The 115,343-nt window shown below is 40.6% G+C and carries 102 protein-coding genes, 1 tRNA gene and 1 pseudogene (1 of these 104 running past the window's edge); 52 read left to right on the forward strand and 52 right to left on the reverse strand.

Annotated features, from left to right (window positions below; genetic code table 11):
* Positions 1 to 267: 267 nt before the first annotated feature.
* Positions 268 to 1,728, reverse strand: a complete 1,461-nt coding sequence (locus H5114_RS17025) for a DEAD/DEAH box helicase (RefSeq protein WP_182723571.1) — start codon at positions 1,726 to 1,728, stop codon at positions 268 to 270.
* The gene (locus H5114_RS17030) at positions 1,725 to 2,231 is read right to left on the reverse strand and encodes a hypothetical protein (RefSeq protein WP_102037347.1); all 507 of its coding nucleotides are present in this window, start codon (positions 2,229 to 2,231) and stop codon (positions 1,725 to 1,727) included. Before H5114_RS17030 ends, H5114_RS17025 begins: the two co-directional genes overlap by 4 nt.
* Before the next feature lie 101 nt (positions 2,232 to 2,332).
* Between H5114_RS17030 and H5114_RS17035 the strand changes: the two genes are divergently transcribed.
* Entirely contained in the window at positions 2,333 to 2,569 is a 237-nt protein-coding gene (locus H5114_RS17035; protein ID WP_102037348.1) for a helix-turn-helix domain-containing protein, read from the forward strand.
* A gap of 310 nt (positions 2,570 to 2,879) precedes the next feature.
* Here H5114_RS17035 and H5114_RS17040 read toward each other — a convergent pair whose 3' ends face one another.
* Genes H5114_RS17040 through H5114_RS17055 form a run of 4 tightly spaced genes read right to left on the reverse strand, consistent with a single transcriptional unit; the run spans position 2,880 to position 9,542 of the window.
* Complete coding sequence (locus H5114_RS17040) at positions 2,880 to 4,271, reverse strand: site-specific integrase (protein WP_123882987.1); 1,392 nt, start codon at positions 4,269 to 4,271, stop codon at positions 2,880 to 2,882.
* 1 nt (position 4,272) lies between these two features.
* Entirely contained in the window at positions 4,273 to 4,794 is a 522-nt protein-coding gene (locus tag H5114_RS17045) for a hypothetical protein (RefSeq protein ID WP_182723572.1), read from the reverse strand.
* A 9-nt stretch (positions 4,795 to 4,803) separates the two neighbouring features.
* A complete protein-coding gene (locus tag H5114_RS17050; RefSeq protein ID WP_182723573.1) occupies positions 4,804 to 7,194 on the reverse strand; it encodes an integrase in 2,391 nt (796 codons plus the stop codon).
* Positions 7,179 to 9,542, reverse strand: a complete 2,364-nt coding sequence (locus H5114_RS17055; protein WP_182723574.1) for a hypothetical protein — start codon at positions 9,540 to 9,542, stop codon at positions 7,179 to 7,181. Before H5114_RS17055 ends, H5114_RS17050 begins: the two co-directional genes overlap by 16 nt.
* A 141-nt stretch (positions 9,543 to 9,683) precedes the next feature.
* Between H5114_RS17055 and H5114_RS17060 the strand changes: the two are divergent.
* The 4 genes and pseudogenes from H5114_RS17060 to H5114_RS17075 all read left to right on the forward strand — a co-directional run.
* A pseudogene (locus H5114_RS17060) lies at positions 9,684 to 9,884 on the forward strand (aminoacyl-tRNA hydrolase); the annotation flags it as partial.
* 156 nt (positions 9,885 to 10,040) lie between these two features.
* Positions 10,041 to 10,487, forward strand: a complete 447-nt coding sequence (gene aroQ, locus H5114_RS17065; protein WP_182723575.1) for a type II 3-dehydroquinate dehydratase — start codon at positions 10,041 to 10,043, stop codon at positions 10,485 to 10,487.
* 18 nt (positions 10,488 to 10,505) lie between these two features.
* Positions 10,506 to 10,901, forward strand: a complete 396-nt coding sequence (locus tag H5114_RS17070) for a DUF3859 domain-containing protein (RefSeq protein ID WP_182723576.1) — start codon at positions 10,506 to 10,508, stop codon at positions 10,899 to 10,901.
* A gap of 75 nt (positions 10,902 to 10,976) precedes the next feature.
* Positions 10,977 to 11,984, forward strand: coding sequence for a class I SAM-dependent rRNA methyltransferase (locus H5114_RS17075; RefSeq protein ID WP_182723577.1), 1,008 nt, complete (start codon positions 10,977 to 10,979; stop codon positions 11,982 to 11,984).
* A gap of 141 nt (positions 11,985 to 12,125) precedes the next feature.
* Here H5114_RS17075 and H5114_RS17080 read toward each other — a convergent pair whose 3' ends face one another.
* Positions 12,126 to 13,886 carry an alkaline phosphatase gene (locus H5114_RS17080; RefSeq protein ID WP_182723578.1) on the reverse strand — a complete coding sequence of 587 codons (1,761 nt, stop codon included), beginning with the start codon at positions 13,884 to 13,886 and terminating at the stop codon, positions 12,126 to 12,128.
* Positions 13,887 to 14,259: 373 nt separating this feature from the next.
* Here H5114_RS17080 and H5114_RS17085 point away from each other — a divergent pair, with 373 nt between their 5' ends.
* Entirely contained in the window at positions 14,260 to 14,682 is a 423-nt protein-coding gene (locus tag H5114_RS17085) for an organic hydroperoxide resistance protein (protein ID WP_182696790.1), read from the forward strand.
* Positions 14,683 to 14,803: 121 nt separating this feature from the next.
* On the opposite strand, the gene H5114_RS17090 is transcribed toward H5114_RS17085, so the two are convergent.
* From H5114_RS17090 to H5114_RS17105, 4 genes are all read right to left on the reverse strand, one after another.
* Positions 14,804 to 15,982, reverse strand: coding sequence for a tetratricopeptide repeat protein (locus H5114_RS17090; RefSeq protein WP_182723579.1), 1,179 nt, complete (start codon positions 15,980 to 15,982; stop codon positions 14,804 to 14,806).
* A 196-nt stretch (positions 15,983 to 16,178) separates the two neighbouring features.
* On the reverse strand, positions 16,179 to 17,189 hold the full coding sequence (locus H5114_RS17095) for an LLM class flavin-dependent oxidoreductase (protein WP_182723580.1): 1,011 nt from the start codon (positions 17,187 to 17,189) through the stop codon (positions 16,179 to 16,181).
* A 33-nt stretch (positions 17,190 to 17,222) separates the two neighbouring features.
* Positions 17,223 to 17,747 carry a DUF3087 domain-containing protein gene (locus H5114_RS17100; protein ID WP_182696792.1) on the reverse strand — a complete coding sequence of 175 codons (525 nt, stop codon included), beginning with the start codon at positions 17,745 to 17,747 and terminating at the stop codon, positions 17,223 to 17,225.
* Between the two features lie 296 nt (positions 17,748 to 18,043).
* Positions 18,044 to 18,811, reverse strand: coding sequence for an SDR family NAD(P)-dependent oxidoreductase (locus H5114_RS17105; protein ID WP_182723581.1), 768 nt, complete (start codon positions 18,809 to 18,811; stop codon positions 18,044 to 18,046).
* Positions 18,812 to 18,916: 105 nt separating this feature from the next.
* Here H5114_RS17105 and H5114_RS17110 point away from each other — a divergent pair, with 105 nt between their 5' ends.
* Positions 18,917 to 19,252 carry a helix-turn-helix domain-containing protein gene (locus H5114_RS17110; protein ID WP_124015188.1) on the forward strand — a complete coding sequence of 112 codons (336 nt, stop codon included), beginning with the start codon at positions 18,917 to 18,919 and terminating at the stop codon, positions 19,250 to 19,252.
* Positions 19,253 to 19,297: 45 nt separating this feature from the next.
* Here H5114_RS17110 and H5114_RS17115 read toward each other — a convergent pair whose 3' ends face one another.
* Positions 19,298 to 20,770, reverse strand: coding sequence for an MBL fold metallo-hydrolase RNA specificity domain-containing protein (locus H5114_RS17115; RefSeq protein ID WP_182723582.1), 1,473 nt, complete (start codon positions 20,768 to 20,770; stop codon positions 19,298 to 19,300).
* A gap of 370 nt (positions 20,771 to 21,140) precedes the next feature.
* Between H5114_RS17115 and H5114_RS17120 the strand changes: the two genes are divergently transcribed.
* On the forward strand, positions 21,141 to 22,349 hold the full coding sequence (locus H5114_RS17120; protein WP_124015190.1) for a porin: 1,209 nt from the start codon (positions 21,141 to 21,143) through the stop codon (positions 22,347 to 22,349).
* A gap of 151 nt (positions 22,350 to 22,500) precedes the next feature.
* On the opposite strand, the gene H5114_RS17125 is transcribed toward H5114_RS17120, so the two are convergent.
* Both H5114_RS17125 and H5114_RS17130 read right to left on the reverse strand, forming a co-directional pair.
* Positions 22,501 to 23,010 carry a peptidylprolyl isomerase gene (locus tag H5114_RS17125; protein WP_124015191.1) on the reverse strand — a complete coding sequence of 170 codons (510 nt, stop codon included), beginning with the start codon at positions 23,008 to 23,010 and terminating at the stop codon, positions 22,501 to 22,503.
* A 94-nt stretch (positions 23,011 to 23,104) separates the two neighbouring features.
* Complete coding sequence (locus H5114_RS17130) at positions 23,105 to 24,457, reverse strand: M20 family metallopeptidase (RefSeq protein WP_182723583.1); 1,353 nt, start codon at positions 24,455 to 24,457, stop codon at positions 23,105 to 23,107.
* A gap of 152 nt (positions 24,458 to 24,609) precedes the next feature.
* Between H5114_RS17130 and H5114_RS17135 the strand changes: the two genes are divergently transcribed.
* Complete coding sequence (locus H5114_RS17135; RefSeq protein WP_182723584.1) at positions 24,610 to 25,128, forward strand: GNAT family N-acetyltransferase; 519 nt, start codon at positions 24,610 to 24,612, stop codon at positions 25,126 to 25,128.
* 655 nt (positions 25,129 to 25,783) lie between these two features.
* Complete coding sequence (locus tag H5114_RS17140) at positions 25,784 to 27,685, forward strand: EAL domain-containing protein (RefSeq protein WP_182723585.1); 1,902 nt, start codon at positions 25,784 to 25,786, stop codon at positions 27,683 to 27,685.
* Between the two features lie 81 nt (positions 27,686 to 27,766).
* Here H5114_RS17140 and H5114_RS17145 read toward each other — a convergent pair whose 3' ends face one another.
* From H5114_RS17145 to H5114_RS17155, 3 genes are all read right to left on the reverse strand, one after another.
* Positions 27,767 to 28,978 carry a hybrid-cluster NAD(P)-dependent oxidoreductase gene (locus H5114_RS17145; protein WP_182723586.1) on the reverse strand — a complete coding sequence of 404 codons (1,212 nt, stop codon included), beginning with the start codon at positions 28,976 to 28,978 and terminating at the stop codon, positions 27,767 to 27,769.
* 113 nt (positions 28,979 to 29,091) lie between these two features.
* Positions 29,092 to 30,750 (reverse strand): hydroxylamine reductase, encoded by a 1,659-nt coding sequence (gene hcp, locus H5114_RS17150; protein WP_182723587.1) that lies wholly within the window; start codon positions 30,748 to 30,750, stop codon positions 29,092 to 29,094.
* 380 nt (positions 30,751 to 31,130) lie between these two features.
* Positions 31,131 to 32,117, reverse strand: coding sequence for a DUF4382 domain-containing protein (locus tag H5114_RS17155; RefSeq protein ID WP_182723588.1), 987 nt, complete (start codon positions 32,115 to 32,117; stop codon positions 31,131 to 31,133).
* Positions 32,118 to 32,398: 281 nt separating this feature from the next.
* Between H5114_RS17155 and H5114_RS17160 the strand changes: the two genes are divergently transcribed.
* Positions 32,399 to 33,067, forward strand: a complete 669-nt coding sequence (locus H5114_RS17160; protein ID WP_182723589.1) for a DUF3157 family protein — start codon at positions 32,399 to 32,401, stop codon at positions 33,065 to 33,067.
* 145 nt (positions 33,068 to 33,212) lie between these two features.
* On the opposite strand, the gene H5114_RS17165 is transcribed toward H5114_RS17160, so the two are convergent.
* Complete coding sequence (locus H5114_RS17165; RefSeq protein ID WP_124015199.1) at positions 33,213 to 33,473, reverse strand: DUF5062 family protein; 261 nt, start codon at positions 33,471 to 33,473, stop codon at positions 33,213 to 33,215.
* Between the two features lie 326 nt (positions 33,474 to 33,799).
* Between H5114_RS17165 and H5114_RS17170 the strand changes: the two genes are divergently transcribed.
* The 11 genes from H5114_RS17170 to H5114_RS17220 all read left to right on the forward strand — a co-directional run bounded on the left by H5114_RS17170 (position 33,800) and on the right by H5114_RS17220 (position 46,823).
* On the forward strand, positions 33,800 to 35,950 hold the full coding sequence (locus H5114_RS17170; RefSeq protein WP_182723590.1) for a M3 family metallopeptidase: 2,151 nt from the start codon (positions 33,800 to 33,802) through the stop codon (positions 35,948 to 35,950).
* Between the two features lie 198 nt (positions 35,951 to 36,148).
* Positions 36,149 to 36,238: transfer RNA gene (locus H5114_RS17175), tRNA-Ser, on the forward strand.
* Positions 36,239 to 36,666: 428 nt separating this feature from the next.
* Positions 36,667 to 39,879 carry a putative Ig domain-containing protein gene (locus tag H5114_RS17180; protein ID WP_182723591.1) on the forward strand — a complete coding sequence of 1,071 codons (3,213 nt, stop codon included), beginning with the start codon at positions 36,667 to 36,669 and terminating at the stop codon, positions 39,877 to 39,879.
* A gap of 296 nt (positions 39,880 to 40,175) precedes the next feature.
* Positions 40,176 to 40,637 (forward strand): hypothetical protein, encoded by a 462-nt coding sequence (locus tag H5114_RS17185; protein ID WP_182723592.1) that lies wholly within the window; start codon positions 40,176 to 40,178, stop codon positions 40,635 to 40,637.
* A gap of 796 nt (positions 40,638 to 41,433) precedes the next feature.
* Positions 41,434 to 41,883: a hypothetical protein gene (locus H5114_RS17190; RefSeq protein WP_182723593.1), complete on the forward strand. Its 450-nt coding sequence runs from the start codon at positions 41,434 to 41,436 to the stop codon at positions 41,881 to 41,883.
* Positions 41,884 to 41,977: 94 nt separating this feature from the next.
* Positions 41,978 to 42,784, forward strand: a complete 807-nt coding sequence (locus tag H5114_RS17195; protein ID WP_182723594.1) for an alpha/beta fold hydrolase — start codon at positions 41,978 to 41,980, stop codon at positions 42,782 to 42,784.
* An 81-nt stretch (positions 42,785 to 42,865) separates the two neighbouring features.
* The gene (locus H5114_RS17200; protein ID WP_182696808.1) at positions 42,866 to 43,069 is read left to right on the forward strand and encodes a hypothetical protein; all 204 of its coding nucleotides are present in this window, start codon (positions 42,866 to 42,868) and stop codon (positions 43,067 to 43,069) included.
* 510 nt (positions 43,070 to 43,579) lie between these two features.
* A complete protein-coding gene (locus tag H5114_RS17205; RefSeq protein WP_182696809.1) occupies positions 43,580 to 45,142 on the forward strand; it encodes a peptide MFS transporter in 1,563 nt (520 codons plus the stop codon).
* 298 nt (positions 45,143 to 45,440) lie between these two features.
* Positions 45,441 to 45,899 (forward strand): nuclear transport factor 2 family protein, encoded by a 459-nt coding sequence (locus H5114_RS17210; RefSeq protein ID WP_182723595.1) that lies wholly within the window; start codon positions 45,441 to 45,443, stop codon positions 45,897 to 45,899.
* Between the two features lie 13 nt (positions 45,900 to 45,912).
* Positions 45,913 to 46,374, forward strand: a complete 462-nt coding sequence (locus tag H5114_RS17215) for a DUF1499 domain-containing protein (protein WP_182723596.1) — start codon at positions 45,913 to 45,915, stop codon at positions 46,372 to 46,374.
* 257 nt (positions 46,375 to 46,631) lie between these two features.
* Complete coding sequence (locus tag H5114_RS17220) at positions 46,632 to 46,823, forward strand: DUF3185 family protein (RefSeq protein ID WP_124015207.1); 192 nt, start codon at positions 46,632 to 46,634, stop codon at positions 46,821 to 46,823.
* Between the two features lie 149 nt (positions 46,824 to 46,972).
* On the opposite strand, the gene H5114_RS17225 is transcribed toward H5114_RS17220, so the two are convergent.
* Both H5114_RS17225 and H5114_RS17230 read right to left on the reverse strand, forming a co-directional pair.
* Entirely contained in the window at positions 46,973 to 48,736 is a 1,764-nt protein-coding gene (locus H5114_RS17225; RefSeq protein ID WP_182723597.1) for a flotillin family protein, read from the reverse strand.
* Between the two features lie 97 nt (positions 48,737 to 48,833).
* The gene (locus H5114_RS17230; RefSeq protein WP_124015209.1) at positions 48,834 to 49,475 is read right to left on the reverse strand and encodes a YqiJ family protein; all 642 of its coding nucleotides are present in this window, start codon (positions 49,473 to 49,475) and stop codon (positions 48,834 to 48,836) included.
* Between the two features lie 369 nt (positions 49,476 to 49,844).
* Here H5114_RS17230 and H5114_RS17235 point away from each other — a divergent pair, with 369 nt between their 5' ends.
* Both H5114_RS17235 and H5114_RS17240 read left to right on the forward strand, forming a co-directional pair.
* Positions 49,845 to 50,588 (forward strand): sulfite exporter TauE/SafE family protein, encoded by a 744-nt coding sequence (locus H5114_RS17235; RefSeq protein ID WP_182723598.1) that lies wholly within the window; start codon positions 49,845 to 49,847, stop codon positions 50,586 to 50,588.
* A gap of 139 nt (positions 50,589 to 50,727) precedes the next feature.
* Complete coding sequence (locus H5114_RS17240; RefSeq protein WP_182696815.1) at positions 50,728 to 51,357, forward strand: flavin reductase family protein; 630 nt, start codon at positions 50,728 to 50,730, stop codon at positions 51,355 to 51,357.
* Between the two features lie 233 nt (positions 51,358 to 51,590).
* On the opposite strand, the gene H5114_RS17245 is transcribed toward H5114_RS17240, so the two are convergent.
* Positions 51,591 to 52,097 (reverse strand): glycine cleavage system protein R, encoded by a 507-nt coding sequence (locus H5114_RS17245; RefSeq protein ID WP_182696816.1) that lies wholly within the window; start codon positions 52,095 to 52,097, stop codon positions 51,591 to 51,593.
* 638 nt (positions 52,098 to 52,735) lie between these two features.
* Here H5114_RS17245 and H5114_RS17250 point away from each other — a divergent pair.
* Complete coding sequence (locus tag H5114_RS17250) at positions 52,736 to 53,332, forward strand: acetate uptake transporter (protein WP_124015213.1); 597 nt, start codon at positions 52,736 to 52,738, stop codon at positions 53,330 to 53,332.
* Between the two features lie 57 nt (positions 53,333 to 53,389).
* Here the strand turns inward: H5114_RS17250 and H5114_RS17255 are convergent, their stop codons facing one another.
* A complete protein-coding gene (locus H5114_RS17255; protein WP_182723599.1) occupies positions 53,390 to 53,908 on the reverse strand; it encodes a hypothetical protein in 519 nt (172 codons plus the stop codon).
* A 4-nt stretch (positions 53,909 to 53,912) separates the two neighbouring features.
* Positions 53,913 to 54,710 carry a helix-turn-helix domain-containing protein gene (locus H5114_RS17260; protein WP_182723600.1) on the reverse strand — a complete coding sequence of 266 codons (798 nt, stop codon included), beginning with the start codon at positions 54,708 to 54,710 and terminating at the stop codon, positions 53,913 to 53,915.
* Between the two features lie 464 nt (positions 54,711 to 55,174).
* On the opposite strand from H5114_RS17260, the gene H5114_RS17265 reads away from it, so the two are divergent.
* Together H5114_RS17265 and H5114_RS17270 are read left to right on the forward strand one after the other, a co-directional pair.
* On the forward strand, positions 55,175 to 55,996 hold the full coding sequence (locus H5114_RS17265) for a cytochrome C (RefSeq protein ID WP_124015216.1): 822 nt from the start codon (positions 55,175 to 55,177) through the stop codon (positions 55,994 to 55,996).
* 10 nt (positions 55,997 to 56,006) lie between these two features.
* Entirely contained in the window at positions 56,007 to 56,576 is a 570-nt protein-coding gene (locus H5114_RS17270; RefSeq protein ID WP_124015217.1) for a hypothetical protein, read from the forward strand.
* 219 nt (positions 56,577 to 56,795) lie between these two features.
* On the opposite strand, the gene H5114_RS17275 is transcribed toward H5114_RS17270, so the two are convergent.
* Positions 56,796 to 58,889, reverse strand: a complete 2,094-nt coding sequence (locus H5114_RS17275; RefSeq protein WP_182723601.1) for a prolyl oligopeptidase family protein — start codon at positions 58,887 to 58,889, stop codon at positions 56,796 to 56,798.
* 334 nt (positions 58,890 to 59,223) lie between these two features.
* Here H5114_RS17275 and H5114_RS17280 point away from each other — a divergent pair, with 334 nt between their 5' ends.
* Positions 59,224 to 59,502: a peptidylprolyl isomerase gene (locus H5114_RS17280; protein ID WP_182696821.1), complete on the forward strand. Its 279-nt coding sequence runs from the start codon at positions 59,224 to 59,226 to the stop codon at positions 59,500 to 59,502.
* 132 nt (positions 59,503 to 59,634) lie between these two features.
* Here the strand turns inward: H5114_RS17280 and H5114_RS17285 are convergent, their stop codons facing one another.
* Positions 59,635 to 60,357 (reverse strand): arginine N-succinyltransferase, encoded by a 723-nt coding sequence (locus H5114_RS17285; protein ID WP_259395331.1) that lies wholly within the window; start codon positions 60,355 to 60,357, stop codon positions 59,635 to 59,637.
* Positions 60,358 to 60,726: 369 nt separating this feature from the next.
* On the opposite strand from H5114_RS17285, the gene H5114_RS17290 reads away from it, so the two are divergent.
* The gene (locus tag H5114_RS17290) at positions 60,727 to 62,298 is read left to right on the forward strand and encodes a S41 family peptidase (protein ID WP_182723602.1); all 1,572 of its coding nucleotides are present in this window, start codon (positions 60,727 to 60,729) and stop codon (positions 62,296 to 62,298) included.
* Positions 62,298 to 62,684, forward strand: a complete 387-nt coding sequence (locus tag H5114_RS17295) for a hypothetical protein (RefSeq protein WP_182723603.1) — start codon at positions 62,298 to 62,300, stop codon at positions 62,682 to 62,684. The genes H5114_RS17290 and H5114_RS17295 overlap by 1 nt, the downstream gene beginning before the upstream one ends.
* A gap of 133 nt (positions 62,685 to 62,817) precedes the next feature.
* On the opposite strand, the gene H5114_RS17300 is transcribed toward H5114_RS17295, so the two are convergent.
* Positions 62,818 to 63,555 (reverse strand): hypothetical protein, encoded by a 738-nt coding sequence (locus tag H5114_RS17300; RefSeq protein ID WP_182723604.1) that lies wholly within the window; start codon positions 63,553 to 63,555, stop codon positions 62,818 to 62,820.
* Between the two features lie 279 nt (positions 63,556 to 63,834).
* Here H5114_RS17300 and H5114_RS17305 point away from each other — a divergent pair, with 279 nt between their 5' ends.
* Positions 63,835 to 64,086: a DUF2999 family protein gene (locus H5114_RS17305; protein WP_124015225.1), complete on the forward strand. Its 252-nt coding sequence runs from the start codon at positions 63,835 to 63,837 to the stop codon at positions 64,084 to 64,086.
* A 557-nt stretch (positions 64,087 to 64,643) separates the two neighbouring features.
* Here the strand turns inward: H5114_RS17305 and H5114_RS17310 are convergent.
* The gene (locus tag H5114_RS17310; protein ID WP_182696825.1) at positions 64,644 to 67,703 is read right to left on the reverse strand and encodes a putative Ig domain-containing protein; all 3,060 of its coding nucleotides are present in this window, start codon (positions 67,701 to 67,703) and stop codon (positions 64,644 to 64,646) included.
* 660 nt (positions 67,704 to 68,363) lie between these two features.
* On the reverse strand, positions 68,364 to 68,852 hold the full coding sequence (locus H5114_RS17315; RefSeq protein ID WP_124015226.1) for a MarR family winged helix-turn-helix transcriptional regulator: 489 nt from the start codon (positions 68,850 to 68,852) through the stop codon (positions 68,364 to 68,366).
* Between the two features lie 144 nt (positions 68,853 to 68,996).
* On the opposite strand from H5114_RS17315, the gene H5114_RS17320 reads away from it, so the two are divergent.
* Positions 68,997 to 69,956, forward strand: a complete 960-nt coding sequence (locus H5114_RS17320) for a DMT family transporter (RefSeq protein ID WP_259395332.1) — start codon at positions 68,997 to 68,999, stop codon at positions 69,954 to 69,956.
* Between the two features lie 114 nt (positions 69,957 to 70,070).
* Here H5114_RS17320 and H5114_RS17325 read toward each other — a convergent pair whose 3' ends face one another.
* The 3 genes from H5114_RS17325 to H5114_RS17335 form a co-directional block, all read right to left on the reverse strand.
* Positions 70,071 to 70,592, reverse strand: a complete 522-nt coding sequence (locus H5114_RS17325; RefSeq protein ID WP_182723605.1) for a DUF1993 family protein — start codon at positions 70,590 to 70,592, stop codon at positions 70,071 to 70,073.
* Positions 70,593 to 70,901: 309 nt separating this feature from the next.
* Positions 70,902 to 71,417, reverse strand: coding sequence for a hypothetical protein (locus H5114_RS17330; protein ID WP_124015228.1), 516 nt, complete (start codon positions 71,415 to 71,417; stop codon positions 70,902 to 70,904).
* A gap of 111 nt (positions 71,418 to 71,528) precedes the next feature.
* Positions 71,529 to 71,915: a carboxymuconolactone decarboxylase family protein gene (locus H5114_RS17335; RefSeq protein WP_182723606.1), complete on the reverse strand. Its 387-nt coding sequence runs from the start codon at positions 71,913 to 71,915 to the stop codon at positions 71,529 to 71,531.
* Between the two features lie 307 nt (positions 71,916 to 72,222).
* Between H5114_RS17335 and H5114_RS17340 the strand changes: the two genes are divergently transcribed.
* Positions 72,223 to 72,837, forward strand: coding sequence for an excalibur calcium-binding domain-containing protein (locus tag H5114_RS17340; RefSeq protein ID WP_182723607.1), 615 nt, complete (start codon positions 72,223 to 72,225; stop codon positions 72,835 to 72,837).
* 161 nt (positions 72,838 to 72,998) lie between these two features.
* On the opposite strand, the gene H5114_RS17345 is transcribed toward H5114_RS17340, so the two are convergent.
* Entirely contained in the window at positions 72,999 to 74,006 is a 1,008-nt protein-coding gene (locus H5114_RS17345) for an AraC family transcriptional regulator (RefSeq protein WP_182723608.1), read from the reverse strand.
* A 176-nt stretch (positions 74,007 to 74,182) separates the two neighbouring features.
* Here H5114_RS17345 and H5114_RS17350 point away from each other — a divergent pair, with 176 nt between their 5' ends.
* From H5114_RS17350 to H5114_RS17370, 5 genes are all read left to right on the forward strand, one after another.
* Positions 74,183 to 75,649, forward strand: a complete 1,467-nt coding sequence (locus H5114_RS17350) for an NAD(P)/FAD-dependent oxidoreductase (RefSeq protein WP_182723609.1) — start codon at positions 74,183 to 74,185, stop codon at positions 75,647 to 75,649.
* A 76-nt stretch (positions 75,650 to 75,725) separates the two neighbouring features.
* A complete protein-coding gene (locus tag H5114_RS17355) occupies positions 75,726 to 76,496 on the forward strand; it encodes an SDR family oxidoreductase (RefSeq protein ID WP_182723610.1) in 771 nt (256 codons plus the stop codon).
* Between the two features lie 44 nt (positions 76,497 to 76,540).
* Positions 76,541 to 77,593, forward strand: coding sequence for an alpha/beta hydrolase (locus tag H5114_RS17360; protein WP_182723611.1), 1,053 nt, complete (start codon positions 76,541 to 76,543; stop codon positions 77,591 to 77,593).
* Between the two features lie 194 nt (positions 77,594 to 77,787).
* Entirely contained in the window at positions 77,788 to 78,066 is a 279-nt protein-coding gene (locus H5114_RS17365) for a DNA polymerase III subunit epsilon (protein ID WP_124015235.1), read from the forward strand.
* A gap of 362 nt (positions 78,067 to 78,428) precedes the next feature.
* On the forward strand, positions 78,429 to 79,310 hold the full coding sequence (locus tag H5114_RS17370; RefSeq protein WP_182723612.1) for a hypothetical protein: 882 nt from the start codon (positions 78,429 to 78,431) through the stop codon (positions 79,308 to 79,310).
* A gap of 141 nt (positions 79,311 to 79,451) precedes the next feature.
* Here the strand turns inward: H5114_RS17370 and H5114_RS17375 are convergent, their stop codons facing one another.
* The 4 genes from H5114_RS17375 to H5114_RS17390 form a co-directional block, all read right to left on the reverse strand.
* On the reverse strand, positions 79,452 to 80,204 hold the full coding sequence (locus H5114_RS17375) for a class I SAM-dependent methyltransferase (protein ID WP_182723613.1): 753 nt from the start codon (positions 80,202 to 80,204) through the stop codon (positions 79,452 to 79,454).
* Positions 80,205 to 80,445: 241 nt separating this feature from the next.
* Positions 80,446 to 80,850 carry a hypothetical protein gene (locus H5114_RS17380; RefSeq protein ID WP_182723614.1) on the reverse strand — a complete coding sequence of 135 codons (405 nt, stop codon included), beginning with the start codon at positions 80,848 to 80,850 and terminating at the stop codon, positions 80,446 to 80,448.
* A 307-nt stretch (positions 80,851 to 81,157) separates the two neighbouring features.
* A complete protein-coding gene (locus H5114_RS17385; protein WP_182723615.1) occupies positions 81,158 to 82,531 on the reverse strand; it encodes a malectin domain-containing carbohydrate-binding protein in 1,374 nt (457 codons plus the stop codon).
* 254 nt (positions 82,532 to 82,785) lie between these two features.
* A complete protein-coding gene (locus tag H5114_RS17390; RefSeq protein ID WP_182723616.1) occupies positions 82,786 to 83,211 on the reverse strand; it encodes a hypothetical protein in 426 nt (141 codons plus the stop codon).
* 432 nt (positions 83,212 to 83,643) lie between these two features.
* On the opposite strand from H5114_RS17390, the gene H5114_RS17395 reads away from it, so the two are divergent.
* Positions 83,644 to 84,132: a TIGR00645 family protein gene (locus tag H5114_RS17395; RefSeq protein WP_124015240.1), complete on the forward strand. Its 489-nt coding sequence runs from the start codon at positions 83,644 to 83,646 to the stop codon at positions 84,130 to 84,132.
* Between the two features lie 45 nt (positions 84,133 to 84,177).
* On the opposite strand, the gene H5114_RS17400 is transcribed toward H5114_RS17395, so the two are convergent.
* The 4 genes from H5114_RS17400 to H5114_RS17415 form a co-directional block, all read right to left on the reverse strand.
* The gene (locus H5114_RS17400) at positions 84,178 to 84,843 is read right to left on the reverse strand and encodes a hypothetical protein (RefSeq protein ID WP_182723617.1); all 666 of its coding nucleotides are present in this window, start codon (positions 84,841 to 84,843) and stop codon (positions 84,178 to 84,180) included.
* Between the two features lie 53 nt (positions 84,844 to 84,896).
* Complete coding sequence (locus H5114_RS17405; protein ID WP_182723618.1) at positions 84,897 to 85,784, reverse strand: hypothetical protein; 888 nt, start codon at positions 85,782 to 85,784, stop codon at positions 84,897 to 84,899.
* Positions 85,785 to 86,149: 365 nt separating this feature from the next.
* Entirely contained in the window at positions 86,150 to 87,451 is a 1,302-nt protein-coding gene (locus H5114_RS17410; protein WP_182723640.1) for a HipA domain-containing protein, read from the reverse strand.
* A 2-nt stretch (positions 87,452 to 87,453) separates the two neighbouring features.
* Complete coding sequence (locus H5114_RS17415; RefSeq protein WP_102037534.1) at positions 87,454 to 87,690, reverse strand: helix-turn-helix domain-containing protein; 237 nt, start codon at positions 87,688 to 87,690, stop codon at positions 87,454 to 87,456.
* A gap of 289 nt (positions 87,691 to 87,979) precedes the next feature.
* Between H5114_RS17415 and H5114_RS17420 the strand changes: the two genes are divergently transcribed.
* Together H5114_RS17420 and H5114_RS17425 are read left to right on the forward strand one after the other, a co-directional pair.
* On the forward strand, positions 87,980 to 89,029 hold the full coding sequence (locus tag H5114_RS17420) for a nuclease-related domain-containing protein (RefSeq protein ID WP_182723619.1): 1,050 nt from the start codon (positions 87,980 to 87,982) through the stop codon (positions 89,027 to 89,029).
* A 53-nt stretch (positions 89,030 to 89,082) separates the two neighbouring features.
* Positions 89,083 to 89,811, forward strand: a complete 729-nt coding sequence (locus H5114_RS17425; protein ID WP_182723620.1) for an NYN domain-containing protein — start codon at positions 89,083 to 89,085, stop codon at positions 89,809 to 89,811.
* A 24-nt stretch (positions 89,812 to 89,835) separates the two neighbouring features.
* On the opposite strand, the gene H5114_RS17430 is transcribed toward H5114_RS17425, so the two are convergent.
* The 5 genes from H5114_RS17430 to H5114_RS17450 form a co-directional block, all read right to left on the reverse strand.
* A complete protein-coding gene (locus H5114_RS17430; protein WP_182723621.1) occupies positions 89,836 to 90,474 on the reverse strand; it encodes a hypothetical protein in 639 nt (212 codons plus the stop codon).
* Positions 90,475 to 90,509: 35 nt separating this feature from the next.
* Entirely contained in the window at positions 90,510 to 91,103 is a 594-nt protein-coding gene (locus H5114_RS17435) for a Fic family protein (protein ID WP_182723622.1), read from the reverse strand.
* Positions 91,093 to 91,251: a hypothetical protein gene (locus tag H5114_RS17440; RefSeq protein WP_182723623.1), complete on the reverse strand. Its 159-nt coding sequence runs from the start codon at positions 91,249 to 91,251 to the stop codon at positions 91,093 to 91,095. The genes H5114_RS17435 and H5114_RS17440 overlap by 11 nt, the downstream gene beginning before the upstream one ends.
* A 300-nt stretch (positions 91,252 to 91,551) precedes the next feature.
* Positions 91,552 to 93,189, reverse strand: a complete 1,638-nt coding sequence (gene groL / locus H5114_RS17445; protein WP_124015244.1) for a chaperonin GroEL — start codon at positions 93,187 to 93,189, stop codon at positions 91,552 to 91,554.
* Between the two features lie 57 nt (positions 93,190 to 93,246).
* Complete coding sequence (locus tag H5114_RS17450; RefSeq protein ID WP_124015245.1) at positions 93,247 to 93,537, reverse strand: co-chaperone GroES; 291 nt, start codon at positions 93,535 to 93,537, stop codon at positions 93,247 to 93,249.
* 212 nt (positions 93,538 to 93,749) lie between these two features.
* Here H5114_RS17450 and H5114_RS17455 point away from each other — a divergent pair, with 212 nt between their 5' ends.
* Positions 93,750 to 95,201: an MATE family efflux transporter gene (locus H5114_RS17455; RefSeq protein ID WP_182723624.1), complete on the forward strand. Its 1,452-nt coding sequence runs from the start codon at positions 93,750 to 93,752 to the stop codon at positions 95,199 to 95,201.
* 91 nt (positions 95,202 to 95,292) lie between these two features.
* Positions 95,293 to 95,652 carry a hypothetical protein gene (locus H5114_RS17460; protein WP_182723625.1) on the forward strand — a complete coding sequence of 120 codons (360 nt, stop codon included), beginning with the start codon at positions 95,293 to 95,295 and terminating at the stop codon, positions 95,650 to 95,652.
* A gap of 140 nt (positions 95,653 to 95,792) precedes the next feature.
* Here the strand turns inward: H5114_RS17460 and H5114_RS17465 are convergent, their stop codons facing one another.
* Positions 95,793 to 96,440, reverse strand: a complete 648-nt coding sequence (locus H5114_RS17465) for an FxsA family protein (protein WP_124015248.1) — start codon at positions 96,438 to 96,440, stop codon at positions 95,793 to 95,795.
* 202 nt (positions 96,441 to 96,642) lie between these two features.
* Here H5114_RS17465 and cutA point away from each other — a divergent pair, with 202 nt between their 5' ends.
* The 6 genes from cutA (at position 96,643) to H5114_RS17495 (ending at position 103,601) form a co-directional block, all read left to right on the forward strand.
* Positions 96,643 to 96,969: a divalent-cation tolerance protein CutA gene (cutA, locus tag H5114_RS17470; RefSeq protein ID WP_182723626.1), complete on the forward strand. Its 327-nt coding sequence runs from the start codon at positions 96,643 to 96,645 to the stop codon at positions 96,967 to 96,969.
* Entirely contained in the window at positions 96,966 to 98,834 is a 1,869-nt protein-coding gene (locus tag H5114_RS17475) for a protein-disulfide reductase DsbD (RefSeq protein WP_182723627.1), read from the forward strand. The genes cutA and H5114_RS17475 overlap by 4 nt, the downstream gene beginning before the upstream one ends.
* A 306-nt stretch (positions 98,835 to 99,140) precedes the next feature.
* On the forward strand, positions 99,141 to 100,811 hold the full coding sequence (locus H5114_RS17480; RefSeq protein ID WP_182723628.1) for a cation:proton antiporter family protein: 1,671 nt from the start codon (positions 99,141 to 99,143) through the stop codon (positions 100,809 to 100,811).
* A 184-nt stretch (positions 100,812 to 100,995) separates the two neighbouring features.
* A complete protein-coding gene (galK, locus tag H5114_RS17485; RefSeq protein WP_182723629.1) occupies positions 100,996 to 102,138 on the forward strand; it encodes a galactokinase in 1,143 nt (380 codons plus the stop codon).
* 25 nt (positions 102,139 to 102,163) lie between these two features.
* Entirely contained in the window at positions 102,164 to 103,198 is a 1,035-nt protein-coding gene (locus H5114_RS17490) for an aldose epimerase family protein (RefSeq protein ID WP_124015253.1), read from the forward strand.
* On the forward strand, positions 103,188 to 103,601 hold the full coding sequence (locus H5114_RS17495) for a DUF2391 family protein (protein WP_182723630.1): 414 nt from the start codon (positions 103,188 to 103,190) through the stop codon (positions 103,599 to 103,601). The genes H5114_RS17490 and H5114_RS17495 overlap by 11 nt, the downstream gene beginning before the upstream one ends.
* Before the next feature lie 118 nt (positions 103,602 to 103,719).
* On the opposite strand, the gene H5114_RS17500 is transcribed toward H5114_RS17495, so the two are convergent.
* Both H5114_RS17500 and H5114_RS17505 read right to left on the reverse strand, forming a co-directional pair.
* Positions 103,720 to 104,157: a hypothetical protein gene (locus H5114_RS17500; protein ID WP_182723631.1), complete on the reverse strand. Its 438-nt coding sequence runs from the start codon at positions 104,155 to 104,157 to the stop codon at positions 103,720 to 103,722.
* Between the two features lie 372 nt (positions 104,158 to 104,529).
* Entirely contained in the window at positions 104,530 to 105,534 is a 1,005-nt protein-coding gene (locus H5114_RS17505; protein WP_182723632.1) for an NAD(P)H-quinone oxidoreductase, read from the reverse strand.
* 196 nt (positions 105,535 to 105,730) lie between these two features.
* On the opposite strand from H5114_RS17505, the gene H5114_RS17510 reads away from it, so the two are divergent.
* From H5114_RS17510 to H5114_RS17520, 3 genes are all read left to right on the forward strand, one after another.
* Positions 105,731 to 106,522 carry an ABC transporter substrate-binding protein gene (locus H5114_RS17510; RefSeq protein WP_182696852.1) on the forward strand — a complete coding sequence of 264 codons (792 nt, stop codon included), beginning with the start codon at positions 105,731 to 105,733 and terminating at the stop codon, positions 106,520 to 106,522.
* Positions 106,523 to 106,691: 169 nt separating this feature from the next.
* Positions 106,692 to 109,148, forward strand: a complete 2,457-nt coding sequence (locus H5114_RS17515; RefSeq protein WP_182723633.1) for a M1 family metallopeptidase — start codon at positions 106,692 to 106,694, stop codon at positions 109,146 to 109,148.
* Positions 109,148 to 109,663, forward strand: coding sequence for a DUF6702 family protein (locus H5114_RS17520; protein WP_182723634.1), 516 nt, complete (start codon positions 109,148 to 109,150; stop codon positions 109,661 to 109,663). The genes H5114_RS17515 and H5114_RS17520 overlap by 1 nt, the downstream gene beginning before the upstream one ends.
* 63 nt (positions 109,664 to 109,726) lie before the next feature.
* On the opposite strand, the gene dauA is transcribed toward H5114_RS17520, so the two are convergent.
* From dauA to H5114_RS17540, 4 genes are all read right to left on the reverse strand, one after another.
* A complete protein-coding gene (gene dauA, locus H5114_RS17525) occupies positions 109,727 to 111,448 on the reverse strand; it encodes a C4-dicarboxylic acid transporter DauA (protein WP_124015260.1) in 1,722 nt (573 codons plus the stop codon).
* A gap of 270 nt (positions 111,449 to 111,718) precedes the next feature.
* On the reverse strand, positions 111,719 to 112,975 hold the full coding sequence (locus tag H5114_RS17530) for a HAMP domain-containing sensor histidine kinase (RefSeq protein WP_124015261.1): 1,257 nt from the start codon (positions 112,973 to 112,975) through the stop codon (positions 111,719 to 111,721).
* A gap of 12 nt (positions 112,976 to 112,987) precedes the next feature.
* Positions 112,988 to 113,671: a response regulator transcription factor gene (locus tag H5114_RS17535; RefSeq protein ID WP_182723635.1), complete on the reverse strand. Its 684-nt coding sequence runs from the start codon at positions 113,669 to 113,671 to the stop codon at positions 112,988 to 112,990.
* Between the two features lie 17 nt (positions 113,672 to 113,688).
* Positions 113,689 to 115,343, reverse strand: partial view of an efflux RND transporter permease subunit gene (locus H5114_RS17540; protein ID WP_182723636.1) — the 3' portion only. It continues 1,507 nt past the right edge of the window; only the last 1,655 of its 3,162 coding nucleotides appear in the window; its start codon lies off the right edge, out of view; the stop codon is at positions 113,689 to 113,691.

A 115,343-nucleotide genomic window follows, 5' to 3' on the forward strand; every position in this document is an offset into this window, starting at 1 on the left:
GGTTAATGCATTACAAAATATAGGTCAAATTTAGGAAGGCGCTAACGCGAAATGGGGCAGAAATTTGTTAACCCTAGCCGTTGCTCCGCAAAAAATTCAAAAATAATATAAATGCACAGTAATGACGTTTAAGCGTTATATGTAACGCTCTCATATAATGAGTTTTAATGCCAAAATTTGTGTGGAAACAAAATTCTCTAACTAACGAGTTCAAAACCATAACTTGGTTGTGTTACGTAATCATATAAAAACAACAATCTTATTGAGTTAATTGAAATCTAAAAGTCCCAGAGCTATTGTCTCTTGCTTGAATCGTCCAAAGTTATTGATAAGGTTTTTATATGAGGATGATAGATCATGTTCTTTTATCTCTGAAGCTAAGTCTTTGGTTTTAGTGTCATGTTCGTAACTGCAACTATTAGCAAATGTCTCCATTTCTAAGCTTGAGAGCTCAAGGTTTAGCCCTTTATTTGATGCTTGTGTCACCGGCGAGTCAAAAGAAATGGGCAAATCATTTAACTTTTTATCATATTCTTCGTTCTCTTTCATGTTTTCAAATTTGACGACATCAGCTTCGAACGGAATATCCTCTTTCACCCTGTATGCATATTCCAATAATTTGGGTTCTGCGGGCATATATAATATCGCTTGCTGATTTGTCGATTCCGTCAGTCTTAGAATTCGGCCCAATATTTGTCTGAAATGCATTTCGGTCTTAATGTTCGTCAGGTGACAACAAACCTGTAGACGTGGAATGTTAGTCCCTTCGCTTATCATTCCAACTGAAATAATCCACCTAGTTTGGGAGTGCCTAAAACGTTGAATGATGGTGCTAGAATTACTTTCTTTGTACGTAACTACAACAGCATCTTCTTTAAACCAAGATTTCATCAAAGAAGATATCATGTTTGCATGGCTAACAGACGATGCGACGATTAGCCCTGCTCCATCTGGGTTTACAAGCCTAATCTTCGATAGTTTTTTATGTGATGCAGTGATTATAAACTTGAGCACTGCCTCATTTTCAATGACCTGTTGGTACGAAACATTTGAGTTTGACAATAAATCGCTAAAGCTAGTAAATACCTGTGTGGCATTAGTATCGACAACCGAAATTTTCATATTATCCACAGCAACAATTTGAGGCACTCGACAAACTTTGTCACGAACAGCCTCAGCTAGACCATAGACATAATCACATGCGATTTGGCTGTCAGATTGAATATATTTTGACAGAACAATAGGTGCGGTGTCAGAGCGCCAAGGTGTGCCAGTTAGAGCTAAAGTAAATTTAGCTCTATCATGAATATTGAGTAAAATCTGCTCCCCCCACGAATTTGCATTTCCAAGGTTTGAGCCAGCACAGTGATGAATTTCATCGAAAATAACGAATATGCGGTTTGATTCGAATAGCTGCCAAAATTGGCCATCAAGAAACTGAAGACTCTGGTATGTTAACGACCGACCTTTTGCTCCCATAAGACCATCAAATCGTTCTCCTGCTTGTGTTTCTAAGCTTTCAGCGAAATCATGAGCAACAATTGATGAAGGAGAAAAGCATATGATTAAATCTATGAGCTTATTTTTTAAAAGGTAACTCGCTAACGCTGAAGCCATTAGAGTCTTCCCTGCACCTGGTGTAGCAAGCGTTAAAAAATGATTGTATCCATTAGAATAGTTGCTCAATGCTTGGTTAATACAGTGCTCTTGCCAAGGTCTAAGGTTCATGTTCTCTGCCTAATAATGTCTTCAATCGCTTTAATCTTGCCTAGCAGCTTCGTGTTGTTATCTCTTGCCATATGATATTTGGGTTGGATCTCGTCAACTAGTTCAGGCATATCTAAGTAAATATCTTTATAGGCCTCTGACTCTCCGATGCTTTGCAGTAACTCGGCTTTATAGCAAACCAACTTCTCTAATAATTTTTGATGATGACCATCTGTTTTAGTCGCCGCTATTGACTCGAAACTTATGGTTTTTACTTGAAGATTATTAGCATCGAAAAGATTTGTTTTACTAAAGCGAGTTTGGCCTTTAACTTTAGAGATACTCTTCTTCAACCACCCTTTTCTAACAAGCTTTAAGAGCTCGGAATAGATCATTCGCCTCACGTTGCTTGGATCAAGTTTGGGATCTTTTTTTAATGCTAGAAATGCAGACCTAACATCACTCGTAGTGAAATTGTCAAAATTTCCAGCTTCAATAACTTGAGCGACAACGGGATCTAACATTGCGACATGACCTAAAATAAACCCAATAATGGGTATTATAGGGCGTGGTGCTTTACACCTCAACATGAAAATCTAAACAATTTACCTGAAGGGAAAATAGGGTGAATGATTTAGTGACTGATTTTGGCAAAATGCTAAGATTAAAGCGTAAAAATGCAGGTTATTCTCAAGAAGACTTTGCTACATTGGCTGGTATTGAAAGAGGAAATTACGGGAAAATGGAACGTGGGCTTGTCAATGTCAAATTAGAAACGCTATATAAACTGGCAATCGCACTCGATTGCGAATTTGATGAAATTATGCCACCCAAGTGTAGTTACAAGGTGGAAGTAAATTAGAACGGAAGGTGTCAGCGATATTGCTTCATCTTCATGATGTAGGTCATGTTGTAGTGGCATATCCTGACTTACCTGAAACAAATAGAAAACGGGGGTTTTTCGTAAACTACTTTTAATTAACTAGAGAGATGATAAGCTTGCGAAGAAATTTAGATATTATGAATATATAATTTTTGAGACATTTATTGAAGGAAAGCGAACACTATTCAAAATTGAACACCTATTAGTTTAAATATTTTCTTCGGAGACTATCACATATGCCTCTCGATAACTGAAAATATAAATAGAGAATCTTGAAAATAAACCATGCTTATTTTTTATTTAGAGATTGTGCGATATCAACCTCAAATGCACATAATATTTTTTTTATTAGAAATATGCTCTCAGTCATTGTTGCTTCTTTATCTTCTAATTGTTGTTCAATATTCTGAACTTGTCGTTTTACTATTTTAACTGAATCTTTTAATTGAACCGCATTATACGTTTTACTGTATCCATTCAAATCAGCAAAGACTAAGTTAATATATCTATCAAGTGATTTTGGGTTTTTATGTCCTACCCATTGTTGCAACTGCATCTTAAAACGCTCTGTATGTAGTAAGAATTCTCGAAACTTATCTGCTGAAGTGATTTCCTTGTGCTGTAAAATAAGTTCTTTAAGCTTGTTTGTAATGAAGGCATGTCTGTATAAATGAGGGTGTAGCTCTCCCTCTATAGCTAAATCCTTCTTCCATATGTTCATATATTTTGTCAGTGTTGCACTTTGAAGCATATTCCCAGTAATCAACGATATGAATAAATAACCATGGTCATTAGCTTTACCTATGGTGCGCTTGATGACTTGATTACGCACCTTGTTAATATATTGTTGAATGTCTACTAGTAGTGCCCGTGTCACTGGAATACTTCTAGTGACATCATGCTCCGTCTGTTTTAAGGTCGTTAATGTTAAGTAAGCATTAGCCCCAGAATTAAGTGAATCTTCTATATTTTTTATCTTAATTAAGTGTATCTCGGTAATGCGAGCACCGAGTTGTTCTAAGCATTGGTACAAGGCTATGTCACGAAGTCGCTTTTCACGGTTTTTTTGAGTTTTAATGTAGTCCCAAACCTTGAGTGCGCTCTCTTCACTAACTGGAAATCTACTTTTAACGGCATCCTTAGTTGGAACACTGGCGTGACTAATAACCTCAACTTCTCTTTGGTGCTTAGAACCTTCGATTTGGATTTTATATTTTTTAATCTTGACTCGTAATATATTTTCTTTTCCTTCACCAATGAAGTTCTCAAGGTCATGGCAAGTCTGTACAAAACTTAAAAAATCGAGACATCTATGTGCAATCTGTATGACATGATTATTACTACGAGAGAGCTCACCGAACTTATCTCTTTCTGCTTGTAAGCTATTGACAAACAGCGTAAAAGACGAATCCGTAAGTTTGCTAAAATGCATTTTATTTTGACTACAAAAGCGCACTAAATGATGAATATGCATTGCGTAAGTTCTTAATGTTCCCCCCTTAACACGTCGAGACATAGCAGCTACTAGTTGCCTATGCATATACATATTCGCTTCAAAGCAAGGGACTCCATTATTGTAAGTAATAAAAGGGGTATTACTTGCATCAACCATTTTTAGCTTCTGATCGAGCGGAGAGTAGAAATCCCAACGCTCAAAAGTTTTTAAAAGAGTTACAGGCATTTCAAACTCCACCATTCTGCGTAAAACTGAGCTTAGCTTTAATCTTTTTGTTCATTTCTTGATATGTGATCCTTCTTTGCTCAAAACTATCACTCGAGTAAGCCATTTGCTTTAAGTCTCGGCGCAACTCACTAATCATGATTGATAATAAAAAGTGGCACTTGTGCATTGTGTCTAACTTCACCTCAAGTTCACCAACTTTATTTTTCAACCCAGCTCGAGTTGACTTGATTGCTTTATCGCCAATCGCAGCGGCATCTATTCCATCACGAGCTTTAATTCTCAACTCATCCAACTCTAAAAAACCTCTATCTAACAAAGACTCAGATGCGCTTTTTAGAGTGTTCAGCGAGCAAGGAGAAATATTTCTTTCAATATCACTGAATTTTGCTAAACCACTTTGTGACTTCAGAGCTATTAATAGTATTTCAATACCTATAAAATCTAAAGGAGAAGTAATTATTGAGAGTAATAATGCCTTGGTTTCTATGATTTTTTTTTGGTTTACCTCTAACGTTTTCATTGTTACACCTTAATCTAATTTTTTTACTCTAAGCGTTAATGAAAAGTCATTGATTTTATGGCCATCATGTTCAATAGTGAAAAACTCTGGTTCTAAGGATATAACTCCATCATCTAAAAGCTCAAGTATCTGAAATTCCATATTTTCTTGTAACTTAATTTGCTCAATATGTGGTTCAGTTTTGTAGCAATTAGAATCTTCATAATCAATAGCCGCATCTGTAATGGCTGAAAGTGAAATGTTTGCGCTGTGAACACCATAATGTTCCGCTATTACATCGGCTAACTGTTGTATATTATCAAGTTTGTTTTTTTGTATGGCATCGATAATGTAAGACGCTTTTACACCATTCAATACTGCCCCAGTTTCACTTTCAGTAATATAGTTGTAAAGATGTTGCATGTCTGTATGCCCAAGCATCCAACGTAGAGTGTCCAAACCATCAAAGCTTTTTGACCAAAAAAATACCATCGCAAAGAAACGACGGAGCTGGTGCTGTCTAATATAGTAACGACGTTGTTCACTATTCTCTAATGTCACAATTGGAGTCTCAAAATAATCACACGCTACATCTACATGTTTATAGTATGAGAGTTTAGTAATCTTATTCACAATAAACTCTTGGGTGTTGACATTATTAAATAAAGATAACTCAGACTTATTTAAAGCAGCTTTTGAGATTGCTTGATTAAATCTCTCTAACTTCCATATAATTTTAGCGACTGAACGAGGAATTGGCCGTCTAATTTTTGCGTTCATACCATGCTTTCCTCCGTTACCTGATTTTTTTAAATAAGAGATTAGGTCATAGTCAGTGTTTTCCCCAATGTCACTAAATGGGTTAATATTAGGATATAAATTCCCATGATCTTTTAGTTTAATCAATTCATCGATACGCTTTGCCATTACTGCACCTGTTAGAATCTGAATTGAACCCATAAGTACATCATATAGAGAAAAAAGACTTTCATTATTCCGCATCTTTATGAACATGCCGTCGTTATATGGTAGGGATAGTCTTTTAACTCCCTTTTTTATAAGCTTCATATCAACTAGCTTCATAGCATCCGAGATTACCCAGGCTCCCCGTTCAGAAGAAGATAGTTTGGGTCTAGATTTTTGGTTTTTTCCATAATAATTCTTATTGTTAGAATTTTTTGCGGAGCTTTTGGTTCTTCCGATAGTGAGAACTAAGAGCATTGAATTTAGGATCGAATCTTGATGTTCATAACAGAACTCAAAACAGCTCTCGATTAAATTAAAAACCAATTGAGGAGGTAATGTCGCATATCGCCCTTTTCTTCTTAGTTTTATATGCTTACTTACTCTTGAAAGTGTTATGTCATTCAATACTTGTGGAGGGAGTTGGCTTACATCATATCTTCCTTGAACAGTATTCAAGAGCATGAGTGCACCAAGAATGTTTCTCAGTGAAACTTCACTCATCATCTCTGACTCTTCTACACAAGGAATGGCTTTAAACTCTTTTACACCATCGATCTTTACAAGTTGTAATTCGTCGAAAGTTGCAATACCTTTATTGGCAACTGGAATAATTTTACCACCATATATTAAAGAATGAAGAACATGCGGATTTCCTTGTAAATGCTTACGTGTAAATAGGCCTAATTTCGTTGAATTAATCGTACTTTGGTAATAGCCATTTTTGTTTAACCAGCAACACACTTTCACTCTATCACAATCTGAAAAATTCAAAACTGACTCATCAGGAAGTAATGAACGAGAAAGATATGGATAATCTTTCGAAAACAATTTAGCCTCGTGGTCACTAACACAAGATACTTTTTCTATTAAAAACTTACGAACCTTATTAGTATAATCATATAGACCATTTAAGGTGCCGCTTTCACCGTATTTAATCATTAAATCCATAAAAAAGTCGCTGGATAAACCAGACAAGTGTTGCTCTGTAAGGTTACTAGCCTCACTATGAATGAGTATGCTATTAATAAGTGAAATAATTAATAATATCCCTATATTTACCGATATCCCTTTTTTAAATTTCCCTGCATTTTCACGTGGGTTATCAGTGGCAGTAATCCAATATTTAAATGCTCTAAGAAGCGGAGAATGACTTGAATGCGTAAGTTTTTTACCATCACTTAAAGTAACAGCGCTCCAATCAATAAATCTTTTATAAGAAGTACCATTATCTTTTATTTCGATATGCCACTGAGGCGCTATAAAGTCATTCAACAACCAATATGGCTTTCGTTCATCATAGTCGTAAATCCCAGTAACATTATTCGTCGCGATTCTTAAGGCTCTAAAATCATTATTCTCGATAGAAGCATTGTAGAGCTCTTTTAACTCGGCATTTGTAAGTTCTGAGAGAGTTTTAGATTTATTTACAATACATTCAATTAATTTTTCCGGCATAATAAATTCTCTTTAAATTGTTTTAAATTTAGTGGATTATTGACCGCTGAATCATAAAGAGAAATAGTTTCTATGGGGGGTCGTCTAAACTTCTCTCCATCTTGACTCAAACTAAAATGACTCAATATAAAAACTGCTGATTCATACCATTTTTGAACTATAGGTTTGAATAAATCTTCTTGAGTAGCATTATCAACTATATGTTGAATAGCCAAAAGAACTTGAAACAAAGGAGTGCTAAGTGTAAACACCAATTCATCTATTTTATTGGCATAACATTTATCTTTCTTATTGTAAATATTAGACCTATCCGACTCAAGATGTTTAGGTATATCTCCTAACTTATGGTTTTTTAAAAAACACTCTAATGACACTTCATTAAAATCTAGTGCGTCAAACAAATAAGGTGAATCCTTTAACGCTTGAAAAATAATTGAGTTTTGAAATTGACGAACCCATCGTTTATGAAAGTAATTCATTAGAGGCTCTGGCAGATAAATTTTTATAAGATCCGAACGTACTTTGTTATGCCCCAAAGCCTCAGAAACATCATTAATAGATTGTGTTTCGAGGTAAATTTGTAATGCTCTCGCTTTTCGAATACTACGAAGAGTAACAATCGATGATAATTTTTTTGCATCCGATTTACTTAAAATTAATTGCTGATCCTCATTATATGAATCGACATAAAATATTTGACTAGATTTGCTTGATATTACTAATAGTTTACCTACGTCTTTTGACCTGCTTGCGACTTGCAGATTTGCAGTTAACATGACAAAGCGCCAATCATTACCACCGTTTCTCTTTAATGACTCTCTTGCAAATCGGGTGTGTTCGATGAGTACATCAACAATAGACTTAGAATAATCTGTCAAAATTACTTCTTGCTGAGCATTTGTTGCACCTTTTCTATGTTTAAAGCTAACAGCTATCCAATTCTCCCCAACTTGTTTCAATCCAACTAGGTTTCCGTTTCTGTCGTACAACTCCCACTCTTGAAGCCAACTAGGTGTAATTTTTGGATGTTTAAGGATTATGAGTAAAGCTAAACATAATAAGGATTGAGGAGTCGGTAGGCACAATTCCTTTAGTAAAATCAATCCTTGAGCATCGAAACCCAAGTACTTCGTAGTCCTAGCACCCACACCAAAACCATAATGATAAAAAGTAGCTACGCTGTTGTCTAAATGATTAATACCTACTGGTATCACATTTTCTCTTGTTACATTACTTGGATGTGGTTTTATTTTTCCAGTTTCTCGAAAATTTTTATTTCGTTGTAATCGATACTTTATATCATCAAAAACTTTTTTACATATAATTCGGATATGCTCTAGATCTCGTTCTAACCGTTTTTTTATTAAATCTAATGCCTCATCATCTTTAATTTCCAAAGGAATATCAATAAGCCACCGTTCATTTTCTCTTTCACTAAAACTACCACCTATTGAAATACCGTGTTCACTTTTCATAGGCTCTTTAAACTCAGGTAATATAAACGGTTTATTTGGCTCATCAATATAACCTGTAGCAATAAAGCAATCAGAAAAAACCCTAATAGTACATGTCCAGTTCTTTATAAATGATTTAGGATCATTGTTTTTCATTAATGACTTAAAAAGCATTGAGTTTAAAACATCTTCCATTAAATTCATTGAGTTTTCACTTTTAAGTGAGTGTTCTAAAATTTGTCTTGTTTTGCAATGCTCTGTAAATTCATCAAGTAAACTAACTATATAATATATGTTAGCCCTAATTGTTGCTGACTTATGTTTTTTTGCATAGTTACATATTAAAATATAATATTTATCAGTTAATTCTTCGCCATATGTATCATGGAAATTTGCAAGATGTATCGAAAAGGAATGACCTATTTTGTTTTTACATGTCCAACCACCATAATATTTAAGAAGTAATAAATTGACGTTCATAGATTTATATAAAACTATTTTATCTTTTACATCTTCTGACCATCGAGTGTCAGAAATATTTATATTCTGCAAAACCATATTATTACGTTTAGCAAACTCTCTAAATATTTTTTTAAAGTGATAACAATATTTATAATGAGTCATGGCTGAGGCTTTAAGCTCTGTATAAATAAATCCGATCAATATAGACAGATGTGCATTTAGTTTCACTTCACTGTTTCGAATATCGAGAGCATTATATTGAGTATTTGATGTTCGAACACAAATATCAATAAAAGTTGAATATACATTTATGAACTGTCCGTTTTCGCTTTTCTTAACGGTTAAGAAAATTATTTTTTCCAACTCATTTCGATAGTCACTAGACAAGACTTTATAAAGTTTTGGATAATATGTAAGTTGCTTGGGGAGCATAGTGACACCTAATTCTAATGAGTAACAGTATGAATACTAGCTCAAGACTGACACGTGTCAATCATTTTTTTTAAAAAAGTTTACCGTAAGTGTATGATTTGCTTTGTTATAATGGAAATTGACAAGTATTGCGATTCGGGGAAATCTCAACAATCACGCAGCCAAGATTTTAACCGTCAAACGGCATTAGAACAGTTTATTGAACTGGTAAAAAGCGTGGGTATTGTGCAAAAAGCTCGTATCCCCACCAGAGCAACAAAAGGCAGTCAAAAACGACGTATTGAAACAAAGAAACAACGCGGTGCCACTAAGGCAATGCGCCAAAACAAATCTGACTATTAATAAAAAGTGTCTCTTCCATCGCTCAATCGTTTAACCTTATGCGCGAGTTGAGCATTTTTTGGTTTACCTAATAACCGTCTTCGGTAAGAATGCTTGTTAACCGCTTTTGTGCTGCAGATTAAATCGACTTACTTTGCGATGTTTACAGGAACCATTATGAGCCAAACCCTAAAAATTTTATTGATCAACGGTCCTAATTTAAATCTACTTGGCCGTCGCGAACCAGGGCATTACGGTCACCAAACCCTGACAACTATTGTTGACGAGTTAAGCAAAAATGCGGCCCTAGCTGGCGTTCAACTTGAACATATTCAGTCCAATGCTGAGTACCAGCTTATTGATGCGATTCATGCAACTGATGCACAATTTATTATTATCAATCCTGCTGCTTTTACTCACACCAGTGTTGCTCTGCGCGATGCGATACTCGGCGTAGCTATTCCATTTATTGAAGTGCATTTATCCAACGTACATGCCCGTGAGCCATTTAGACACCATTCGTACTTTTCTGACAAAGCCCTGGGCGTGATTTGTGGCTTAGGCGCACAAGGTTATGAATTCGCGTTACAAGCGGCAATTAAACACTTAAATGATCAACACTAGAGTGAATAAGGGTAGCGCTTGAGTAAATTAAAAGCGGATGTCAGTATTATTTACAGTGGAATTTTTAGCCAGTGGGACAATAGTAGTGACGAGCTACCGCGCTTGTTACAGGCAACTGTCCATGTGCCCGCCCTTATCGATACTGAATTTGGCTTTATCACTCGCATCAAAAAAGCCAAAAACCAGATACTAACTTACTGTATTTATCATCCTAACATTCCTGACGATGACGGTAACATTCGCCCACCGTTTGAGGGTGAAGTGTTTATCAAGGAAAATGATTGGCGCTTTTATCTGGGTGATTGCATCTGGGCGCCGGTTAACAACAAACTTGGTAACTGGCGCATGACATTAACCCTCAATGGCAAAATCATTGCCGACAAAACCTTTAAGGTATACCTGCCTGAGGAATAGTCTCTGCCGTAAGTTCACTAAATGGGAATGTTTGCTATAATCCGCGCCAATTGCCACACCATTTAACGAGCCCCCATGTCTATTCAAGCTGTTTTAGCCGATGCGCTAGCCAAACGAAGTGCTTTTTTTGAGCAAGCGTCCCACGATAAGACCGATTGTTATCGCGTTTTTCATGGCACTGTTGAAGGTGAAAATGGCTTAAACATCGACCGCTACGGCGATGCATGGTTAATCCAAACCTTTCACCAAACGCTAACGGCGCAACAACTTGAAGACATATCAAGCATCCTTAGCGCCCATGCTGATTTCCATATCGTATATAACGATCGCTCAGGCAGCCATTCTCGCATTGCTAACCATAGCGAAAATGAAGCCCAAGATTACTCACAATCAACCCAAGTTATCCATGAAAATGGTATAGCCTTTACCTCTAAATTACGTCATGAAGGTCAAGACCCACTACTGTTTTTAGACATGCGCATTGGCCGCGAATTTGTTCGCAACAATAGCCAAGATAAAACCGTATTAAATCTGTTTTCATATACGTGTGGCATTGGTATTGCTGCGGCAATGGGCGGCGCGCGACGCGTCATGAATGTCGACTTCTCATCGTTTGCATTGGCTGCTGGGCAAAAAAATGCCGAGTTAAATAATGTCACTGATGTGTGTGAGTTTGTCCAAAGTGATGCGTTTCCGGCACTGCGTCAATTAGCCGGTTTACCTATCGGCGGACGTCGTAATCAAAAACTGCCAAAATACCCAAAACTGCGCGCGACTCAATTTGATTTAGTGTTTTTAGATCCCCCGCGTTTTGCCAAGAGTGCTTTTGGTATAGTCGATCTGGTCAATGATTACCAAGGCCTATTTAAGCCAGCAGTGCTGACAACTAAAGCCGGTGGCACTATAGTTTGCTGTAATAATGTCGCTAAAGTGGATCGCCAAGCATGGTACGACAGCTTAGTGCGTTGTGTTGAAAAACAAGGCCGCACAGTCACTAGCAGCCAGTGGCTTCACTGTCACCCTGACTTCCCAGCCTTTGATGACAATCATCCATTAAAAATCGTCGCCTTGACGATAAATTAAATTTCGTTATCTGCTTTATCGATAATGCATTCAGCCACCTAAAGGTGGCTGAATGTTATCTCTTATATAAATGAGAGCTTATCTGTGAGTAAATAGGCGTAAATGGCCACGGCCTAAATTGCGACCATTATCCAAGCATTATTACACCGCAGTCACTTTAGGATTACCTGCTGTGCTGGTGGCGCTGAAGCCACGCGCGTCTAAACGAGCAAAGGTTTTATCTAAAATAGTATCTACATACTGCCAATCACTGCGCACTTCATCTTGCGTAAAGCTCAGCAATAAATAACCGCGGTCTTTTAAATTGGCATATTTAAGATCGGCAATCAAACTCACAATGGCTGCTTCTGTTGACGGCATTTCAGCATCTGACAATCCCAAATAATACTCAAGCCCAGGAGAAGATACCGAACTGGTGGCAAATTCTATTCCTACGACATCCCCGCCACTGTCAGTTAATTCACTGGCCCATGCATTGTGGGTATCACCAGCAATAACCACCAAGTTGTGATTTAACGATTTCGCGGTTGCTAAAATCACTTCACGCTCGTAAGCATAACCATCCCAAGCATCTAAATTATATGGAATAGCAGGTAATTGAAGCAGGGCCATAACCTCTGGAGTTAACCTAGCTTGGTTCGCTTGCAAATACGCTAACTCTTCTGCGGTTAATGTTGGGTCACTTGCTTGAGCGCGACCGGCTAATTGCGCGATTCCAGCTAACTCAGCAAACTGCGGAATACTCATTTGTTGGGTTGCAATAGCGGCTGGCATTAACATCTTAGCCATTAACACTTGCTGACCCAGTACTTGCCACTTAGCAGTAGACTGCAATAAGGTTTGCTGTAACCACAAAAGCTGTGTTTGGCCTAGCAAAGTACGGTTAGTATCCGTCACATCAGTTAAAAATGTGGCACTGTTAAATGCCCCTGTCGTGGCATCAATGTATTGGCTATATTCTAATTGCTTATCACGAGCCAATACCCGAGTATCGAGCATGTGCAAATCAACCAAGTTACCGAAATTGAAACTTCTGTAAATTTCCTCATGGTTACCTTCACTCCATGGTCGAATAGGCAGCCATTCAAAGTACGCTTGCAGTGCGGCTTGTTTGCGCAGATCAAAATCACCTTCGCCATCGTTATGATTTTCGGCGCCGTCTTTCCAAGTATCGTTAGCGACTTCATGGTCGTCCCACACTGTGATAAATGGCACTTTAGCATGCAGTTTTTGTAAACTGGCGTCACTACGATATTGGCTGTAACGGGTGCGATAATCTTCTAGTAGAAATAACTCACCGGCCGGCAGAACTTCACGACCTAGCTCAACGGCATGCTCACTGGCATATTCACCACGAGCGTATTCATATAAATAATCACCTAAATGCACCACAGCGTCTAAATCATCTTGCTGCGCCGCCATTTCGTATACATTAAAGTAACCCGCGGGGAAGTTAGCACATGACATTACCGCTAGCTTTACCGATGCAACACTGCCCTCTGGTAAGGTGCGCGTTTGGCCAATTTCTGACACTGTATCGCCAGCTTTAAAACGATAAAAATACTGCTGTCCCGCTTCAAGTCCGACCGCGTCAACTTTAACGGTATAATCACGGTCTTTAGTCGTTGTCATTTGGCCGTTAGTGACTAACTGAGTAAACTTACTGTCGGTGGCAACCTCCCATGAAACGGTAACCTCGGCGTCAACATCAGGCGTAACACGGGTCCATAAAATCACCGCATCGGTGGCGGGATCGCCACTGGCAACACCTTGTAAAAACTGAGCCGATACTGCATCGTCATCATCACTACCGCAGCCCATTAATCCATACGACACGACTACCGCGCCTACGCCTTTGGCTGACATTGCCAGAAAATCTCGACGATTTACAAACCGTTTCATAGCCTATCCTTTTTATCGTTAGCTGTTATATGGCGATGCTTAGCATTGCCTAAGAGGTCTAATGAGATGCTATTGTGAAAGCAAATGATGACATAAAGGTGACAGAAGAATGACAAGCTAATCAAATTGATACCGCGATGAAAATACTCTTTATGCTAATCAAATCATGATAAGCAGACATAATAGAAAATTAAATTGCACACAATGTAGTTGCAAAAGTAAAAAACTAGGCCTATAGTGAACACAATTATATTGCACACAACCTAATCCCATTAATCAATTAATGATGAGATATCTAGATGGTGTAGATATCAGCCAGGGCAATCAACAGAATTGATACAACAATATCTTTAACTACTTTATGAGGTCTATTATGAAAGCGTTATACACAACTTCAGCTACAGCTCTTGCAGGTCGTAATGGCCAAGTTTCTACCGACGACAAAAAAGTCGATTTACAATTAAGCTACCCAAAAGAAATGGGTGGTAGTGGTGAGTTTACTAACCCAGAACAGTTATTTGCTTCAGGTTATGCAGCGTGTTTTTCTAACGCAATTTTGCATGTCGCTGGCCAAACTAAAGTGGCTATCAAGGCGGCTCCAACCACAGCGACGGTCGGTATTGGCGCCAATGATAATGGTGGCTTTGCATTGACAGTGGCACTAGCCGTTGAACTTGATTTAGACCAAGCAGAAGCTGAACAGTTAGTTAAAACAGCGCACCAAGTTTGCCCATACTCAAACGCGGTACGTGGCAATATTGATGTGAAATTAACCGTAAATGGCCAAGCTATTTAAGCTGTTATAAATTAGTTTCACTGATTTAAACACCAAAAAACCAAGACATCTGTCTTGGTTTTTTATGTTGATGCCAAAGGATGTCATGCTTGTAAGCAACTGTGGTATGAAGCGTCAAAACCTAATCAGATACATTGTTTAACATATCTAATTTTGCTAAATAATGCTTTTTACTGTCTGGCATATCAGTCAGTTCTATCGCTTTTTTTAATATTTTCTGAGCCTTTTCTGTATTGCCTAGGCCCAATTGAGCTCTGGCCAGCGCAAAATAAGCCGGATGGAAATAAGGCGCGTTATCGATAAACTTTTCTAGGAAAGTGACTGTGGTTTGATAATCTTTGAACTCCAATGCCTCAATACCCAAACTGTAGTAGCTATATGGGTTACTCGACTCAAGCGACAACAAGTATTGGTCGATCTTTTTTGCTGCTACAATTCTGTTTTGTAATTCCAGTAATAGGCGATAATTACTTAATACTGCCAAGGAATTCGGCTTAATATCAAGGGCATGCAGGTAGAGTTTTTCAGCTGTCTGTTCGTCGCCTAAGCGCCGATGAGTAATGGCCATCATATTGATCAAAGCATCATAATCTGGCGCTAGCATTAACCCTCGCTCAAGTAATATAAAAGCAAATTCATACTGTTTTGCTAGCATGGCATCGGCCGCTAAATTACGATAAAACATCGCTAAAAATTCAGATTCAGAGACGATGGCACCAGTGCGATCAAAACGATCCGGAAAATAATCAATCACAGTAGCAGTGCCGCCACTAAAAAAATGCCCACTTGGTTTCTCGTCATACAAAAATGTGCGCACATGGTCTGAGGTGACAAGAATATCTGAAGTAATATTGGTCAATATTGGCGCAGCATGAACCACTTGAAACACCGGATAGACATTCAATTCTTTTGCAACTGAATAGGTCAATAATGCCAATGCCATACAATTACCAGATTGATTATTCCATGACTCAGTACTGGTATAATTTTTGCCTTCATAATTAAAATTAGTCATTTTATGCTTAATGAACTCAGACACTTTTAAGCGATTGGGCAGTGCTTTAATATTATCTTTGGCGATAAATGCAGCTAATTCTTGTCGCTGTGCTTCAGACAGATACGTCAGACTAGCAATCTCAGGGACATTTTCAGTAGAAGTGGAATGGATCAGTGCTTGATTAAACTGCGGTAAATCAGAAGCGTGTTGGCTATTTTTTGAATGGACAGAGCAAGCACTAAGTAAAACAGTACAGAATAATAAGGCAAGCTTCGGGTGGCATAAACGCTTAACGCTCAACATTGGCAACATTCCGTGTAGTCATTGATTAACTTAATATGAATCAATTCAATCAACATGGCAAGGCAACCCAAATAGCCATATTAGAAATCATTCGCGCCCACTTTATTAATGAACACTGATTTGTCATGACATAAAAAAAGCGCTCACAAGCTGTGAGCGCTTTAATCCATCTTTACGGGATGTGATTCAAACTATTTTATTGTTTCACGCTCATTAAAATATCCAGGGCACGTAAACGATGCTCGCTGTCATACAAATCATTAGTAAACATCAACTCATCAACACCAAGCTGTTCAACAAACACTTCTAGACGATGTTTAATGGTTGCGGGTCCACCGCAAATAGACAAACTTAAAAAGCTATCAACATAGTTTTTTTCTTGTTCGCTCCATAAACCATCCATGCTGTCGATCGGCGGCTTCAGCCACATCTCTTGACCACGAATTAACGCTAAAATACGTTGTTTAGAGGTCGTACTAAGATGCTGAGCCTCAGCATCGGTAGGCGCGGCCACTAAAGGCAAACCCACCATCACATAAGGTTTATCCAACATGGCAGAAGGGGTAAATTCTCGTCGATAAAGCGCTATGGCATCAGACAGAAAACGTGGCGCAAAGTGGCCTGCAAACACATAAGGTAAACCACGCTGAGCGGCTAATTTAGCACTGAATAAGCTAGAGCCTAATAACCAAATCGGCACATTGGTATCCTCTCCAGGGATCGCCCGTACTGCTTTATCGTGACGGTTTTCACGCTGTTGACTTGGGCCGAGTAACGACTGCAACTCGCTCACTTCATCAGGAAAATGCTCTGCCCTTTGATTATCACGATTAAGCGCTAAACTGGTCACCGGATCACTGCCTGGTGCGCGGCCCAGGCCTAAATCAATTCGTCCCGGATACAAGCTAGCCAAAGTGCCAAACTGCTCTGCTACCACTAGTGGAGGATGATTAGGCAACATAATACCACCAGCACCAACACGAATGTGCTTGGTACCGCCGGCAATGTAACCTATTAAAATCGAAGTAGCCGAACAAATAATGCCCGGCATATTGTGGTGCTCTGCCAACCAAAAACGATTAAAACCAAGGCTTTCGGCGTGTTGGGCATAACGCAAACTACCTTGTAAAGTGTCTGATATGGTGGAATCTTCGCGCATCGGCGCAAGTTCGAGTAATGAAAAAGGAATATCTGCCAATATTGACATCATGGCTCCTTATTGTAGGTAAAATAGAGGGTACTAAAAAGCTTGCAACATCTCGGGAGTAAACTCTTCTACATCAATTGAATATCCAGCAGCATCAATACACTGTTGGAGTTTATCCAATTCATTATTGACGTTTGATATAGTTAAGGTGTTGTTATCTAAGTTATAAACTAACGATAAACTTTGATAATAGAAACTCAGTATCACTAACGCATCGCGATTATTATCTTTGGCGGCTTGTTGTACTGATTTTAGTTTACGGAAAATTTTGTTTTGTAGCTGCTTTAACTGCCACACGTAATACACTTCATAAAACCTTGGCTTATGACGTAAATTGCGAACTAATAAACTACACGCCATTATCGCTAAAATAAAACCGGTAAAGTTCAGATGGAAATTGCCCGTCGACTCAACACCCGCGAGCTGTTTAACGCCAAAGAAATAAATCATCAGTTGCCCAAACACCAAAGATAAAATAGCCAGTGTTGCCACTAAGCCGATTTGCACTTGATTGTTAACTGAACGGTATCGGCTTTTATCTATGTTAACTAACTTCATCACGCTGCTCACATCACTTATTTGTGCATAGCTTAACGTGTCAGAGTGATTTATAGAATGAAATATTAACGCTTATTAAATGTGATTTAATCTAATCAGCCTCAAAATATGACCTCTGCTAACAAAAGGCGAACCAGATCGCCCCTTGCCAACTAACATCGGACATTAATGCCTCAACCTGCGCATTAGCGCATCGCGACAACTTAATCGTCGGATAATCAACACTGGGTCAGATATTAGGGCAATAGCCAAACAGTAACGACCATGGCTACTGTATTGGCTGTTTAGCAGTATAATTAGTTACGGCCAGCCATTACGCCGCCATCAATATCCCACACGGCTCCGGTCACCCAAGATGCTTGCTCTGATAACAAAAACACTATGCTATTAGCAACATCGGTCGGACTGCCCACTCTGCCGATAGGATGAAATGCATTAAAGCTTTCAAGCACACCGGTCATATCTTGCGGTTCAATAAATGCTTCATAAATTGGCGTGCTAACAACGGCTGGCGATACTGCATTCACTCGAATATGACTGTCTGCCAGTTCCATTGCCATGTGTTGAGTTAACGCATGTAAACCTGCTTTAGCCATAGAATAGGCACTTGATGGTGTGGCTTTGATGGCTTGTTTAGCCCACATAGACCCAATATTCACTATGCTGCCACCGCCATGTTTAACCATGTTTTTAGCAACCGCTTGGGAAATAACAAAAATCGCTTTGTTAAGTTCCATATAAATATCGTAATCACTCACTTGATGCTCTAAAAATGGCTTAGGATTAAAGTATCCAGCGGCATTCACTAAGTGTGCAATATGATGATCAGTTGCGTCGATCATCTTGAGCAAACGTGCTAAGTCTTCTGCGTCGTATAAATTAGCTTGAAATCCGCTAACATGTCCTAATGATGATAGCTGCGCCACAGCCGCATTAAGCTTATCAGCCTTGTTACCCACAATAATGGTATCAATACCTTGAGTGACTAATTGCTTAGCCGTTTCAAAACCAATACCACTCGTACCGCCAATAATTAGCGCTGTTTTTGAAGTTAAATTCGTCATGTGTTCGCACCTAATGTAATAGTAATTGTGGTAAGCTTATTGGTAAACTATCCTTTTGAATAGTAAGTACAAATCGGTTACATGGGTACTTTTAGGTACATATTAATGAATACAAACGAAAAATTATTTACCCGAAAATCGGCGCCAGAAAAAAGTGCTCGTATGGTTGAAACCATTTACGGCTGCAAATGGTCGTTAACTGTGTATCAGTTATTGGCTAATAACATCAATCGCCCTGGTGAAATGGTCAAATCGGTTGAAGGCCTGAGCACTAAAGTGTTGAATCAATGCCTAAAGAAAAACATCGAATTCGGCATCTTAAATAAAACCAACTACCCTGAAATCCCACCTAGAGTAGAATACGAGGTAACCGAGTTTGGGCAAAAGTTTATGCGTATTTTAGATGATATTGAAAAACTGCAACACGAAATTGATGCTTAGCCCGCAGGCTAAGCAATCGATCACTTAATAACACATTAACTCGAATCACGTTTCTGGTGTCTCATTAGATTCACTTGCCTTATTCAGCCATACCAACTCAGGCAAAGCGTTTAAATCTAAGCAATCTCCGCGCTGGGCAATGGCACTATTTTTTGGTTTATGAGTGGCATCTTGATTCAATGCTTCAATTAATACTTGTTGCGCTTTTGACTCACCATGCACCAAAATCACCGGGGGTGCTTGATGAAAATGCTGATACCAACTCAATAATTCGGTTTGATCGGCATGAGCAGATAAGCCCCCCACAGTATGAAGACGGGCTGCCACCTTAACGCTCTGGCCATGAATAGTGAGTTCTGTTGCCCCATCCACTAATAGTCGCCCGGGTGTACCTAGTGCCTGAAAACCACAAATAATAATATCGGCTTCGGTACGCCACAAATTATGCACAAAATGATTGCGAATACGCCCGCCATTACACATACCGCTGCCCGCAATAATAATCAGCCCTTTATGAATATCATTTAGCTCTATCGACTCTTCGGTACTATTAATAAACTCAGCGCAAGACAACAAGGGATGCTTCCCGGGAGATAAGCGGGTAAAGCGCTTAAAATCATCGTCCATTAATGGGTAATTATTAACATATATCTCAGTAGCCTTTATCGCCATAGGGCTGTCTAAGCAAATACGCCAACCAGATAAATCCCACTCTTTGGCATATAAATGAAACAAATATAACAACTCTTGGGCACGCCCAACCGAAAACGCGGGAATTAAAATATTGCCACGACTCTGATGAATCGTATCTTTGAAGATGGATTTTAACTCGACCAAGGTATCTTGCCAACTGCGGTGAGTTCTATCGCCATAGGTGCTTTCCATCAACACCAAATCGGCTTGCTCAATAAAGGTTGGGTCATCCAATATAGGCATGCCTGCTCGGCCTAAGTCACCACTAAACACCAGTTTTTTTTGCTCAGGTTTATTGCCTAACCACAACTCAACCACAGCAGAACCTAGAATATGCCCGGCATCAGACAAACAAACTTCTACCGCATCGGCAACCTGCACTCGTTGACCGTAATCTACCACCTCAAATTGTGCCATCACTTGATCGACATCTTTCTCAGTAAATAACGGCTCAAGCAGCGCTAAATCATGTTTAGCTCGTTTTTTATTTTGCCTGTCGGTATCTCTTTCTTGCAGCATGGCCGCATCGCGCAACATGACATCACATAACTGCGCAGTGGCTTTTTGAGTATAAATGGGGCCAGTAAACCCCTGATTAATCAAATAAGGCAAACGGCCGGAATGATCAATGTGTGCATGGCTTAATACTACTGCATGGATTTGTGTCGCATCGAATGGAAAAGGATCGTGATTACGTAACGCGTCAGCTTTACTCCCTTGAATTAAGCCACAATCAAGCAGCACTTGCTGTCCATTGACTGTGAGTAAATGGCAAGATCCAGTGACCTCTTCCGTTGCGCCGAAAAACTGCAAAGTCATGTGCATAGTGTTGCTCCCGAAAAAATCGATAACAGTGCCTAATTAAGCGTATGACATTTGAAGAATAAAGTAGCGATCTACATCAAATTAATTACAGATAAAATACACACCACTATGACTGGGTAAAAAACCACCCAACATGCATAAGCAACCACCAATTAACATTTGCTTACAATTATTAACTGGCACCTAACTCGCTATTAACACGAGCTTTAGCTAAGTCATTGAACAATGCATTTTATGATGTATATCGCCTTTTTTGAGCATATTTCACTTTGTTAGTCGACTGATGGTTTGCTACTCTCCGTCGTCTCAATGGAAAGATATATTAACGGACTAAGCTGTGCTTACTCAAATAACAAGACAAGAGATTAAAATGAATAAAACTTTAGTTGCAGCATTGATTTCAACCATTCTGGTTATCCCTTCGGCCTCAGCAATCGAAATTTATAAAGATGATGTCAATGCTGTTAAAATTGGCGGATTTATCGATGCGCGCGTCATCAATACCCAAGGCGAAACAGAAGTTGTTAACGGTGCTTCTCGAATTAATTTTGGTTTTAGTCGTCAATTACAAAATGATTGGAAAGCATACGCTTTGCTTGAATGGGGTGTAAACCCTGTAGGCAGCACAGATATTGTGTATAACAACCGCTTTGAATCAATCCAAGAAGAGTTTTTCTATAACCGTCTTGGCTATGCAGGTTTATCACACGACAAATACGGTAGCATCACAATTGGCAAGCAGTGGGGTGCTTGGTATGACGTGGTATACAGTACCAACTATGGTTTTGTGTGGGACGGTAACACTGCCGGTGTTTATACTTATAACAAAGATGACGGCGCGGTAAACGGTGTTGGTCGTGGCGACAAAACTGTTCAATATCGTAACAGTTTTGGCGATGTCAGTTTTGCAGTACAGGCGCAACTTAAAAACAGCGCTTTCTATACTTGCGATGTTGAAAATATTACTCAAGATGCCTGTGAAGAATTATGGGCAGCAAGTTCACCTTCTGCGCAACAAGTTGAGTATAACTACACCTATGGTGGTGCAGTAACTTATCAAGCAACAGACAAATTAGTGTTAACTGCTGGTGTTAACCGCGGTGAGTTTGATGTGACCTTTGGTAATGGCACTTCATCTACTGCTGTTGATCTTATTTACGGCATGGGCATTACTTGGGGCAACTTTGACCAGAATGGTTTTTATGCTGCTGCCAACGTCAACAAAAATGAAAATCATGACACAGACAATATCGGCCGTTTAATTAACGACGCTGTAGGTCTTGAATCATTATTCTCATACAAGTTTGATAACAATATTCGTACGTTCTTGTCGTATAACATATTGGATGCTGGCACTAACTATGTCATCCAACCTAACTATAATGCTGACCCAAATGACATGTTCAAACGTCAGTTTTTCGTAGTAGGTTTACATTATGTATTTGATCCAGATACTGTTGTGTATATTGAAGCGCGTCGTGATTACAGCGATTTCACCAGCGCAGATAAAGCACAACAAGCAAGAATGGAAGTGTCTGAAGATGACGGCGTTGCCATTGGTATCCGTTTCACACTTTAATGTAATTTGGTGTTAATTGCCGATCAAAAAAAGGTTCGACATCACTGTCGAACCTTTTTTATATTTATGCCTTTAAGCACAGACCAAAACTGAAACCTTAAGAAAGTTAATTGATTCAAGTCACTGAATCAAAACTCTTAAATCAACAATCTCAAGCCACAGTTTTTTCGTCAATAATAGTCACTTTCTCAACAATAATAGGTTCACGCGGCACATCTTCATGGCCAGCCATGGTGGTAGTTTTCACCCGCTCCATTTGCTGAATAACATCCATCCCCGCTGTGACTTTAGCAAATACAGCATAACCCCAGCCAGCATTAGTCATGGCTGCATGGTCGAGAAAATCATTGTCGGCAACATTAATGAAGAACTGCCCAGTAGCAGAATGTGGTGCATCTGTTCGCGCCATCGCTAATGTGCCGATCACGTTTTTCAAGCCTTTATTGGCTTCATTGGCAATCGGGTCACGAGTGGGTTTTTCTTTCATTTTGGCAGTTAAGCCACCACCTTGCACCATAAAGCCTTTAATCACTCGATGAAATATCGTTCCTTCATAAAAGCCGTCTTGGCAATATTTTAAAAAGTTCTTTGATGAAACTGGCGCGCGTTCCATTTCCAGTTCTACGGTAAAATCGCCAAGATTAGTTGTAAAAACAATCATATACTGCCCACGGGGTTAAAAATGAGAATAGCCGCCATTATAGCTGCTATTCCACTTATCGCTAAAGGAAATCCTATCGCTGAACACTTGGCATTTATTGCGCTGGCTGATTAAATAAATCCATCGCTGTGCGCGTCATCGCTCTTACACCAGTGCGAATCGTTAACGGATAATCTGGTGCAAACTGACTCGAATGCAAAGACGGTAAGGTATCGCCAGACTCAAGGCTCGCTTGATACAGGCTAGGGTCGACCCCGCCAAGCCAAAATAAGGTAATAGGACGTTTCTCTGGCGTGAGTCCATATAAACCAAAATCTTCGCCAGCCATTACTGGCGGTGCTACCAGCACATTATCACGACCTAACTCGGCTTCAATACTGGCTTTAACCTTAGCGGCTAATGAGGGATCGTTATACGTTGAAGGGATAGTTTCATCATCATGCACATACACCACAGGCATAAGGTCATCAGGCAAACCTGCACTTATTGCGATACCCGAAGTAATCCGTTTAATCGCCGCTATTTGCTGTTCACGAACCTTAGGATTGTAAGAGCGTAATGTCAGTTGCAGCTTGACCTCATCGGAAATAATATTGTGCTTTGATCCACCATGGATCGAGCCAACAGTTACCACATTAGGCTCTAATGGTGACACTTCGCGGCTAACAATGGTTTGCAGTGCAAGTACGGTGCGCGCAGCAATAACAACCGGATCTATGGTTGCGTGCGGATAAGCGCCATGGCCGCCTTTCCCCTTAATGGTAATATCAACCGAATCAACATTCGCCAAGGCATAACCGCTTACGGTGCCGACTTTTCCTGCTGGAATTGATGCACTAACATGTAAACCAATAATACTATCTGGTGTTGGGAATTGATCAAATAACCCCTGTTTAAGCATGGCTTTTGCACCACCACCGACCTCCTCTGCTGGTTGAGCCACCATCATTAACGTACCTTGCCAATCGGCTTTGTGAAGCATCAATTGTTGTGCAGTGCCAATTAAACTGGTCATGTGAATGTCATGGCCACAACCATGCATAATCCCCACGGTATTATTACTGGCATCTACTGTGGTCACGGTCGAGGCATATTGTTTGCCCGTTTGTTCAATAATAGGTAAGCCATCGATGTCAGCGCGGATCATCACCACTGGCCCATTACCATTTTTAACAATGCCAACCACACCATAACCACCAAAATTTGACGTCACTTCAAAACCGAGTTGTTTAAGCTCTTGCGCCATACGTTGACTAGTGGCTTTTTCTTGATATGACAATTCAGGGTGTTGATGCAAATGTAAATAAAGCTGCTCAAGTTTAGGCAAAGCTTTAGTGACAGATTGATCAAGTTCACTTGCAGCTGCTGTCAATGACAGTGACAGTGACAGTGACGCAGCTGAAATCGCTAACGCTAATAATGGGTAAACAACACGAAGGCAGGCCATATTATTCTTAATTGTCGGAAATTGAATATGTTAACCTACCACAAGCTTAGGCCACTTTGTAATGGGTTTTAATTTCCTGGCACTCGCTTAAAAGATTAACTCATTGTGGTCATACAGAGGATAAGCAGGGAAACCAATCAAAAGGAAAAATAATGAAAGTCATTACTGAAACGCCAAGGTTAATTATTCGCGAATTTACTATTGAAGACGCTCCTGCAGTATTGCACTTTAATACCCCTGAGCAGGTTAATCGTTACACTGGCGATGCGGGAGTGTGCACAAGGTTGCAAGATGCAGAAAACATCATTCGTGATATTTGGTTAGTTGAATATCAACAGTACGGTTTTGGTCGTTGGGCTGTGGTCCTTAAAGATAGCAATACTGTTATTGGGTTTTGCGGTTTTAAAAATGAAATCCGCATCAATGCCATTGATATTGGCTACCGCTTACATCCAGATTATTGGGGGATAGGTTTAGCCACTGAAGCTAATAAGGCTTGTATTGAATACGCAAACAAACATATGAATTTAGACATTGTTTATGCCGATGTAGCCGATGCCAACAGCGGTTCAATTAATGTTGCGACTAAACTAGGAATGACCTACCACTCCCAATACCAAGATGGCGAGTTGACCTTCAATCGTTATGTGATGTCATTTAACAACAGCTAACCACCTCTGATCCCAAGTTCAGGTTAAGTACTCAATTTAACAAAAGCTCTAACCGCACATTGCTTGCCTGCTTTGCCAATAAAGCAGGCTTTATGATCCAAGCTGACTATTAGCCAAGCTCATGTTTCACTATCAAGTCCAGCTTATAAAAAAAGCAAATTTGATTATAAAATAAGCGCTTGTAAGCAAAGAGATAAAAGTCATTTTTGAATGATTTTTTTATACACTAAATTAAACACTATCAATGCCAAGCTAATCCATATAACCAGACCAGCTGCGCTCGAACTCGCGACAAAAACATTAATAACCAACATAGTGATAGTATTTATGTTAGCTTGTTATTGTACATTGTAAGGGATCGATGCGAGATTCATGGATGAAAGAGTAGCTACGGCAGTTAGCCCGTTATGTAGCATCACAATGGACTCTTTAGAAATTACCCAACCAGTATTTCCCTTCATTCAAGACCTCACACTATCTCGTTGCACTTTACACAAACTTTTAAGCATTTGATTTTAAAATAATTTGTAACGATTCACTATTTTAAATGTTAATAATCTCGAATTCGCCAATGTTACAGAGTGGCGACCTGTTGACGTATCTCGTTACGTACAAACAGTATGTTTTTTGAGTAACAATAAAATAAGAAGTCATAATGTTGTTGAAAAATAACACCATTTCAATACCGCCAGAAATGCTAACGTCTTGGCAAACGGCTGTCGACCTCATCGCCAAGGTCGCTAAAGTGCCAGCATCATTAATCATGAAACTTCATGCTAATGAAGTGGAAGTCTGTGTCGCCAACAATAACACCGATAACCCATATACACCCGGGATGAAGGGCAAGCTAGGCCATGGCTTATATTGTGAATCAGTGATTAAACAGCAAACTGAATTACACGTTGAGAATGCATTAAACGACCCCCTTTGGAGCCAAAATCCAGATCTTGCCCATGGGATGATTTCTTATTACGGCTTACCACTCAATTGGCCCAACGGCGAGACCTTTGGCACCATTTGCGTATCAGACAAAAAAGCAAAAGGCTACTCCGCCGACATCATCATGCTATTGGAGTGTTTTCGTAAAAATGTTGAAAGTAATCTAGAAATACTTGATCAAAAGGAAAAACTGGTACAAGCCAACTTACTATTAGAAACTCGTATTGCGCAGCGGACTTTTGAATTAGAGAAGCTTAACAATGAATTAATGCAGGAAATCGACTCACGAGTTGCAGCGGAAAAACTATTAGATATTCAACAACGTTTTGATATCGTTACTGGCTTGCCTAAATTCAATCAGCTCGAAACCATGTTTAACCAACTGACGACAAAAAATGAATTTACCTGTATTTCAGTAATCCATTTCAGCATCACCAACTTAAAAGTCGTTCAAGACGGTTTAGGTTATGACATCAGTGAAAAAGTGCGAAGTATAGTGGCGCAAAAGCTACAACGCTTTATGACGAATAACACCTATCTTGCCATTGTCAGTGAGACGACCTTCTGTATCGTTATCACCACAAAAAAACGGCTGTTCGCGGATAAAATAGCGAATTTTTGCTGTCGATTATGTCAGCACTTTGGCCAAGAAATTTATGTCGAAGACTTGTCATTATCCGTTACCACCGCAATGGGAGTCGCATTTTATCCTAACGATGGTAGCCGATTTATGGACCTATCCAGAAAATCCAGTGCGGCTCTGTCTCATTGTGAAACAGGTAATAGTAATAGCTATAAGTTCTTTAACCAAAAAATGGAATCTGAACTGTCTAGTCGCATACAAATGGAATCATTACTAAGAGGCGCACTTAAACGCGATGAGTTGTCGTTACATTACCAACCGTTTGTATGCACACAAAGCAAAAATGTTGTCGGTGCTGAAGTGCTGATAAGATGGCATAACCCAACGTTAGGCCAAGTTTCACCAACTGAATTTATTGAAATTGCAGAACATTCAGGACAGATCATTGAACTAGGTTATTTTGTATTAAGAAGTGCGTTGAAACAATTAGCTTATTGGAGAGAACTCTATAATCAAGATTTTTATCTGGCGATCAATATGTCACCCATACAGCTAAAAGACAGCTACCTGGTCGACAAGATTGTTAACTTGCTTGAGTTATACAAAATACCTGGCCATTTACTTGAAATTGAGCTGACCGAGAATGCGTTAATCCACGATACAGTATGTGCCCAAGATGTATTGAGCAAGTTAAATCAGCACGGGATCCGTTTATCGTTAGATGATTTTGGTACTGGCTATTCGTCACTCAGTTACTTACAACATTATCCGTTTAATTCGGTTAAAATTGATCGCAGTTTTATTCGCAATCTTGATACCTCAGAACAGAGCCGACAGTTAGTCAGCACCATTATTGCCATGGCAAATAACTTACAGTTATCATTGGTTGCAGAAGGCGTTGAAAATCAATTTCAAGCCGACTTTGTGGCGACACAAGGCGCCAACATCTGGCAGGGTTATTATTTGGGTAAACCAGTAGATGCTGATGATTTTGCCCAACAATACTTAATCACCTCGATCACCTCACAAGATTAGTCGTAACCAAGAGTAGACTCGTAGCATTAAATGTTTACAGGCTAAGTGTTGAAGCTACAAATAGGGAGATATTTACCCTAATCACATTTGTAAGCGCACATTCGAGGTTATTTTAGTTGAACAGGCCAACACAAACCCCGCGGAAATTTCGTCTGGCGTTAACGCCATTTGACTAGACGATACTGTGGTGCCCGAAACAACCTGGCATTTACACGCACCGCATACGCCAGAACGACATGCGGCAATTATCGGTATCTTTGCTGACTCGATACCATCAAGTAGGCTTTGATCGCCGCTTAACGGCACCTGTTTGTCACCTATACTCAACATAAACTGCTCGGTTGATGGATTACTTTCTAATGCAGCTTTCAACCCCATGGCACTACTGGCACCAAAACTTTCTTGATTGAATTGACTCATATCAAATTCGGCAGCTTCAAGCATTAATTTTACTGCCGCCATGTAGGGTTCAGGTCCGCACACAAATACGGTACGCTGTTGATAATCTGGCACTAACTTAACTAAGGTTGCTAAACTTAAACGACCACTTTCACAACTTGTAGAGGCATATTTATCAGTCAAATGTTGCTGATTATCATCAGACTCAAGTACATAATTAAGATTAAAATGTTGGCTACGAGATGCCATCGTCGCTATTGAATTGGCAAACATAATGTCATCGACCGTCTTGGCACTGTGTACAAAGGCAATATCGCTATCGGTGTTGGTATCGCAAAGCCAGCGCGACATAGAATGCATTGGCGTCACACCGCAACCGGCGCTTAAAAATAAGTATTTATCGGCCTCAATGTCGACCAAGTTAAATATCCCATCTGGGCCAGTCACTGTCACTTCATCACCTACGTTGAGCGACTCAGTTAAGTAATTAGACACCACGCCACCAGCGATTTTTTTAATCGTCACCACTAATGAAAATGGTCGTGAAGGTGACGATGAAATAGTGTAACTGCGATAAACCTTGTCGCCATTAATATCTAACTTAAAGGTAATAAACTGCCCCGGTTTAAAACTAAATTTAACCGGTGTAAGGCCCTGAAAGCGAAAGCTGACCACATCGTGGGTTTCATGCCATTTTTCAACACAGCAAAGCTGTACCTCGCCTCGTTGCCAGTTATCGGCAGCCAAAAGTGCTTTCGGACTAACCTGTGCTGTAGATTCAAGCGTTGGCGTGGTCTTGATAACGGGGGCCTCGTTCACAGGTGTAACAGATTTAGCTGCTTGGGCACAAAGCGCTTGTGAAAATGAAAAACCAACTGAGGGAGTACTACTCATTTAGATACCTTTAACGCAGTAAAAAACACAGATAGCGATATGAAAATCTCAAATCGTTTTAGTCGTAATCGTGCAAACAAGCCTGGCTTAGATGCACGATTGTTATGACAGGATTACGCTACCTTGATCATCGCTTTTAAGTCTGATTCAACATCGGTAGTGGTACGTAAACCAAATTGTTGCTCAAGGATGTTGGCTAAGTTTTCAGTTAAGAACCCTGGTGCACTTGGGCCTGTACGAATGTTTTTCACCCCTAGAGATAGCAAGGTTAACAACACTACAATCGCTTTTTGCTCAAACCACGACAACACAATGCTTAACGGTAAGTCATTAAGGTCACATTCAAAAATTTCCTTTAACGCTAACGCTAACTGAATCGCCGAATAAGCATCATTACACTGGCCAATATCTAACAAGCGTGGCACACCGTTAATGTCGCCAAACTCCAGTTTATTGAATTTGTACTTACCACAACCTAAGGTCAAAATAATTGAATCATCAGGCACAGACTTAGCTAAGTCTGTAAAGTAATTGCGCTCTAATTTGTCACCATCACAACCACCAATTAAGAAAAAGTGCTTAATAGAACCATTCTTAACGTTTTCAACCACTGTTGGTGCTGCAGCCATTAATGCATTGCGAGCAAAACCGATAGTGATAATGTGAGGGATTTCATCATAGATAAAGCCTTCAAGCGCGAGTGCTTTGTTAATCACTTCGCTAAAGTCATCACCTTCAACATGGGTCACACCAGGCCAACCGACAATACTGCGAGTATAAATACGGTCAGAGTATTCACCCACTGTAGGGTCGATAATGCAGTTTGAGGTCATCACAACTGCGCCAGGGAAAGTGGCGAATTCTTTTTGCTGATTCTGCCAAGCACCGCCGTAGTTACCGACTAAATGCGAGTATTTTTTAAATGCTGGGTAAGCCAAAGCGGGTAACATCTCACCGTGAGTAAAGACATTAATGCCCTTGCCTTCGGTTTGCTCAAGAATAAGCTCTAAATCTTTCATGTCGTGGCCAGACACTAAAATTGCCTTGCCTTTAACAGATTTGGTATTTACTTGCGTTGGCTCTGGGTGGCCAAATGAGGTGGTTTCGCCCAAATCTAACATCGCCATAATGCGATAGTTTAATTGGCCAATTTGCATTGCTGTAGCAAATAATTTGTCAGCATCAATAGAGTCTTCGCCTAAAAATGCCATGATATTATGGAACTCAGCAGCCACATCAACGTCAGTTTGATCTAATACGCGAGCGTGCTCCATATAAGCAGCCGCACCTTTTAAACCGTATAAACATAATAAACGTAAGCCAAGAATATCTTCATGCACGTCACCACGATTAGGCAGTGCCACGGGTGCTTGGGCTAACATTTCAGGCTTTGAAGCGCCGAGCAATAACTCGCCTTGGGCGCTGACCATTTCTGGCTCTACGCCCTTGCCTTTACAGGCAGCCATATAAGCCGCTTTTAATTGGTCACGATAGGTTTGAGCCTGATAGGCATAATCAATTAAACGGTCATCATCAAAGTTGACGTTAGTCAGTGTGGCAAAAAAGGCTTTAGGGACAAACACATCAATGTCGCTGTCTACAATGCCAAACTCACGGGCTTTAACTGCGTAAGCCGACACGCCTTGCAGCATATAAATTAATAAATCTTGAATATCAGACGTCGACGCTAACTTGCCGCACATACCTTGCGAGTAACTACAGCCATTGCCTTCCGGTGTTCTAATGGTTTGCTCACATTGCACACAAAACATAACTCTACTCCTTAAATATTATTCATGTATAAATTTTACATGTTAAGGATGAGTTTACGCTTTACCCTGTAAATCAACAGCCGTTTTTGGCACTAATGTCAGCTTTTATGAGCTACATCACCTTCAGCAATCGCTAATATTAGCGATTTGTTATTGGGTCATTTCGATGGGGATAACTGAGGTATGACGCGCAAAAATTATTATCGTTCGCAACATAATGAGCATAAATATCGGAAAATAACCTAGCTAGAGTCAGTAAGACATACAAGCAATGATGTCTTACTGATTGTTAGTTGATTGACCAAATCAAATGGGTAAAAAGTCTTGTTAAAAAATATAACGCATTAATAAAATGATAGAAAGTTCAACTAGCCTCAGCACTAGCCACCATGCCCTTGATGATGGCCACCATTGCCGTTGCCGCACTCATGTATCGTTTGTTGTCCGCCGAGAGGGCCAGATTCAATGGTGATAGCGCCTGCATCTTCATACATAGCAAAAGGCCCTGCGCTAATGTCATCAATGATTGGATCATCTAAATGACCTAAACAACTATAACCAACGCGGTAATTGCCTACAGGCAAATAGCCCATTGCAAAATACCAATCTCCATCCGCAGTTTGTAACAATCGGCTCACCGATAACGGAGCCGTTAGCCCTGCTGGATGTGTTGTGCCCATATCGGCCATTTGATCAACAGAGGTGACACTTTCAGGATATAAATAGGCTAAATGATAAAACTCCCCACCAACAGGAGTGACAGCAGCATAGTCAGTTTCACAATTGGCAATCCATTGCGGATCAACCTCGCCAATTAAATGTCCCATTTGACTATTATCCACTGACCACATTGCACTATGACTTAGTTGGTATTGTTCCTGCTCCCTTAATAAACCCCGATATAAGTTAATTTCCAACGTCATTACACGTTGTTGGTTAGCAATAATCTCAACATCATCTATTGGTAAATAACCATTTTCAACTTGCAAACTATGACGACCTTGACCATCTTCAACATAACAACCTTGATTGCCATCACCCTGATCAATTGTCACGTGAACATTATGATATTGGCCAACAGGTAGATCGATATTATCAATGGCAAGATGCCGGTTCATGCCTTGATAATCGAGTAAATTAAACTCCCTATGTTGCAAACTATAACGGTGAATTTCACCCGCTGCGTCTGTCATAACAAGTTCATTCATCACTAATCCTAACCGAGACACTCCAGCCATAGGCGCATCAGACACCCCTAAAGAAAACTGCCCTAAAGGGATAACCTCATCGGTTGTGCTATCGCTGCCACCACAAGCGCTTAGTAATAAAACCGTAGATAACATTAATACTGAATAATAAGTTTTCATCACACGTCCTCTATGTATTCGAAACCCAACCAGTGTTGCGCACAAAGAGGTACCTAAATTTGATCAACATCAACAAACTGCGTTTAAAACAGTATGTTTTTTAACCTTAAACTCACCATCTACAGTGGACTTACGCATAACCTAACCTAGCCACAGCGAGAAAACCATACTTAACATGCGCGGATATAATATGGATCTACAATCTTACTTTATTTCCAATTCGACGATAAAAGTACGTAGAATGAACCAAAGTAGTAACGACTTTCAATCAGGACGAATAGATGAAAACCAAACTTAATGCGATCGCATCAGCCCTATTTTTATTCCTTGCTCCAGCAGCAATGGCCGCCGATGTCGCGGTGATCACCTTAGAAAATGGCGCCAATGTTCGCCTAAAAGACGATTTCACTTGGGAATACATCATTACTGAAACCGTAACCCAAGCAGAGCTCGCCGCTAAAGCAGGCATCACAGAGCAAACAAGCATAGCACCCCCCGCTACAATTGCACCAGCAGCCCCTGTTGCAGCGCCAAAGGTAACCATTCCCACTGCGCCAGCAGTTGATACTCAGATATCAACTACCCGTTTAACAGCAGCGGCGTTAGCACAGCCAGAATTATTAGCGAGTACGGCTAAAGATGGCATTAAAATCACCCTTGCAGACACAAAATGGAAAGGCGATAAACTCGGCTTAGTGTTCGATTTTGACAGCACCAGCAACGAACATGTCACGGTTGTTGAAGTTGAAGTGAGTTTTTACAATGACATGGGTGAGTTGCTTAAAACAGAAAAGCTTGAAGCCTGGGAAGCGATATTCCGTATGCCAGAAACTTACCTGCGTAAAGGCCAGCATCGTCAAAGTGATGCAATTTGGGTAGAAGGTATTAATAAGCAGCAATGGCAAAAACAGTTGATAAGCTTAAAAATTGTTGAAATTGAATCACGCTAGGTCAATAGCTAAACACTAAAGTATCTACGAAATATAACAGTCTGGATTAGAGTCATTACCAGCAATATAACCTTAACATCAATAAAAAAGCCCAAATGAAATAGCATTTCATTTGGGCTTAATTTTATGGTGCCTGTTACTAACGTTAGTTTAATAACTCATGCTCTTTAGGCAGCTGCTTACTAATCCACAATATCAATTTATGTTTGCGATTCGGGCCATCATCTTTATCTTCGGCCAAGGGCTGAATTAAATTGTCTTGCACTAATAATCGATAAATACACTCGATTTTATCTTTTGGTGAAATGCCTTTGCCAAAATCATCAAAACCACGCTTTTGCGCATATCCCATGCCAATCTCCATCGCGAGCTTGAGCAGTTTTGTATCGTGTTTACCTGCTTTCATCTATCACCCTCATCGTGCTACTTATTGCTATTAAGCTACGCGAATATAGCCAAATTAGCACTACAATTGCGCTCGATTTGCAGCAAAATCTAACAAATATCACTATTGGCAACTTTAGTTACAATAATTAATCTTAGTTAATCCCTTTAACCTTTGCGGCAAGGCACAGGCTTGGTATTGTATTAAGTTATACCAACTGATGAGCAACCGCTTATTTTTGAGTTTGGTACGATTTCATTACGTTTTTATTGTCACTATTCAGCCACGCAACACATTTTGAATAGGCATACAAACACCTAAAAGGGCCAAGACCCAAGGATATTACAATGCGTAAAACACTTATTACCACTGCAGTTAGTGCTGCATTGATGCTCAGCGCGTGTTCAGAGCAATCAGCAAACACCTCAGCGGCAGCCGAAACAGTAGAAGCATCAACCATGACCCAAGCACCAGCAACTGCTGAAAACGTTCTGTTAACACCAAGCCCTTTACAATACATGGCTCCTCAGTTCGACAAGATAACCACCAGCGAATACTTACCAGCATTTGAGCAAGGCATAAAAGAACATAATGCTGAACTCGCAGCAATTACTAATAACAGTGAAGCGGCCACATTCGACAATACCATTGTTGCACTTGAAAAAACCGGTGCGATTTTAGATCGCACACAACGGGTATTTTTCAATCTGTCAGGGCTCATTTCAGATGACAACTTCACCAGTATTGAAGAACAAATAGTACCGAAACTAACGGCACATCAAGACAATATCTATCTTGATGATAAGTTATTTGCTCGCATTCAAGCGGTTTATAAAAACAAAGCAACATTAACTGGTGAAGACTTACGTTTAGTTGAAGTGTATTACGACCGTTTTGTCCGTGCCGGCGCTAAACTGTCTAATGCAGACAAAACTAAAATGCGTGAATTAAACGGTGAATTGGCTAAATTTGAAACCAGTTTCTCGCAAAACGTATTGAAATCATTTAAAGATGACGTCATCGTCGTTACAGACAAAGCCATGCTAGATGGCTTATCAGACAGTGACATCGCTTCATTGGCCGCTGCCGCAAAAGATGCTGGCAAAACGGGCTACATGATCACCTTAGTCAACACCACCACTCAGCCGCTATTGTCTAGCCTGAAAAACCGCGATTTACGTAAACAGCTATGGGAAACTTCAGCTTATCGCGCCATGGACACTAACGCGCCATTAAACATTAAAATTGCTCAACTGCGCGCACAAAAAGCTGAACTACTCGGCTACCCAACATGGGCTGCTTATTCTCTTGGCGACCAAATGGCCAAAACCCCAGAAGCCGTTTACGAAATTCTCGACGATTTAGCCCCTAAAGCACTGGTTAAAGCAAAAGTGGAAGCCGCTGATATTCAAGCTGAAATCGTTAAAGACGGTAAAGACTTCAAACTTGAACCATGGGACTGGGCTTACTATGCTGAAAAAGTTCGTAAAGCCAAATATGACCTAGATGACGGCCAAGTTAAGCCATACTTTGAAATGAATACCGTATTAAACGACGGTTTATTCTTTGCAATGAATAAGCTTTACGGCATCACGGTAAAACCTCGTACTGACTTACCTGTGTGGCAAGAAGACGTCACCGCATATGAAATCTTTAATAAAGACGGTAGCTCTATTGGTTTATTCTATTTAGACCCATACGCGCGCCAAGGCAAGCGTGGCGGTGCATGGATGGATGAGTTAGTCAGCCAGTCATTCTTAAAAGGCACTAAGCCTGTTGTCTACAACGCACTGAACATTCCAAAGCCAGCCGACGGTCAACCAACGCTAATGACATTCGACGAAGTGAGCACCATGTTCCATGAATTTGGGCATGCTATTCACGGGTTATTCTCACAAGTTAACTATCCAAGCCTTGCTGGTACGTTAACAGCTCGTGACTTTGTTGAGTTTCCATCACAAGCAAACGAAGACTGGAGTATCGACCCACAAGTGCTAGCCAACTACGCTAAGCACTATAAAACGGGCGAACCTATTCCAGCAGAGCTACTGGCTAAAGTATTAAAGTCGCATACCTTTAACCAAGGTTTCGGCACAGTTGAATACTTAGCAGCAGCCTTACTGGATATGGAATGGCACTCAATTACTTCAGATGCTGAAATCACTGACGTGGCAACCTTTGAAAAACAAGCACTCGCAAAACACGGTTTGGATTACACACCAGTGCCTCCTCGCTATAAAACTACCTACTTTAGCCACAGCTTCGGTGGCGGTTACTCAGCAGGTTACTACGCGTACTTGTGGACTGAAGTTTTTGCCGCTGACGCGTTCTCTTACATGATGGATAACGGTGGATTAACCTTAGAAAATGGCCAAAAATACCGTGACACTATTTTGTCAAAAGGTAACAGCCAAGATCTGATGCAAGACTACATCGACTTTACTGGTAAGAAACCATCAACGGATGCTTTACTAAAGCGTCGTGGTTTAGTTAACTAGGTATTATTGTCGTTACAGCAGCCTCTCTTGTTGGCAATTCGCCAGTAAGAGAGGTCAGTAGCGAAAGCGCGTTAAAGACTAAAAAGGGTAAATATTGTGCAAACGCGAGCCTTTTTGTGTCATTTTGCACATTTGTTGTGCCATCGAACACATCAAGGCTTTACATTTTCGCCAATACCCTTATTATTCACCGCGTTCGGAGGGATGGCAGAGTGGTCGAATGCACCGGTCTTGAAAACCGGCAACGGTTTATCCCGTTCTAGGGTTCAAATCCCTATCCCTCCGCCACATTCAAATAAAAAGGCCCGCTATTTATAGCGGGTCTTTTTATTGGGCGAAAGATAGGACTTTGAGCCCAAGAGCTCCACTTTGTTACAAACAAGCCATTACTCAGCAACCTCAAAAAAACAACCTGATTTGCTGATATCCATTAAATAATATGCCTTTAAGCCAACCATCTTCTCTTAAGTACAAAACAAACCTGCACTCTTTAAGGACCTTATTCAATGTGTTCGGCCGAATATAGCACGTCAAATAGTGTTAAATTTAGGCTTATTAACTAAATAATGACAGTGTTATTTTTAACAAAACACTTTTAACAAAACGGCAACCATTGTACAATTTTGTGGCAACAAGTGGGCTCGAATAGTTGCTGAAATAGATAAAATTTCGGCAAGACCTACACAGGAATAATAATTTAAGTCGAAGGAATCGATATGAGAATTGTTTATTTAATGCTTACCCTTTTGTCTTTTCAAGCTATAGCTCTTGAAGACAAAGATTTTGTAAAAACTTATGACCTCAATAAAAACCACTATTACTTAAGCACTGGATTTAAAAACTATGAACATTTTAATCACTTTTCAGTCAAAGCTGGTACTTTTTTTCAAGCTTGTAATGACAATGGACTACAGCCTTGGGTAATAAAGCATGGTGAGGTCGTACCACAATTGCTATGGGAGGATGGTTCAAAATACATTAACTGTTCATCAATTCAACAGGTAAATAACAATACATATCAGCTAAGTAAAGATGAAGTTTTATTTAATCCTTTTCCAACGAATAATATATTTGTTACGGATGGAACAATCCAAGGAACTCGAATATTCAACGAGTTTGAATTAATAAAAGAAAGCATTGGGACGTTTAAAGATCCTGTTGAAATCCCTCAAAACATATTGAAAATTGGGAATGACAACTACCTTTACTCACTGCCTGATGGTAACTATTTATTCAATATAATAACGAAAAAAAGCCATAAATTTCATAATTTAGAGCGTTTTTACAATCAAAGAGAGTGCTCACTTTGGGGATCTTCGGTAGCTTGCATATTGGAAGGTAAACTTTACATTTCAGATGGAACAGTAAACGGAACAAGGTTAATTTATGAATCTGATGACGAAGACCAATATAACTTTTCTGACACCAACAAACAAGATGAATTTGTTACTCTTACTTTATTAGGGGAACAATCTAAACTCATTAAAATAAATATTGAAACAGGTGAGAAGCATACTTTATACGAGGCGAGTGAGAAATGGTTTTTATCCAAGAAAATCATACATACCAATGACGCTTCATTTTTTGTAGCATTAGCCATAAGCTCACTAAATGAATCAGAACTCACATATAATTTATTCAAATATAATAATCAAACTAAAAAATCAGATTTTATCTATAGAGATAAAGTGGAAAATTATTGGGGCGACTTATCAATATACTATATAAAAGATCAACTATTAATAAAAGGTAATAGCAATCCTCACTCTAACAATCCAGACGATTTCTTTTCATTAAGCAGTGATAATACGTTATCAGAAATAAAATTACCAGCTAATGAAAATCAAGTAGGATACATAAATCAAACAGATAATGAGATTTACTTTTACTGCGCTAATAATGGTGAACATATAAAGGCTTACTCGCCAGAAACAATGACATTTTCGGATACATTTTTTAGTCAAATAAATTATATCTCTCAATCATTTGTCCATGACAACAAATTATTTGTTGATAAAATCTTAAAAGAAGCTAGTTATGGAAATGGATTACATATATTCAACAATATCACTAAAACATTTGACTATGTTTCAAGCGTAGAGAAAGGTACGCGTACAGTTTCAAGTGACATTCGTTTTTCTAGTATGAATAATTCAGATATTTTTGCTTATGGTTGGTTAGATGAAGAAATAAAACCTTTAGAAAAATTAGGTTTTAATGAAAGAAATGGAAACCATGTATTTTTTAAAATGTCGGTTGAAAATGGGGTGGAAGTAATTAACCAAACCTTACCTACCGATTATCCGAAATACGGAAATAACGCTATAACAAATATAGAAAATGATGTCTTTTATTTGTTAAATGGAAAAGTAAACAAGTATGATAACTCAGCTCAATCTTCGAGTGAAGTATTTAATTATGACAGAGATATTACTGGTGGCTGGATAAATAAGTTATTATTCACAGATGAAAATAGATTGTTTGTAGAAGCTAGCGCTAACGAATTAAGAGTTATTGATACACAATCAAGTAAATCTTTCTCAACTAGTGATTTGGGTTTAGAAGCTGATTCGGTGTACCAGTGCGGGCAACTTGTATCCCAGAAGTTTTCATATGATACTGAAACGAAAATGAACTTTCACAAATGGAATGGCAGTCAATATACTCTTAAACAATCAATAGGCCTCCTATCCAGCAGTTATGATGTATATCACTTAGATAATAAAAATGCTAAATTTTATTACCTTAAAGCAATATATAATCAAGATTATGTTCCTAAGCAAACACTTTCAATTTATTCTTTCGATTGCCAAACTGAAAAATCTGAAAAGCTATATTCGCTTGAAGAAGATGAAAATACTCAAGATATACAGTATCTTGATAATAAAATAATATTCTCAAGCTATTTATATGGAGCTAATGGTTACACTTCGAAGTTGCAATCTTTAGATCTTAACACAAAAAACTTGACGATTTTACATGATGACTATTCTCAGTTTAATTCTGCCTCTATGTTTTATACGAATAAGGGCGCGTATCATTTCAAATTAGAGGATGGAAAATTTAGATTTTCTTTGATCTCAAATAATACCAGTACTGAACTGAGTAGTTTGAATATCTCCAATATGTTTATGTCTATTTCACCATTCACGCTTGATAATGACCCAAAGAGCTGGATATTTCTACCCGTTACACTTTTAGATGGACTGCTTCAATTAGCAGTATATATGCCTGAGTATGACCGTTGGCACACAATAAAAATTCCAAACGTTTATAATGAAACAACTTTTATTTCGCAAAGTTTTTATTTGGACGGACATTATTATTTCCCATATGAATCTTACCCATATGGCTACGAAATGTTTACTGTAAATCAAAACTGCTTAGTATCTCAAGTTGTTCACGATGAACAATGTAAAACACCGTACGAAAATAGGCCTCCCATCATGCTAAATATTGATAGCCCAACGTTGGAAGCTAATCAGTATCTTTATATTCCAACCAGAGCATGGGATGAAGACATGGATAAGTTAACATACTCTATTAGCCAAACACCTAGCTGGGTGAAGTTTAACTCTGAAAATGGAGAAATTTATGGTCAAATTCCAGCAGATTTCAATACAAATATAGACAATATCATTGTCACTGTTTCAGATGGCACACAAATAACATCCAGTTTGCCATTTTCTATTAATATCAAAACCGATGATGGGGGAGATGGTAATACTGACACTAACGAAAACGATGGAAGTAATGAGACAGACCTACCAACACCTGATAACTCTGACAAAAGCGGTTCATCTGGCGGTACAATGTTCGTTGAAATGTTATTAATCATTCTTGTACTGCTATCGAGACAAAAAATGTTGGTAAACTATATCAATTATAAAATACGAAGAAATAGGACCAAGCTTAATAGCTTTCGATGAAACAGACCTTTTGAAAGAGCAAGTTAAGAACTGCGCGAAACGGTTAGTCTAGCGATATGGTTATAAACGGGAGAATCTCTCATTGAGATCTCTCCCAATGTTTAATAACAATAAACAGGGCTGTAAAAATTAATGTTCGCTGCTGAATAGACTACTAATTTAACAAGAATTATTTAACTATTTTGATTGAAATTGATGAACTGAGTACATTGAGCATAACTATCACCAAAACAATGAAAACGAATTATGTTAATTGCCAATATATGGCTTGGTTTTATTGGTTGGGAAACTTTAAAATGATATCAATCAAGTATTTTATTATTATTCTGGCCGTAATTAGCTTCTGCGTTTGGCCGAGTAATTATAAGTCTACTTATATAACAAGAGTAAATGCAACAAGCTACGATGTAGAAATACAAGTTAAAGCAAGTGAAATATACGGTATGTACAAAATTGATGTAAAGATAGGAAGTATTCCAAAAAAATTTCATTGTTTAAAATTACATAAAGTAGATCTTGGTATTTATGGTGATAAAGGACCAATTGCTATTACCCCTTTAAATTTGAATTCTGACGGTGATTTATATTATTCTTTTTATTTGAAAAAGGATATTTTGGTAAGAACAAGTATTGGGATAAACTATTCCAATACCTTGAGTGAAAGCCAATGTGAGCAATTGTCTTTGAATGCGTTTATCGTTGAGTTGTCAGCTTGGAAAACAAGCAATTCGGATGTTTTACAATTAGATGAGGAATAACCCATAAAGTATTCAGCTGAAAAGTATATAAAACAATTTTTAAAGGCTCATAATTATTGACTTTTTCACCTTCAGGAATAAAGTCAATCTTAGTTAGCAATTGCAGACTTTGAAGGTATTAATCCGTGCAAATAAATGAATTTAAACGACTATTTTAACTACTCAATTTGAGAGCCTGGGTTCAAATCCCTCCGCCACATTCAACGGGGAAGCCTCATCAGCAATGATGGGGCCTTTTTTGTGATAGAATCAGCTTTTTTGATTACTGCGTAATTACACGAGAATTTTAATGTTTTCAGTTTGTGTTAATTCATTCTATACATAGTTTATGTATTCATTTAACGCTATATGCCGCATTACTAAATGTAATTCTGTGTAATCGTTGAGGCATACATGCTGACTTTATTTATTGAGAAATAGTTACTCGAAGTATTGAGGTACTTTCCTATATAAGCCATTATTTACTGGCTAGATTGCGCTTAACCGAATGAACTGATTTATATACAGGTATAAATAGATTTAGCTTAATTACAATGAAACTACTCATTAGGTAAGCCTAAAGTCGTAATGTAGATTTATTTCGGAAAGTATAATTGATTGATAATATTGCAAATAAATATTATCGCTTGTTTTTCAAACGACATTAACGCACAACCTCGGTTGATTTGGGAATATTGAGAGTATTTTATCACTTTACATCAAAGACATAGAAAATGTAGGATGATATAAATCAATAACTTGAATAGCGGACTTTATCGGGCGAGCCGTTCAATAATCTGTTATGCAAAGTGGGTAAATGACCAAATTTTGGATTAATCATAAAATCGATATTGTCATTTTAGCTGTAATACTTTTAAGTATATCGGTTTGGTTTTTTCATGTCTGGTCAGATGAAAATATCGCAGAAATAGATTTAAGTAATAGCGCTATCTCATGTGAACTAAATGGAAAGTTTAGTACCTATTCAGTTCGATTTTCAAAAAATGGCACAGACTATTTCATGACTAAAAAATACAATTTTTGCGAATTGTACAGAGATGAAATACGTGGTAAATCAATAAAGGGGGAGTACCTTAAAGGTAATAACCTGTTGAAAAAGATTGAGGTCGATGGTGCTAGCTATCATGAGCAGTTAGCACTTAGTGCTTACTTTTCTGGCCTACTATTAGCATCGCTCTGCTGGGTATTTATTCGAACCCCCATAAAGTGGGTTGCACTTAAAATGCATAACAAGACTCTAAATTAAGATTTACCATGTCTGTCATACCATTTGCTGAGCAAATCGCCCGCCAGCACATGGTTCACTTATTAGAAGGGCGTTACTGTTTTGAGGAGCAGATTTGAAATTCATTTCATTAATTGGCATTGCATTATCGTTCTCAATAGCGGCACAACCTAACCTGATTAACGTTAATGAGTTTCAACTTGAATACGAAGTTGCTGGGCAGGGTAAGCATACCGTTTTATTGGAAGCTGGTGGTGGTGCAAGCATGTCTGATTGGGATACTGTTTTCAACCGAATAGCAGAGCATGCAACGGTCATTCGCTATTCTAGAGTTGGTAATGGCAAATCAACAGTTATTAAGCGTCATTTTACGTCGAATGATTATGCAGACTACGCTAGTGAACTTTTAGTTAATTTGAATATTAAACAGCCTGTCATTTTGGTCGCTCATTCATATGGTGGCAGCATCGCAAGAGACTTTGCAACTGCTTATCCAAAACAAGTAAAAGCGCTCTTATTGTTAGATCCGTCCTCTGAACATGATGTTGATATATTGCGGGCCATTGATTTAGAAAAAGCGAACCGAGAAATTGCTCAAATCAAGCTAGATGATGTGGCTAATGGTATGTCAAACCAATATCTCGATTTTTGGAGTAAAAGACCGCTTCCTGATTATCCACAGATCAAAGATATACCCGTAACAGTTATTGCCTCGGTCAGGAAAACAAAGAATCCTGCTAACTTGTTTTTTACCGATGAAGGCAGAAAAATGTGGGGGGAACTGTGGCAAACTTGGGCTGGTGCATTTCCACAGGGGAAAACTGTTCTAACAGAAAAAAGTGGCCATTTTGTTCAGGTGGATGAACCTGAGCTAGTTGTAAATGAGCTTTTAGCCTTGATGCAAAAGCTGGACAAACAATAACAAGTAAAGGCAACTGACGCGCATCGTGCAGCTGCTTTAAGCATTATGTTTTTTGTAGTTTCAATTAAAAAGGAGTTTATTATGGGAGGTATAAGTATTTGGCAAATTTTGATTATTCCTGTTTTTATAATATGGATGTTACCTTGGATACTAGCTTTAGTTTCTAAGAAAGCAAAAGGTGCACAGAAAGTAATTTGGTTTCTAATGTCGTTTTTTATATCCTGGATAGGGTATTTTGTTTATTACTTTGTTGTAATCAAAGAACTCCCAGAAAACAACACATAACAAGAGACTATGGCTCAATAACTATACTATAACTATGATTCAGCTTTAGCATTTCTGACTGAACATCATTTTTTATGGCGACATTAGATAGACAATTTACTCATTCAATACCCCTGCAACCCGCGTATACAGGCGTCTTAGAAATAGGAAACACCTCCCCGATTCGCCGCATTAAAGACGAAGGGCTCATCAGCAATGATGAGCCTTTTTTCATTTGACGAAAGATAGGACTTTTAACCCATGGGTTCCTTTTTATGTAAGCAAGCTATCCCTCCGCCACATTTATCGAGAGAGCTCAGTTGTGAACATTGTTTTTTGGATTGAGTCATTTGAGTCCAGAAGTTTCTATCTATTAAAATTGAACCAACAAAAACCTTAAGATTAACTGAAATTGAAAAGTTGATTTGTAACAAAATCTGTTTTTACCATTATCTACCATTGGTTTGCTTTGGTTATCGCCTTATACTTTTGAGCTCAAATATTAAAACAACAATGTTGGAAGCAAGCGATATGACTATTGGGACTGCTCCGGTAAGTAAAACACATTCATTTATGACTGTGTCCCTTATTGAATTATGGGAACGCTTTGGCTATTACGGCATGCAAGCGCTGATTGTGTACTTTATGGTGCAGCGACTTGGCTTTGATGACTCTCGCGCGAACTTAGTGTGGAGTGCCTGTGCGGCACTCATTTATGTATCACCGGCGATTGGTGGCTGGGTTGGGGATAAGATCCTCGGCACTAAACGCACTATGCTGCTGGGCGCAGGGATTCTGTCTCTGGGTTATGCGCTAATGGCCGTACCCACTGAAAATACGTGGTTTATGTTTTCAGCGCTCGGTGTGATTGTAGTCGGTAATGGCCTGTTCAAACCAAATGCCGGTAACTTAGTTCGTAAGATTTACGAAGGTGATGACTCTAAAATCGACAGTGCATTTACCATCTATTATATGGCGGTAAACGTCGGTTCGACCTTCTCTATGTTACTGACACCTTGGATTAAAGATTACGTTAATGCCGAGTATGGTAACGAATTTGGCTGGCATGCGGCCTTTGCCGTGTGTTGTGTCGGTATTTTGGTAGGTTTAGGCAATTATGCACTCATGCGTAAAAGTTTAGCCCACTTTGGTTCAGAGCCTGATACGCGCCCTGTAAACAAAAAAAGCCTTGCCATCGTATTGGCGCTAGCTGCATTGTCGGTAGTCGCTTCAGCTATTATTCTTGAATATGAAGCGGTTGCCCGTGTCTTCGTTTACGCCGCTGGTGTAGCGGTATTGGCAATCTTCTTTCACTTGATCCGCACCAGCGAAACCAGTGAACGAGCAGGACTGATCGCAGCGCTGATCCTCACAGTGCAAACCGTGTTCTTCTTTATTTTCTATCAGCAAATGTCGACTTCATTAGCGTTGTTTGCCCTGCGTAATGTGGACTGGGATTTCCAATTCTTTGGTACTCATTTATGGACTTGGTCACCAGCCCAGTTCCAAGCATTGAACCCATTATGGATCATGGTGTTAAGCCCTGTACTTGCGTGGAGTTATTCGTGGGCGGGTCGCAATAATAAAGACTTCTCTATCGCAGCGAAATTTGCCCTCGGTTTTGCAGTAGTGGCTATCGGCTTCTTTATCTATGGCTTTGCCGATCAATTTGCTGTCAATGGTAAAACCTCTTCATGGATCATGATCTGGGGCTATGCCTCATATTCTTTAGGTGAATTGCTGGTGAGTGGCCTTGGTCTTGCGATGATTGCCCGCTACGTGCCAGCGCGTATGGGCGGCTTTATGATGGGAGCCTATTTCGTCGCCTCAGGCATTTCACAGTATCTGGGCGGTGTGGTCGCTAACTTCGCCAGTGTGCCGAAAGATTTAGTTGATCCACTGCAAACCTTACCTGTGTATACCAGCCTATTTAATAAACTGGGTATCGCAGCCGTGGTTTGTACCTTTATCGCCCTTGCCGTATTACCGCTGATGCGTCGCCTGACGGAGACTCACAACTCACATAACACAGTTATTGATGATGTTGGTGACAGTGCAGCAGCATCGCTACGTGATGTAAAAGCCGAGCAGTAATGCCGAGCTGACAAAGCTTTATTGAATAAAAATCAACTGCCGATAAGCCATGCTCGTCGGCAGTTTTTTTATGACTTCATTCATCTAAAAAACCTACCGTCATTAAATCAGCCTGTTTCCCCTGTAAATTGTCATAAAAGGCTATCGTTACTTAACCAAAAAGCCGTTATGTTAATGACCTAAGGGTTGGCGGCGATGTTAGCCGGGCAATAATATTAAGCTCAATGTCATGCTGTCCGAACTCAACATTAGTACATATCCTGAGTTCAGGTGACTTACTCTCAAGGAGTCGATAGTAATGAAAAAAATCTACTTAGTGTTATTAGCCTTGGTTTCGATGTCATCGGTTGCAGATGATGGCGGCTTAGCTGACCAAATGAAAGCGCTTGATATAGCGGTGTTTGACTCATTTAATCATTGTGAAAACCCTGAAGAACTGCAGAAACATGCGAGCTACTTTGCCACTGATGTCGAGTTTTATCATGATAATGGCGGAGTAACCTGGGATCGTGACACCATGATCGCCAATACGAAAAATAATGCCTGTGGCCATTACACTCGAAAGCTGGTTGAGGGCTCTTTTAACGTCCACCCGATTAAAGATTTTGGGGCGATTACCGAAGGGGAACATATCTTTTGTCACAATAAAACCAACCAATGCGAAGGTAAAGCTGACTTTGTCATGGTTTGGCGTAAAGTAGACGACAAATGGCAAATAACTCGAGTATTAAGTTACGGTCACCGTGAAAATAAATAAAAGGATATTAATAATGTACAAACAGATTTCAATTATTACACTCAGCATGATGCTGTTAATGGGCTGCTCTGGCACTGTACCGACCTTAGGCATCAATAATAGCCAATTGACCCCCTGCCCTAATTCGCCAAACTGCGTTAATAGCCAACAAACCTCAGCAGATGAAGAGCACGCTATCGCACCGCTGTATTTCAGCGGAACCCAGCAGCAAGCACAAGTGCGCCTGTTACACATACTCAAGACTGCAGAGCGTGCCAATATCGTTGTGGTTGAGGACGATTATATTCGCGTAGAGTTTACCTCGCAGATAATGCGCTTTGTCGATGATGTGGAGTTTTACTTCCCATCAACCGCAGCGGATAAAATAACCATACATGTTAGATCAGCTTCGCGTATTGGCAGTTCTGATTTTGGGGTGAATCGTGAGCGAATAGAAAAAATCAGAGGTGAATTTAATGCCTTTAAACCACAATAAAAATCACCAAAATCATTTATAGAGGTATTGATAAAGCCAGCAATGACTTAGCTTATAGCAGTATTATTTGAACGACAATAAACTCGATACACGCGAGCATTTATCTGCTCATTAACGAAAACTATCTGTAAATGTACCTTTTAAATGTCCATTTTTTCGTTTGCAGCGTCAGTCTTATGGCTAATAATAGAGGCTACTAACATTGGTCTATTCAACTAGGTCCATCAAGGATAACGTCATCAGAGTCTGGAGTAAGAATGAATAATAAAATTATCGGAATTGTGCTTGTCATTGCGGGTATTTTTTTAGCTTTGTGGGGCTACAATATTTATGATTCAGCGAGCTCTCAATTTACTAGGGCATTAAGTGGTGATACACCGATAGAAGCATGGGCAGGAATGGCAGGGGGTATCATTTGCGTGTTAATTGGTATCACAAAGTTAAAGTAAAGCCATTTTACCCGCGTTACTGATTTATGGTTTATCGCGTTGTGATGCTCATCAGTCAGGTAAATAATAAAAAGCGTCTATTGACGCTTTTTATTATTTATAGGGCAAGATAACAACACTCTGTTATGTAAACCCATAGGGTAATCAGCTTATTGGGCTGGATTAACCCCAGGGGTAACTTCATCGACACTAAAGTCTGTTTTGGCCGATTGAATGGCATTAATCGCTTCAGATGTCAGTGTATTATTGCCTGTCAGTAAGTCGTTTAAATTACCTGACTCTGCATTAACTAGCCCCAACTCGCGCAGCATGGCATCGACAACAGGTGCGTTGGCACGATAATTTAATGCCGCGGTTGTCACTTGCTCAGCAATACCACCTTGCGATGGGTTACTCTCACCATTGCCAAACTGATTACCCGTACCATAGCCTTGTAAAATCTTAATGCCTTCGATGTTTTCCAGTGGTTTAACCGCTTGTGCGACAATTTCAGGTAAGGCTTTTAATATCGCTAATGATCTTTGTAAGGCAATTTGTTCGTTGCTCAGTACGTTTTCAGCTTCGTACTGCGCCCGCTTACCTGCCGCTTCTACTGCATAGATTTTCTCATCGGCTGAGGCTTTGAGCATCTTAGCGTCTGCACTGGCACGCGCTTCAATTAAAATGGCACTCGCTCTATCTTCCGCGGCAATTTTTTCTGATTCCGCTCTAACAGTAACACCTACTGCGTCGCGCTCAGCTTCTTTGCGGGCGTCAATAACTTCGATGTCTTTACGACGATTAGCTTCAGCAGTTTGGCGCGCTGTTATCACCGCTTCTTCTTTTTCTACCTTAGTTTTTTCCGCTTCTGCGGCGCGAGCACGGGCAGCAGACTCTTCTTCTGACTTAGCGGCTACGGCAATGCGTTTGTCTTGTTCTGATACTTCGATATCGCGTTGCTGCTGAATGCGTGACTGTTCAATAGACTTATATTTTTCAATTTCACGGGTTTCGATGTCTTTGGTTTTTTCAATTTCAGCGGTTTCAATTGCGCGCTCTTTAGCAATTTCGGCTTCACGCTCTTCGCGGGCTTTGTTTTCTTTTTGTTTAATGATTTCAGCTTTTTGATCGGCACGTTTAAATTCAAGTGACTGTTGCTGCGCGAGGCGTGCTTCTTCTTCCGACTTTTCAATCTCTAACGATTCTTTTTCTGCTTCAAGATTACGCTGTTCAATTTTGATGCGGTTTTCTTGTTGAATATCGTTGGTTTCTTTACGTTTTTCTTCAATGATTTTAGCTAGACGTGCCCGACCTTCGGCATCAAAAGCATTATTTTCATTAAAGAATTGCAAGTCAGTTTGATCAAAACCCGTCAGTGAAACAGATTCGAGTTCTAAACCGTTTTTCTCAAGATCGTTGGCGACATTATTCTGCACTCGCTGAACAAAGTCAGCGCGCTGCTCGTGCATTTCGGTCATGGTCATTTCAGCTGCCACGGTACGTAATACGTCGACAAACTTTGATTCCATTAATTTTTTGAGTTCTTCAACACGATTAGTACGAGTGCCTAAGGTTTGTGCCGCCATAGAAATCCCTTCGGCATTCGGCGCAACTCGTAAATAAAAGTCGGCTTTTACATCCACACGCATTCTGTCTTTGGTGATCAAGGCATCTTTCTGGTTTTTTTCGACTTCAATACGCAGAGTATTCATGTTGACCGAAATCGTTTCGTGCAGCACTGGCAGTACAATTGCGCCACCATCTTTAATGATTTTCTCACCGCCAAAGCCTGTACGCACAAATGCCATTTCTTTGCTGGCGCGTTTATACAGTTTGGCAAAAATAAGCCCTATTACAATCAAACCTAATATAACTAGGCCTGCAATTAATAAGATAAAGCTGCTTCCAGAATCAAAGCTTGTTAAGGTTTCCATTTAATGTCCTTTTAAATACAACAGAGTAATTCGATCATGTCAGCACAATGCAATGGCATGACCGTTTGAAAATATAGAGTGATTATTATTAAGTTAACTAAATTTGTGCAGCCGTCCACACCTTGCCTTTGCGAGCTAACAGTACAACTTCCGCGCCTCGGACAAATTCAATACCTAGGCGTTCTGGCTCAACTAATACATAGTGTTTTTGTTGAAATTCGTCACGTGCCACCGCCTCTGTAGGCATGCCTTTAACTGCACGCCCCTGAGTAATGGTAGCGACGCAACCGACAAGAGAGTCAACAGAAATCGCCGAGGTTTCATTTTTAGGAAGAATATTAGCAACAGCATTGCCGAGGAAATGACTAGAAATAAGCGTAATAATAAACGCGATAGGTACAGTGATAAGTTGCGGCAGTAGTGCTGCTGAGATTTGTAGGCTAGTAAAGTTAATTACATAGCCTGCAATCGCAAAGCTACTTAATATCAACACCAGCCAAATAAGCAGCGGTAAACGATCAAGGCACAACCAGCCCAATAAACCTGTCATGCCGGTGATAGACGTTTCAGCATCCATATCGACATCAGTATCAATATCGACTGATAACGAGTTGTCTAACGCGCTAAAAATGCTTAAACCAGCAATCATTGCGATAAGCTCAAACGTGCCCAACATGATCACTATTACCAGTGCAATTGAAAAAGGCACATTTCCATGAGCGCTCAAAAATGCCAGCATTGTTCCTCCATTAACGATGTGAATTCCATTTATTCGTAAATTATCACGTTATTTTGCAATAGGATATCAGGCAATAACGCTTTTCAACATAAAACTAAAATTAACCAACATTATTGTCTCACATCATAATAAATTAATTGCACCCACAAGGGTAAATAGATAATTATTGATCAGTACAATATCGTCCTAGGGTAACTATTCGCTCAATTAGATCATCGCGCATTTCTCCTAAGTTGAGATTAAATATGCTATTCACCAGCTGAGCATATACCATTAGGCAGTGATATTATCTTTCCCTAATAATCCAAATTGCCAATTCTAACTATCTACTATTAATTGCCAATAATCATGATTGGCGCAGGAGTGTCGGTGTTAACAGATCCATTATTTTGGTTAGTGGCTATTCCAGCAGTATTAATCACAGGTATGTCAAAATCAGGTTTTGCTGGTGGTGCTGGCGGGTTAACTGTGCCGTTATTAGCATTAGCGATTAGCCCCGCAACCGCTGCGGCAGTGATGCTACCCTTGCTCGTTTATATGGACTTTTTAAGTGTACGCTCGTGGTGGGGGAAACAAAATACAGCACAATTGTGGATTTTATTGCCTGCTGCTATCGTCGGTATTGTGGTGGCTTATCTATTATTTGATCAACTTAATGAACAATACTTACGCGGTATACTTGGCGTGATTTCATTAGGGTTTGGCATCTACGGCCTCACATTAGGTGAATGGTCACAACGAAAACCATCCGCGCTAATGGGTAGAATGTGCGGCACCATTGCAGGCTTTACCAGCTTTGTTGCCCATGCGGGAGGACCACCATTAAATGCCTATCTGATCCCACTGCGTTTAGCTAAAACAGAATACTTGGGAACTGCCGTAGTGTTTTTTGCGGTGATAAATTTAGTTAAGTTAATTCCCTATAGTATGTTGGGGCAAATTAACCTGAGCAATTTATTAATCTCGGCATCGTTAGCGCCTATCGCTTGGATTGGCGTAAAATTGGGACTACGCATCCAGGATAAATTTGACGAAAAACAGTTTAAAAAAATCATTCTTAGCTTAATGATCATCGTTGGTTTGCGATTACTATGGACGGCATTTAACCCGTGATAGTAAAGATCACCATTAGGCTAATAAAGTCATCATATGGATCTGATAGTATGAATTTAATGGGGCTGATTTACTGATATTATTGCCACTAACCTACTTGATACCATCAGACACGTTTAACAATAAAACAAGGTAAGATATGAGTACTGATAACCGCTACTTTTATGAACCAAGCAAAGGCCATGGTCTGCCACATAATCCGCTCAATGCCATTATAGGCCCGCGACCAATAGGGTGGATTTCTTCTCGTAATGCTCAGGGCCAACGCAACCTTGCACCTTATAGCTTCTTTAACTGTTTTAACTATGATCCGCCAATTATCGGTTTTGCCAGTGTCGGCTGGAAAGACAGCGTGGCTAATATCGTTGAAACTGGCGAATTTGTGTGGAACCTCACTACCCGTAACCTAGCAGTACAAATGAATCAAACATCTGCCGCACTTCCTCATGGTACTGATGAATTTGAATTTGCCGGATTAACGCCAATAGCAGGTAATATTGTTAAGGCCGATCTTATTGCACAAAGTCCTGTTAGCTTCGAATGTAAACTGTCGCAATGCATCCAACTAACGGCAGCAAATGGTGACAAAATTGATAGCTGGTTAGTGCTCGGAGAGGTTGTGGCAGTACACATTGACAAGCATTTACTCAGCGCTGAAGGTATCTACCAAACCGCATTAGCGGATCCGGTATTTAGAGCCGGCGGCCCATCGGCTTATTATGGTATTGCTGAAGAATTACGCTTTGATTTGCACCGTCCGACGGTGTAATTGCCGCAGAGTCTCATCAACCAGGTTGTCATTGGCAGCCTAGCTGATGGCGACACAGCCAATAAAATCGTCAATGCCGTCAATAAAGCATCACTGCCTTAACCCAAGGCCAAAGCAGTGATTAAAGCCAAGTACGGTTCAAAAAGCTACCGTCTTTCTCGCTATATGTTTATTTTCAATATGATGGTTTACACCTTGAGCTAAATCCATAGTGGACGTTAGTTCAAGGTATTTTAGTCTTCTATGCCGATGCGAATATTGTCGCTTAAGGTTTCAAGTTGAGAGACTAACAACGCGATGGTTACATTCTCAGGTAATCTTAACGTCATCTTGGCACTATATACCGTTTTGCCTAAACTGGTTACTTGTACACGGTAGCATTCTTGGTGATCAACACTGACATCGAGATCCGCTAAAATTTCATTAATATCATGAGTTAACCCTGAACGATCACTGCAATCTAAAGTGAGCTTACACTCTTGAGAAAAATGTATCGATTCACTTTCAAATTCAGCATAGACAAAGGTTAGTTGGCTAAACTTCTGCTCTAATGTTTGTTTTAATAGCGTTTCTTTATCTGCATCTATCATCACCCGCATCATTGCAACAAATTGCCCATCGAGTTTAATGACTTTACTGGTCTCCCAACTTGCGCCAATTTCACGGCTTACCTGAGCAAGTGATTGCAAAAGATTGGGCTGTAAAGTCCCTAAGACCGTCGTAATAAACTTATGCTGCATATAACCTCCGATGATAAATAAACCAAAATAATGTTGGCCTATTTGATGTAGTTTTAGTTAACACCTCACCACAGACTAACTAGCAGTAGAAATTTAGTCTGTGGTCTGGGGCACAAATCACACGTTTGGTACAAAATAGGTCATAGATACTGACTTTAGCGCATTTATCCCATTCGTTAATTCGAGCAGAGGTTAACGATTAATTTGCAGTAAATATTGTTTTTGCAAGCCGCTACAAACTTAATCAGTTAGTGTTGCTTACGTCACAAATTAGCCTGCTGCAGTAACGACTTCATTAGGTGATTTGACAACAGTTTAGCCTTATATTTGAGGCCCATCACAGCAATAGCAACGACTTGAATAATATCACACCAGTTGAAGGTGTTTTCTGTATCTAATTGAATTTAAATAATTTATTACTCACATATTAATATACTTAACACACTTGTCGCACGAGGCAATACTAAGTTATTGTTTTTAAATAATAATATCTATCTTACTACTAACATCATGGCTCCCTTGTCACTTATTGCTACCCGCTGAAGCTTTCTCTAAAATGCGCGCCTTGCCCAATCGGGGTACAAATTAATCTCTAGCGACGTTATTTGGTCGTTATATTTTTCCATTAAGGAAACATCATGGTTACAAAATTAGCGAATCCTGCACCATTAGGATTAATGGGCTTTGGCATGACCACCATACTGCTCAACATTCATAATGCTGGCTATTTCCCCATTGACTCGATGATCCTCGCAATGGGGATCTTTTACGGGGGCATTGGCCAAGTGATTGTCGGCATAATGTGCTTTATGCGGGGCGATACCTTTGGTACTACGGCATTTACCTCATACGGCTTATTTTGGTTAACCTTAGTGGGGATTATTTTAATGCCTAATATGGGTGTAGCGGCCAGTCCAGCACACTTTATGGGCTGGTATTTAACCCTGTGGGGCACATTTACAGCCTTTATGTTTGTGGGTTCGTTACGCTACCCTCGAGCAAAACAAGTAATATTTGGCTCATTAACCATATTGTTTTTCTTACTGGCTGCGCGCGATTTTACTGATAATGCATTGCTTGGCACTATTGCCGGATTTGAAGGTATTTTCTGTGGTGCAAGCGCTATTTACTTTGCGATGGCGCAAGTGTTGAATGCCGAATACGGGCGTACTATTTTGCCCGTTGGTGAGTTAACGCACACCCCAAAAGTAAGGTTAAATTCGATAAAAGTATAAAAAATACAACACCTAATCTAACAGGCCGATACTAAGTCTCGGCCTGTTAGATTAGCTTTAATTGACTAAACGACACCCACATACGGTATTACTAGGCTGAAACAATACCACTACATAGTCTTTTGCCTCATCACGTTCTAGCACCTGAATAGTTAATGAATGCATACCGTTCTTATTTAAATTAATGCCACTAACATACGACAGATACTCATAATGCTCTGGTTTATAAACATTTTTACTGCCTAAATACTCTTGTTTTGTGGTCACTAAAATATCGTATATTTGCCTTTGAGTATCAATTCGGTTCACTTTTCCAGTCATCGCTAACGTTCCAGCTGAATTACCGGACAAATCGAAATAACGATAGTTAATTTGCGCCAAGCCATCTTTAGAGACCAAATCAACTAATAAGTAATGATTATGGTCTGCCTCGCCAGCTTGATGATTAAACAGTTCGGAACTGCAACTCAGCATAAAGTTTGGCGCCTTAGATGTGAGCGAGTAAATAGTCCCAATACAAGCCAGTAAACACAGCAAAATAACACTGTTGATGAGCCATAACCCTTTTCTTGCCATTATGCTAACGCCTCCAAGATTGATGCGAAGAGGCGATCTGGACTGGTGACGAATCACAAATACTCACCTGTTTAAGCCACTCTGGATTGATAAAACGCTTGGGTTGGCGCAAATCGCTAATTTTGATGTTACGAATAATCGACTGGCCAAAATAGTCGCCTCTGAAGGTAATGTTCAGCACCTGCTTATCGTGAGATAAAGATAGAAAGACTGTATTCCATACTGTCTCATGACAATGTAATAGACTCTGAGTGAGCAGCTGCCCTTGAGCAATCAACAACTCATTATTGGTGTTTGAGGGCGAATATAAAATCATTTCAACTTGCTGACCAGAATCCAAGGTTACCGTGTCGATACTCAGTGGCATAGTCGGACTGATTGAGGGCCCAAGCCGATTAAACCACCATAGACTAAGCAGCAATACGCTAAAAAGGCTTATGACCACCAGCAATACTGGTAAAGATTTGATGGTAAAACGTCTTCGTTGGTAACGGGTTTCTTTGCGGGCACGGTGATGTCTGAGCAAATAACCTTGGCCTTTTACTGTCTCAATAAGTGTTTCATGTTGCGGCCCAAGAAATGAGCGCAATGTAAAAATAGCTCTGGCAACAGACGCTGAACTAAGATGTGAACCGTCTTTATGGCCAGACTCTAATATAGGTTTAGCAACGACTTTGCCTTGATACTCGACTAATAATCTCAGTACATGTAACTCTGCTCTGGGAAGAGACCACACCAGACCACTTTCCTGATTGATCAGCTCACCTTTATCGCTATCAAACCTGCAATGGCCCAATTGCATACCAACTGCCTCAATACTTCACATAATGGCTAAAGTGTATGCAGAAAATCTTATAAAATCTGTGATCCTGCTATCTTCACGCTTTAATTCCTTATTCTTTGTAATTAATAGTGGTCAAGATTGATGTAATTGCGATATTTGTCACATCATTTCATACAGTTAATTTCAATAAATACTCAGATAAATGTACGTAAATCCTATAAATGATCAGACTTCTGTCACAAAAGACGGCTTTTTTTTGTGGCGAGTTAGTCTTCAAAGTTCAAGTTTATTCACTCAATTGAACATTATTTTAAAAGCCGTTTTATCTGGCATAAATCACACCTTTAATCGCCCCATTGCTTATCGTTAGGCCATCAAGTTGCTGTCGATATTCCGACCAGCAAAAATATGACAACAAGCCTAAGCCATATGAAGTCATAGCGCTTAAACACAACAATAATGATGATATAAGGGTGATCAAAATGAGCATAAATCGACGTCAAGCATTAACAAAAATAATTGGATTAAGCACCGCCGCAGCCGGGGCAACCCTCTTAGGTACATCAGCATTTGCTGCTACAGATGCAGATGGAAACTACCGTTTAGCGTTAGGAGAAAAACTCAAATATGCACCGTTAGATGCCATGGCTACTGCCAAGCTAGCCTATGAAACTGGCGGCGGTTGTATGCACCAAGTCTTTCACGCCATTGTGACTATGCTCGCGGTATCGGCCAGTATTGATGCTGACAAGTTTGCGACTATCCCAACAGCATTAGCCGGCTACGGCTGGGCTGGCGTGGTAGGCCAAGGTACTCTTTGCGGTAACTTAAATGCAGCAGGCATGCTGATCAACATTCTTGATGATATTAATGGCCAAAACAACGCGATTATTGGGGCTTCATTCCGTTACTATGAAACCAACGATTTGCCTTTATCTTCAGCTGAGTTCATTGCAGGGATAGGCTCCACAGCCGAAAAATCATTAGAAGTGGGGGCAACATCTATTGCTAACAGCCCATTGTGCCATTCATCCATTAGTAATTGGTCTGCGGCATCAGGAAAGCCTTTCGCATTAAAAGGTGAACGCTGTAAACGCCTATCTGCCACTATGGCTTATTACATTGTCGATCTATTGAATCGAGCTCATGGCGGCGAGGATATTTCGGTATTAGCAGAAGCGAAACCATCGGCGACAACCCAAGCATGTCAATCATGCCATGGTGTCACCGAAACGATGGGCTCTGCTGCCAGTGTGAAAAGCGACATGGAATGCACGACCTGCCATACCGGACATTACAATTAAGGAGCGCATGATGAATGTTAAATATCTTAGCGCCATATTAGCCAGTTCATTGCTAATCTTTGGCTGTAATAGTGACAATGATGACGATGTCGCGGTTATTGATCCCCCTGTGGTTGTTGTACCGCCAGTGGTGACGCCGCCAGTAGTTGTTGTACCACCAGTTCTTGATGGCATTAGTATTGATGATGCAAGCAGCGTAGTTGTTACCCTGGATACATTTAATGCTACCACTGGCTCGCTATTATTCACGGTCGCCAATAATGACGGCGAAGCCCTCATTGATGTAGCCAATTACGATATCGTCTATTTTGGCTTTCCTGATCCAGCATCGCTATCGATAAAACCTAAGGCTTGGAAACGTTGGCATGTCACTCAAAGCTATCAATGCGATGGTGCAGGGAGTGATAGTTGTAGCGGAACATTAGAAGCAACCGATACTGCGGGTAAATATACTTTTAATGTCAGTGACCTCGACTTACAAAGTAAAGCATCGGCCAATGCCGCAATGATTTATAAGGTTGCGATTCAAATTAAGGGCTCGCTTGCCAGTAATGCAATTGAATTGATAAGTGCAGATTAAGTCATCGTCATTTAGCCTCCCCCTAGCTAATGGCGAGAATAGCACCCTTGCAATTAGCTTCAGGCTATTTTGCCGCAGCACTACACTGCGGCTCTTTTTATCATAAAAGAGTACGACTGAGACATGCGGAGTTTCGAGCCGAGTCATATCAATGTCAGACACAAAAAAAGGGTTTCAGCACTGCTGAAACCCTTTTTACTCATCACAGAGCGACTATATTTAACGAAGTTGCTGCATTAAGTAAGCGTAAACCATTGAGCTTAACTGAGCGGCTTGGGTATTGTCGGCCGCGCCAGCATGGCCGCCTTCAATATTTTCGTAGTACAACACATCTATGCCCATATCTTCCATTTTTGCGACCATTTTACGCGCATGTCCAGGATGAACCCGATCGTCGCGTGTTGAGGTGGTAAAAAACACTTTAGGGTATTTAACCCCTTGTTTTAAATTATGATATGGAGAATAGGTTTTAATGTATGCCCACTCTTCAGGAATATCAGGATTACCGTATTCGCCCATCCAACTAGCACCGGCCAGTAATTTGTTATAACGCTTCATGTCTAATAACGGCACTTGGCACACGACTGCGTTATAGAGCTCAGGACGACGGGTAAAGGCTGCTCCCATTAACAAACCACCATTACTGCCACCTTGAATACCAAGATGTTTGCTTGAAGTAATCTTGCGAGCAATTAAGTCTTCGGCAATGGCTTCAAAATCTTCATACGCTTTATGACGATTTTGCTTCAATGCTGCTTGGTGCCAAGCAGGACCATATTCACCACCACCACGAATGTTAGCCAGTACATAAACACCGCCCTGCTCTAACCAGTTTTTACCAATAGTGGCCGAATAGGCTGGCAAACGCGACACTTCAAAACCGCCATAACCGTAAAGTAATGTAGGGTTACTGCTATCGAGTTTGATGTCTTTAGCCATCACCACAAAATAAGGTATATTAGTGCCGTCTTTTGACTTAACAAAGTACTGCTGGGTGACAAATTTATCAGCGTCAAATTGTTGCGGCATGGCTTTAATTTTATCGGCTTTTAAGCTCGCGCCATTTAAGCGATATAAACTAGCGGGTTCTAAAAAGCTAGTGTAATTAACAAAAAAGTCATCACTATCGCGTTCTACATCAAACACACTTAAGGTGCCATTGGCTTCAAATGGCACCGGCTTGCTTTGCCACTCACCTTTATCGTTTTGCATGTATCGGACGAGTTTACTTTTTACATCATCCAGCCAAGTCACAAAAATAGCATTCTGACTAAATGCTACTTGTGAAATTGAAGCGTGCGCAGTTGGCGATACCAGTTCACTAAACTCAGGTTTTTGCGCAATGAGCTTATCAACTGCTGTATAAACAATGGCACCTTGTTTGAACGTACCCTTTGAGGTGACTAAATCGCTTTTTAGCTCAATATATAGCTGACCTTTAAAGTAACCTTTCAAATCGGCATCTTCAGGAATAGGCAGCGACACTAACTGACTATCTTGATAGACATAATGTTTAGCTGTGTAGAAGGTTAAGCTTTCTGTGACGATATTGAGTGGGGTTTTATCATCGAACATCACATAACCCGACACGGCTACTGACTTTTTATCCCCTCTAAAGACCAGTTTAGCGGCAGATAAAGGAGTGCCGCGCTTCCACAATTTAACCACACTTGGGTAACCAGAGTCGGTCATGCTTTGCGCATCGCCAAAATCAGTACCAACCAACACAGTGTCTTTATCAATCCAGCTTAGCATCGACTTTGCTTCGGTCAACAAAAATGGCTTTTGAGCACTATCGACAAAGGCTTTCGTTGTTAAATCAAATTCGCGCACTTCAGCAGCGTCAGCACCACCACGAGATAATGAAACAAAACAGCGCTCGTTCTGTGGATATTGGCATTCAATGCCTTTGAAAACCCAATTAACGTCCTCAGCTTTACCCAAGGCATCGATATCGAGCACGGTTTCCCACTTAGGTTCGGCTTTAGCATATTCTGCTAACGTAGTTCGCCGATAAATGCCACGCTCGTGGGTTTCATCTTTCCAAAAGTTATACAAATAATCGCCAATACGAGTTGCATAAGGAATGCGGGCTTTATCGTTTAAAATATCTAAGCTGTTGGCGACTAATTTATCAAAACCTGGATAAGCCTTAATATGAGTAGCAGATAAGCTATTTTGTTGCTTAACCCATTCCATTGGCTTAGCGCCTTCAACATCTTCTAACCAAATATATTTATCTTCTTCTGCATGAACAGGTATTGCCATAGTTATCGCACTCGCTATACATAAGGGTATGATTCGCTTAAGCATTAAAATTTCCTTTTTGTTATGTGCTCGTCGTTTTTTACCAACTGATCAATACTGTAATCCATGTAATACTCAATTAGCTAATTTTCTGGCCACTCAGCGTCAGTTCAACGTGTTGTAGCGATATAACATAATGAAAGACATCATCATTAGCATCATTAATATCAGTAAATTACAGTAATAAAGCCTCAAGATTTAGGCATTAACAGGTCCAAACCTTACAGTATTTGCCTATATTGGGATTGAATAGATCCATTAGTGCAAGGATCTACTGCCAATTTAGCTAATGAAACAGGTATAATAATCTGCTAATCACAGAGAAACTAAGACCGATATCATGGCCAAAACTGCAGCAGCATTACATATATTAGTGAAACACCAAACCCAAGCTGAAGACATCATCAAGCAGCTCAATAAAGGCGCCAAGTTTGATGTGCTAGCCAAAAAACATTCTAGCTGCCCATCAGCCAAAAATGGTGGCAACTTAGGTGAGTTCAAAAAAGGTCAAATGGTGCCCCCTTTTGATAAAGTCTGTTTCAATGGCGAGCTAATAACACCGCACCTAGTCAAAACAAAGTTTGGTTGGCATGTGGTAAAAGTACTATACAGAACATAATGTTAGCTGTGATAAGTATTCGCGTCACTCAACATGAGTGGGCTGAAAAAACGGTCAATAAACAATGAGCTTGATATTCAGGCTCACTGCTAACACCATACTTATAACATTGCTTTCAAACCGATATAGCATTTACTTTCGCAGTTTGATCGACAGTTCGCCATCACGAATCTGAATATTATCCACACCATCGGCAAAGGTATTCCAAAAACCACGGTCGCCAAACTCACTCACTAGATTGACGTTTTTCATGTTACCCAACCATGCATTGGGAATAGGCACACCCATTAAGCTCACGCCAACTAAAGCAACTACTGGGCGACCATTGGTATCTAAATGAATGTCCAACCCAGTATTAACCCGTAAGATTTCTCCAGCTATCAGTGGAAAGTCCTTAGGAATTGAAATCAGCAAGGTTGCACTGGCCAAATTGTCTGAAAAATCTATCGCAACCCGCTGCGCAAAATCAGGATTACGGCCAATCATTGAATTAACTTCTTTTTCGCTAAAAGTCACCTGGCGGTCGGCATCAAATTCGCGATATGCCTGCGGGGTTAGCTCTGCGTTGTTATGACCACGATTACTTGATTCGCGTGAATTAGGTGATTGGCTCACTTGGCGACTAGGTTCAACTTGCCAACCAAGCTGGGTCAGTTTTTGATCCAGCTTTTGCTCTTCTTGGGCATTTAACGTTACAGGCGTTAATGGCGACGGAAAAATATAAGTGCGAATAATAAAAAACGTTAATCCAATTGTGACCAGCATAGTCACTAAAATAATTAACAGTAGTTTGATGCCAGATGCGCCATGTTGTCGCTGGCGGGGTACAGATAAATGCATAAGTGAAGTTAGCATTGACCCGCCTTTTTTACTTTATATTTGTCGAACATAGTAATGATATCTCTGATTAGGGCCGTTGAACTTTCAAAATGAAGTTGGCAGCCGCTTGTGGCAATTTTATACAAAAAGGACCTTGTGACATCTAGTATATCTACATAAGTAGGCAATAAAACAGTAGCAAGGAACCACAAACACAGTACTAAGGTTGAACTGAACATTACAACCAGTAGCCGCGTATAGAAATATCATTACACTTCAAATAGCATGGTTTATCAATCTTAGTATTGCTCAAGAAACCGAGTTACAAATTAGGTCAATTGTAATAAAGTTGTCAATTGTAAGATTAAACATTAACCACGATATTTGAGTATATAAAGGATTATTATGCAGTTACTCTCAAGCAACACTCTCGCCCCATTCATTATCAGCGCCAGCCTGTTACTAACAGCCTGTGGCGGTGGCGGCTCATCAAGCGGCGATAACAATAGCAATACTGGCTCAACGTCACCTCAATGGGTTGCTGGTCAATTTGCTAACTACTCGACATTAGCCAATCAGTGCAGTGTCCCCTTGACACAAAAATTGTGGTTGCGGTCGTGGAGCGATGACACTTACCTTTGGTATGACGAAATTATTGATCGCGATCCGGCACCATATAGCGTTGCCGAGTATTTTGAACTACTAAAAACCGACGAATTGTCAGACACAGGCAACCTCAAAGATAACTTCCACTTTTCTATGCCGACAGCAGAATGGGAATTACTCAATGGGTCCGGGGCCTCTGTGGGTTATGGCATGACGCTAAATTTACGTAATGCATCGGCAGGTGTGTCACGACAAGTGACTGTGGCCTTCAACGAGCCAAACACGCCGGCAAGCAATGCAGGTATTAGCCGTGGTGCCATTATTGTATCGGTGGACGGTGTCAGCGTAGCAAATGCCAATGATAGCGACAGTATCGATACTTTAAATGCAGGTTTATTTCCCGACGCCACTGGTAAACAAACGGTGTTTACCGTGCGAGATTTAAATGCCCAAACCGACCGCACAGTGACATTATCGGCAGGCACAATCGTATCAACGCCAGTGCAAAATACTAAAACCATTCAAACGACTAATGGCAAAGTGGGTTATCTACAATTTAACTCTCACATCGCGACGGCCGAAAAAGGCTTATACGATGCCATGACGTTACTGAGCAACGCACAAGTAGACGATTTAGTATTGGATATTCGCTATAACGGCGGTGGATTATTAGCACTTGCCAGCCAACTGGGCTACATGATTGCGGGTGATAACGCCACAACTAACCGGGTGTTTGAACAAACTAGCTTTAACAACAAGTACCCCAACATTAACCCAGTAACGCGTGAAGCACTCTCGCCGATGTCGTTTATTTCAGAATCAATCGGCTTTAACACTTCATTACTGCGCAGTGGATTATCGCTGCCCACGCTAAACCTTAAGCGAGTATTTGTATTAACAACCCCTGGCACCTGTTCTGCCAGCGAAGCCTTAATGAATGCCCTTCGCGGCATTAATATTGAGGTAATTCAATTGGGTGATACAACCTGCGGTAAGCCTTATGGCTTTTACCCAACCAGTAACTGTGCCACAACCTACTTTACCATTCAGTTTAAAGGGGTTAATGACAAAGGCTTTGGTGAATATTCTGACGGATTTATACCATCAGCCAATCCTACCCTAGACAGTGAAGTGCCAGGTTGTGTTCTAGAAGATGACCTTGGACATGCTTTAGGTGATACCAACGAAAGACTTCTCAGTGCAGCATTGTTTTATCGTAATAATAACCGCTGCCCAGCGACGGCTTCAGCTTTAGCGCGCGCACCAGCACGAGAATCCTTTGTCGATCCAGGCTTTATGTTGCAAGACACGCGCAACCAAAATGTACTGAAAAACAACCGTATTCTCACGCCATTGGCTTTGGAGCAATAATGCAAAAGCAATTCATTGGTATTCTGGCAGTATTGGCAGTGAGCGGCTGTGGGGCGACAGCAAAAGAGGCGCCATTAACGTTACAAGCGGCAATGCTGACAAACCCTAGCAGCCAAACCCACGCTGAATTACAACAAGCGATAGCAAGCTTACTGGACGCCAGCAATGTATTAATAGCCGATAACGCTTTTACTCAATACAGCCAAGAAGTGATTGAGCGTGCTCAGCATAAAGATGCTAACGGCTTATTGATCATGGGGCGCAGCACTGAAATTCCGGACGCAGTGCAACTGTTAAAACAAGGCGATAATTGCCTATTACGTCATGTACAAACCGGCAAGACGGTCACATTATCGCAAGTACGTTGTCAGGTCGAAAACGAATAGCGATTAGGCAATAGTTACTTTCGTCAATATGCTTAATCCAAAAAGCCAGAACACATCTACATATGTGTTCTGGCTTTTTTTTTGGGACTATCGACTCTAGCTAATAACATGCAGCCTATCGATCATGCCGCAGTTAACTCATCAAGCTGTAAAGCCAATACCCGCCTTTTATCATGATGGCTAAGCTAGCCCCCATCATAAATAGATAACTAAATATAAAAGTCACCGAACCACTTGAAGGACCGGTATCATCCAAGCGAATAATGGCGACACTCATATAAAATAAGATAAAAAAGTTTATCACTATGCTCAAGATAAAATAGTCACCCACCATAGGTAACACGCCACCAACAACACTGCTGATAAACAACAACAAACTACTGAGATTATCCTTTGTGAAATATTTTTTCTCTATAATACGGACAAAAAACACCCCCAGCATAATCAAGAAGTAATACAGTGAACTGGTTAATGCTGAATAACCCCCTTGAGTGATATCTGTCAGCGCTATTGTATCGTCAACCTCAGTACTGCTTGAGTCGGGGAAGAAACATGCAATCCAATGACCTATACCAAATATAATCAACCAAGCAAGCATAAATGAAACCAGCCCGCCGTAATCAATCGGATGACTGGCTTTACGATCCACTATCATTGCCAATAACAAACCGAGCAATGCCACGCCAACCAGCAAACCGAGTGCATACCAATATTGGTCTAAATAAAAGAAGGCAAAACTAGGAGAAATTACCAAAAAAGATTGATTAAACTCATTATCTTTGGTGGTTACGCCAGTATTTTTATAAAAGGCATAATATACAACAAGGGGTTGGAGCAGCACTAACACAGTGCAGAGGGTTTCAATATCCATATCAACGTCCGTAACAAATCCATATAAAAAGTAGTCTTAAATCAGCAAAGCAACACGCTAAAACGAGAACAGTATAAACACCGGAGTAGTAAACTCAATCATTTATCGAATGATGTAACGTATAAACGACACTCAGTTCAATCTTGCTAAGAGACTAACCAAAGTCAAAACCTGCTGAATCATTTTGTCAGTACGATTGTGCAATCGCTATCTTGCCCTCTACAGACTAAATCATGATAAAATCACATCTTACTCAATTAACATTTACAAGGTAACGCAATGAATCCTATTATTGCCATCTTCAAAGAACACAATATCAGTGACGTACAAATTAATGAGCTGTTCCAGACGTTAACTGAAAACCCATTTGCAGCAATGGCAACTATTGGTCAATTAGGCATTCCTGCGGAAAAGCTACAACAGCTGATGGGCATGGTGATGCAAAACCCTGCTTTAATCAAAGAAGCAGTTGTAGAACTTGGCTTAGATTTTTCTAAAGTTGAAGCGGCAAAAGCACAGCTACAACCATAAGCGCTAAGCTATTACAAAACGCATAAACAAAAACGGCCAGTATCTTAAGATGCTGGCCGTTTTTTGCTTTCATCGGTTTGTTACTAACGCGCTGCATAAACAGTTTGAATTGTCTTTTTATTTCAGAGTTCGAGAAATCGTAACTATTAAGTTCTTTTTCTATCGCTCTATAAGTTGGTGGGCTTCTATTAACTGCGGAAGAGAATTAGTTCAGCAGCAGATTCATATTGCCGTTTAACGAAACCCGACTTAACTTACTACCTTGCTCTGTGGAGTTGATTAATTATTGGAGCTTAGGAACGAGCGATTCCTTAGTTATACTTTCCAAACTATTCATTGTGATAGAGTGAATAAACCGCATTTTTATAATATCGAGAGTAGTGTTGGACCACACCGTCAACTTAACCTTAAACAACACCTTAGTTATTAAATAATCCCCCTATATGGAGGATTATTTACGGTATCACCAGTCACTATGTTTATCGCCTGTGATTCAAGCTTAAAAAATCGCTTAAAATAGATCGACTATTGACCAGTAAAATTATTGATAAAAGTACTTAATAAAATTTCCGACGTAGTGCTAAAGGTAAAAGTAATAACGCAATATACCCCAAACTACCGCCACCAGAATCCCCATCTGTTACATTAATGACAAGTATCGCATTACTGCTTAGCCCCATTGAATCCGTCGCTGTCACCAAAGCGGTCATCTTACCGCTTGTAGTAGTACTTCCCGTTACATTGCCTTCCGGACTGATACTAATCCCAACAGGTAACCCTTCAGCAGTGAAACTCATAATATGGCCATCAGCATCGGTAAATGAACTCGCAACATCTAGAATAACTGCTTCAGCAGTCTTGATAGAAAGAGGACTCAAGCTGATGGACTTAGGTGCCGAATTGACTTGAACTATGGCAGACAAAGATGCCTTAGCCCCAAGACTATCTGTCACTGTCGCCAGCACCTTGTGTTCGCCGGCAGCGATCAATTTCCCATAAACCAAACCATAGGGATTAACCTCAAGCTCGGAGCCATCATCTTTAGCAAAAGTGAAGCTCTGCCCTTCAGGATCGGTAACTGAACCAGCGAGATCCAAAACAATATTTTCGCCAGGATTAACCCAGTACTTATCGATGGTCCCTATAAGAGGCGCAGTGTTAGCATAGAAAGGCACTAATATTGTCAATGTCATATCCCTGCTGTCAGTCACCAAGATATTTAAATCACCTGAGTCACTACTTTTGGTTTCAAGGGTAAGCAGACCCGTCTCACTCAACATTGCATCAGCGGGAAGACTAGTAGGGCTATAAGTAAGTACATCATCACTATCAGCGTCAAAAACAAAATCGGCGATATTCAGCTCAACCTTTTCTCCCTCGTTTGCCAATACAGGCATTATAGCGGCCTTCAATACTGGACTTGAGGAGAAGTCGGCAATCATAAATCCAACGGCTGAGTCGCCCGCTTGTGCACCAAAAATAGCTTTCTGCTTCAAGCCATCGGCATAAAATACGTTATAGTTCTGAAAATATGATATTCCATAATCGCTGGCTGGAGTAGTTGCAAGTAACTTCCAACTACCGCTCTCTCTGTCCACCGCATATGTATAAAGAGCATAATAATCGGTACTTACCACATAGTCCTGTGAGACAAACACCAAATTATGGTTATTAATGCCTGAAATAAAAGAAACCGACATAAATGACAAGCTAAAATCAGTATTAACCTTATAACTGCTTATCGCGTCACGACTAACGAAATAGATGTTGCCCTCATTTGCCAATACCGATGACTCAGTAGGAACTGAACCAGAAAGGTCAATGACTTCTTCTACATCAACATCCTTATTAGCGAGGTCTAAATCGATCCAGTAAAGTTTCGATGCACTTCTGTCCCACACATACGGCTTGCCACCAACAAAGCCTACCTGACGATAATAGCTATTCCCTAAAAGAGAGGTATCAAGTACATCAATCAAGGTAGCATTGTTATCCGCATCAATACTAACGAAGATATAATTGTTATCTTCGTTACTGAATATTGCTAAATTATTAGCTTTGTTAAATACGGCATTATCTGTGTAATATAATGGATTACCTGATGATATAAGAGACTTAAGTCCACCTGAAACAGTTCCATCGACAGCCACTTTCAATGCTATATACTTATTATTTTCCCAATAGTTGTTATCGGAAAAGTTACGTCCCGCGATGAATATCTCATCACCATGAACAGATAGGCTCTGAATATCAGGCGTAACATTCTGCCCAATACCAAACTGGGTCCAATTTGCAGAAAATAACGATGTCTTTGCCGCTGGATCAGCACTAATCGACGTAATACCATCTGCATCTATGACAACTATAATCCCCAACGACTCAATAAACACATTACGGCTATAGCCATTGGCCAAGTGAGGTAAATTTTGCTGGCCATCTTTTATGCTACTTACTTTGCTGTAATCATAAAAATTATCAGCAGATGCATAGAGCTCAACTTTCTCATTGTTTAGTCTCCAGCCAAGTTTATCTCCTCGACTAAGAGAACTAAGTAACACATTTGTTGCCACCGTTTTATCCAACGTAAAAGAGGGTGATACACCATCGTTGAAGTTATAAAGCTTGCCTGTATTACTAGTTCTTTGAACTAACAATTTACTACCAACCAGAGAAAGTGATGCTGAAGAAATATATGAATTTGTATTGAAAGCAATGTATGAATTAGCATTATACTTGAGTGTCAATGTCTCTCCTGCCACATCTAGACGATATACCGTAATTTCATTATTGTCTGAAGTAAATATATTACCTGTAGACTGGTCATACAATATATTTGAAATTGATTGATAACTGCTATTCCGTGAGACTCGAGAAATTTCCGCAACGGTATTGTCAATAGGATTTAATTGATAAGCAACGAGAGGATCTGTCGAATTGTAATCTCGGCCTTCACCAGATAGTAATAAAATATTATTACTATCATCAAATTCAATATCATCTATCTGTGATGGAATATTATCGCTATCACCTAGTAATTTTACTGCAACAAGTTCGCCAGTGGCAGCGTCTCGTTTTGTTATCGAAACATACCGTTCATATTGGTTTCTGATAAATAGATAATTACCACTTTCTGATATTTCAATAACATCATTATTTGTAATAGTTTGTCCATTTAGCGCACTATAGCTGAACTGCTCAACCCAATATTTTGTATCGACATCGAACTTCATTACAGTCAATTGATAAGATGAGTCAATTATAGATATTACATACAAAAACTTGCCATCAGGGCTCAACGTAATATTAATACCGTAGTAATTATCATCAGTAACCAGAGCTTGCTTACCATAATAACTAATAGTGTTATCACTATTTGCCAAGAAGTTATGAATATATTTTGATTCTGTTCCAACCGCAATCCTGCCAGCAGAATAAACTTTATTGATATTATGAATACGGCCTTCTTCAACCAAACCAATATTAGAAACAGATATGCTATGCTGCATTTTATCTTTAATAACATTTGTTTGCGCTTCGTCAAAGACAACGCCATAAGATTTTATTGATACAAGAAGACCGAACATTGCCAGCCAAGCACTAGATTTAGTTTTAAACATTTATAACATCCATTTATTTTTAATAACTACCAGCAATGCTGCCACTGGCATTGCTTAGAGACAAAATCATTACCGACTTTTCAACTATAAATACAAGCCGACACAATGTTCGTCATAATTAATACGTTTGTCTAAATAAAAGACTCAGCATTATGCAATAATGTAGAGGAAAAATACAGATACAGAAACAAGAATGCAACATAAATAACTGCGGTTCATTAACTTATGAGTTTATTGGTAAACGACTCATTCATTAACCTCTAGCTGTTGGTTATATTTACATAACCTTTGTATATATCTAAAACCTATAAAGCCAATGAACAGAATAGCTAACAATCATCAACGGCTTTTTAAAATGTAAAGTGGCTAAAGCGCAATACAGCATTTCAGAATGCACTGACAAAAAATACCAGCATCTTAAGAAGCTGACTGTTTAACCCAAATTAGGGTTAAGGGGTGGGATAAATAAGCTAAAATCAGAATATTTGACCAATTTCATATCAAAATTGCTATTTGTTTTGCTAACAAGGCATCTCCAAATATTAATAACTGTATTAATAGCGGATCGATGACAAGTCAATACAACGAAGTTAGCAGCACAAAGGGCTGTGTGATAATCGTTTATTCTCCCAATCTGGGGTTATCTGATCACAGCCGCTATTAATTGCCCTCAAAGCCAGCTAACCAAGTTTTGAGTAATTGGTTGAGCTCGGGCAGTTCAGAATCTGAAAGGTTTGCGACCAACTGATGTTGAATGCGGACATGTGCCTCAATCGCTTCATCTATAGTGGCAAGTCCTTTTTCAGTCAAAGCTACGGATACGCTACGCCTGTCTTCAGTGCTGTGTACACGTGCAATTAAATCTTTAGATTCTAGTTTATCTAAGCGATTTGTCATCGCGCCAGAGGTTAACATCATAGATGACAAAAGCACTGAAGGGGTTAAGGTATAAGGCAGGCCTGCACGTCGTAATGTAGCCAGTACATCAAATTCCCCCATGGTCAGGCCAAACAATTTATGACAAGTGGATATTTCAGCTTCAATGTGTTTTTGTAAACGCAAAAAACGCCCAAGTATTGCCATTGGTGCAGTATCTAAATGCGGCTTCTGTTCACCCCACTGCGCCACAACTCTATCGATATCCTCCATTTAACACCCTTAATCTTAACGATTGATCACTTATAAAATACTTAACATAAAGATACTTCATAAAAAGATACTTTACAAAGATAACTTAGCAGTCCAGAATTGACACTTATCTTTATATGAAGATATTTAATGCTAAGGTAGTTTATGAATATTTTACTCGCCATGATCCCAGCCTTTTTTTGGGGTACCACTTATGCGATGACCCAGCTCACTTTACCTGACTGGCCAGCGTTATTACTCGGTGCTCTGCGTGCATTGCCTGCTGGACTCATTTTATTGGCAATCAAACCGACTAAGCCCCAACAAGCCGACTGGTCTATTTTGATAAAACTCGGTGCGATTAATATTGCGGTGTTTTTCAGTTTAATATTTATTATGGCACTAACACTTCCGTCGGCCATCTCTGGTATAGGGATGATTTCAGTACCCGTTTTCGCGATGCTATTTCATTGGGTAAGCAGTAAAAAACGCCCTAATCTGCCGCAAGCCTTTTGTGGCGCGATCTTAATTGCTCTAGCGTGGATGCTATTTGACCCCAGCACTATTAGTTTAAATCCTATTGGGTTAATGGCGATGCTGGCGGCTATTAGCTGTATTATTATCGGCAGCACGATCACTAAAGCACTGGGATCACGCATTCATTGGTGGACCATACTCACCTGGCAGCTCATTATCGGCGGAGCATTATTATTGGTTGCCGCAGGCATTCAGGCACTATTTTCACCTGAACAATACCTCAATGTGATCAAGCAATTTAGTCTGACTAATGGCTTCGGCATAAGCTGGATAATATTACTCAACACTGTACTCGGTTACAGTATGTATGTGTGGTTATTGCAACGTATGTCGGTTGTCGACTTCACTTTTGGCGGCATAGCCAACCCAATAGCAGGTATTGCCTGTGGTTTTGTGTTAATGGGTGAATCATACACACCACATCAATATTTATTGATGTGTGGCATGATTTTAGCCTCTATTGCGCCAACCTTAATTCAGTTGCTACGCCAAAAAATTACCGCATCAAATGCAAGTAAACAATTGATTATTGAGCAGAGTAATAGCGAATTAAATCATCTGAGTAAAACAAAAATGCCCAAAAGCTAACGTAAAAATCAAGTCAATACATGGCTTAGACAGTGGGCTTCTGGGCGCAGCAATTAAAGGATACAAACGCTACATTAGTTTATGTATCCCCAATAGCCGATAACGAGTAATTTGCTAAATAACTGGGACTTTATAAGGCATATCACCTAAGTAGTCTTTTTTACCCACTTCAACACCGTTGTGGCGCAATATTGCGTAGGCCGTAGTGACATGAAAATAGAGATTAGGAATGGCATGTTCAATAGCAAATTCATAGCCTGTTAGATATTTACCTGCCCAGCGAGGTTGTGACACATGGATAGTGGCAGCGTGAACGAAGTCGGCTTCGCTAAAACCATTAATATACTCAATGACTGAAGCAATGCGTTGACGCAACTCTTCAAGCGTCGTTTCAGTATCATCATGCTTAGGCATAGTCTCTAAATTACCGGTTAATCTGGCAACACCAACTTTAGCCGTGTCACAGGCTATCTGAATCTGGCGAGTAAGATTAAATTGATCTGCCGCTAAGCGAGAGTTCAGCAATACTGCCATATCGACCTTTTTAAAGGCGGCAAATACCTCGGCCTTATCAAGAATATTATTTAAGTTATTCAGCATTTTGCTGAATTGCACTACAGTCAAATCGTACAGCATGGCAAAGTCCTCAATTGAGAGCTGCAAACTTAGCAGCGCTTAGATAATTAGTGATAACCGATAAGATTACAACCCAGTCGAAGATATTTAGGCCTCATAGCCTCATTTAACGCTGACCAGAGACTTTTATGAGCAAAACTCTAACGATACAAACTCAATAAAGCATTTAACAAATCATCACGGCCATCATATTGTTGATATATATCAGGTCATATTTTATCAAGATGTCACTTACTGGCCTCAAATATGGCAGTAAAGAGGCTGATATAATTGATATCTCGATCGATTTATACACTACCTTTTGCGCGATTAAAGCAAGGCTCTTAACTGATTAAGTGCATCAACAGAGAAGCCTTGGTCATAAAAGTAAATCACTTTACCTTGGCCATCTAATAGCACCACTCGCGCATTGTTTGGTTTTTCATTACCGGTAAATGCTTGTACTTTTTCACCATCTTTATAGACAGTAACAACGCCTTTCCAAAGTGGCTTAGGGATGCCTGCACGCATACCACTGTCTATAAAGGTGCTGAACATTCTAGGAAACAATCCCTGTATGGTTGGCACTTCAAATACCGATACTTGCGTTTCGGTCATGTCTAAGCCAATTAACCAGCGATCAATATCAAACTGTGAATCTTGTTTATAACCGATCAGTAATAGCGCAGTTTCACCTTTTAAATCATCAGGCAAGGTCATAGATTGCCCTTCAAGATTTTGGCCTGACACCGATGGAAAAGTTTGCCCAGTAATGGCCTGATTTGGATAACTCGTGCTGCAAGCGCTGAGCAGTAATAAGCTTGCAATAATCATTAAATAACGCATTTTAAGTCCTTTTGGATAAGTATTAGATCCTGTTATACGTAACAATCTAAAAAAAGATTAGTGCTTTTACACACAATCATTTGGGCTAAAAAGTTAATAGATAACTCAGTGCTAACTATTTTCTATAACCCATTCCTCTATCGCTTCTTTTGCAGCCCGAAAGGCTTCAATTCCCGCTGGCATGCCGCAATAGACTGTTGAATGCAGTAATACCTCCTGAATTTCAGTAATGGAACACCCATTACGTAATGCCCCTCTAACATGACCTTTTAATTCAGTTGGAGCTTTTAAAGCCGCCAGTGTGGCAATAGTGATAAGACTGCGAGTTTGCTTAGAAATAGCATCACGAACCCAGACTTCTCCCCAACAATTTGCGGTCACTAAGTCTTGCAGTGGCTGGGTAAAATCAGTGACATTGCTGAGCGCTTTATCGACATAAGCATCCCCCATCACCTTGCGACGTACCTCAAGTCCTTTCTGGTATTGCTCATCATTCATCAGTGGCACCCTCTATTGTTGCGTTGGTCAATTCATTAAAAATAATACCGTCTATATACACGTTAAACTTAATCTTAAATAACACCACGTTTTTGTTGTAGCAAGTTGATACATTGCCCAATGTCGATATCAATTCATTTTTCCCTGAGTAGGTAAACATATCGACTATGTTTTATCGACCGCTCACAAAGTCCAATCAAATAACTGGCTAAAACACTGTGATTGTAGGTATTATGTTACTGATTTAAAAGCATGATTCTAAAGCATGAATTTTATTAACTGAATGACCATCAAGGAAAGAATTGCCATGGAAAGAGGCACGCTAGTTCGTTGGAATACCGAAAAAGGCTTTGGTTTTATCAAGCCAGAAACCGGTGATAATCAAGATGTCTTTATTCACATTTCAACCTTAAAACACATGGCCAGAAAGCCCATTGTTGGCGATGAGATCCTATTTCATCGTGAGAACCAGCCCGACGGTAAAGTCAAAGCCGTAAAAGCCAGTATAGAAGGCGTCGCGGTGGTGTCCAACAGCATTCGTCCAGCGTCTCACACCAGTCAACATCATCAAAAAAGCCCATCTCATCATGACGACAACTACCGCTCAAGCCCAGTAGTTGGCCGCGTAATCATGCTTATTATCCTGCTTGGGGTTGGTATTTTCGGTTATAAACAATATCAAAAAATGACCGCTACGCCAGTGCTGACCAATGAAGATGTTGAGCAGATGCAGTGGACACCAACCGTATCAAAACCAAGCTCAATCAATCTACAACCACAGTTCAGATGCGAAGCTGGTAAAACCCACTGCAGCCAAATGCGCTCATGTGCAGAAGCAACCTTTTATATCCGTAACTGCCCAGGTACACAAATGGACGGAAATAACGATGGAGTTCCATGTGAAAGGCAGTTCTGTAATTAAACATGAGGTGATGCAGTCATAGAAAGCAGGTTCTGGCTAACAGCCACTTGTTCTAGGTTCTAGGTTCTAAGTTCTAGGTAAGAGTCTTTAGATTTGAGGTCTAAAGCCTAAGGTCTAAGGCTTGAGATTCTAGCTAGCCTTTAGCTATGAAGAACAGCTGGCTATCGCTGTTTTGTTGCCTGCTTGCGATACTGGCTTGGGGTAATGTTTTTGCAGCACTTAAAGCTGTGGCTAAAATTAGCCCCATCACTAAAACCAAGTCGCTCAGCAATTTCATCAAGTTGCATCGGCTTTAGCAGCAGTTCCTCAGCGATGCCAAAACGCACATCATCACGTACTTGGCGCCAACTGGTTTGTTCTAGTTTGAGTTGACGATGTAAAGTGCGAGTTGTACGGGCTAAATGCTGGGCGATGTCTTCCATTGATGCTGTTAAGCCTAAGTGCACTAAGGTATCTTTAACCAACTTGGCGACAGGTTTCCAGTTTTGTTTTTGTTGCAGTAACTGGCTGCATTGCGCTTCACATAATCTGGCGGTGGCTTCATTGGCTTTTACCAAGGGCAAATCCAATAGCGGGGCTAGTCCAGAAAAGCCATTATAATTGGCATTAAATTGAATTTCAGCTCCGAGTTTTTGCTTTATATCTTCTAGGCACAAGCCTACAGGCTGAGGCGACATAAACTGCAATTTTATCGGTAAGCCGTTACGTTCAAATACTTCTCGTTGGATCATCGCCGCACCCAACATGTCTCTGACTAATACGAGCTCACCTAACTTACCTGCAATGTCGCACGAGAACCTTAAGGATAAATCGTCGTTAAGCTCAGTTAATGTTATCTGAGAAAAAACATAGGTTAAATCTAGATACCGCAAGCCAAATTCAATCGCCTTTCTCGCAGTACTGCTGGCCAACAGGGCATACCCCATAATGCCATAACTGGTCAGGTGATAACGGCAGCCTAATTCCATTCCTACTTTAACTGGGCATTGAGTAGTAAGCATTAGGTTATTTAACACCTGTAACTCTTGCTTATCTTCAATCAGCCGCTCATGGTCAGCTAATTGAGCACTGGTTAAACCCGACCCTTGCAGTAAAACATTCTCATCAATACCCAGCTCAATGCCATGGGCAACGATAATCTGCACACTGGTAATACTGCGAAATGTCATAATTGATGGCCGTAATGTCTTAAAATCACAAATATACGTCTATTTAGACGCTAGATCAATCAAGCCCAATTTCCTATGCTGGACAGATAACATCATTGGTTAACAATCTTTGAATGATCGTATAGCGAAATAGCCATTCAAAGTCATAATTAAAAATAACAATCATTGAGGTCCGCATGACCCAAGTTAAACGAAACCCTGCGGTGGTGATCATTGGTGCAGGTATGACGGGCATTTTAATGGCCATCAAACTGCGTCAAGCTGGTATTACAGACATTGTAGTGCTGGAGAAAAAAGGCTCTGTGGGCGGAACGTGGCGCGAAAATACCTATCCAGGTGCGGCCTGTGATGTACCCGCTCACATGTATACCTATTCATTTGAACCCAATCCAAATTGGAGCCGATTTTTCGCCCATGGACCAGAGATTAAACAATATTTTGAACATGTGGCAGATAAGTATGAGGTTAAACGAGACATACACTTTAACGAAGCGGTTACCGATGCACACTATGCCAATGGCAAATGGACAGTAAAAACCAGCCAACAGCAAACCTATATCGCTGATTTTATTGTGTGTGCCACAGGCATTTTGCACCACCCGCAATTTCCAGACATTCCTGGTTTAGCTGATTTTAAAGGCACCACATTTCATACCGCCCAATGGAACCACGACGTCGATATATCAGCCTCAACTCGGGTTGGGGTAATCGGTACTGGGTCAACCGCGGCACAAGCCATTCCTGAATTGATTAATACTGGTGCTAAGGTCTCGGTTTTTCAGCGCACACCACAATGGTTAATGCACTTACCCGATTTTACCTTTTCAAAAACCTGCCGCAAACTGATGGCTCGCTTTCCCATCATTACAAAAATTCATCGCAATACTGGTAAGTTTTTTCTAGAACATTTTTTTACCAAAGCGGTAACTGGACACTTTATCCAAAAACATGTGTTAAATTTTTTGTGTAAAGCCAACTTAAGATTAAGCATTAAAGACCAAACTTTACGCGAAAAGCTGCGACCTCATTATCAAGTAGGCTGCAAACGGGTCATTATCAACACCACTTTTTATAAAGCCATTCAAAAACCCAATGCTGAGTTAATAACAGAGGCCATTGAACGCATAACTGCAACAGGCATTATCACTAAAGACGGTACACACCATGACCTCGATGTATTGGTGCTGTCGACAGGGTTTAATGCATTTAATTTTATGCGCCCAATGAATCTAATTGGCCGCAATAATTTGCACATTGATAAGGCGTGGGCTCATAAAATTAAAGCATATCGGTCAATGTTACTCAGCGACTACCCTAACTTCTTTTTAATGCTCGGCCCCAACACCCCCATTGGTAACTTTTCGGTTATCGCCATGAGCGAGGTTCAAACTGACTACGTGATTAAATTGATCGATAAATGGCGTGAGCATCAATTTGATGAGTTTGAAGCCAAACAACAAGCCATTGACGATTTTAATGCCTACGTAAAAGAAGGGTTAAAGGGCACTAGCTGGGTTGGAGGATGCCAAAGCTGGTATTTAGATGCCGATGGCGACCCCATTTTATGGCCCTACACTTGGCAGCGCTGGGTTGATGAAATGAAACAGCCGCAGATGGAACACCTTAATACCCGATCATTTTAGTTGGCTAAGCCACCTTTTCACTTGTACTGATTCACCGATACAGATTCACTCGCACTAAAAATAACCAGGTTTTATCATGAATAACAACACGATATTTATTACCGGCGCGGCTTCAGGGATTGGCTTAGCCGCTGCTCGGCACTTTCATAAAAAGGGCTATTGGGTCGGTATGGGCGACATCAATTTAGCGCAATTAACACAAGCCACCGAAATATGGGATAGAACTCGAATACGCTTGTTTCAGCTGGATGTCACTGATGTTTCACAAGTACAACACGCTATGGCTAAATTTTGTGCGGAACATAATCATTGCTTGGCGGTATTACTTAACAATGCCGGCATATTGGAAATTGGTCCATTTGAAGACATCTCTATAGAACATCATCAGCGTACATTAAGTGTCAATGTCATCGGGGTCATGAATCTGTGTCATGCTGCATGGCCATATCTAAAAAATACTGGCACGAGTACTATTATCAATATGTCATCAGCCAGTAGCGATTATGGCGTACCAGAATTAGCCAGCTATTCGGCGAGTAAGTTTGCCGTAAAAGCGCTTACCGAGGCGCTGGAACTTGAGTGGCAAAAGTACGGCATAAGAGTATGTGATGTCATGCCGCCTTTTGTGGCAACCAATATGCTTAAGGCACAGAAACACACCGCCAAAGTCATGCAACGACTCGGTGTGAACATTACTGCTGAACACGTAGTCGCTGTGATTGATAAACAAGTGAAACACCCTAAAACCCATAGAACGGTCAGTGTTTTTTATGGCTTATTGCATCGATTAAGTAACGTATCACCTACGTTTATCAATCGCTTGGTGATGAAGTGGTTAAGTCGATAAACATGTGGTTCTAATCAGTTCACAATAATAAAAAGGCCATAGAAATGGATAACCTTAATCAACCAACATCATCACTAAACGAACCGCTACAAGGCAAACCACTGCAAGCATCCCAGCTTGAAGCTAAACAATTAATGGTCGCCAAGTGGTTATCATTAGCGCCGTTATACAAATTGCCAGTAACATTATTCAGGTATGTATTTCTAGCGATGGACCGAGTACTTGGGCTGACTAAAATTGAAATGGATAAGATTGTCGAGTTAGTCATTCCAGTGAGCACGAATCATCGCGGCGATGCCACAGACACAGCTGATAACCTGCACATCAATAACACCATCAAGCTACGCATTTACTATCCTAGTGCCAACAAGTCTCAAAAAACCTTAGTGTACTTTCATGGTGGCGGCGGCGTTATTGGCAGTATTAACACCCACGATCACTTTTGCCGCTACCTGGCTAAACACGGCAAGATGAACATCATATCTGTTGGCTATCGACTGGCCCCAGAACATAAATTTCCAATCCCGATTTGTGATGCCATCGAGGCGTGGAACTATATCAATGACAATCATCAACAACTGAATATCAATCCACAATATATCGGTGTGGGTGGTGATAGCGCAGGCGGATATCTGGCTTGTATTATCGGCTTAAATTCATTGCAAACGTCACTACCAGTACAGGCAAAAGTAACTCCTGCATTTCAGTTTTTGATCTACCCAATGGTCGACTTGCAAGGTTTGACCGAGTCTTATCGCCGTTTCAATAAGCAGTTAATACTCACCCGCGATCTGATGGATTATTTCAGGCTGCATTATTTGAATTATCTCGACGAAGTCACCCTGCCATTAGTGAGCCCACTACAGGCAAAAGACATCAGCGAATCGCCAAAAAGCTACATATTAACCCTAGGTTACGATCCATTAAGAGACGACGGCATTGCATATGCTCAGCGCCTAAAAGCAGCAGGCATCAATACACAACACCAGCATTATGACGATTGCATGCATGGCTTTATTTCAATCACAAAACTCAGTGCGCGCGCTAAGCAAGCGACTCATGATATCGCGATGGCTTTAAACAGCTTTAATGATTGAACGTTACAGGTAACAGATAGCTGAACCGCCTCTAGAAGCCATCAACAGATGATAAAGTTTACTCAGACGCCATGTATTACAGGCTAACAAGCCAACTTATGCTAAAATGCGCCGATCAGCTTTATGAATGTGCATCTCATTTATTTGACTGAGCGTAGTGAAGCCTACCGTGATTAACTAATGAGGATACACCAATGAGTAAGTTAAATGCCGAAGAGCGCAAAGCTCGAGATAACGATCGTTTTTCAAAACGAGTGGATGAACGCAGAGTAAAAGGCGAAGATGTCGTTGCGTATGCACTTGCCAATGAAAAAGCGTTTAAGTTTCTAACCAAAGATGAGAAACACAGCCTTAAACAAAGACAAGCGGCACTAGTAGAAGAAGTCAGCATTAAAAAACAGCAACAAACTGAGCTTAAAAACCAGCAAGAATTAGACAAGGTTCAAGCAGAATTTACTGATACCGCACAGTAATCCCTCATCAACAGCCATTGTTACTGATGATGGCTGGCCATATTCAAATACCTATTTTTATACACTTAAGCCAATATAAATAGGTACTTGAAACTGGTGAAGTTTGCTAGCGAACAGCCTTATAACCATAAAACACTACAGCACTTAATCCGCAACTCACTTCAATAAGCATTTTACATAAAACAAATCTTGTTAACTAAACAACAATTTGCTTATCTTGAACCAGTTTAAAAAATATCCCCTTCTTTATCCATTCCAAATCATTGTTAAAAAGCTTAATCTGTCCACTTATTAACTCTGACCGACAGCTCTCGTTGTTTGCTTTATTATAGTTTTACTATAGATAAATAAGGATTTTGTAGATGAAATGGATGTTGTTTAAGCTTTGTATCGCGCTACTCGCGTGTGGATTATCTACAGATGTTTTCGCAAGCGTTAAGACATTGGTTTGTAACAATTGCTCAGAATTATCTATGGGTCAAACCGCCCTAAAAGGGGCTGTAGAGTTTACGCTGCCTTACATCATAGTAGTTGATATTAAAAATAAGGCCGCTCAAAAATATCGAGTTGAGCAAAATCGCCATGCAACACCTATTGTACATCCCATCGACATGTCGACGATTGAACAACGCGAAGTGAATTCACTTTATTCGTATACAGATGAATTAGTCAGTATCATCAAAAAAGCTGAACGGAAAAATCAATTACAACTGGCTAGGATTCAGTCCACCTCAATCGCTAAAACAACTACAGCTGATGCTGAAAAGCACCTTGTTTATGCTGGTCATATTGACGGCAATGGCAGTATTTATGACTTCCTGCGGACAAGTTATTTGCGTAATGATCTTTATGATGTTTATTTCAAAGAGTATATTCCAGCATTAAAATCAGCAAGTTCCATGATATTAAAGGCAATACAAATCCCTAGTATGAATGATTTGGGAGTGTTCTTAACGATTGATCTCAATTCAACTGAGGAACTTAATCAGCCACAGAATAGCTTCTTGAATGTATCGCTTAATATTGTCACCAGTTCGTTTGTGATTCACGGGGGCCGAGATGGATTTAACAACTCAATACCCATGACGAGCAAATCTGCGACAGGTGTTTTTCATTTTGCTGACATGGATGAAAAAGATAAGTTTGAAGCGTACATCCGAACACTTGCTAGTAGTGATTGCGCCTTTATTATGTCTGAAAAGCAGCTTGATGATAAATACATTTATCAGTATATCTGTCACTAAAATATCTATTTAGCTTCAAGGTTATGCTCAAAATGACCGGGCGAAAACCACAGGGTTCTCGTCCATCAAATAGCAATATCATGGCATAAAAATCTGCATTCCGGCTCACTAGCAATAGCGAATGACCGCTAAAAACCTTAGCTACACAATCTCACGCTTCGTACACACAAACAAGGCGTTGCCTGAAGCTAAATCCCACGGGATGATTTTGTCGTAATCGTGTTCAAATATTTGCACATCGAAGTACGGGCTTAACAAGGCTTCGAGTTCAGTAAAACTGGTGGCGACCATCGCATGGGAATCTTGCCATTGCTGAGTCTTATCAGCATCAGTTTTGGCAATACTGACATTAAGCGACTGCATTTCACCCTCCCCCAGATAATGCCAGCAAGATTCAAACACAAACTGGCTGCCCGCAAACTCGGCGCTGTGGCGCACTGACGCCTTGTTATTGATTTTATGTTTATCAACTGTGTTGAAACAAAACAGGCCACCAGTATTTAATGCTTTATACACACTCGCAATGCAGGCTTTAAGCGCCTCGGTACCTGGTGAGTAATGAATGGAGTACAAAAAACAGGTGATCAAATCGAGTTTTTGGTCAACATAAAACTCAGTCATATTTTGCAAACTAAACTGCGCTTCAGGACAACGACGCATCGCAATATCGAGCATAGGTTGATTGATATCCAGACCACTGCTTTGAAACCCTAAATCGATAAAATGCCTTACATGCGGCCCAGTGCCACAGGCTAAATCTAAATGCTGTTTACCGCTGTTACCCAAAAACTCATGCAAGCGCACTATGCTATTGCTTTGCTGCTGATAGTTAATGTCACAGCACATTAAATCGTAATAACCGGACAAATCGGTATAAAGGGCATTGGTAGACATATAAAGGGATCGGCGACATAGGCAAATTTAAGGTGGCGCATCATATATCAAATCGCACGATTGAGAAATAAGGAATGAGAAATCACTAACGACTATTCTCTAATGGCTAACAACAAAGTAAATCGTCGCTCAGCAAGATAAGCCCAAATGCTAAAAGCCCCCCGACCTCCTTCTATGCGAGGCTTTTTTAGCGTTTGACTTAACCGCTCAATTAATCACTGATAACAATGACGTTAAATGACTAACGTACCCACAGCATGAGCTCATTCGCACCTATCACCGCAGCTTGTCTTTTAATTAGGACTCCTGCTGGATCAAAGAGTAATAGCTCATTAGGTCTCGCTCGGTATTTAGCGATGAACGCCTCTCCCTCAGGAGTCGCCTCTCTGGCAAGCAGAAAAAACACGTTATCACCAAGATGAGAGCGAGCTTCATTCATCTGTTCAGTCTGGGTGGTACTCGACACAAGATTAGGATTATAAACAAAGACTACCGCAGGCTTACCCGTACCGATTTGCTCGTGAGTACCTTTAAAACCCTTGGGCATCAGCATGAGCAAGAGTCCAAGCAGCAAAGCTATGGATGCAATGACACTTATCGCAACCCAAGGTATTTTACGAGCTGCGTGTAAATTATGTTTATCCATAACGATAAGTCCTTCTTTTAAAGTTAAAATACATCACTAAGTAACAAGTGTAATCAACCAACCTGAGGCCTAGATTAAAAATGGCTGCAATAATCAGCAGATTATTTAAATGGCTATAACGTTTACATTGACGGATCTCTTCTTAAAGATGAAGGTATCTATTATTCGATGTGCCTATTAATCACTTCGCTCAATTTTATCGCTAGTCTTTATCTAACACTTTTTCGATGTGCCTATCTAATTGCATTGAATTAATGCCACTTTATCTGTTGAGGTTTTGCTAAAGAGCACTCAAAATATCAATCGGTTAGAGTTCAGGTTGGTGACTTTTTTGATACAAACGTACGTAATCAATTAACATTTTTTTCGGCCAGATATCGTCGGCCACCCCTTTAATACCACCCCATCCACCGCCTACGGCAATATTAAGAATGATATGAAACGGTTTATCAAACGGCCATGATTGCCAGCCTTGGTGATCATTGATATACGAAAAATATAGAGTGTCATCGATAAACACATCTATGCGCTCTGGGCTCCATTCCATCGCATACAGATGAAAGTTATGGGTAACATCCGGCTCATAAAGCGCGCCTTTGCGTTGCTTAAAGTTTTTCCAGAAAAAGGCTTTATTGTGCATAGTAGAATGTATTCGCCCCTCGTCAAAACCAACGTGCTCCAAAATGTCTATCTCGCCAGAATTGGGCCAGCTATTACACAGTTTTTGCTCATCGGTAGGATCTTCACAGGGTTCGGCATAAGCATCAAAATCACTTGGCATCATCCAAATCGCTGGCCAAGTGCCTAAGCCGTCAGGCAGTTTAGCCCTCACTTCCACTCGCCCATAAAGTAAATCGCCTTTACCGGCTGAAGTAATGCGCGCCGACGAGTATTCATCACCTTGAAAGAAATCACGTCGCGCTTCAATGATCAAATTTCCGCCTTGTTGACGCACGTTTTCGCTGCGATCAGTATAGCGTTGCAGTTCTTCATTAACGCGTTTGGGTGCCCACAGCTCATAGTTCCACTTAGTCTCATCGACTCGGCCATCCTGATTAAACTCATCTTGCCAAAGCAGTTGCCAGCCTTTATCTACTTGATAAGGTTTACGAACCACAATGGCACTAATGCTGGCGTTGCCGGTTGCGGCTTTGAAATCAATATTCAATTGACCATCTGCAAGCTCAACATTTGGCACACTGATGTCATAGGAGGTCATATTACGGCCGTCGCGATCGTTAACGACATCAATAACAGGAATACGCTGCTGGCCCTCAATCCATACCGAGAACTGTCTTTTGCCTTCCTGAGTCCATTGGTCTTCGGCAAAGCGTAACGTCACACTATAAGTACCATTCGCTAGTGGCTGCTGGTAAGCAATAGTTTCACCCTGGCGAGAAGACAAATACAAGTTTGGATCTTGAGTGCCAAGTATCGTCCCCTTGGCGATAACAACATTACTCGCATCGCCACTGGCCATTTTTATAGCGTCAGCCTGATATTGAATCCCGTCTGAAGAAAGATAGGCATCGCCGCCACTATTAATAGCCCAGACTATTTGGTCCGAAGGATTAGCTTGATGATGTTGAGTTTGAGCTTCAGGTATTTTGAACGTGTGGTGGCTGCAGGCAGCTAACAGAAGAGAGGTGCTGGCGACCAGCAGCATTTTGCGATATTCCATTATGTTATTCCATAAATACGTCAGCGAATACCGATGATAAACGCAACACCTTATGTAAACAATATGTAACCGGCTGCACTTGAACGGAGAGCATAAGCAAAATATCCGAGCCGAATTACAGGTCATTAATGAGAAAACATTAAATGGAGCAATTAAATATTTAGGAGTAAAACAGAATAAATGAGGATGGCGCAATACCGTTTACGCTTGCCGATTACACTCTGTCAAATACGTCAGGCTCTAACACCAGTAAATTATTTCTGCGTTTCCTTTTGTATTTTAAGTAAGGAAATGAGCTGTGTATTAAGCATAGTAATTTGATGATCTAACACTTTTCGCTGCAATTCAGCTTCTTCTGAATTGTCACCAATCAACTCTCGACGTTGCGCTTGTAACTCTTTAATATCTTCTTTTAACTGATCAATTTTCTTTTCTATTTCAGTGCGCGTATCGACTTGCTTTGCCTGCGGTGATGTTGCACCACGAGCATTATTACGCATTGTAGAACTTAATTCAGAAGACAGCTTTTTTTGCGCCTCATTTGAAATAGACACCTTATCTGTCGCTTCAACTTGAGTGTTCAATGTCCCCTGTGGTGCAATAGTAGACCGTAATCTAACTGACACTTTTTGCAGGTTCTCTGTCACCGAAGTCGTTGATTTTACGCCTAAAATATTCAATGGTTGCTCCTTGCATAGCAGGCTAATATTTATATCGACTTTGATGCTAAAACCTTTAGAAAACAGGGGAAAAGACGGATTTAGTTAACGGCAACTATACTGATTAATCAATTGATTTTATTCGCTTTAGCTAAATCAACAGGGGTGTATAAATACAAAAAACCGTTATCGACATCGAATAACTCACATTGCCCATATCAAGCACTGATACGGTTTGCGGCCAAAAAGTGACGTCCCCCTAGGCTCACCCCCACAAAAACCTAACGTCTACAGACATTATGAAATACACTATGCATCGCGCAAAGTGTATAGATGACACCTCAACATGCTTGCCACACTATGCAAGCACAGCTAAAGTTCATCATGTTATTGTTTTACCATGAGTGGTTCGATTGATTTCTAGCGTATTTTATCTGAAGGGTTAAATTTTTTATGGAAAAAGTGTTTGAAAGATTGATGTATGCATCGCGCTGGATCATGGCGCCTATTTATTTAGGATTAAGCTTAGTCTTACTCGCCTTAGGCATAAAGTTCTTTCAAGAGATCTTTCACATCATACCCATTATTTTCACCATCGCAGAAGTTGACTTGGTGTTGATCACCCTGTCACTCATCGACATCACCTTAGTCGGAGGCCTGCTCATTATGGTGATGTTTTCAGGTTATGAAAACTTCGTATCACAGCTTGATGTGGGCGAAAACAGTGAAAAGCTCAGCTGGCTAGGCAAGATGGATTCAGGTTCACTTAAAAACAAAGTGGCCGCCTCTATTGTGGCGATTTCATCGATTCACCTACTCAAAGTATTCATGAATGCCGAAAACATCGAAAACGACAAGATCATGTGGTATCTACTCATCCACATCACCTTTGTGTTATCGGCCTTCGCCATGGGATATCTGGATAAGATTACCCGCAAGTAATTACAGAATTTAAAATAAGCCCCTATAAAATGGGGGCTGGTTTTACTACCACTGCTTTAACAAGGTAAAAGGTGCTTCTGAAGATAGACGCGTAAGAATGAAGTAATCTACTGAATGGTAGCTCCCACCTTCGACGGTATTACTGGTGCTCAAAAGCATATCCTCAATACCGTCACCATTATAGTCACCTTTAGCTCTTATATTAAGCCTTTGCGATCCTCCAGAATTATCAACAAAAATTGCGCTAGTTTCATCGATGGCTTCCACCTTCACGATATGACTCATTTCATCCCAATTTGTGGCTACAACCAGACGACGCTCATCATCCTTCGAGATAATTAAAGCTAATTGCGGCGGAACACGTTTGGCAAAGTTTTTGTCCAAATTAACAACACCAAGGTAGCTTTGATGTGATGGTTTAAACAGGGATAATTCTTGCCATGACTTACATATTTTATAATCTATTATAACGGCCCCATAATCCGCAGACTGCGAAGCTTCATACCCTAAATCTATACTCGCAACTAAATCTGCGCAGGTATTAACCGTTAACTTCTTATGGTGATTATGTTTCAGCTCTGTTTCATAACCCCATATGTCTTTGTGTAAAAGTTTGAAGTCATCAGCATTGTGTATTTCCCTTGTTTGTTCGAGGAAAAACTCACCTGCATTTAATGGTAATAATGGTGCTATATTTCCAGTTGCACTCACACACCCAATCCCAAATACAACTACAGATCCTACTACTAACATTACTTTTATTATCATTTTGCATTACTCAATAAATTACGCACATAAAAATTACGATCTGTACTAAGCTGATGTCGATTAGATTCCAATGCCGCTTTTTTGAAATCACCAGCCTTGATATGTGTATTAAAATTAACAAATTTATTACTCAACCTTGTCAATCCAAGATTAAAAATCATATCAAATAATGCTAGCTTAACATCGTCAGGGTAAGCCGAGAACGTAGAGTATCCATAGAGACCTTTTAACTCTTTTTCAAAATTTACAATATGAGAGTCCCTAATTACATCAATATCTGTATTAAGAAGTTCCAACTTAGTAAATTTTTTGTAATAAGCAGCATTAGGTAGTTTCTGTGCGCCCTGAACTCTAACCCATTGTGCTTTTATGAGGTTAAACTCATCTTCAATCTGCTGAGCGGTTGCGGGCACACGCGTACTACTAACAACAAAAGGTACCTTTTGAGCAGCCTGAACATCTGTCATCATATGCCCAACACCTACAGTGACTTTACCAACAGTATCTAAATACATATGCGGTACACGCCCCTCATATTTCTCTAGATTTTTCTTCAAAATCACTTTGAGTGAGCCTGAAATAGGTAGCACTGCAGTCGCCAAATGTGCACTTAATTTTTCGTTAAACTTACGATGAGAGCGGCCGTTTGCATCGATTTTTCCGTCAGGACGAACCATGCCAACAGATTTACTTTGAAATATCTTAATCGCTGCGACTGTTTTTGAATGCTCTGGACGAGAACCCAATCTACCGTCCTCAACCAGTTTTCTTGTGGGTGGTATAAGTCCTAATAAATTATTTAGTGCTCCCTGCACGGCTTTCACATCATTTGGTGTATTTACACCGCCCACCCCTACAGATTGAGTGATTATTAACTTAGCCATTGTTACTCCTTGTAAATGTCTAAACGTTTTAATTAGCACTGACTTATAAAATTTGTAACTTATTAGTGCATCTAAACAAAATCTAGAAAATCTAGAAAATCTAGTAAATCTAGAAAATCTGTAGAAAGAATATACTTGAAATAGTAAACAGGTTAAATCATCAGAAATGATAGCTTTAAAATTAAAAACAATTACTTATGATAGTTTTAGAATAGATTCATTATTCGTCAGGGAATCTTTGAGCGATTGTAGATATCCAAAGCTGAATAGAGCAATCATTTTATTGATCACCTCTCAAAGGCATAATATTAAATTAGCAGAGGTACCACTAAATCTGACTCAACTAAATTACATTCACTTTATTATTACAACTCAACAGCCTTTACTTCAGCCGTCATATCAAGATAGCGTTGGCACCTTGTCATGAGTTGCTGGCGATAATCTGCCACAAAAGCATGCTCATCTTCATCAAGCGTTGGCAGCATCGCAATCACATCATCTATCACTTGCTCTATTTTAGTTGCCATCTTTGTTAAATTACTGACTAATAAGGCTCGTGGTAAATTCAGTTCCTCGGCGAACGAGGCCAGTTGATAAGCATAAATTTTATTAGGGTCGAATTCATCATCGATAGCCATTGCCATTTCTTGCTCGAAATCTTTATACATTGCCACATTGACTAAGTCATACCACGGGGTCGGTACCATACCTGTGGGAGTCATGAAAAATGAGTAGTTTTTGCCATGGGCATCAGCATTACCGCTCAGTAAATTAAATAAAGCCCACTGCAGCATATTTTGTTTAGCAGCTGCAGGATTAGTGCACTCACTGGCGAGGCTAAACAAACGAGCAAAGCTTACACCCTCTCGAATACCTTTCACATCACGACCTGTGCCAAAGTTGCGTTCATATTTTTTGTTAACACTGAAACCCAACGCTTGGCAGCTATCAACCATGTGCCGTCTCAAGACTTTTTGAGACTCAGGCATGTAACGACGATCAAAGCGTTCGACACAAAGGGATTTGTGTTGACCAAACTCGACAATATCGACATGAGCAACATCGTTACCAATAGCCTTAGCCAAGCGCATGGTAAGAAACTCGTTAATCACTAAATGACGGTATGGTGCAAACTTCAAAATATGTGTGGATGTCAGCGAACCGTCACCAAAGCCAAAAGTATTGCCATTATAAAACAGGTTTAGTTTGGACTGCACCCCAGCGACTGACAGCCTTGGTTTTCCATCCCACACTTCCATTGGCCATAGCTGCGGATCTTCAATTCGCTTAATCACTTCATCAGCACTTATCTCCCTTAAGGCTGTTGCCGGTATCAATGTTCCTTTTGGCGAAAAAGCGATGGCACCCGCGGTATCAAGGCCGATACCACGGATAAGGGCAAACGTATTACCACGAGATACCCCTAGCGATTCAATTAAATATTCTAAGCCTTTATTTTCGGGTAATAGGTTTACTAAAAACATCGCAATTTGATGGCTGTTAGCGGTTCCATCTAAGGGGACCATCGGCGAAATGGGAAAACCCCTTTGTTGCCAATCATGGGTGTATTGAACAGTGAATGTCTCGGTCGCGGGATCAAATGACAGCTCACCAATTATCTGATCGCCAAGATGCATATCCAAAGTCAGTTTTTCAGCTGTACTCATCATTAGTACCAGCCATTAGAGTATGCATCACTATGTTGTGCCGCCAAAATGCTAATCCCCAAGCCATTAAGAATTTTGAACACTGTCGAGATATAAACATCTTCGCCTTTCTCGACACGAATTAACGTCTTTTTGGTCACGCCACACAGCATCGCCGCCACATCTTGAGTCAGTGCCGCATTGTTTCTGGTTTCTTTAATGAGTAAACCCAAGGATTGTTGATTGAGTGCAGGTGTCATAACGTTAGTCCAAAGTATACTTTGCTACACTTTAGCTCTGAATGCTTGATATTTCAACAGAAAAGTGTAACAACCTACACTTTACTGTAATCTCCTCTGTCAAGATCAACAAAAGTATAGTTAAGTACACTTTTTAATTATCTAAGTCGCCAAACGAGTTATAAGTGTAGGTTGTTACACTATCGAATCGATTACGCCATACGTTTAAAATTAACACTGGCTTTTTTATCAGCATCATAGATATTATGAGCTTGATTATTATCAAGTTATGAATGGATGCTGTTGGTAAATGATTCTTAAAACTAAAACACTACAAATGACCAAAACGCCGCAAACGATTGCGGGTCAAAAACAGGAACAGGATGTAGCTTTCTTCTTACGCCGTGCATTTAAAGATCATCCTGAAGTACTGGTTATTAACGACTTCAAATTTAGCTTTAATGATGAAACGGCTCAAATCGATCACTTGATCGTGTATACATATGGCTTTGTGCTAATTGAATCAAAAAGCATTAAAGGTCACGTTAAAGTGAACAACCAAGGCGAATGGACACGCAGTTATAACAACCAATGGTCAGGTATGTCTTCGCCAATCAAGCAAGTTGAGCTGCAACAAGCCTTGTTGCAAGAAATGCTCAAGCATCATAAGAATGACATATTAGGTAAGTTACTGGGTATAAAGCAGCAAGGCTTCAATGGACGCTGCTGGCATTATTTATGTGCGGTATCCAGTAATGCTGTGATCGACCGAAAAACCATGCCCAAAGAGATTTCGGACAAACTGTATAAAACTGAATTTTTGGTCGATGAGCTCAAAAATATCATGAATCTTAAACACAAATTGCTCCGCTTGGTAAGCGTCACCGACACTCGACCAGACTTTAGTCAGCAAGAACTCGATTCAATTAGCCAATTTCTTATTAGCCAACATATCGACTCAAATACTCAGCAAACTGAAGCTACTCCAGCACAACAAAAGCAAATCCAACCGATACCAAATACACCAGAATTTAAACCAGAGCTTGAGCAAGGGCCTAAACCAGCATCAGCGCCCACTCATCATCTAGCTCAATCTACTGTCGCAAGACTTGCACCAGTAGCAGCATTCGCGCATGAGCAACACCCCATAATAAGCTGCAAACATTGCGGTGAATCAACACAATACACCCCGATGTATGGCAAATTCGGCTACTACATCAACTGCAACCAGTGCAGTAAAAACACACCAATGAAACAAGCCTGCCCACAATGCATGAGTAAAAACACCAAAGTCACTAAGCGCAAAGAAACCTACACATTGAATTGTGCGGACTGTGGATTTGAAAAGCAGATTATTTAATCATTAGAAGCACTTATAGGCATAAACTGTAATGATCTGACTAGGACGTCAATATGAAAGATAAAGATAAAATCGCAGTATTTATTGATGCTGATAATGCACCAGCTAAGAAAATTGATAAAGTACTAGCGGAGCTTGCTCGCTATGGTGTGGTAAACATACGTAAAGCATACGGCAATTGGAAAAACGCTAATCTAAAAGCTTGGGAAGATGTATTACATGAGTATGCGATTCAGCCCATACAGCAATTCGATTTAACTAAAGGCAAAAATGCCACAGATATGGCACTTGTTATCGATGTGATGGATGTTTTATATACAAAAAATGTTGATATTATTTGTTTAGTCTCATCAGATTGCGATTTTACCCCCTTAGTCACGAGAGCTCTCGCCGATGGTAAAACCATCATAGGATTTGGTGAACGCAAAGCTCCGATGCCATTTGTTAATAGCTGTTCTCGCTTTTTATTTCTAGATGACGACAAAGGCACAGAGGCTCCATTACCAACAGCCACTAAAAGCTTAAACAAAAATACAAAACTCATCAGTTTATTAAGGCAAGCTATTGAGGCTGTAGAGGATGATGACGGATGGGCAATGTTGGGACCTATCGGTACTCATATTTCTAACCATGCCTCGTTTGATCAGCGTAATTATGGCTTCAAAAAATTAAGTGACTTATTCACATCGATAGATCTTTTTGAAATGAAGAAAACCAATGGTTCTGTCATTTGGATAAGAGACAAGAAAAGGAACAAAACGTTAAATGGCAAGGGGAAATAACGATTATCTTTTCCTTTGGCACCTTTATATGTGCTTACTTTCATTGTTTTTTAAAATCTTCAATAAATCAGAAGCACCTTTCCTATAACTATTAGACGATGAACTGCTTTTAAGTGAGCTACAACCAAAAACACTGGAATTCATCAAGATAAAAAACTTTTCAACTGCATCAAATAAAGCAAAAATCTCACCTTCTACAGGATCGACAATACTCGAACTCATCATCGTTGGATAATCTGCATGAGCACCTAATTTATGTCTAAACTCTTTTAGAGGTTTACGTAAATGGGTAATTCCATTTTCATATAAACCTCTTATTTCTTGATATTTATCACTTTTTTCAACCACGTCAGATTTTAATAAATATTCCAAAGTCAGATTTAAATGGCTATTATTCCCGCGCCCTTGCTCCTTGGGATCCGTCAGCTTACACAATTGCAGTATCATTGAGTCACGGAATGACCAATGTACTAATCTAAAAAACTCGAGTGAAGCCTCTGAAATAATCTGTCGATTTTCTGCATCACTATAGAGCTGTTCATACGTGAGCTTAAGATGCTTAATCTCGTAAAATATCTCTCTAGCCTTAATAAACTCACTCCTAAACTGCTCCATAATTTGCCCTTTAATAATTGTTTGAAATCTAGGTAATCCGGTATTCATCAAGTTATACCCCCCAATGAGGCATAAGAGGATGCTTAAATTGATGAAGTGGCATTACTTAATATTTGATTTAATGATCTCAGGTCGCCTAAATACCCTTGAATGTTTGCATTTACCCATTCATCTTTCGAAATATCAGGCCAATTAACATTCAAACCAAAATTGAAAAAGAGTTCTTCAAAGAAAAAACGTTGTGTTCGACCATTACCCTCCCTAAAAGGGTGAATAATGTTCAATTCACAAAAAATATCGGTAATCTCTGTAACTAACTCACCTTTTGAATCGCATCGTTCCAATAATACGATTCGAGAAAATTGCTTATTCGCTTCAGCTTCAATTCTTGAGCAAGTACAAAACCGTGTATTTCCCTTAGAAATATCAACAGTTCTTATTTCACCAGCCCAATGATAGATATCTTGAAATAATTGCCTGTGCAGGCTTTGGAGATGCTTTAAGTTAAAGTCTTGTATCGAGGTAATTGTTGATGAGTATTCGCTGTATCGAATCGCAGTAAAAGCCAGTTCGGCTTCTGCGAGGTTGCCATAATCTTGAATATTAAGCTTATTTTGCAGTACTTCAGAAGCGGGATAACAGTAACTGTCGTGACTTACCCCGTATTTATCGCGCATATTTTAGTTTCAAATCATCGATCGATTTTCCGGCATTTTCTTTCTTCATAGATAAGCCTTCATAACGAGAGCTCATTTCAAAATTGCTCATTTTCGGAGTGAAAGTTTGAGTATTCTTCGGTGCTTTATTGGTTGCTGAATTTGCCATATACCCTCCTCGATAACGACTATATTATAGCCTAGTCTAGCCTACTCTTCTATATAGCCCAGTCTTTATCCATGAGATAAACGCCCTTCCCCAGAATAACAAAAAGCCCCGATACTGTTAGGTATCGAGGCTTTCTCTTTTCTTTTACAAGAAATTTGGTTTTAAGCTTTTAGGCTTGAAACAACATTTGATCTAACGCAGGAAAAATCAGCTTAGAGCAAGGCTTTTTGTCACGAAGCGTAGTGTTTTTCTACGTGAGTGGCAAAGTAACGCCGCTATAACTGATTTTAACCAGTTAGATTACATCATGCCGCCCATTCCGCCCATACCACCCATTCCGCCCATATCTGGCGCAGAATCTTGTGGTACTTCAGCAATCATCGCTTCTGTTGTGATCATAAGACCAGCAATAGACGCGGCGAACTGTAGCGCGCTACGAGTCACTTTAGTTGGGTCTAGGATACCCATTTCTAACATGTCACCGTAGGTGTCGTTACCAGCGTTGTAACCGAAGTTACCTTCACCGTTTTTAACAGTGTTAGCAACAACTGATGCTTCTTGACCAGCGTTAGTTGCGATTTGACGTAAAGGCGCTTCCATAGCACGTAGTGCAATCACTACACCGTGTTTTTGGTCTTCGTTCAATACTTCAACATCTTTAATCTTGCTTGCTACGCGAACAAGGGCAACACCACCACCGGCGACCACACCTTCTTCAACCGCTGCGCGAGTTGCATGTAATGCATCTTCTACGCGCGCTTTTTTCTCTTTCATTTCAACTTCGGTTGCTGCGCCAACTTTGATGACTGCAACACCGCCAGCTAACTTAGCCATACGCTCTTGAAGCTTTTCTTTGTCGTAGTCTGAAGTTGACTCTTCAACTTGTTGTTTGATTTGCGAAACACGTGCAGAAATTTGCACTTGGTCGCCACTACCGTCGATGATAGTAGTGTTATCTTTAGTGATGATGACGCGCTTAGCTGTACCTAAATCTTCTAGAGTCGCTTTTTCAAGTTCTAGACCGATTTCTTCAGCGATAACAGTACCGCCAGTTAAGATTGCAACGTCTTGTAGCATTGCTTTACGACGGTCGCCAAAACCAGGTGCTTTAACAGCAGCTACTTTAACGATGCCACGCATGTTGTTCACAACTAAAGTTGCTAATGCTTCGCCTTCAACGTCTTCTGCAACGATAAGCAATGGCTTACCTGTTTTCGCTAGACCTTCAAGGATTGGTAGCAATTCACGGATGTTAGAGACTTTTTTGTCTACTAATAAAATGAATGGGCTATCTAATTCAATGCTGCCAGTTTCTGGCTTGTTGATGAAGTATGGTGATAGGTAACCACGGTCAAACTGCATACCTTCAACAACGTCTAATTCGTTTTCAAGCGCTTGGCCTTCTTCAACTGTGATAACGCCTTCTTTACCGACTTTTTCCATTGCGGTGGCAATGATGTCGCCGATTGACTCATCAGAGTTAGCAGAGATAGTACCTACTTGAGCAATGGCTTTAGTGTCTGAACACTCTTGAGAAAGTAGTTTAAGTTCAGCAACGGCTGCGATAACCGCTTTGTCGATACCGCGCTTAAGGTCCATTGGGTTCATACCCGCTGCAACTGCTTTTAGACCTTCAACAACAATAGCTTGTGCTAATACTGTTGCAGTAGTGGTACCGTCACCGGCAGCATCATTGGCTTTAGAAGCAACTTCTTTGACCATTTGTGCGCCCATGTTTTCGAACTTGTCTGTTAGTTCGATTTCTTTAGCCACTGACACACCATCTTTAGTGATCATTGGCGAACCAAAGCTTTTATCTAAAACAACGTTACGACCTTTAGGGCCTAAGGTTACTTTAACTGCGTTGGCTAGGATGTTAACGCCTGCAAGCATTTTTACGCGTGCGTCGTTACCAAATAAGACTTCTTTTGCTGCCATTTTTTGATGTTCCTTTAAATTTAATGATTAAGTGGAAAGTCGATTGATGCGTGAGGCTTAGCCTACTACTGCCATCAGGTCAGCTTCTGACAGGATTAAGACTTCTTCACCGTCAATTTTTTCTTTCTTAACGCCGTAACCTTCATTGAAGATCACTACGTCGCCCACTTTAACGTCAAGTGGAGTAACTGTGCCATTTTCTGAAATACGACCGTTGCCTACAGCAAGGATTTCACCGCGAGTTGATTTTTCTGCTGCGCTGCCTGTAAGCACGATGCCACCTGCAGATTTAGATTCAACTTCTAAACGTTTAACGATAACGCGGTCATGTAATGGACGAATATTCATCTATGAACTCTCCTAATGATTTGATGCCCAAAAAGCGAGGCTATTGACTAACAAATAAGGGTTTTCCCCTTGATGCATGTGATATGGGGGTGGTTAGTCGTAGATCCAAGGGGAATTTAAAAAAAAACTCTACTTTTTTTAAGTCTGTTTTATTAAAGTAACGCTAATCCTGATAGAATTCGGCTCCGTTAAAATATCAAAGCTGAGAATTGATGAAAGACAGACACGGGTTGCTCACAGCGCCAATTGGTCGTGTGCTGCTTAACATGACCTTACCGAACCTGATTGGGATTATGACCATTCTTGGTGGCAGTCTGGTAGACATCTTTTTTATCAGTCAGTTAGGCACAGAATCGCTCGCGGCAGTCAGCTTTACTTTCCCAATAACCTTAGTCATTTCCAGTATTGGTATTGGCATTGGCGCCGGCGTGTCGACCAATTTAGGTCGCTTGATTGGTTCTGGGCATGCGCCCGAATCCAGAGTGTTTTTATATGACGCCTTGTGTATGACCTTTGTGATTATTTGGGGCTTATCGATTCTCGGTTGCATCTTTATAGAACCCGTTTTCAGTTTACTGGGTGCTAATAGCGCCAGCTTGCCGCTCATTAATGACTACATGTGGTACTGGTATTTAGGCGCTCCAGCGCTGGTGTTATTAATGGTGGGTAATCAAGCATTACGCGCCACGGGTGACACTCATTCTCCGGCTAAAATTATGATGTTAGCCGCGATTGTTAATTTGATCCTCGACCCGCTACTTATCTTCGGTATTGGGCCTTTTCCACGACTTGAAATCCAAGGTGCGGCGATTGCGACAACACTGTCTTGGGTGGTGGCCATGTCACTGTCGGGCTACCTGATCATTGTCAAACGTAAACTGGTGCAGTTTGCAGACTTTGATGTTGGCCGGTTAATTTTACACTGGAAAGTCTTATCGCATATTGCCCGCCCGGCAGCATTAATGAATGTGATTAATCCGATTGCCAACGGCATTATTATGGCGATGTTGGCCCGAATTGATCATGCTGGTGTGGCCGCATTTGGTGCCGGTATTCGCCTAGAGTCGGTATTGTTGATTGTGGTGATGGCGCTGTCGTCGAGTTTAATGCCGTTTATTGCGCAAAACTTAGGTGCTGGGCAACATGATCGCGCTAAAAAAGCCTTATTGATGTCATTGCGGTTTGCATTTGTGTTTCAAACGTTATTGTTTATTCCGCTGTTTTTTTATGCTGAGTCTATTGCCGGGCTATTTACTCATGACCCACTGGTTATCGAATGGCTGAGTTTTTATATTATGATATTGCCTGTCTCTTATGGGCCGCTTGCCATTGTGATTATGGTTGCCACTAGCTTAAATGCTTATCATAGACCCTTGAGTTCACTGGTAATTAACTTATGCCGCTTAATGTTATTGATGCTACCGCTGGCAGCGCTAGGCTCTTATATTGGTGGCGTGAAAGGGATTTTATTGGCACTCCCCATCGCCAATACGTTAATGGGTATAGCTTGTTATTATCTGGCGACTAAAATTAGCGAACCCGAAAAGATTAAGCATGCTGTGCCTTGCCCAGATAACGCTAATCACACCGCATCTGACGATGCTGCTACATCGGACGATCAAGTCGATACAACCAAGCCAAGCACTCGCCTCAGTGAATATTAAACTGTGTTAATAATGGCCGCCGAACTTGCTTTTTAATCGCGCTAAGGTGATTAATAAGCTTATATTTTGATCGCAACAAATCTGGTTTATGATGAAAAAGTCCATTTATGCCGCCATGCTCTCAGGCATTATTTGCCCTGGCAGTGGCCAACTCTGGTTAGGGAAAAAGCTACTCGGCTGGGGGTTTATCAGTGTCAGTTTACTGTGCGTGTTGGTGATAATGAACCAGATAATTAGCCGCGCCCAAGTGATTGCCGAGCAAATTTTGGCCGGTGAGATTGGCAATGATTTAAGCTCCATTTATGCTGCTGTCTCTGGGGCGGCACTCGACACTGCAAGTGCCAGCATGTCGGCCTTAACTTGGGTGTTTTTGGCCAACTGGGGCTTAAGCATTATTAGTGCATTTTGGTTAGGCGCGCAGCAAGACAAGCAGCTTCAGCTACAAAAATAAAAACCGCAATAAACACAAAAACAGCCGAGTAATGCATCTGCATCAATCGGCTGCTTATTCTTATCTGTCATCAAAACGCAATATTTCGTCAACCAACACTGTAGATAACGTTGATCAAAGATTAAATTCGCTTAGTGCGATTAAGACGGTTTGTGGTCGTCTTTTGGCTTAATCGGCTCAACATCAATAATATCGTCATCCTGATTGTGATCCGTTTTGGCATGCTTATCTTGAGGCGGGTTTTCACTCACATCAACATCATGTTGCTCATGCTCAATTTGATGGCTACGTGGGCGATCATTTTTATGCTCAAAATCACCGTCGAAGGTATTACCCTGCTGATCAAATGGCTTTTGCCCCGCAAAAGGACCCGATTGTCCGAAAGGACTTTGGCCACCAAAACCAGGTTTAAAACCACCATTGGCGACCACACGCAATTGCATACGCTTATATAAAAACGCGGCAATGGGGGAGCGGGTTAATGGGGTTAATAGAATTAAACCAATAAAGTCGGTCACAAAACCTGGAATAAGCAATAACACCCCGGCGGCGGCAAGCATCATACCTTCAACAATTTCTTGTCCGGGTGCTTCACCACGAGCTAATTTTTGTTGCACGCTCATTAACGTGCTTAACCCTTGGCTACGTACCAATGACACACCAACAACGGCAGTAAAAAGTACCAAGGCGACGGTAGTCCATGAGCCAATTGAACTGGCAACTTCAATGAGTACATTGAGCTCTATAACGGGTACTAAAACAAATATTAACAATAAAATAAAAAACATATTGGCCTCTAATGATCGCTTTTTGATAGAGTGGCGACCGATAAAATAACTGTTGCCGATGAAACTTAAATGGGGGTGAACGGGTCTATTTTCAAGACGCGTCACGAATATCATCTCAGTTTAATGAAAATGATGCTAAAACATCGTACTGTAATGCATTGCAGTATAACGCCTTTAACTTAAGTAAACTTTAAGACAACTTATGTATAAACCTGAACAGCTACTTATTTTAACCTCTTGCCCAAATGCTGAGGTCGCTGCAGGTATTGCGACAAAATTAATCGAAGCGAAATTGGCAGCATGCGTACAAATAGGCCAAGCCGTTGAGTCAATTTATCGCTGGGACAATAAAATTTGTCAGTCAAATGAAGTACCAATACAAATAAAATGTATGGCATCAGATTATCATTCAATTGAACAACTCGTGATCAAAATGCATCCTTATGAAGTACCAGAATTCATTGCCACTCCGATTATCGGTGGTTTTGGCCCTTATTTACAATGGATAAAAGACAACTCACCATCATGAAAAAAATCGTCGCACTATGCCTAACATCTCTGTTACTGATGTCATCAATCCTCCTCGCGCCAGTGGCACACAGCGCGAATACCTTGGGGAATAAATTCAGCTTTTTAAGCAGTGAACCTGAATTAATGAAGGTCAACGATGCTTTTGTGTTTGACTACCAACAACAAGGTAATCAGCTCAAAATCAACTTTGTGATTGCTGAGGGTTATTATCTATACCGCGACAAGCTGCAGTTTTCTGTCGATGGTGCAGTTATTGGTGATATTGAATTACCTCATGGTAAAAACCACCATGACGAATATTTTGGCGACCAAGAGGTGTTTTACTCGTTCGTTGAAATTCCGATTGCATTTAAAGAAGCCCAAGAAGGTGCGGTGTTTCATGTCACCTTTATGGGTTGTGCTGAAGGTACTTTGTGTTACCCACCGACCAAGCGTGATGTAACCTTATCAGCCATTGAAGCGAATGATGGCAAGATAGTCAGCAAAAAAGTGATTGGCGCCCCTGATGACACGCAATCAGCAAACCTAACCAATGCAACTGATGCTCCAGCAACCCCTATCACTGAGCAAGACACGTTAAACCAAATGCTGCAAAACGATAGCCTGTTGTGGACCTTAGTGATTTTCTTTGGTTTAGGTATCGGCTTAGCATTAACACCATGCGTGTTCCCTATGTACCCTATTTTATCGGGCATTATTGTTGGCCAAGGCCAAAAATTGTCAACGGCCAAGGCCTTCACCCTATCAATGGCCTATGTACAAGGCATGGCGATTACTTACTCCTTACTCGGACTAGTCGTTGCTTCTGCTGGACTTAAGTTTCAAGCAGCCTTGCAACACCCTGCAATTTTGATTTTCTTAGCAGTGATGTTTGTATTGCTGAGTTTGTCGATGTTTGGCATGTACGATTTAAAACTGCCATCTAAATGGCAGGAAAAAATGAACTCAATGTCGAACAACCAAAAAGGTGGCAACCTGATTGGCGTGTTCATGATGGGCGTGATTTCAGGCTTAGTCGCCTCACCTTGCACCACCGCGCCATTATCTGGCGTGCTTATTTACGTGGCGCAGTCTGGCGACTTGCTACAAGGCTTTTTAGCCCTATATGTACTGAGTATGGGCATGGGCTTACCGTTATTAGTTATTGGCACTTCCGGTGGTAAAATTTTACCTCGCGCAGGGGCTTGGATGGACATTATTAAAACCATCTTTGGCTTCTTGCTGATTTCAGTGTCTATCGTGATGGTTGGCCGTATTTGGCCAGGTTTAGTATCCGATTTACTCTGGTCTGTATGGGCAATCAGCTTAATTGCTTACTTAATGCATCAAAATAGATTGTCAGAGTTTAACTGGAAACAAAGCACCCGTGGAGTACTGCTATTGTTGGCGTTAATGGCAAGCTTCTCTTATGGTTTCCAAGCAATGATGGCTGGCTTTGGCCATACCTCTGTGCAGATGAACCAAGCGGGTGTTGAAGGTAAAACCAAAACCGAAGCAAATCACTTTATCCGCATTAAATCGCTAGACGATTTAGAAGTAGAATTAGATAAGGCCAGTATTAGCGGCAAAACTGTAATGTTAGATTTATATGCCGACTGGTGTGTGGCTTGTAAAGAGTTTGAAGCTATTACCTTTAAAAATGCTGATGTTGAAGCACGGATGAAGCAAATGGTGTTATTACAAGCGGACGTGACTGCCAGTGATTATATTGATAATGAGTTGCTAGAGCATTATGGCGTATTGGGTTTACCGACATTATTAATGTTCAATGCCGATGGCAAACAACGTGAAGATTTACGGGTAACCGGATTTATGGGACCAAAAGACTTTGCAGCCCATTTAGATATCCTTTTAGCAAAATAAATCGCCTGAGTAATATCGCGCATTAACGCAATGCGCGATATCTACACGGCAAATATAATGCATTCACTTTATTGACTAAATAAGTTACCTAACAGGCTATGTTGCTCATCATACTTAGCTGTAAGTAGGGTATTAAGTGCAGTTATAAAGATAATCTGTTAGTAAAATCTTTGCCTAGAACACAATATAAAACAGTATCTTTAATCACTAAAGATGCTGTTTTTTGCTTTTGTGGTATTAAAGTCACCGTAAGTTAACCTTTTTCTTATACAATATAATTTTTATATTCCTCATCTAAGGAGTTTTATGGAACCCGCTATCCTTATTATCACTCTGCTTTGCGGTATGTTGGTTAGCCGTGTTGGTTTACCGCCACTCATAGGTTATCTTGCTGCTGGTTTTGTATTATTTACCTTAGGAATTAAAGACACTAGCTTGCCTATTTTGCAACAGCTTGCCGACCTAGGCGTTACCTTACTGCTGTTTTCCATTGGCCTTAAACTTGATCTAAAGAGTCTTTTTAAAGCCGAAGTATGGGCTGGTTCAAGTTTGCATTTAATCGGTTCAATTCTGTTTTTTGTGCCTGTACTTAAGGTATTAGGCTTTTTAGGCATTGAGCAACTAGATGGGTTTAGCTTTAATCAACTGATGCTAGTTGCGTTTGCTCTGAGTTTTTCAAGTACTGTATTTGCGGTAAAAGTACTTGAAGACAGCGGTGATATGCAGTCTCTATATGGTCGAGTAGCGATTGGTATCTTAATTATGCAAGATATCTTCGCGGTAATATTTTTAACCATTTCCAAAGGTAACATTCCATCTGTTTGGGCCTTTGCCTTGTTGTTACTCCCATTAGCAAAGCCACTGATATACAAAGTGTTTGACCGAGTAGGCCACGGTGAAATGTTAGTGTTATTTGGCCTAGTAATGGCCTTAGTTGTGGGCGCATGGCTATTTGAAGCCGTAGGTTTAAAGCCAGATTTAGGCGCTCTAATTGTGGGGATTTTACTCGCAGGACATGCTAAATCATCTGAATTAGCTAAATCGATTTATTTCTTTAAAGAGCTATTCTTAGTCGCATTTTTCTTAACCATTGGTTTAAACGGTTTGCCGACACTGGCAGATATCGGCTTAGCCGCTATTTTAGTGGTGTTAATCCCGGTTAAGATTGTTATGTTTATCTACTTGCTAACCCGCTTTAAATTACGTTCGCGCACCTCGTTATTAGCCTCATTTAACTTAGGTAACTACAGTGAGTTTGGTTTAATTGTAGCTGCTGTTGCGGCGCAAAAAGGTTGGTTACCACCGCAATGGCTGATTATTATTGCGGTCGCCTTAAGCATTAGTTTCTTATTTGCAGCACCGCTGAATAACAGCGTCGCGAAGATTTATTTACGTTATCAAACCAGACTAATGAAACTAGAACGCCATCCTTTGCACCCTGAAGATCGCCAGATTCCAATTGGTAATCCACGCTTCTTAATTTTAGGTATGGGCCGAATTGGTTCAGGTGCTTATGATGAATTACGTTCAAAATACATAGGCGAAATATTAGGTATTGAGCATAAACAAGAGCTGGTCGACTTTCATCGCAATCAAGGTCGTAATGTCGTTCAAGGGGATGCTGGCGATACCGATTTTTGGGAAAAGCTCGAACGAGCTCCTAATTTAGAGTTGGTTTTACTGGCAATGCCAAATCACGTCGGTAACTTGTTTGCCGTTCAACAACTAAAAAGATTAAATTACGAAGGTAAAATCAGTGCCATTGTACAATACACAGAAGACGCCGATTCGTTAAAAGACTCAGGTGTGAATACTGTGTACAACTTGTATGAAGCAGCAGGTAGAGGTTTTGTTGACCATGTGATTAAAGAGCTACTTGATTCGCCATCAGTCATCGCATCTGAATCCGCCGGCGAAATAACCAATGAGAATCACGCTATAGCGGCAGATGAGCAGCCCGTTAAGTCAACATCATAAAATCTGTCCCTAAGTTGCGATCCATTTAAAACGCCTAGAAATATCTCTAGGCGTTTTTGTTTTCCACAACGTATTTTCAATTTTGCGTCGGATAAACAAATCACAGTTACAGATCGAGTAAAGTCATGCTATAACTCCACTAATAAGACTTTTTCTTGTCACCCTTTGTTGGATTTTTTGAAGTATGTCAAACCCTGCTCAACGCGCGACTAAATTATTCGTGCAAACTTTTGGCACTAAGCCCGATGATTTATACCAAGCGCCCGGGCGAGTTAACATTATGGGCGAACATACCGACTATAACGAAGGCCTCGCATTACCTGCCGCCATTAATTTTCATACTGTTATTGCTGTAAAGCATCGCGATGATGATTTATTTCGCGCGGTCAGTACCGCTTTTCCGGGGCACATTAAACAATGGTACTTTGGCGAAGAAGGAACCGTAGCTGCTGGCGATGATTGGAGCCATTATTTAAAGGGCGTTACAGCCGCAATGAACCAATCAGGTTTACAGGCAAAAGGCTTAGACTTAGCGATTGTCGGTGATGTGCCGCTTGGGGCAGGTTTATCATCTTCAGCAGCACTGGAAATCGCGTTTGGTACTGCTATCAGTAATGCCAGCCAATTACATTTATCACCTATTGCTATTGCCCAATTAGCACAGCGCGGTGAAAGCCAATTTATGCAATTAAATTGCGGCATGATGGACCAAATTATCAGTGCGATGGCAGAGCCCGATCATGCCTTATTGATTGATTGCTTAGAACTAGAAAGCGAAGCTGTGCTATTGCCTGAAGAATTAAGCTTGATTGTGATTGATATAAAACAAGATCGTCATGTTTTTACGCAGCAGTTTGAACAGCGCAAACAAGAATGCAGTCAGATCACTGCGATACTTGGCCTCGATTCTCTTCGCGATTTATCACTCGCCCAACTGAATCTAAATAAAGAGGTATTGAGTGATGAACAGTTTCGCCGTGCTCGCCATGTGATCACTGAAAACCAACGCACCAGTAATGCAGCCCGAGCATTACAACAGAATAATATTGCTCGTTTTAGTGAGTTAATGGCGCAGTCTCAAGTTTCAATGCGTGATGACTTTGAGATTATTACCCCTGAAATCGATTGCTTGGTGACTATGGTTGCATCGCTGATCGGCGAACAAGGCGGTGTGCGGATGAGCGATGGCTGTGTATTAGCTCTGGTTAATCATGATCTCACCGATGAGGTGATTAATGTGGTTGAAAAGCAATATTTTGAGCAAACAGGTATCGAAGCAACAATATACTTGTGTTCAGCAAGTGGCGGTGCAGGACGCATCAGTTAATATTTTACAAAAGTGGGAAGCATAAATGGTACGTTTTAGTGTATTGGAACCTTGGCAAGATCCCCGTGGTGGAGAGATTGAACGGGTAAGAATCGATAATGGCATCATCGCACTCGAAGTATTAAGTTTAGGCGGCATTATTCGATCATTATGGACTCCCGATCGCAATGGTGAACGTAAAAATATTGTCTTAGGTTGCGACAGCGCCGAAGATTATTTAGCCCAACAAGCACATTTAGGTGCGATTGCAGGACGTTATAGCAATCGTATTGCCAATGGTAAAACTCAATATAATGGCCAACAATACTCACTGAGTATTAATCAAGCGACTAACTGTTTACATGGTGGCGCGGAGGGGTTTAATCGCAAATTATGGCAGCTTGGGCCATTAAGTGATGGCATGCGCTTAACCTTAAAAAGCCCTGACGGCGACATGGGGTTTCCAGGTAATTGCACCGTACAGCTCGATTACCGCTTAGCGGGTAACAATGTGTACATTGAAATGCTGGCCAGCACAGATAAAGCCTGCCCCATTAGTTTAACCCAGCATAGCTACTTTAATTTAGACGGTAATCGTAGCGATACCAATGCTCAACATACTCTACAAGTGGATGCTAAACATTACCTCACAATGAATGATGTTGGCATACCAACGTCAATGCAAGCTACCGCAGGCAGCGATTTAGACATGGCTGTACCTACACCAATGTCGGTGCAGACCGAGCGCGCAGCATTGGCCGCCACTAAAGGTTTTGATCATTGTTATGTGTTAGATAACCCAGGGGCAGACTTGCAACGTTTTGGTTGCTTAGCCAGCCCAAATAGCGGCCGCAGTATGACGGTTTATACTAACCAACCCGGCGTACAAGTTTACGGGGCTAATTTTTTGCAAGGCACTATTGGTAAAAAACAACGTCCACTTTGCGATCACCAAGCCGTGTGTATTGAACCGCAGATGCTACCTGATTCACCTAATCAACCAGACTTAGCTGGTGATGTGTGGGTAAAACCGGGACACGTTTATCATCACATCACTCGATATCAGTTTGATGCAGAATAATCCGCCTGTTAAATCTGATTTTAATGCTGAAGACATTGGCCAAATTGCCATAGGGGCTTTTGCCCTGTCGGTGCCGATTGCATTTTCTGAAGAAGCTTGGCATTTATCAGCCAGCTTACCAAGCTTAAATTTGGTCTTGATAGTGGTACTGTCGCTAGCGTTTATTGCCTTATTTGCCTACCAGAGTGTATTTCAGGCCAATATTATTAAGCGCAGACAAGCATTTCTATTACGAGTCGTTGCTGCCTATATATTGACGTTATTAGTCGTGGGAATAGTGCTTTTAGCATTAGATAAATTGCCGTTATGGGACGATCCCATTTTAGCATTTAAGCGGATGATATTAATTGCGATGCCCGCATCGATGGGCGCAATTATTGTTGATAGTTTTGACAAAGAATAAACGTCATAAGCAATAAAAAATTATTGCTTATGACGTTGTCAATCTATGACCAATATAAACCAGTAATGCGGCTAATCACACAATACATTAAGTCTAAAACTTAATGTATTGCACAGAATTAATCGTCTAAGCTATCACCTATTTCATCAAAGCTGTCATCATCATCATCTGAGTCATCAAATTCTGGAATGTCATCATCTGAATCAATAACTTCATCTGGTTCTGGCACTGGTTTAGCCTTACGAGGAGGCGCTGTGTCTGGTACTTTTGACAAGTCGATACGTGATTGATGCTTTAACATAAACTCAGCACGTGCCGCTTTCCAAGCATCATTAAACTCAGCGATTGCCGCTTTTGTTTGCTCATCATCTAAGTCATGTAAATTCACTTTAACGATGTCTTCTACATACTCAACAATCGTATTACGAATTGTATTGTAAAAGTAGATGCGCCCTGGAGACGCTTGTGGCAGTTGGTTATCATGAACAACAATAGTATTACCTTTTGATGTTCTTAATTCACCAAACCAAACCTGTTTTTTTGCTGTGTTATACATATATGCTAACGCCCTTAAATCAACACATATCCTAAAAATGATGCAGCTTGATGGCTAATAAAACAGCCAATCTACAACACGATTATTTGTTCTGTATTTACGTGGGTATTTAAACAGAATATTTCTGAGAATCAATGCCTAAAACGATGATTTTTTCAAGTAATCGCATAAAAATGTCCGTCGTAGTCGATTTTTAACACTTTACTGTCTTTTTTCTCACAAAATAATCGTCCACAAAGGCAATTAGCCACTTTTAGGCTAACCACTTTGTCTTGACGACTTTAGCTTAAAAAAATCAAGCTTCAAGTTTTTTTAGCAAAATATATGCTGATAAATATTCCGAATGGATCGGCACACACATAACGCCGCGGCTTAGGCTTGTAGATTTAATACAATCTTGCCTTTATGTTGCCCAGATTCCATACGCTGATGTGCCTCGACGACTTGAGCAAAAGCAAATACGCTATCTACAGGAATACTCATTTCACCACTGTTTAATAATGGCCATACATATTGCGCTAAGCCTTGAGCAATTTGCGCTTTATTTTGCACGCTTTGTGGTCGTAATGTTGAACCTGTCCACACTACCCGTTTTGCCATAATGCGAAAAATATCTACATTTGCCTGAGGACCCCGTTGCATCGCGACGGACACCATACGCCCATCAGTGGCTATGGCTTTGAGATTTTCATTAATAAAGTCGCCACCAGCAATGTCCATAATCACATTGACCCCTAGGCCATCCGTTGCCGCCAAGATAGGTTCGACAAAATGCTCTTCATTATAATTAATGGCCACACTGGCACCTTGCTCCAAACAATATTGGCATTTTTCAGCGCTACCAGAAGTCGCAAATACCCTAGCACCTAAGCAACTGGCCATTTGGATTGCGGTCGTACCGATACCGCCAGATCCACCATGGATCAGTACGCTTTCACCTGCTTTAAGCCCGCCACGAATAAATAAGTTACCCCACACGGTAAAAAAGGTTTCTGGCAGAGCTGCCGCTTGTACGTAACTGTAACCGGTAGGAATAGGTAAACAATGGGCGGCATAAGTGTTAACCAACTCGGCATAACCTCCACCAGGCACTAACGCACACACTTTGTCGCCGACCTGCCACTGAGTTACATCATCTGCCACGGCAACAATTTCACCGGCCACTTCTAAACCTAGGATTGGGCTAGCATCTGCTGGCGGTGGATAAGCCCCCACACGCTGTTTAATGTCTGGGCCATTCACTCCAGCAGCATGGACCTTAATCGTCACTTGACCCGCGGATGGCATCGCAAGTGTTGATTGTGCCATGGTCATCACGCTTGGTTCGCCAGGTTGCTCAACCATCACATGAGTAAATTGTCTATCTAATGTCGCCATAAAAATGTTCTCTCGGTTAATTGCAGTTAAAAAGTAACCAATGTTAACTATCTGTTATTGGCACACTGTAGCTGTTCACAATATGAACATATTTGTTAGTAAATACTTAAATAGTATCTTTTTTAATCAAAAAAAGATTGCCTCTTCACTTTAAACAATTACTATACGCGCCCGTTCATCCCATGGAGCACAATACTTGCTAAAGTACCTGTTCATTTTACTGTCTGTTTTCAGTATTCACGCCCATGCCGCGCCAATTCGTATTGCCTCAGATATTTGGTGTCCATATGCCTGTGATACTAACACTGGTTATGTTGTGGAATTGACTCGTCGCGCTTTTGAAATTCAAAATCAACCTGTTGAATTTATGATAGCCCCTTTTAAAAGAGTCATGCTTGAACTTCAAAGGAACAATGTCGATGCTGTCATTGGATTGTCTAAAAAAGCGATAGGCAACTATCAATTACTAAGTAATGACGTGATTGTGGGCTATAAAAGTAACGACTTTTATACTCTAGTTGACAGCACTGAGTCATTTGAGCAAATATCCGACCTCAATAATACCCAACAGGTTGCCGTTGTCACTGGCTACCAATATGGCAAAGAACTGGATACATGGCTTAACTCCCACCCGAGCACCTATTTTGCCTCGGGTAATGACCCTATCGCGATGAACATTATTCGCCTTATAAAAGGCCGCCACTCGGTGATTATCGACAACAAAAATGTCATTGAGTACACCGCAAGTCAACTAAACTTAAATCAACAACTTCGTTATGCAGGCACTATAGGTAAACCGGTTCCTTTATATATTGGTTTTAACCCGCAAAATAAAGCCTATGTGAGCGCTTTTGACCGCGGCATACAGATGCTAAAAGCCAATGGCGAATATAAGCAAATTATGGATAAATACAAAATATTACCGGAAGTCACCTCAGCCGACGCCCGCTATAAAAACCTGCAAAAGTTTTTACCTATCCTTGATTAAACTCGCTGTTTTTATGCCAGAGGGAATTGGCATCAGCAAGGTGCAAAACTTAGTAACACTCTTCTCACTGCATAACCTTGTCATTTTCGTTACACTGCGCCAACAAAAAAATAATAAATCATCATTTTGGGATTAATGGCATCAGCTTGCTGAAGTCATAGGAGTATTTATGCGCGTGTATCTTCACTTGCTGATATTGGCATTGACCAGTTCAGCAATCTTCACCAGTTCGGCTTCAGAAATTGTCCAAAGTAAAGGTCGGTTCGACGACAAATTTCGTCAACTTGAAGAGAGCCTTCCCACACCAAATGATTATCGCAATGCTGCTGGCGAACCAGGTAAAGAATATTGGCAACAACAAGTAGATTATAAAATCAATGTCACATTAGATGAACAAAAGCGTGCTATTCAAGGTGAGCAAGTCATTACCTATCATAATAATTCTCCGTATACGCTTAAATATCTGTGGTTCCAATTAGAACAAAATCGTTTTAAATCTGACTCGATTGCTGAACGAAGCAACGCCTTTTATGGGGTTGATGGGAGCGTTAGGGCTGAGAACACTTATGGCGATAGCGCATTTGCAAAGATCAGCCTGCAAGATCTTCGTCGCCAACAATTTTTAGCCGACAACAATTTGGGTTACCAAATTGCGGCGGTAACCGGTGCCAATAAAAAACCACTGAAATACACCATAGTTGGCGCTCAAATGCGGGTCGATTTACCGACGCCCCTAAACAGCAAGCAATCGACGCAACTGCGCATTAATTACGGCTACAATATTTTAGAAGAAGATGCCGTAGGTGCACGCTCTGGATATGAGCATTTTCCAGACGATAATCGTGAAGGTGGCAATGACATCTTCTTATTAGCGCAGTGGTTTCCGCGAGTCGCCAGTTATTCAGATTACGAAGCATGGCATAACAAAGAATTCTTAGGCAGCGGCGAGTTTACGCTCGAGTTTGGTAATTACGATGTGAGCATGACAGTACCTAGTGACCATATTGTGGCCGCTACCGGCGTGCTCCAAAACAGTAAAAGCGTGCTGTCATCTGAACAACTCAAGCGTTTAGATAGCGCCAAAAAAGCTGACAAACCAGTATTTATTGTCTCTAAAGACGAAGCTCTAGCCAATGAATCGAGTACAGCCAAAGGCACTAAAACTTGGCATTTTAAAGCCGAAAATGTGCGCGACTTTGCTTGGGCATCATCACGTAAATTTATCTGGGACGCTCAAGGCTACCAACAAAAAAACAGCCAAAACCCACATGTAATGGCGATGTCGTTTTATCCTAAAGAGGGTGGCGAGCTGTGGCAGCAATATTCAACAGCGGCAGTGATTCATACACTTGAAGTCTATTCACGCTTTACCTTCGATTATCCCTACCCTGCAGCGATCAGTGTTAATGGTCCCGTTGGCGGCATGGAATACCCGATGATCAGCTTTAATGGCCCACGTACTATTTGGCATGAAGATGGCAGTCGCACATACACCTTGGCTGAAAAACAATTCTTAATCGGCGTGGTGATCCACGAAGTCGGTCATAACTATTTTCCGATGATAGTCAACTCAGACGAGCGTCAATGGACTTGGATGGATGAAGGCATAAACAGCTTTTTAGACGGCATTGCCACCCGCGAATGGGACCCTAATTTATCTTGGGGACGTGAGCCAACTGATGTTATTGAATACATGAAGTCTAATGTCCAAGTTCCGATTATGACTCAGTCAGACAGTGTGTTGCAGCTTGGTCCTAATGCCTACATTAAACCTGCTGTTGCATTAAACATTTTGCGTGAAGTGATATTAGGCCGTGAGCTATTTGATTTTGCCTTTCAAGAATACAGCCGTCGTTGGATGAATAAGCGCCCGACACCAAGCGACTTTTTCCGCACCATGGAAGAAGCCTCTGGGGTTGATTTAGATTGGTTTTTCCGTGGCTGGTTTTACACCACAGATCATGTCGATATCTCGCTAGATCGTATTTATAAACTGCGCTTAGACAGCAATAATCCTGATATTGATTTTGATCGTCGTCGCCAAGATTATAACGATAAACCTATGCCTTATTCGGTTGAACGTAATCAACAAAGTGGCCAAAAAACCTGGGTAGAACTTAATCCAGGTAATACTGATTATCATGACCAACATGATCAATTCAGCGTCACCAATAAAGATCGTAACAAGTACAACAAAAAACACGCCGAACTGGATCCGTGGGAGCAACAAGTCTTGGCGCGGGCATTGAAAGAAGATAAAAACTACTATGTGTTTAACTTCTCCAATCTTGGTGGTTTAGTGATGCCAATTTTGCTCGAACTCACGTTTGAAAATGGTGATACCGAATCATTGGTGCTACCAGCTGAAATTTGGCGCCGCTCGCCGTTTGAAGTCAGTAAACTGATTGTGACCGACAAAGACAATGTATTAGTGTCTGCTGTGGTTGATCGTAGCGGCGAAACTGCCGATGTGGATATTGAAAATAACTATTATCCTCGTCAAATTATCCCATCACGCATTGAAGCCTTTAAAGAAGAAGAGCGTAAGGGTAATAAGTATCGCGATATCATGCATGACAATAAAGAAGCCCTGAAAGATCCTGAAATTAAAGTGAAGAAAAAGTAATGCGTCAATTGGTTCTAATATTACTGAGTGTTATTGGCTTAAGTTTATTGGCTGGCCAAGCCCATGGCCACCAGCAAAAAGAAGCCTACACCAGTATTGTGTTTAATCAGCGCAGCGGTATGCTGGAAATTCAGCATCGATTTTACTTGCACGATGCTGAGCATGCAGCTCAGCAAGTCATTGATAGCAATGCTGATTTGATTAGCGACCCCGTGAGTCGTGAAGCTTTTGCATATTACGCTATATCGACATTTTCGATGCAGGATCAGCAGCAACATCCGTTACCCCTAACCTATGTGGGCACTGAGTTACAGGGTAAGTATTTGTGGGTTTATCAGGAAACACCGATCACCACGAATATGGAAGGGTTTTATCTTAAGATGACGACCCTTCAAGAATTGTGGTCAGAACAAACTAACCACATTAATGTTGAGCGCAATAAACACGTAACCTCAGCAAGACTGCATATTGCAGATTCTTGGCATTACATTGAAGTGGCAAAAGCCAGCGAATAAACACTGAGAGCTCGAGCCAATATCCAGCGCCCTATTGATGTTCAGTAGGGCGCTTTTTTATTTCTATCTGACCACATCATCGAGTGCATCGGCCAAGGTTGAGTAAGTAACACACTGCACGCCATCTGGCTTAAAGCCTGCTTTAGCTAAGGTTTTAAGTGGCTGAAATTGAAAATCCGCGAGCAATACTCGGGTATTGTGGTGCTTACATTTCGCAATATACTTATACAATGCAGAAACACCACCAGAATCTAAGATAGACACCCCATCGAAATACAACACCACCCCATCTTGATCAGCGCTCAAATGCGCCAACTCACCAAAGACACTGTCGGCGGCGGCAAAAAATAACGGACCATTTATTTTAAAGACTTTCCAACGCGGCGGTAATTCAACATGAATATGCTTTTTCTGCTCGCTAATGTCTTGCACCTTGGTCATATCAGCCACTTGTTTCATGAACAACAACGACGCCAAAATGATCCCCGCACTGATCGCAATCACCATGTCGAAGAAGATGGTCAATAACAAGCACACCAGCAATACCAGCACCTCGCTTGCGGGCGCTTTTTTTATAAGATGCACAATCTTAGGGGCTTCGCTCATGTTCCAAGCCACCATAATGAGTAATGCCGACATGCCCGCCATGGGGATATACGCCAAAATAGTACTCAGCGATAACAAAGACACTAATACCACCAGTGCATGGATCATCGCTGCTACCGGACTCACCGCGCCAGCTTTATAATTAGCCGCTGAACGAGCAATGGCCGCTGTAGCAGTAATACCGCCAAAAAATGGCGCGATAATGTTACCGATACCTTGGCCGAGCAGTTCGCTATTAGCACTGTGCTTTTTACCCGACATGCCGTCGAGCACCACAGCACACAGTAATGATTCAATTGCCCCCAACATGGCAATCGCAAATGCCGCCGATAATAAATCGCTAGCTAATTGCCAACTGAGTTCAATAGGTAATTCGCCCGACTGGGTCCGCAGCCAAGGCCATTGAAAATCAGGCAACATGGATGGAATACCGGCGCCAATTGAACCATCGGCGAAAGTGAAACTAAAAGTGGAACCAATCGTCGCAACAGGAAAGCCTTGCTGATTGAGCACTAGCGCCACCAGACTAGCAACCACCACAGCCGGAAGATGTGCTGGCACAGGTAACTTGAGCTTAGGCCACAAAATAAACATCACTAACGCACTTAACCCCACCACCAGTGTCGGCAATGACAATGTCGGTAATTCTTGCGTTAATACGGCAACTTTACCGACAAAATTTTCAGGCATATCACTGATGCTTAGACCGAAAAAATCTTTAACTTGCAGCACAGCAATCACTACCGCAATACCGCCGGTAAACCCTAAGGTGACTGACTCGGGGATATATTGGATATAGCGACCTAGGCGTAACAACGCCATAGCGATGAGTATCACTCCAGACAAAATACTCGCTAGCAATAATCCAGACAGACCATATTGATGCACTATGGGGTAAAGGATCACCACAAACGCCGCTGTAGGACCAGATACGCTATAACGTGATCCACCGGTCAGCGGGATAATAAACCCGGCAATAATGGCGGTATATAATCCGTATTGCGGTGCAACACCAATAGCAATTGCCAGTGCCATCGCCAGTGGAATGGCAATAATGCCAACCGTTAAACCAGCTAATAAATCTTTAGAGAATGCATTGGCTTTGTAGGGAGCGTCTTTTAACGACTCTCTGAGCGCATGCCCAATACGAAGAGAAAATAAATGTGTGAGGTATTTCATTGCAGCGATCCCATAACCTAGTACGGCGTCAAGATACCCCTCATTATAGGCCGATTACTTTGCAGTACAATCGAATTAAGTTAACACCTAATGATAATGTAATTATAATCACATTATAACGATTAGTTTTATCTGAATTGACGTAATCACAAATGACCCGCAAAAAAGCCAGCGATGGTGTCGCTGGCTTTGGCTAGGTAGATATTCGTAGTGATTGATAGTGTAAACAATGGCTATCTTTACCCTGTAGCCTAATGTTAAAGAGCAATTTTAACGGCTAAAATCGATAGATACTTTGTGGCCGCGATTAGTATCTAGATTTTGATAATCCCAGTCATATTGCGTAATGAGTCTAGTGGTTAACTCAAGCCCTAAACCAAAGCCGAGCTCTTCAAAGCTATCAGCATAAGAGTCACACTGATTAGCGATACTCACCAATGTGGACGATTGACGAATGGTTACGCTGCCCTCAATGGTGTGCTGCAAAGCATTACGGATTATGTTGGTGATAATAATTCGACAGAGAGTATCAGGCAGTTGATGAGTAGAGTCATCGGTTTCAATACTAATTTCAATATTCTTGCCGTGGATTAAATACTTTAACTCTTGCACAAGCTGACGAATAAGCTGACCCAAATTAACGTCGTTCAAGGGTAAGCTTTTACCTTCGCGCCGGGTTAACCACAACAAGGTTTCGGTGAGATCTGTCATGGTGAGCCCTGCACGTTCAATACGGTTAAGCACTTGGGCTTGCTTTTCAGCGCTTCCACCTTTACTTATCAGCTTTTGCAGTAATTCAGTATTCGTCCGAATAACCGCTATTGGGGTGCGTAACTCATGGCTGGCATAGCCTAAAAATTGTTGCTCACGATCTAAGCTTTCCTGCACAGTGCCTAAACTCGTTTTAACAATATCGGCTAAGGTATTTAATTCGCTAAAATGAAAGTCGGGTATTGGCTGAGCTAATTGCTGGCTATTTAATCCTTTTGCCCAAGTTCTTAAACGCTTCATTGGCCGCGCCACTTTTCGCATCATTAACATCAACACGATAGTAAACATCACAATACCTAAAATTGCAGTCGCTAATATCACCACAAAAAAGGGAATGCCTTTAGGAGGAGACATAGTGCCAGCTTGACTGTCAAAGGTACTGGAGACATATCGCACCTCATTGCCTTTAAGCACTTTTATAACAAAAAAGCCTTTTACAGGGGGCGTAATGGGCGAGCCGCCAATAATGTTTTTATACAAGACGTTAAACTCGCTAGGCTCAGACTTAATATTTTGTTGGATCTCTTCGGGTAGGTCTTGCCAACGTGAAGCCACCGTAAAAAAATGTGATGTTTTCGGCTGACCATCGATAACCTGTTGATCTTGTGCTTGAGCGTACATGGTAGATTGTAAGATTTGGTCCATACCAGAAATAAAATAGTGCACACTGAGCATCGATAAAATTAAAATGGTACTAATACCAGTAAACAACATGACCAGTAGTACAAAAATTCGCAGGCTCGGAGTTAATTTCATGTAATGGCTATCCTACTGGTTATCTTTAATGGCAAAGCCATGACCACTAACGGTATGCAGCAACTTGAGTTCCTGGCTGCCATCAAGGTGTTTACGTAAATTAAACATGTGTACTTTTAAACTATTACTGTCTGGTTGGTCATCTCCCCACACACTTTGCATCAGTTTTTCACGCGACACAGGGTTAGGGCTCGCTCGTATTAACACGTCTAAAATTTTAAACGCTGTCGGCGATAGCTTTAAGCCAACCCCATTACGAAACGCCTGCTTCTGCTGCAAATCGAGGACCAAATCGGCCACGGTTAGGCGCATAGCTTGACCACTTCGGCGACGGGATAATACTCGAATGCGTACAATGAGCTCTTCCATTGCAAACGGCTTAATGAGGTAATCATCAGCACCTTTGGCAAAGCCGTCGAGCTTATCGTTAAGCGTGTCGCGCGCGGTAAGCATGAGTACTGGTACATCGATACCTTGCAGCCGCAAAGATTCACACACTTGCAAACCGTTCATTTTAGGTAAGTTCAAATCCAATATCACTGCATCATAGCGATTGAGTAAAATCAGATTCAGCCCTGCACTGCCATTGGCAGAATGGTCACAAAGAATACCTTCTAGCTCTAGGTACTCGATCACCGCCGTAGCTAAATCAAGATCGTCTTCAACCAATAACAACTGCAATTTGTCGGTGAACATCGAATATATTCCTCGGTTTACGACGCCACTGAGCTAGTCGTATGATGATTTGGGCGCAGTTTAGCCATAACGTGATTGATAAATGCTTTCGACTCACATTGAATGAGCAACAAAGATGGCGTCAAAATCAAGGTGATGACGGTAGCAAATAAAATACCATAACCCAGCGCTGCCGCAGCAGGTATTAAAAACTGTGCTTGTGATGAGGTTTCTCCTAACAAAGGTGCTAAACCAGCAAAGGTCGTCACTGAGGTAAGCAATACCGCACGAAGGCGGCTGGTACATGACTCAACAATTGCATCGTGTACCGACAAACCCTCTTCTTTAATCAACTCGTTATAGCGCGATACCAGCAATAGACTGTCGTTTACCACCACGCCACTTAAGGCCAAAATACCATTTAACGATAAAATACTAATGGTTAAGTCATTCCACCAATGGCCTAAAATGGCGCCAACAATCCCAAACGGAATCGCGGTCATGATAATCACCGGTTGTATGTATGATTTTAACGGGATGGCTAGCAAGGCATAAATGGCAATTAACGCCAGCACAAACATCGACCCTATCGAACTTGTGGTTTCAGCTTGTTGCTCAGCCTCACCGGCAAAATTGAAACTCACACCGGGGTATTGCACTGCTAACTGCGGCACTAACGTCTGCTTTAGCTGACTAACAAGCTCGTTTGAGGCAATTTTATCTTTGTCTAGTACAGCACTGATGTATACCGCCCGTTGACTGTCAATACGGGTAATGTTCGACGGTTGGTAATCATTAAAAATCTGCGCCACGTGGCTTAATGGCACAATAGTACCGTCGCTAGTTCGAACATTGGCAAGCTTAATATCTTCGATGGTTTGACGATCTTCATCAGGGTAACGTACTCGTACTTTTACCTCATCTTTGCCACGTTGAAAACGCTGTACTACACCACCGCCAAATGACTGCAATATCTGGCTCGATAAGGTTTCGGTGTCAAATCCCAGGGCCCGACCTTGCGCGGTTAATTCAAAACGATATTGCGGCTCGCCTATGTCTAAATTGTTATCGATACCACTGACGCCATCCATGGTTTCTAGCTGCGCTTTTATCGCTTGGCCAACAGCAAAGACGGAATCGGTATCGCTGGCTTTAATTTCCACTTTAAAATTATCAAGCATTTCTTGCTTCGACAATATTTTCAGCTTTTTTATACCTTCCATTTGGCCAACAAGCTCAAGCCATTTTTGGCTAAATTCCTTGAGGCTATAAGGACTGTCTGGCGCTAACTCAACCTGAACTTGGCCCGAGTCACTGCTGCTTGCCATAACATGCAAACTGGTTAAATAGCGGTCCTTATTATGCTGTTGTTCGGCCACCAGCTGAGCATCGACTTGTTTTGCAGCAGTTTCTAAGGTCATTAAATTTTTATAGGTCTGGCCAAAACTGGCGTCATTTTGCATCGAAAAGTCGGCAACGACAGTGTCGCCAGCAATATCAGGGAAAAATGCTACTCGCACGCTACCCGTTATCGGCATACCTGCAACCACAATAAACAGTGCGATAAACAGCAATACCACCGCATAACGAAACCGTAATGCAAACTCAATAAGTGGCTGATAAATCACTCGACTAAACCACTGCAAGCCACTATCGGCAGCATGTTGGATATGATTAAACCATGACTTTTTGG

Source organism: Shewanella sp. SR43-8 (assembly GCF_014163775.1).
Classification (GTDB): Bacteria; Pseudomonadota; Gammaproteobacteria; order Enterobacterales; family Shewanellaceae; genus Shewanella; species Shewanella vesiculosa.

Excerpts from the sequence above, each read along its gene's own strand:
- H5114_RS17345 (WP_182723608.1), bottom strand. The coding sequence starts at position 74,006 with ATGACATTTCGCAGTATTACCAGTGTGCAGATTATCGTTGCCCATGGC.
- H5114_RS17200 (WP_182696808.1), top strand. The coding sequence starts at position 42,866 with ATGGGAGGTATAAGTATTTGGCAAATTTTGATTATTCCTGTTTTTATA.
- H5114_RS17420 (WP_182723619.1), top strand. The coding sequence starts at position 87,980 with ATGATTCTTAAAACTAAAACACTACAAATGACCAAAACGCCGCAAACG.
- H5114_RS17480 (WP_182723628.1), top strand. The coding sequence starts at position 99,141 with ATGGAACCCGCTATCCTTATTATCACTCTGCTTTGCGGTATGTTGGTT.
- H5114_RS17100 (WP_182696792.1), bottom strand. The coding sequence starts at position 17,747 with ATGAAGTTAGTTAACATAGATAAAAGCCGATACCGTTCAGTTAACAAT.
- H5114_RS17130 (WP_182723583.1), bottom strand. The coding sequence starts at position 24,457 with ATGGCCTGCCTTCGTGTTGTTTACCCATTATTAGCGTTAGCGATTTCA.
- H5114_RS17405 (WP_182723618.1), bottom strand. The coding sequence starts at position 85,784 with ATGGCTAAGTTAATAATCACTCAATCTGTAGGGGTGGGCGGTGTAAAT.
- H5114_RS17300 (WP_182723604.1), bottom strand. The coding sequence starts at position 63,555 with ATGGATATTGAAACCCTCTGCACTGTGTTAGTGCTGCTCCAACCCCTT.
- H5114_RS17105 (WP_182723581.1), bottom strand. The coding sequence starts at position 18,811 with ATGACGAATTTAACTTCAAAAACAGCGCTAATTATTGGCGGTACGAGT.
- H5114_RS17075 (WP_182723577.1), top strand. The coding sequence starts at position 10,977 with ATGTCTATTCAAGCTGTTTTAGCCGATGCGCTAGCCAAACGAAGTGCT.
- H5114_RS17295 (WP_182723603.1), top strand. The coding sequence starts at position 62,298 with ATGCAAAAGCAATTCATTGGTATTCTGGCAGTATTGGCAGTGAGCGGC.
- H5114_RS17025 (WP_182723571.1), bottom strand. The coding sequence starts at position 1,728 with ATGAACCTTAGACCTTGGCAAGAGCACTGTATTAACCAAGCATTGAGC.
- H5114_RS17330 (WP_124015228.1), bottom strand. The coding sequence starts at position 71,417 with ATGCGTTATTTAATGATTATTGCAAGCTTATTACTGCTCAGCGCTTGC.
- H5114_RS17145 (WP_182723586.1), bottom strand. The coding sequence starts at position 28,978 with ATGAGTAGTACTCCCTCAGTTGGTTTTTCATTTTCACAAGCGCTTTGT.
- H5114_RS17205 (WP_182696809.1), top strand. The coding sequence starts at position 43,580 with ATGACTATTGGGACTGCTCCGGTAAGTAAAACACATTCATTTATGACT.
- H5114_RS17495 (WP_182723630.1), top strand. The coding sequence starts at position 103,188 with ATGCAGAATAATCCGCCTGTTAAATCTGATTTTAATGCTGAAGACATT.
- H5114_RS17290 (WP_182723602.1), top strand. The coding sequence starts at position 60,727 with ATGCAGTTACTCTCAAGCAACACTCTCGCCCCATTCATTATCAGCGCC.
- dauA (WP_124015260.1), bottom strand. The coding sequence starts at position 111,448 with ATGAAATACCTCACACATTTATTTTCTCTTCGTATTGGGCATGCGCTC.
- H5114_RS17415 (WP_102037534.1), bottom strand. The coding sequence starts at position 87,690 with ATGACACCTGCACTCAATCAACAATCCTTGGGTTTACTCATTAAAGAA.
- H5114_RS17490 (WP_124015253.1), top strand. The coding sequence starts at position 102,164 with ATGGTACGTTTTAGTGTATTGGAACCTTGGCAAGATCCCCGTGGTGGA.
- H5114_RS17275 (WP_182723601.1), bottom strand. The coding sequence starts at position 58,889 with ATGCTTAAGCGAATCATACCCTTATGTATAGCGAGTGCGATAACTATG.
- H5114_RS17225 (WP_182723597.1), bottom strand. The coding sequence starts at position 48,736 with ATGGAAACCTTAACAAGCTTTGATTCTGGAAGCAGCTTTATCTTATTA.
- H5114_RS17080 (WP_182723578.1), bottom strand. The coding sequence starts at position 13,886 with ATGAAACGGTTTGTAAATCGTCGAGATTTTCTGGCAATGTCAGCCAAA.
- H5114_RS17515 (WP_182723633.1), top strand. The coding sequence starts at position 106,692 with ATGCGCGTGTATCTTCACTTGCTGATATTGGCATTGACCAGTTCAGCA.
- H5114_RS17185 (WP_182723592.1), top strand. The coding sequence starts at position 40,176 with ATGATATCAATCAAGTATTTTATTATTATTCTGGCCGTAATTAGCTTC.
- H5114_RS17505 (WP_182723632.1), bottom strand. The coding sequence starts at position 105,534 with ATGGCGACATTAGATAGACAATTTACTCATGTGATGGTTGAGCAACCT.
- H5114_RS17110 (WP_124015188.1), top strand. The coding sequence starts at position 18,917 with ATGAATACAAACGAAAAATTATTTACCCGAAAATCGGCGCCAGAAAAA.
- H5114_RS17090 (WP_182723579.1), bottom strand. The coding sequence starts at position 15,982 with ATGTTGAGCGTTAAGCGTTTATGCCACCCGAAGCTTGCCTTATTATTC.
- H5114_RS17380 (WP_182723614.1), bottom strand. The coding sequence starts at position 80,850 with ATGGATAAACATAATTTACACGCAGCTCGTAAAATACCTTGGGTTGCG.
- H5114_RS17165 (WP_124015199.1), bottom strand. The coding sequence starts at position 33,473 with ATGAAAGCAGGTAAACACGATACAAAACTGCTCAAGCTCGCGATGGAG.
- H5114_RS17350 (WP_182723609.1), top strand. The coding sequence starts at position 74,183 with ATGACCCAAGTTAAACGAAACCCTGCGGTGGTGATCATTGGTGCAGGT.
- H5114_RS17360 (WP_182723611.1), top strand. The coding sequence starts at position 76,541 with ATGGATAACCTTAATCAACCAACATCATCACTAAACGAACCGCTACAA.
- H5114_RS17325 (WP_182723605.1), bottom strand. The coding sequence starts at position 70,592 with ATGCTGTACGATTTGACTGTAGTGCAATTCAGCAAAATGCTGAATAAC.
- H5114_RS17455 (WP_182723624.1), top strand. The coding sequence starts at position 93,750 with ATGAAAGACAGACACGGGTTGCTCACAGCGCCAATTGGTCGTGTGCTG.
- H5114_RS17220 (WP_124015207.1), top strand. The coding sequence starts at position 46,632 with ATGAATAATAAAATTATCGGAATTGTGCTTGTCATTGCGGGTATTTTT.
- hcp (WP_182723587.1), bottom strand. The coding sequence starts at position 30,750 with ATGTTTTGTGTGCAATGTGAGCAAACCATTAGAACACCGGAAGGCAAT.
- H5114_RS17170 (WP_182723590.1), top strand. The coding sequence starts at position 33,800 with ATGCGTAAAACACTTATTACCACTGCAGTTAGTGCTGCATTGATGCTC.
- H5114_RS17430 (WP_182723621.1), bottom strand. The coding sequence starts at position 90,474 with ATGAATACCGGATTACCTAGATTTCAAACAATTATTAAAGGGCAAATT.
- H5114_RS17120 (WP_124015190.1), top strand. The coding sequence starts at position 21,141 with ATGAATAAAACTTTAGTTGCAGCATTGATTTCAACCATTCTGGTTATC.
- H5114_RS17425 (WP_182723620.1), top strand. The coding sequence starts at position 89,083 with ATGAAAGATAAAGATAAAATCGCAGTATTTATTGATGCTGATAATGCA.
- H5114_RS17395 (WP_124015240.1), top strand. The coding sequence starts at position 83,644 with ATGGAAAAAGTGTTTGAAAGATTGATGTATGCATCGCGCTGGATCATG.
- H5114_RS17280 (WP_182696821.1), top strand. The coding sequence starts at position 59,224 with ATGGCCAAAACTGCAGCAGCATTACATATATTAGTGAAACACCAAACC.
- H5114_RS17210 (WP_182723595.1), top strand. The coding sequence starts at position 45,441 with ATGAAAAAAATCTACTTAGTGTTATTAGCCTTGGTTTCGATGTCATCG.
- H5114_RS17155 (WP_182723588.1), bottom strand. The coding sequence starts at position 32,117 with ATGAAAACTTATTATTCAGTATTAATGTTATCTACGGTTTTATTACTA.
- H5114_RS17435 (WP_182723622.1), bottom strand. The coding sequence starts at position 91,103 with ATGCGCGATAAATACGGGGTAAGTCACGACAGTTACTGTTATCCCGCT.
- H5114_RS17030 (WP_102037347.1), bottom strand. The coding sequence starts at position 2,231 with ATGTTAGATCCCGTTGTCGCTCAAGTTATTGAAGCTGGAAATTTTGAC.
- H5114_RS17095 (WP_182723580.1), bottom strand. The coding sequence starts at position 17,189 with ATGTCAATATTGGCAGATATTCCTTTTTCATTACTCGAACTTGCGCCG.
- H5114_RS17320 (WP_259395332.1), top strand. The coding sequence starts at position 68,997 with ATGAATATTTTACTCGCCATGATCCCAGCCTTTTTTTGGGGTACCACT.
- H5114_RS17245 (WP_182696816.1), bottom strand. The coding sequence starts at position 52,097 with ATGCAGCATAAGTTTATTACGACGGTCTTAGGGACTTTACAGCCCAAT.
- H5114_RS17160 (WP_182723589.1), top strand. The coding sequence starts at position 32,399 with ATGAAAACCAAACTTAATGCGATCGCATCAGCCCTATTTTTATTCCTT.
- H5114_RS17410 (WP_182723640.1), bottom strand. The coding sequence starts at position 87,451 with ATGAGTACAGCTGAAAAACTGACTTTGGATATGCATCTTGGCGATCAG.
- H5114_RS17125 (WP_124015191.1), bottom strand. The coding sequence starts at position 23,010 with ATGATTGTTTTTACAACTAATCTTGGCGATTTTACCGTAGAACTGGAA.
- H5114_RS17215 (WP_182723596.1), top strand. The coding sequence starts at position 45,913 with ATGTACAAACAGATTTCAATTATTACACTCAGCATGATGCTGTTAATG.
- galK (WP_182723629.1), top strand. The coding sequence starts at position 100,996 with ATGTCAAACCCTGCTCAACGCGCGACTAAATTATTCGTGCAAACTTTT.
- aroQ (WP_182723575.1), top strand. The coding sequence starts at position 10,041 with ATGAGCCAAACCCTAAAAATTTTATTGATCAACGGTCCTAATTTAAAT.
- H5114_RS17040 (WP_123882987.1), bottom strand. The coding sequence starts at position 4,271 with ATGCCTGTAACTCTTTTAAAAACTTTTGAGCGTTGGGATTTCTACTCT.
- H5114_RS17365 (WP_124015235.1), top strand. The coding sequence starts at position 77,788 with ATGAGTAAGTTAAATGCCGAAGAGCGCAAAGCTCGAGATAACGATCGT.
- H5114_RS17340 (WP_182723607.1), top strand. The coding sequence starts at position 72,223 with ATGGAAAGAGGCACGCTAGTTCGTTGGAATACCGAAAAAGGCTTTGGT.
- H5114_RS17085 (WP_182696790.1), top strand. The coding sequence starts at position 14,260 with ATGAAAGCGTTATACACAACTTCAGCTACAGCTCTTGCAGGTCGTAAT.
- H5114_RS17315 (WP_124015226.1), bottom strand. The coding sequence starts at position 68,852 with ATGGAGGATATCGATAGAGTTGTGGCGCAGTGGGGTGAACAGAAGCCG.
- H5114_RS17270 (WP_124015217.1), top strand. The coding sequence starts at position 56,007 with ATGAATGTTAAATATCTTAGCGCCATATTAGCCAGTTCATTGCTAATC.
- cutA (WP_182723626.1), top strand. The coding sequence starts at position 96,643 with ATGTATAAACCTGAACAGCTACTTATTTTAACCTCTTGCCCAAATGCT.
- H5114_RS17285 (WP_259395331.1), bottom strand. The coding sequence starts at position 60,357 with ATGCTAACTTCACTTATGCATTTATCTGTACCCCGCCAGCGACAACAT.
- H5114_RS17370 (WP_182723612.1), top strand. The coding sequence starts at position 78,429 with ATGAAATGGATGTTGTTTAAGCTTTGTATCGCGCTACTCGCGTGTGGA.
- H5114_RS17385 (WP_182723615.1), bottom strand. The coding sequence starts at position 82,531 with ATGGAATATCGCAAAATGCTGCTGGTCGCCAGCACCTCTCTTCTGTTA.
- H5114_RS17500 (WP_182723631.1), bottom strand. The coding sequence starts at position 104,157 with ATGTATAACACAGCAAAAAAACAGGTTTGGTTTGGTGAATTAAGAACA.
- H5114_RS17180 (WP_182723591.1), top strand. The coding sequence starts at position 36,667 with ATGAGAATTGTTTATTTAATGCTTACCCTTTTGTCTTTTCAAGCTATA.
- groL (WP_124015244.1), bottom strand. The coding sequence starts at position 93,189 with ATGGCAGCAAAAGAAGTCTTATTTGGTAACGACGCACGCGTAAAAATG.
- H5114_RS17050 (WP_182723573.1), bottom strand. The coding sequence starts at position 7,194 with ATGCCGGAAAAATTAATTGAATGTATTGTAAATAAATCTAAAACTCTC.
- H5114_RS17305 (WP_124015225.1), top strand. The coding sequence starts at position 63,835 with ATGAATCCTATTATTGCCATCTTCAAAGAACACAATATCAGTGACGTA.
- H5114_RS17375 (WP_182723613.1), bottom strand. The coding sequence starts at position 80,204 with ATGTCTACCAATGCCCTTTATACCGATTTGTCCGGTTATTACGATTTA.
- H5114_RS17265 (WP_124015216.1), top strand. The coding sequence starts at position 55,175 with ATGAGCATAAATCGACGTCAAGCATTAACAAAAATAATTGGATTAAGC.
- H5114_RS17520 (WP_182723634.1), top strand. The coding sequence starts at position 109,148 with ATGCGTCAATTGGTTCTAATATTACTGAGTGTTATTGGCTTAAGTTTA.
- H5114_RS17045 (WP_182723572.1), bottom strand. The coding sequence starts at position 4,794 with ATGAAAACGTTAGAGGTAAACCAAAAAAAAATCATAGAAACCAAGGCA.
- H5114_RS17465 (WP_124015248.1), bottom strand. The coding sequence starts at position 96,440 with ATGTTTTTTATTTTATTGTTAATATTTGTTTTAGTACCCGTTATAGAG.
- H5114_RS17260 (WP_182723600.1), bottom strand. The coding sequence starts at position 54,710 with ATGCAATTGGGCCATTGCAGGTTTGATAGCGATAAAGGTGAGCTGATC.
- H5114_RS17440 (WP_182723623.1), bottom strand. The coding sequence starts at position 91,251 with ATGGCAAATTCAGCAACCAATAAAGCACCGAAGAATACTCAAACTTTC.
- H5114_RS17115 (WP_182723582.1), bottom strand. The coding sequence starts at position 20,770 with ATGCACATGACTTTGCAGTTTTTCGGCGCAACGGAAGAGGTCACTGGA.
- H5114_RS17190 (WP_182723593.1), top strand. The coding sequence starts at position 41,434 with ATGACCAAATTTTGGATTAATCATAAAATCGATATTGTCATTTTAGCT.
- H5114_RS17355 (WP_182723610.1), top strand. The coding sequence starts at position 75,726 with ATGAATAACAACACGATATTTATTACCGGCGCGGCTTCAGGGATTGGC.
- H5114_RS17450 (WP_124015245.1), bottom strand. The coding sequence starts at position 93,537 with ATGAATATTCGTCCATTACATGACCGCGTTATCGTTAAACGTTTAGAA.
- H5114_RS17135 (WP_182723584.1), top strand. The coding sequence starts at position 24,610 with ATGAAAGTCATTACTGAAACGCCAAGGTTAATTATTCGCGAATTTACT.
- H5114_RS17240 (WP_182696815.1), top strand. The coding sequence starts at position 50,728 with ATGAGTACTGATAACCGCTACTTTTATGAACCAAGCAAAGGCCATGGT.
- H5114_RS17310 (WP_182696825.1), bottom strand. The coding sequence starts at position 67,703 with ATGTTTAAAACTAAATCTAGTGCTTGGCTGGCAATGTTCGGTCTTCTT.
- H5114_RS17460 (WP_182723625.1), top strand. The coding sequence starts at position 95,293 with ATGAAAAAGTCCATTTATGCCGCCATGCTCTCAGGCATTATTTGCCCT.
- H5114_RS17475 (WP_182723627.1), top strand. The coding sequence starts at position 96,966 with ATGAAAAAAATCGTCGCACTATGCCTAACATCTCTGTTACTGATGTCA.
- H5114_RS17140 (WP_182723585.1), top strand. The coding sequence starts at position 25,784 with ATGTTGTTGAAAAATAACACCATTTCAATACCGCCAGAAATGCTAACG.
- H5114_RS17535 (WP_182723635.1), bottom strand. The coding sequence starts at position 113,671 with ATGTTCACCGACAAATTGCAGTTGTTATTGGTTGAAGACGATCTTGAT.
- H5114_RS17230 (WP_124015209.1), bottom strand. The coding sequence starts at position 49,475 with ATGCTGGCATTTTTGAGCGCTCATGGAAATGTGCCTTTTTCAATTGCA.
- H5114_RS17055 (WP_182723574.1), bottom strand. The coding sequence starts at position 9,542 with ATGCTCCCCAAGCAACTTACATATTATCCAAAACTTTATAAAGTCTTG.
- H5114_RS17530 (WP_124015261.1), bottom strand. The coding sequence starts at position 112,975 with ATGAAATTAACTCCGAGCCTGCGAATTTTTGTACTACTGGTCATGTTG.
- H5114_RS17255 (WP_182723599.1), bottom strand. The coding sequence starts at position 53,908 with ATGGCAAGAAAAGGGTTATGGCTCATCAACAGTGTTATTTTGCTGTGT.
- H5114_RS17250 (WP_124015213.1), top strand. The coding sequence starts at position 52,736 with ATGGTTACAAAATTAGCGAATCCTGCACCATTAGGATTAATGGGCTTT.
- H5114_RS17335 (WP_182723606.1), bottom strand. The coding sequence starts at position 71,915 with ATGAATGATGAGCAATACCAGAAAGGACTTGAGGTACGTCGCAAGGTG.